This is a genomic window from Rhizobium leguminosarum (assembly GCF_001679785.1).
Classification (GTDB): domain Bacteria; phylum Pseudomonadota; class Alphaproteobacteria; order Rhizobiales; family Rhizobiaceae; genus Rhizobium; species Rhizobium leguminosarum_R.
Genome location: NZ_CP016286.1, coordinates 57672 through 170389, shown reverse-complemented (window position 1 = coordinate 170389; position 112718 = coordinate 57672). Strand labels below are relative to the sequence as shown.

At 61.6% G+C, this 112718-nt stretch carries 113 protein-coding genes and 3 pseudogenes (2 of these 116 cut by a window edge); 58 read left to right on the top strand and 58 right to left on the bottom strand.

Annotation, left to right across the window (positions count from 1 at the left end; all coding sequences use genetic code 11):
- Window positions 1–1408 carry the 3' portion of an SDR family oxidoreductase gene (locus BA011_RS00810; RefSeq protein ID WP_065279075.1) on the top strand. The gene continues 317 nt to the left of window position 1, outside the view, so the window shows 1408 of its 1725 coding nt (coding positions 318–1725); its start codon lies beyond the left edge, outside the window; its stop codon occupies window positions 1406–1408.
- Window positions 1409–1510: 102 nt separating this feature from the next.
- Here the strand turns inward: BA011_RS00810 and BA011_RS00805 are convergent, their stop codons facing one another.
- Window positions 1511–2719 carry a helix-turn-helix domain-containing protein gene (locus tag BA011_RS00805; protein WP_065278963.1) on the bottom strand — a complete coding sequence of 403 codons (1209 nt, stop codon included), beginning with the start codon at window positions 2717–2719 and terminating at the stop codon, window positions 1511–1513.
- A gap of 984 nt (window positions 2720–3703) precedes the next feature.
- Window positions 3704–4615, bottom strand: coding sequence for a DUF1499 domain-containing protein (locus tag BA011_RS00795; protein ID WP_065279074.1), 912 nt, complete (start codon window positions 4613–4615; stop codon window positions 3704–3706).
- Window positions 4616–4952: 337 nt separating this feature from the next.
- Here BA011_RS00795 and BA011_RS00790 point away from each other — a divergent pair, with 337 nt between their 5' ends.
- Window positions 4953–5345 (top strand): hypothetical protein, encoded by a 393-nt coding sequence (locus BA011_RS00790; protein WP_065279073.1) that lies wholly within the window; start codon window positions 4953–4955, stop codon window positions 5343–5345.
- A 15-nt stretch (window positions 5346–5360) separates the two neighbouring features.
- Here the strand turns inward: BA011_RS00790 and BA011_RS00785 are convergent, their stop codons facing one another.
- Window positions 5361–5606, bottom strand: coding sequence for a hypothetical protein (locus BA011_RS00785; protein WP_003557210.1), 246 nt, complete (start codon window positions 5604–5606; stop codon window positions 5361–5363).
- 156 nt (window positions 5607–5762) lie between these two features.
- Here BA011_RS00785 and BA011_RS00780 point away from each other — a divergent pair, with 156 nt between their 5' ends.
- Both BA011_RS00780 and BA011_RS00775 read left to right on the top strand, forming a co-directional pair.
- Window positions 5763–5960: a hypothetical protein gene (locus tag BA011_RS00780; RefSeq protein WP_065282354.1), complete on the top strand. Its 198-nt coding sequence runs from the start codon at window positions 5763–5765 to the stop codon at window positions 5958–5960.
- A 314-nt stretch (window positions 5961–6274) separates the two neighbouring features.
- On the top strand, window positions 6275–6553 hold the full coding sequence (locus BA011_RS00775; protein ID WP_065279072.1) for a hypothetical protein: 279 nt from the start codon (window positions 6275–6277) through the stop codon (window positions 6551–6553).
- Between the two features lie 32 nt (window positions 6554–6585).
- On the opposite strand, the gene ppdK is transcribed toward BA011_RS00775, so the two are convergent.
- The 4 genes from ppdK to relB form a co-directional block, all read right to left on the bottom strand.
- Complete coding sequence (gene ppdK, locus BA011_RS00770) at window positions 6586–9294, bottom strand: pyruvate, phosphate dikinase (protein WP_065279071.1); 2709 nt, start codon at window positions 9292–9294, stop codon at window positions 6586–6588.
- Between the two features lie 937 nt (window positions 9295–10231).
- A complete protein-coding gene (locus BA011_RS00765; protein ID WP_065279070.1) occupies window positions 10232–13693 on the bottom strand; it encodes a chromosome segregation SMC family protein in 3462 nt (1153 codons plus the stop codon).
- 303 nt (window positions 13694–13996) lie between these two features.
- Window positions 13997–14767 (bottom strand): DsbA family protein, encoded by a 771-nt coding sequence (locus tag BA011_RS00760; protein ID WP_017993213.1) that lies wholly within the window; start codon window positions 14765–14767, stop codon window positions 13997–13999.
- A 187-nt stretch (window positions 14768–14954) separates the two neighbouring features.
- Window positions 14955–15179 (bottom strand): TraY domain-containing protein, encoded by a 225-nt coding sequence (gene relB / locus BA011_RS00755; RefSeq protein WP_065279069.1) that lies wholly within the window; start codon window positions 15177–15179, stop codon window positions 14955–14957.
- Between the two features lie 67 nt (window positions 15180–15246).
- Here relB and BA011_RS00750 point away from each other — a divergent pair, with 67 nt between their 5' ends.
- Window positions 15247–15597 (top strand): hypothetical protein, encoded by a 351-nt coding sequence (locus tag BA011_RS00750; protein ID WP_065279068.1) that lies wholly within the window; start codon window positions 15247–15249, stop codon window positions 15595–15597.
- A 27-nt stretch (window positions 15598–15624) separates the two neighbouring features.
- Here BA011_RS00750 and BA011_RS00745 read toward each other — a convergent pair whose 3' ends face one another.
- A complete protein-coding gene (locus tag BA011_RS00745) occupies window positions 15625–16122 on the bottom strand; it encodes a DUF721 domain-containing protein (protein WP_065279067.1) in 498 nt (165 codons plus the stop codon).
- A 108-nt stretch (window positions 16123–16230) separates the two neighbouring features.
- Between BA011_RS00745 and mutY the strand changes: the two genes are divergently transcribed.
- The 3 genes from mutY to BA011_RS00730 are packed head-to-tail and all read left to right on the top strand — an operon-like array spanning window position 16231 to window position 18322.
- Window positions 16231–17334, top strand: a complete 1104-nt coding sequence (gene mutY, locus BA011_RS00740; protein WP_065279066.1) for an A/G-specific adenine glycosylase — start codon at window positions 16231–16233, stop codon at window positions 17332–17334.
- A gap of 2 nt (window positions 17335–17336) precedes the next feature.
- A complete protein-coding gene (locus tag BA011_RS00735) occupies window positions 17337–17951 on the top strand; it encodes an HAD family hydrolase (protein WP_065279065.1) in 615 nt (204 codons plus the stop codon).
- A gap of 5 nt (window positions 17952–17956) precedes the next feature.
- Window positions 17957–18322 (top strand): nuclear transport factor 2 family protein, encoded by a 366-nt coding sequence (locus BA011_RS00730; protein ID WP_065279064.1) that lies wholly within the window; start codon window positions 17957–17959, stop codon window positions 18320–18322.
- A gap of 115 nt (window positions 18323–18437) precedes the next feature.
- On the opposite strand, the gene BA011_RS00725 is transcribed toward BA011_RS00730, so the two are convergent.
- The 3 genes from BA011_RS00725 to BA011_RS00715 all read right to left on the bottom strand — a co-directional run bounded on the left by BA011_RS00725 (window position 18438) and on the right by BA011_RS00715 (window position 20420).
- Complete coding sequence (locus BA011_RS00725) at window positions 18438–19601, bottom strand: site-specific DNA-methyltransferase (RefSeq protein WP_065279063.1); 1164 nt, start codon at window positions 19599–19601, stop codon at window positions 18438–18440.
- Between the two features lie 142 nt (window positions 19602–19743).
- A complete protein-coding gene (locus BA011_RS00720) occupies window positions 19744–20094 on the bottom strand; it encodes an antibiotic biosynthesis monooxygenase family protein (protein ID WP_065279062.1) in 351 nt (116 codons plus the stop codon).
- Complete coding sequence (locus BA011_RS00715) at window positions 20091–20420, bottom strand: NIPSNAP family protein (protein WP_065279061.1); 330 nt, start codon at window positions 20418–20420, stop codon at window positions 20091–20093. The genes BA011_RS00720 and BA011_RS00715 overlap by 4 nt, the downstream gene beginning before the upstream one ends.
- Before the next feature lie 71 nt (window positions 20421–20491).
- On the opposite strand from BA011_RS00715, the gene BA011_RS00710 reads away from it, so the two are divergent.
- Window positions 20492–21223 (top strand): ArsR/SmtB family transcription factor, encoded by a 732-nt coding sequence (locus tag BA011_RS00710; protein ID WP_065279060.1) that lies wholly within the window; start codon window positions 20492–20494, stop codon window positions 21221–21223.
- A 163-nt stretch (window positions 21224–21386) separates the two neighbouring features.
- On the opposite strand, the gene BA011_RS00705 is transcribed toward BA011_RS00710, so the two are convergent.
- The 3 genes from BA011_RS00705 to BA011_RS00695 form a co-directional block, all read right to left on the bottom strand.
- Window positions 21387–21728, bottom strand: a complete 342-nt coding sequence (locus tag BA011_RS00705) for an oxidoreductase (RefSeq protein WP_065279059.1) — start codon at window positions 21726–21728, stop codon at window positions 21387–21389.
- Between the two features lie 130 nt (window positions 21729–21858).
- A complete protein-coding gene (locus BA011_RS00700) occupies window positions 21859–22290 on the bottom strand; it encodes a hypothetical protein (RefSeq protein WP_065279058.1) in 432 nt (143 codons plus the stop codon).
- Window positions 22291–22541: 251 nt separating this feature from the next.
- Window positions 22542–22757 (bottom strand): hypothetical protein, encoded by a 216-nt coding sequence (locus BA011_RS00695; protein WP_065279057.1) that lies wholly within the window; start codon window positions 22755–22757, stop codon window positions 22542–22544.
- 296 nt (window positions 22758–23053) lie between these two features.
- Between BA011_RS00695 and BA011_RS40875 the strand changes: the two genes are divergently transcribed.
- From BA011_RS40875 to BA011_RS00660, 7 genes are all read left to right on the top strand, one after another.
- The gene (locus tag BA011_RS40875) at window positions 23054–23623 is read left to right on the top strand and encodes a hypothetical protein (protein WP_151343363.1); all 570 of its coding nucleotides are present in this window, start codon (window positions 23054–23056) and stop codon (window positions 23621–23623) included.
- Window positions 23624–23675: 52 nt separating this feature from the next.
- Entirely contained in the window at window positions 23676–24023 is a 348-nt protein-coding gene (locus BA011_RS00685) for a hypothetical protein (RefSeq protein WP_065279056.1), read from the top strand.
- Between the two features lie 9 nt (window positions 24024–24032).
- Entirely contained in the window at window positions 24033–24476 is a 444-nt protein-coding gene (locus BA011_RS00680; RefSeq protein ID WP_065279055.1) for a hypothetical protein, read from the top strand.
- Window positions 24477–24710: 234 nt separating this feature from the next.
- A complete protein-coding gene (locus tag BA011_RS00675; protein ID WP_065279054.1) occupies window positions 24711–26540 on the top strand; it encodes a methyl-accepting chemotaxis protein in 1830 nt (609 codons plus the stop codon).
- A 196-nt stretch (window positions 26541–26736) separates the two neighbouring features.
- Window positions 26737–27426, top strand: coding sequence for an HAD family hydrolase (locus BA011_RS00670; RefSeq protein WP_065279053.1), 690 nt, complete (start codon window positions 26737–26739; stop codon window positions 27424–27426).
- A 246-nt stretch (window positions 27427–27672) separates the two neighbouring features.
- A complete protein-coding gene (locus BA011_RS00665; RefSeq protein WP_065279052.1) occupies window positions 27673–28308 on the top strand; it encodes a DUF433 domain-containing protein in 636 nt (211 codons plus the stop codon).
- Window positions 28305–28736, top strand: a complete 432-nt coding sequence (locus tag BA011_RS00660) for a type II toxin-antitoxin system VapC family toxin (protein ID WP_064248635.1) — start codon at window positions 28305–28307, stop codon at window positions 28734–28736. Before BA011_RS00665 ends, BA011_RS00660 begins: the two co-directional genes overlap by 4 nt.
- A 48-nt stretch (window positions 28737–28784) precedes the next feature.
- Here BA011_RS00660 and BA011_RS00655 read toward each other — a convergent pair whose 3' ends face one another.
- Window positions 28785–29432 (bottom strand): hypothetical protein, encoded by a 648-nt coding sequence (locus BA011_RS00655; protein ID WP_151343362.1) that lies wholly within the window; start codon window positions 29430–29432, stop codon window positions 28785–28787.
- A gap of 288 nt (window positions 29433–29720) precedes the next feature.
- Here BA011_RS00655 and thrC point away from each other — a divergent pair, with 288 nt between their 5' ends.
- The 4 genes from thrC to BA011_RS00635 are packed head-to-tail and all read left to right on the top strand — an operon-like array spanning window position 29721 to window position 35999.
- Entirely contained in the window at window positions 29721–31145 is a 1425-nt protein-coding gene (thrC, locus tag BA011_RS00650) for a threonine synthase (protein ID WP_065282352.1), read from the top strand.
- Between the two features lie 3 nt (window positions 31146–31148).
- Window positions 31149–32447 carry a M16 family metallopeptidase gene (locus tag BA011_RS00645; protein ID WP_065279051.1) on the top strand — a complete coding sequence of 433 codons (1299 nt, stop codon included), beginning with the start codon at window positions 31149–31151 and terminating at the stop codon, window positions 32445–32447.
- A gap of 28 nt (window positions 32448–32475) precedes the next feature.
- Complete coding sequence (locus BA011_RS00640; RefSeq protein ID WP_027666709.1) at window positions 32476–33090, top strand: GNAT family N-acetyltransferase; 615 nt, start codon at window positions 32476–32478, stop codon at window positions 33088–33090.
- Window positions 33087–35999 (top strand): sensor domain-containing phosphodiesterase, encoded by a 2913-nt coding sequence (locus tag BA011_RS00635; RefSeq protein WP_065279050.1) that lies wholly within the window; start codon window positions 33087–33089, stop codon window positions 35997–35999. The genes BA011_RS00640 and BA011_RS00635 overlap by 4 nt, the downstream gene beginning before the upstream one ends.
- A 136-nt stretch (window positions 36000–36135) precedes the next feature.
- Here the strand turns inward: BA011_RS00635 and BA011_RS00630 are convergent, their stop codons facing one another.
- The gene (locus BA011_RS00630) at window positions 36136–36867 is read right to left on the bottom strand and encodes an SDR family NAD(P)-dependent oxidoreductase (protein WP_065279049.1); all 732 of its coding nucleotides are present in this window, start codon (window positions 36865–36867) and stop codon (window positions 36136–36138) included.
- Window positions 36868–36951: 84 nt separating this feature from the next.
- On the opposite strand from BA011_RS00630, the gene BA011_RS00625 reads away from it, so the two are divergent.
- Window positions 36952–37344 (top strand): winged helix-turn-helix transcriptional regulator, encoded by a 393-nt coding sequence (locus BA011_RS00625; RefSeq protein ID WP_065279048.1) that lies wholly within the window; start codon window positions 36952–36954, stop codon window positions 37342–37344.
- A gap of 273 nt (window positions 37345–37617) precedes the next feature.
- On the opposite strand, the gene BA011_RS00620 is transcribed toward BA011_RS00625, so the two are convergent.
- Window positions 37618–38733 (bottom strand): IS630 family transposase, encoded by a 1116-nt coding sequence (locus BA011_RS00620; protein WP_065282351.1) that lies wholly within the window; start codon window positions 38731–38733, stop codon window positions 37618–37620.
- A gap of 28 nt (window positions 38734–38761) precedes the next feature.
- Here BA011_RS00620 and BA011_RS00615 point away from each other — a divergent pair, with 28 nt between their 5' ends.
- On the top strand, window positions 38762–39046 hold the full coding sequence (locus tag BA011_RS00615; RefSeq protein WP_420493416.1) for a LexA family protein: 285 nt from the start codon (window positions 38762–38764) through the stop codon (window positions 39044–39046).
- A 78-nt stretch (window positions 39047–39124) separates the two neighbouring features.
- Here BA011_RS00615 and BA011_RS00610 read toward each other — a convergent pair whose 3' ends face one another.
- From BA011_RS00610 to BA011_RS00595, 4 genes and pseudogenes are all read right to left on the bottom strand, one after another.
- The gene (locus tag BA011_RS00610) at window positions 39125–39751 is read right to left on the bottom strand and encodes a class I SAM-dependent methyltransferase (RefSeq protein WP_065279047.1); all 627 of its coding nucleotides are present in this window, start codon (window positions 39749–39751) and stop codon (window positions 39125–39127) included.
- A gap of 277 nt (window positions 39752–40028) precedes the next feature.
- Window positions 40029–41138, bottom strand: coding sequence for a sulfite oxidase (locus BA011_RS00605; RefSeq protein WP_237352537.1), 1110 nt, complete (start codon window positions 41136–41138; stop codon window positions 40029–40031).
- A 422-nt stretch (window positions 41139–41560) separates the two neighbouring features.
- Window positions 41561–44026 carry an adenylate/guanylate cyclase domain-containing protein gene (locus BA011_RS00600; protein ID WP_065279046.1) on the bottom strand — a complete coding sequence of 822 codons (2466 nt, stop codon included), beginning with the start codon at window positions 44024–44026 and terminating at the stop codon, window positions 41561–41563.
- Between the two features lie 83 nt (window positions 44027–44109).
- Window positions 44110–45206: pseudogene (locus BA011_RS00595) on the bottom strand (branched-chain amino acid ABC transporter substrate-binding protein).
- A gap of 442 nt (window positions 45207–45648) precedes the next feature.
- Between BA011_RS00595 and BA011_RS00590 the strand changes: the two are divergent.
- On the top strand, window positions 45649–45999 hold the full coding sequence (locus BA011_RS00590; RefSeq protein WP_065279045.1) for a DUF2200 domain-containing protein: 351 nt from the start codon (window positions 45649–45651) through the stop codon (window positions 45997–45999).
- An 85-nt stretch (window positions 46000–46084) separates the two neighbouring features.
- Here BA011_RS00590 and BA011_RS00585 read toward each other — a convergent pair whose 3' ends face one another.
- Window positions 46085–46783, bottom strand: coding sequence for a TetR/AcrR family transcriptional regulator (locus tag BA011_RS00585; protein WP_065279044.1), 699 nt, complete (start codon window positions 46781–46783; stop codon window positions 46085–46087).
- Between the two features lie 190 nt (window positions 46784–46973).
- Here BA011_RS00585 and BA011_RS00580 point away from each other — a divergent pair, with 190 nt between their 5' ends.
- The 5 genes and pseudogenes from BA011_RS00580 (at window position 46974) to BA011_RS00565 (ending at window position 49364) form a co-directional block, all read left to right on the top strand.
- Window positions 46974–47462, top strand: a complete 489-nt coding sequence (locus tag BA011_RS00580) for a RidA family protein (protein WP_065279043.1) — start codon at window positions 46974–46976, stop codon at window positions 47460–47462.
- Window positions 47463–47597: 135 nt separating this feature from the next.
- Window positions 47598–48023: a hypothetical protein gene (locus BA011_RS00575; protein ID WP_065279042.1), complete on the top strand. Its 426-nt coding sequence runs from the start codon at window positions 47598–47600 to the stop codon at window positions 48021–48023.
- 136 nt (window positions 48024–48159) lie between these two features.
- Window positions 48160–48468 carry a Dabb family protein gene (locus tag BA011_RS00570; protein ID WP_017959279.1) on the top strand — a complete coding sequence of 103 codons (309 nt, stop codon included), beginning with the start codon at window positions 48160–48162 and terminating at the stop codon, window positions 48466–48468.
- A gap of 140 nt (window positions 48469–48608) precedes the next feature.
- A pseudogene (locus BA011_RS40870) lies at window positions 48609–48776 on the top strand (IS3 family transposase); the annotation flags it as partial.
- A gap of 165 nt (window positions 48777–48941) precedes the next feature.
- A complete protein-coding gene (locus tag BA011_RS00565) occupies window positions 48942–49364 on the top strand; it encodes a hypothetical protein (RefSeq protein ID WP_065279041.1) in 423 nt (140 codons plus the stop codon).
- Between the two features lie 150 nt (window positions 49365–49514).
- Here the strand turns inward: BA011_RS00565 and BA011_RS00560 are convergent, their stop codons facing one another.
- The 6 genes and pseudogenes from BA011_RS00560 to BA011_RS00540 form a co-directional block, all read right to left on the bottom strand.
- The gene (locus tag BA011_RS00560) at window positions 49515–50414 is read right to left on the bottom strand and encodes a metal ABC transporter substrate-binding protein (RefSeq protein WP_065279040.1); all 900 of its coding nucleotides are present in this window, start codon (window positions 50412–50414) and stop codon (window positions 49515–49517) included.
- 16 nt (window positions 50415–50430) lie between these two features.
- Window positions 50431–51302, bottom strand: a pseudogene (locus BA011_RS00555) (metal ABC transporter permease).
- On the bottom strand, window positions 51299–52048 hold the full coding sequence (locus BA011_RS00550; protein WP_065279038.1) for a metal ABC transporter ATP-binding protein: 750 nt from the start codon (window positions 52046–52048) through the stop codon (window positions 51299–51301). Before BA011_RS00550 ends, BA011_RS00555 begins: the two are co-directional and overlap by 4 nt.
- The gene (locus tag BA011_RS46055) at window positions 52045–52173 is read right to left on the bottom strand and encodes a hypothetical protein (protein WP_257785304.1); all 129 of its coding nucleotides are present in this window, start codon (window positions 52171–52173) and stop codon (window positions 52045–52047) included. Before BA011_RS46055 ends, BA011_RS00550 begins: the two co-directional genes overlap by 4 nt.
- Window positions 52174–52525: 352 nt before the next feature.
- Window positions 52526–53011 (bottom strand): peroxiredoxin, encoded by a 486-nt coding sequence (locus tag BA011_RS00545; protein ID WP_065279037.1) that lies wholly within the window; start codon window positions 53009–53011, stop codon window positions 52526–52528.
- A gap of 130 nt (window positions 53012–53141) precedes the next feature.
- The gene (locus tag BA011_RS00540) at window positions 53142–53981 is read right to left on the bottom strand and encodes a protein-disulfide reductase DsbD domain-containing protein (RefSeq protein ID WP_065279036.1); all 840 of its coding nucleotides are present in this window, start codon (window positions 53979–53981) and stop codon (window positions 53142–53144) included.
- 141 nt (window positions 53982–54122) lie between these two features.
- Here BA011_RS00540 and BA011_RS00535 point away from each other — a divergent pair, with 141 nt between their 5' ends.
- The 3 genes from BA011_RS00535 to BA011_RS00525 all read left to right on the top strand — a co-directional run bounded on the left by BA011_RS00535 (window position 54123) and on the right by BA011_RS00525 (window position 56272).
- Entirely contained in the window at window positions 54123–54728 is a 606-nt protein-coding gene (locus tag BA011_RS00535; RefSeq protein WP_017959273.1) for a YqgE/AlgH family protein, read from the top strand.
- A gap of 115 nt (window positions 54729–54843) precedes the next feature.
- Complete coding sequence (locus BA011_RS00530) at window positions 54844–55035, top strand: CsbD family protein (RefSeq protein ID WP_003546001.1); 192 nt, start codon at window positions 54844–54846, stop codon at window positions 55033–55035.
- A 151-nt stretch (window positions 55036–55186) separates the two neighbouring features.
- Window positions 55187–56272 (top strand): zinc-binding metallopeptidase family protein, encoded by a 1086-nt coding sequence (locus tag BA011_RS00525; protein WP_065279035.1) that lies wholly within the window; start codon window positions 55187–55189, stop codon window positions 56270–56272.
- Window positions 56273–56325: 53 nt separating this feature from the next.
- Here the strand turns inward: BA011_RS00525 and BA011_RS00520 are convergent, their stop codons facing one another.
- From BA011_RS00520 to BA011_RS00490, 7 genes are all read right to left on the bottom strand, one after another.
- Complete coding sequence (locus tag BA011_RS00520; RefSeq protein WP_237352536.1) at window positions 56326–57402, bottom strand: IS4 family transposase; 1077 nt, start codon at window positions 57400–57402, stop codon at window positions 56326–56328.
- A complete protein-coding gene (locus BA011_RS44890; RefSeq protein WP_237352535.1) occupies window positions 57357–57584 on the bottom strand; it encodes a hypothetical protein in 228 nt (75 codons plus the stop codon). The genes BA011_RS00520 and BA011_RS44890 overlap by 46 nt, the downstream gene beginning before the upstream one ends.
- A 347-nt stretch (window positions 57585–57931) precedes the next feature.
- Window positions 57932–58387 carry a ribonuclease HI gene (gene rnhA / locus BA011_RS00515; RefSeq protein WP_003545999.1) on the bottom strand — a complete coding sequence of 152 codons (456 nt, stop codon included), beginning with the start codon at window positions 58385–58387 and terminating at the stop codon, window positions 57932–57934.
- Window positions 58384–59349, bottom strand: coding sequence for a homoserine kinase (locus tag BA011_RS00510; RefSeq protein WP_065279034.1), 966 nt, complete (start codon window positions 59347–59349; stop codon window positions 58384–58386). The genes rnhA and BA011_RS00510 overlap by 4 nt, the downstream gene beginning before the upstream one ends.
- Window positions 59350–59404: 55 nt before the next feature.
- On the bottom strand, window positions 59405–60406 hold the full coding sequence (gene ispH / locus BA011_RS00505) for a 4-hydroxy-3-methylbut-2-enyl diphosphate reductase (RefSeq protein WP_003545997.1): 1002 nt from the start codon (window positions 60404–60406) through the stop codon (window positions 59405–59407).
- A 257-nt stretch (window positions 60407–60663) separates the two neighbouring features.
- The gene (locus tag BA011_RS00495; RefSeq protein WP_065279032.1) at window positions 60664–61419 is read right to left on the bottom strand and encodes an SURF1 family protein; all 756 of its coding nucleotides are present in this window, start codon (window positions 61417–61419) and stop codon (window positions 60664–60666) included.
- Window positions 61412–61792 carry a DUF983 domain-containing protein gene (locus BA011_RS00490; RefSeq protein ID WP_065279031.1) on the bottom strand — a complete coding sequence of 127 codons (381 nt, stop codon included), beginning with the start codon at window positions 61790–61792 and terminating at the stop codon, window positions 61412–61414. Before BA011_RS00490 ends, BA011_RS00495 begins: the two co-directional genes overlap by 8 nt.
- A 119-nt stretch (window positions 61793–61911) precedes the next feature.
- On the opposite strand from BA011_RS00490, the gene BA011_RS00485 reads away from it, so the two are divergent.
- Complete coding sequence (locus tag BA011_RS00485; RefSeq protein WP_065279030.1) at window positions 61912–62553, top strand: chloramphenicol phosphotransferase CPT family protein; 642 nt, start codon at window positions 61912–61914, stop codon at window positions 62551–62553.
- Window positions 62554–63009: 456 nt separating this feature from the next.
- On the opposite strand, the gene BA011_RS00480 is transcribed toward BA011_RS00485, so the two are convergent.
- The 6 genes from BA011_RS00480 to coxB form a co-directional block, all read right to left on the bottom strand.
- A complete protein-coding gene (locus BA011_RS00480) occupies window positions 63010–63888 on the bottom strand; it encodes a cytochrome c oxidase subunit 3 (protein ID WP_065279029.1) in 879 nt (292 codons plus the stop codon).
- Between the two features lie 61 nt (window positions 63889–63949).
- Window positions 63950–64558, bottom strand: coding sequence for a cytochrome c oxidase assembly protein (locus BA011_RS00475; protein ID WP_065279028.1), 609 nt, complete (start codon window positions 64556–64558; stop codon window positions 63950–63952).
- Window positions 64555–64695, bottom strand: a complete 141-nt coding sequence (locus tag BA011_RS44085) for a hypothetical protein (RefSeq protein ID WP_011650759.1) — start codon at window positions 64693–64695, stop codon at window positions 64555–64557. The genes BA011_RS00475 and BA011_RS44085 overlap by 4 nt, the downstream gene beginning before the upstream one ends.
- Complete coding sequence (locus BA011_RS00470) at window positions 64695–65645, bottom strand: heme o synthase (protein WP_065282349.1); 951 nt, start codon at window positions 65643–65645, stop codon at window positions 64695–64697. The genes BA011_RS44085 and BA011_RS00470 overlap by 1 nt, the downstream gene beginning before the upstream one ends.
- Window positions 65646–65712: 67 nt before the next feature.
- The gene (ctaD, locus tag BA011_RS00465) at window positions 65713–67413 is read right to left on the bottom strand and encodes a cytochrome c oxidase subunit I (RefSeq protein ID WP_065279027.1); all 1701 of its coding nucleotides are present in this window, start codon (window positions 67411–67413) and stop codon (window positions 65713–65715) included.
- Window positions 67414–67430: 17 nt separating this feature from the next.
- Window positions 67431–68315 carry a cytochrome c oxidase subunit II gene (gene coxB, locus BA011_RS00460; protein WP_065279026.1) on the bottom strand — a complete coding sequence of 295 codons (885 nt, stop codon included), beginning with the start codon at window positions 68313–68315 and terminating at the stop codon, window positions 67431–67433.
- Window positions 68316–68631: 316 nt separating this feature from the next.
- Here coxB and BA011_RS00455 point away from each other — a divergent pair, with 316 nt between their 5' ends.
- From BA011_RS00455 to BA011_RS00445, 3 genes are all read left to right on the top strand, one after another.
- Window positions 68632–69300 (top strand): invasion associated locus B family protein, encoded by a 669-nt coding sequence (locus tag BA011_RS00455; RefSeq protein WP_186806486.1) that lies wholly within the window; start codon window positions 68632–68634, stop codon window positions 69298–69300.
- 437 nt (window positions 69301–69737) lie between these two features.
- Window positions 69738–71153, top strand: a complete 1416-nt coding sequence (tldD, locus tag BA011_RS00450; RefSeq protein ID WP_065279024.1) for a metalloprotease TldD — start codon at window positions 69738–69740, stop codon at window positions 71151–71153.
- Between the two features lie 15 nt (window positions 71154–71168).
- Window positions 71169–71660, top strand: a complete 492-nt coding sequence (locus BA011_RS00445) for a GNAT family N-acetyltransferase (RefSeq protein ID WP_065279023.1) — start codon at window positions 71169–71171, stop codon at window positions 71658–71660.
- A 112-nt stretch (window positions 71661–71772) separates the two neighbouring features.
- Here the strand turns inward: BA011_RS00445 and BA011_RS00440 are convergent, their stop codons facing one another.
- Together BA011_RS00440 and BA011_RS00435 are read right to left on the bottom strand one after the other, a co-directional pair.
- A complete protein-coding gene (locus BA011_RS00440; protein ID WP_017959258.1) occupies window positions 71773–72090 on the bottom strand; it encodes a pyrophosphatase in 318 nt (105 codons plus the stop codon).
- A 98-nt stretch (window positions 72091–72188) separates the two neighbouring features.
- Window positions 72189–73472: a D-alanyl-D-alanine carboxypeptidase family protein gene (locus BA011_RS00435; RefSeq protein WP_065279022.1), complete on the bottom strand. Its 1284-nt coding sequence runs from the start codon at window positions 73470–73472 to the stop codon at window positions 72189–72191.
- A gap of 291 nt (window positions 73473–73763) precedes the next feature.
- Here BA011_RS00435 and BA011_RS00430 point away from each other — a divergent pair, with 291 nt between their 5' ends.
- A complete protein-coding gene (locus BA011_RS00430) occupies window positions 73764–74801 on the top strand; it encodes a polysaccharide deacetylase family protein (protein WP_065279021.1) in 1038 nt (345 codons plus the stop codon).
- 5 nt (window positions 74802–74806) lie between these two features.
- Here the strand turns inward: BA011_RS00430 and pdxH are convergent, their stop codons facing one another.
- Entirely contained in the window at window positions 74807–75427 is a 621-nt protein-coding gene (gene pdxH, locus BA011_RS00425) for a pyridoxamine 5'-phosphate oxidase (protein ID WP_017959255.1), read from the bottom strand.
- 65 nt (window positions 75428–75492) lie between these two features.
- Here pdxH and BA011_RS00420 point away from each other — a divergent pair, with 65 nt between their 5' ends.
- The 4 genes from BA011_RS00420 (at window position 75493) to BA011_RS00405 (ending at window position 78983) form a co-directional block, all read left to right on the top strand.
- On the top strand, window positions 75493–75951 hold the full coding sequence (locus tag BA011_RS00420; protein WP_017959254.1) for an RT0821/Lpp0805 family surface protein: 459 nt from the start codon (window positions 75493–75495) through the stop codon (window positions 75949–75951).
- A gap of 277 nt (window positions 75952–76228) precedes the next feature.
- A complete protein-coding gene (locus BA011_RS00415) occupies window positions 76229–77428 on the top strand; it encodes a J domain-containing protein (protein ID WP_186806485.1) in 1200 nt (399 codons plus the stop codon).
- 121 nt (window positions 77429–77549) lie between these two features.
- Complete coding sequence (fabI, locus tag BA011_RS00410) at window positions 77550–78368, top strand: enoyl-ACP reductase FabI (protein ID WP_017959252.1); 819 nt, start codon at window positions 77550–77552, stop codon at window positions 78366–78368.
- Between the two features lie 24 nt (window positions 78369–78392).
- Window positions 78393–78983: a histidine phosphatase family protein gene (locus BA011_RS00405; RefSeq protein ID WP_065279020.1), complete on the top strand. Its 591-nt coding sequence runs from the start codon at window positions 78393–78395 to the stop codon at window positions 78981–78983.
- 135 nt (window positions 78984–79118) lie between these two features.
- Here the strand turns inward: BA011_RS00405 and BA011_RS00400 are convergent, their stop codons facing one another.
- Complete coding sequence (locus tag BA011_RS00400) at window positions 79119–79361, bottom strand: DUF1902 domain-containing protein (protein ID WP_037115447.1); 243 nt, start codon at window positions 79359–79361, stop codon at window positions 79119–79121.
- Between the two features lie 125 nt (window positions 79362–79486).
- Complete coding sequence (locus BA011_RS00395) at window positions 79487–79747, bottom strand: DUF1344 domain-containing protein (RefSeq protein ID WP_003569889.1); 261 nt, start codon at window positions 79745–79747, stop codon at window positions 79487–79489.
- A 242-nt stretch (window positions 79748–79989) separates the two neighbouring features.
- Here BA011_RS00395 and BA011_RS00390 point away from each other — a divergent pair, with 242 nt between their 5' ends.
- From BA011_RS00390 to ribB, 3 genes are all read left to right on the top strand, one after another.
- Window positions 79990–83169 (top strand): EAL domain-containing protein, encoded by a 3180-nt coding sequence (locus BA011_RS00390; RefSeq protein ID WP_065279019.1) that lies wholly within the window; start codon window positions 79990–79992, stop codon window positions 83167–83169.
- 232 nt (window positions 83170–83401) lie between these two features.
- Window positions 83402–84499 (top strand): chorismate synthase, encoded by a 1098-nt coding sequence (gene aroC, locus BA011_RS00385; protein ID WP_065279018.1) that lies wholly within the window; start codon window positions 83402–83404, stop codon window positions 84497–84499.
- Window positions 84500–84511: 12 nt separating this feature from the next.
- On the top strand, window positions 84512–85615 hold the full coding sequence (ribB, locus tag BA011_RS00380) for a 3,4-dihydroxy-2-butanone-4-phosphate synthase (protein ID WP_017959246.1): 1104 nt from the start codon (window positions 84512–84514) through the stop codon (window positions 85613–85615).
- A gap of 502 nt (window positions 85616–86117) precedes the next feature.
- On the opposite strand, the gene BA011_RS00375 is transcribed toward ribB, so the two are convergent.
- Window positions 86118–86402 (bottom strand): LexA family protein, encoded by a 285-nt coding sequence (locus BA011_RS00375; RefSeq protein WP_420493416.1) that lies wholly within the window; start codon window positions 86400–86402, stop codon window positions 86118–86120.
- 28 nt (window positions 86403–86430) lie between these two features.
- Between BA011_RS00375 and BA011_RS00370 the strand changes: the two genes are divergently transcribed.
- Window positions 86431–87547 (top strand): IS630 family transposase gene (locus tag BA011_RS00370; RefSeq protein ID WP_237352534.1). Its coding sequence is split into 2 segments (ribosomal slippage): window positions 86431–87066 and window positions 87068–87547, totalling 1116 coding nucleotides; the frame shifts between segments, so codons are not numbered across the junction.
- Window positions 87548–87785: 238 nt separating this feature from the next.
- Here the strand turns inward: BA011_RS00370 and BA011_RS00360 are convergent.
- Window positions 87786–88976 (bottom strand): winged helix-turn-helix domain-containing protein, encoded by a 1191-nt coding sequence (locus BA011_RS00360; RefSeq protein WP_065279015.1) that lies wholly within the window; start codon window positions 88974–88976, stop codon window positions 87786–87788.
- A 117-nt stretch (window positions 88977–89093) separates the two neighbouring features.
- Here BA011_RS00360 and BA011_RS00355 point away from each other — a divergent pair, with 117 nt between their 5' ends.
- From BA011_RS00355 to BA011_RS00330, 6 genes are all read left to right on the top strand, one after another.
- Window positions 89094–89768 carry an energy-coupling factor ABC transporter ATP-binding protein gene (locus tag BA011_RS00355; protein ID WP_065279014.1) on the top strand — a complete coding sequence of 225 codons (675 nt, stop codon included), beginning with the start codon at window positions 89094–89096 and terminating at the stop codon, window positions 89766–89768.
- Window positions 89768–90376: an energy-coupling factor transporter transmembrane component T family protein gene (locus BA011_RS00350; RefSeq protein ID WP_065279013.1), complete on the top strand. Its 609-nt coding sequence runs from the start codon at window positions 89768–89770 to the stop codon at window positions 90374–90376. The genes BA011_RS00355 and BA011_RS00350 overlap by 1 nt, the downstream gene beginning before the upstream one ends.
- Before the next feature lie 27 nt (window positions 90377–90403).
- Window positions 90404–90967: a biotin transporter BioY gene (locus tag BA011_RS00345; RefSeq protein ID WP_065282347.1), complete on the top strand. Its 564-nt coding sequence runs from the start codon at window positions 90404–90406 to the stop codon at window positions 90965–90967.
- 174 nt (window positions 90968–91141) lie between these two features.
- Window positions 91142–91654, top strand: a complete 513-nt coding sequence (locus tag BA011_RS00340) for a GXWXG domain-containing protein (protein ID WP_065279012.1) — start codon at window positions 91142–91144, stop codon at window positions 91652–91654.
- A 129-nt stretch (window positions 91655–91783) separates the two neighbouring features.
- Complete coding sequence (locus BA011_RS00335; protein ID WP_065279011.1) at window positions 91784–92575, top strand: alpha/beta fold hydrolase; 792 nt, start codon at window positions 91784–91786, stop codon at window positions 92573–92575.
- Window positions 92572–93711 carry a PAS domain-containing sensor histidine kinase gene (locus BA011_RS00330; RefSeq protein WP_065279010.1) on the top strand — a complete coding sequence of 380 codons (1140 nt, stop codon included), beginning with the start codon at window positions 92572–92574 and terminating at the stop codon, window positions 93709–93711. The genes BA011_RS00335 and BA011_RS00330 overlap by 4 nt, the downstream gene beginning before the upstream one ends.
- Before the next feature lie 82 nt (window positions 93712–93793).
- On the opposite strand, the gene BA011_RS40860 is transcribed toward BA011_RS00330, so the two are convergent.
- From BA011_RS40860 to BA011_RS00310, 5 genes are all read right to left on the bottom strand, one after another.
- Entirely contained in the window at window positions 93794–94012 is a 219-nt protein-coding gene (locus BA011_RS40860) for a hypothetical protein (RefSeq protein WP_186806484.1), read from the bottom strand.
- A 164-nt stretch (window positions 94013–94176) separates the two neighbouring features.
- A complete protein-coding gene (locus BA011_RS00325) occupies window positions 94177–95721 on the bottom strand; it encodes a methionine--tRNA ligase (protein WP_065279009.1) in 1545 nt (514 codons plus the stop codon).
- A 267-nt stretch (window positions 95722–95988) separates the two neighbouring features.
- The gene (locus BA011_RS00320) at window positions 95989–97335 is read right to left on the bottom strand and encodes an SLC13 family permease (protein WP_065279008.1); all 1347 of its coding nucleotides are present in this window, start codon (window positions 97333–97335) and stop codon (window positions 95989–95991) included.
- A gap of 198 nt (window positions 97336–97533) precedes the next feature.
- Complete coding sequence (locus BA011_RS00315; protein ID WP_065279007.1) at window positions 97534–99048, bottom strand: malonate--CoA ligase; 1515 nt, start codon at window positions 99046–99048, stop codon at window positions 97534–97536.
- The gene (locus tag BA011_RS00310; protein WP_065279006.1) at window positions 99045–100469 is read right to left on the bottom strand and encodes a malonyl-CoA decarboxylase; all 1425 of its coding nucleotides are present in this window, start codon (window positions 100467–100469) and stop codon (window positions 99045–99047) included. Before BA011_RS00310 ends, BA011_RS00315 begins: the two co-directional genes overlap by 4 nt.
- Window positions 100470–100632: 163 nt before the next feature.
- Between BA011_RS00310 and BA011_RS00305 the strand changes: the two genes are divergently transcribed.
- Window positions 100633–101283 (top strand): GntR family transcriptional regulator, encoded by a 651-nt coding sequence (locus tag BA011_RS00305; RefSeq protein WP_026160125.1) that lies wholly within the window; start codon window positions 100633–100635, stop codon window positions 101281–101283.
- An 84-nt stretch (window positions 101284–101367) separates the two neighbouring features.
- Here BA011_RS00305 and BA011_RS00300 read toward each other — a convergent pair whose 3' ends face one another.
- From BA011_RS00300 to BA011_RS00285, 4 genes are all read right to left on the bottom strand, one after another.
- A complete protein-coding gene (locus BA011_RS00300) occupies window positions 101368–102114 on the bottom strand; it encodes a GntR family transcriptional regulator (RefSeq protein WP_065279005.1) in 747 nt (248 codons plus the stop codon).
- 163 nt (window positions 102115–102277) lie between these two features.
- Window positions 102278–103408, bottom strand: coding sequence for a sugar phosphate isomerase/epimerase family protein (locus BA011_RS00295; protein ID WP_065279004.1), 1131 nt, complete (start codon window positions 103406–103408; stop codon window positions 102278–102280).
- Between the two features lie 88 nt (window positions 103409–103496).
- The gene (locus tag BA011_RS00290) at window positions 103497–104369 is read right to left on the bottom strand and encodes an amino acid ABC transporter permease (RefSeq protein WP_065279003.1); all 873 of its coding nucleotides are present in this window, start codon (window positions 104367–104369) and stop codon (window positions 103497–103499) included.
- A 5-nt stretch (window positions 104370–104374) separates the two neighbouring features.
- Complete coding sequence (locus BA011_RS00285) at window positions 104375–105307, bottom strand: ABC transporter substrate-binding protein (RefSeq protein ID WP_065279002.1); 933 nt, start codon at window positions 105305–105307, stop codon at window positions 104375–104377.
- A 503-nt stretch (window positions 105308–105810) separates the two neighbouring features.
- On the opposite strand from BA011_RS00285, the gene BA011_RS00280 reads away from it, so the two are divergent.
- The 6 genes from BA011_RS00280 to BA011_RS00255 are packed head-to-tail and all read left to right on the top strand — an operon-like array spanning window position 105811 to window position 111886.
- On the top strand, window positions 105811–107040 hold the full coding sequence (locus BA011_RS00280; RefSeq protein ID WP_065279001.1) for an ABC transporter ATP-binding protein: 1230 nt from the start codon (window positions 105811–105813) through the stop codon (window positions 107038–107040).
- Window positions 107037–108092 carry an ABC transporter substrate-binding protein gene (locus BA011_RS00275; protein WP_210191781.1) on the top strand — a complete coding sequence of 352 codons (1056 nt, stop codon included), beginning with the start codon at window positions 107037–107039 and terminating at the stop codon, window positions 108090–108092. Before BA011_RS00280 ends, BA011_RS00275 begins: the two co-directional genes overlap by 4 nt.
- A 9-nt stretch (window positions 108093–108101) precedes the next feature.
- Window positions 108102–108929, top strand: coding sequence for an ABC transporter permease (locus tag BA011_RS00270; protein ID WP_012755672.1), 828 nt, complete (start codon window positions 108102–108104; stop codon window positions 108927–108929).
- Window positions 108922–109743 carry an ABC transporter permease gene (locus BA011_RS00265; RefSeq protein ID WP_065279000.1) on the top strand — a complete coding sequence of 274 codons (822 nt, stop codon included), beginning with the start codon at window positions 108922–108924 and terminating at the stop codon, window positions 109741–109743. Before BA011_RS00270 ends, BA011_RS00265 begins: the two co-directional genes overlap by 8 nt.
- A gap of 45 nt (window positions 109744–109788) precedes the next feature.
- On the top strand, window positions 109789–111213 hold the full coding sequence (locus BA011_RS00260) for a M24 family metallopeptidase (protein ID WP_065278999.1): 1425 nt from the start codon (window positions 109789–109791) through the stop codon (window positions 111211–111213).
- A 1-nt stretch (window position 111214) separates the two neighbouring features.
- Window positions 111215–111886 carry a flavin reductase family protein gene (locus tag BA011_RS00255; protein ID WP_065278998.1) on the top strand — a complete coding sequence of 224 codons (672 nt, stop codon included), beginning with the start codon at window positions 111215–111217 and terminating at the stop codon, window positions 111884–111886.
- Between the two features lie 124 nt (window positions 111887–112010).
- Here the strand turns inward: BA011_RS00255 and BA011_RS00250 are convergent, their stop codons facing one another.
- Complete coding sequence (locus BA011_RS00250; RefSeq protein ID WP_065278997.1) at window positions 112011–112412, bottom strand: acyl-CoA thioesterase; 402 nt, start codon at window positions 112410–112412, stop codon at window positions 112011–112013.
- Between the two features lie 287 nt (window positions 112413–112699).
- Here BA011_RS00250 and BA011_RS00245 point away from each other — a divergent pair, with 287 nt between their 5' ends.
- Window positions 112700–112718: the 5' portion of a histone deacetylase family protein gene (locus BA011_RS00245; protein WP_065278996.1), read on the top strand. The gene runs 917 nt beyond the window's last position; only the first 19 of its 936 coding nucleotides appear in the window; it begins with the start codon at window positions 112700–112702; the stop codon falls past the right edge of the window.

The window sequence follows — 112718 nt, the reverse complement described above, 5'->3', positions numbered from 1 at the left end:
CTATAAGGTCGCCGAGGCCTGCATCGATCTCGGCATCGATTATGCCGATATTGCCGACAGCACCGGCTTCGTCGCCGGCATCGGTGGGCTCGATGCGGCGGCCAAGGCCAAGGGCACCTTGGCGCTCTCGGGGCTCAGCAGCCTGCCCGCCCTCTCCTTTGCGGCGCTCGATGCGATGGCGCCGCATTTCTCCCGGATCGAAACTGTCGCGGCGGGCATTGCGCCCTCGGCGCATGTGCGGATCGGGCTCAATGTCGTGAGGGCGATCGCAAGCTATGCCGGCAAGAAGATCACCGTTCGGCGCGATGGGCGGCCGGCCGCCGGGCGCGGGCTGATCGATGCGATGCGGGTGACGGTGGCAGCACCTGGGGCGGCACCGCTGCGCAGCCGAAAATTCCTGCTGGTGGATGCGCCGGATCTGGCGCTGCTGCCGGCACGTTTTGCCGGCCTCAAATCCAGCTTCACCGGGGTCGGAACGGAGCCGCAGCCGCTGCAGCGCTTGCTCAGCCTTGCGGCAAGGCTTGTGCGCTTGCGGGTACTGCCATCGCTGCTGCCCTTTGCGCGGCTGCTGCAGCGCGCCAGCCACGCTTTCGCGGTGGGCGAACATCGCGGCGGCATGTTTGTGCGCGTCGGCGGCGTCGATCACGCGGGAAAGCGGCTTACCTGCGGCTGGCATCTGATTGCCGAAGGTGATGACGGGCCGTTCATTCCCATCATCGGCGTGGAGGCGCTGGTGCGCCGGCTGCTGACCGGCACGCGGCCGGAGAATGGGGCGCGGCCGGCGGCGGGGGAATTGCAGCTTGCGGATTTCGAAGCGGCCTTCCAGCGGTTTTCGATTACATCCGGCATCACGATGGAAAACGAGCAGGCTCCCCTGCCGCTCTACCAGAGGATCCTCGGCAGCGCCTGGGAGCGGCTGCCGCCCGCCCTCGCCGCCCTGCATGCCGGCGGCGCACGCGTCGCCTCCGGCCGGGCGCGGATCGAGCGCGGCGGCGGGCTGCTGGCCAGGATCGTTGCTGGGGTGATCGGCTTTCCGAGAGCCGGCGAGGATGTGCCGGTCACGGTGCGTTTCGCCGCCGATGACGATAAGGAGATCTGGACGCGCGATTTCGGCGGCAAAATCTTCCGCAGCATCCAGCTCGAGGGAAAGGGCCGCGACCGGCATCTGCTCGCCGAGGTTTTCGGGCCGTTCCGGGTGCTGATGGCGCTGGTGCCGGATGGGGAAAAGCTGCGGCTTGTGGTGCGCGGCTGGCGGTTTTTCGGGATTCCACTGCCGATGTTTCTGGCGCCTGGCGGGAATACCTATGAGGAGGAGCGGGATGGGCGGTTCCACTTTCATGTCGAGATCGGCGGGCGGCTGACGGGGTTGGTGGTGCGGTATACGGGGTGGTTGGATTTGGAGGAGTGAGCGGTGGCTGCGGTGATGCCTCCTTGGGAGGTGTGCCGTGATACCCCCCTCTGCCCTGTGTCCAGCCGATAGATGGGTAACAGATTGAACCGGATAGATGGGTTACAGTTCTCCCCCTTGTAAACCAGTGTCCGCCCCTGCGCCGGCTGGTCGGGGTTGCAGGGCGCTGGGGCGGACAAGCCGCTTGGTCTTCCTGTCGATGATGCCGAGCGGATGGGCATGGAAGCGTAGCGTCCAGATGCCCGCTTCATTCTCCTCGATCGCCACGACCTCGCCGGCCAGCGCTGCTGCGACATAGACGAGGTCGCCGTTCCATTTGATCTCGCCATTGGAGCGCACCCGGCGCACCGCCGCCTCGGCCGGATAGTCCGGTTCAGGCAGGCGGTCGGGCAGGCGCCGCAGTGACGGTCGGTAATGATCAGCAGGCACGTCCATAGCGAGCGCCTCGTGTGGACGCTCGGCGTTGTAATTCTGGCGAAATGCGTCAAAGACCGCCTGCTGCGCGGCATGGTCGACCTCCGGCGCCATGGCCAGCGGCAGCATCGTCAGATGGAAGCGTTCGTGGCGGCCGTTCTGCTGCGGTTTGCCCGGCTGGATGCGCTCCAGGCCGATGCCGAGCTTGATGAACCGCACAGCAAGCGTCGTCAGCCCGGTGACGCCAATCGCCGCGAAGGGCGAACCGTTGTCGCTGCGAAAGCGCTCCGGCAGTCCGTGCTCGGCAAACAGCCGCTCGAACACCGGCCAGGCCTCTGCCTCGGCCGGCGTCGCGCAGGCTTGCAGCGCCAGCAGAAAGCGGCTCGCCGTATCCATCACCGTCAGTGGCTCGCAGCGCCGCCCATCGCGGGTCCGGAACCAGCCCTTGTAATCGGCGCTCCACACCGCATTGGGCCCGTTGGCCGGTGCGAACGGGCCGCAACCAGCCGCCCGCCAGCGATGCCGCCGGCGCCCGACCAGCCCGTGGCGCTTCAGGATCTCGCCTATCGTCGAGGCCGCCGGCCAGCAAAGCTGCGGCGCCGACCGCTTCAGCCGCGCCAGCACCTTCTTCGGCCCCCACTGCGGATTCGCCTCCTTCTCCGCCACGATCCGCGCCACCAGCTCCGCCGCCGTTGCCCGCCCGTGCTCAAGCGGCGCCCGCGGCAGGTCGATAAGCCCCGCAGGCCCGAGCGCCCGATACCGCTCCAACCATTTGTAGCCCGTCTTGCGCGATATCCCGTAGGCAGCACACAGCGCCGTCATCGTCTCCTCGCCCGCAAGACATTCCCCAACAAAGCGCAGCCGCTCGTCCATGATGCCAGTCTCTCTCCAAACCATCGCCGGGTCCTCCCGGCTGTCAGAGAACTGTCACCTATGTAAACGGTCCGTTCTGTTACCTATCTATCCGGGTCGGACACCTGCCGGGCATCTCCCCCACAGGTGGGGAGATCACAAGTGGCTAAACCTTCTTGCCCATCTACCGTTTCGCCGCGCTGGACGCTGATTGTTTGGGGAAGCCAGTGCGCCCAGCCAATCTCCCCACCTGTGGGGGAGATGCCCGGCAGGGCAGAGGGGGGCTTACGGGGCGGTAGATGCAGTATAGGTGGTCGTTCGATCGAAAGGGGTGAGAGGCTCCATCCGCTGGTCAACTAACAGAAAGCTTATTCAAGGGATGGGGCTCGGTCGTGTATTCCATCGAGAGAATTGAGATTGTCAAACTGCGCAATAGCTGAACATCAATCTCACAGCTCTCAGGAACGTATATATAGATATCATCCGGCCTCTTATAGGCAGCTACACTTATGCCGCCCCGCTTTCTAACGGCGAACGTATGAATGACTGAATTTTTAACATCGGGCTGAATCTGCAGTACGCATTTCACAACGCGATCAAACTTTAAAAAGTCATCCGGAACATGGAGAGAAAAGATCTTCCCCATCGGAGAAAAATCCAAAAAGTGGCAGCCGGCGACAAATTTTAGATAAGTCTCACCTGAAAGAGTTTGACGAAACCGAATTCATCAAGAGTCTCCTGGTCAGACACACTCAGAAAATCGACATCGCTTCCCACAGCAGCCCCTCTCCTCCTTTGATGCGGTACAAGGCTGTCGAACCTGCCGCACCCTATCCCGGCCCTTCGCTTTGGGCTCAGGACGTTCGCCGCTGCAATCGATTCGCCGGATCGATTGCTGGCGCCTTTGGCGGCACCGGTACGGGCGTCGAACCTGCCGCACCCTCTCCCGGCCCTTCGCTTTGGGCTCAGGGCGTTCGCAACTGCAATCGATTCGCCGGATCGATTGCTGGCGCTTTGCGCCACCGTTGCTCACCCACCCGCAATTCCCAGGAGCTCAGCATCCAGCGCCTTCAGATAATCGCCGGCGATTTCGGCGCTGAAGCCGAGGTCGTGTTGGCCGTAGCGGGAGGCGACGCGGATGTCGACGAAGGTGGTTTCGGCCTCTTCGCGCAGGCGAATGATGATATCGAAGCGCAGGCCGAGGATCAGCGTGCGGGTGGTGCCCTGCAGCGTCACGCCGTTGACGCCGCGGATCAGCTTGGCGACATCGTCATCGTAAGGGCGTGGCGTCGGCACCGGGACGATATCGGGCGCATCGGCCACCGCATCGTCGCCCGGCGCCGGCGGCTTGACCGGTCTGTCCTCGGCATCGCGGCCGGGCTCGGTGTCGCCACTGCTTTTGGTGATGGTAATGCCGCTCATCTTGGCGACCTTGCGCACCGCTTCGAGCACGCGGTCGAGCGCGCCTTCATAACGCCGGCCTGTCAGTTCGGGATAGGCGACGAGCTGCTTTTCGCGATCCTCCGGCGTCACCTGCACGTTGCGCTTCAGCCAGATCTGGTCGGAGTGCGGCGGCGACAGCCAGTCGGGTGCGGAGATCGGATCGGTGGAAACGTCGTAGATATCGGGCCGCGTCATGTAACGCTCGGTGGCATAGGCGCCGAAGCCGAGCGGAAAGGCGGCATAGATCAGCGCCGCCAGCGCCGCCAGCCCGCCATCGGCCCCGGTCATCCAGAGGCTGCGCAGCCCGACTGCGGCGAGCATGGCGGAAAGCAGCGCGCCGCCGGCAGCGGCAATCAGCAGCAGCACCAGATAGGGTGTGGCGAGGCCGCCGAAGCGATGAGCGATCACCACCGCCAGCGCCAGCACCAGGGAAAACGCCCCGATGAGCCGCGAAGAGCGGGCGGCGCTGGAAACGGGGCGGTCATAGCGGATGGCCATCAAACTTACCGGTTGCTCGTCAGCGCCCGCGCGTTCGACCACGCAAATCGCCTCAACCCTGTTTAGAGCATGATGCCGAAAAGTGTGAAGCGGTTTTCGGACGACATCATGCTCTATTCTTTGATTTAGATCCGGATTCAGATTTTGGCCGGCCCGGCCTAAATCATCCGGATCTGGGGCAAGATTCGGCTAAATTGAAACTATTGTCTGAGGCATTGCGTTGGAATCCACGGCGATGGCCATGGCGAAACGGCGGCTTCTTCATAAGCCCTTGCTGATATGTCAAAAAAAGGCCATTCTGCCGCGGTTTCATCTCCAGATGTAGAGGAGAGACGGGATGATTTCACCCGAGATTGCAGAAAGGCCGCAGGCGTCTGCGCTTGGCGGGATCGACCACCAGTCCGAGCCGATGCTGCCGATGGAGCTGCTCGAGCTCGAACTTTCGCTCGAAGGTTATGCCGGCGGCGATGCCGGCTTCTGCGAGGCGGTGCGCCAGGCGGCGGCACGCTCGGGCGGCGAGTTGTTGTTCGACCTGCCGGCCGGCGGTCTCATCGATGATTGCCGCCGCATCGCCGTGCTGCGCATCCCGGGCGATGGCCAGGAGATGCGCGTCGTGCTGGCGCTGCTCGATTATAACGGCACCGAGATCCGCATGCAGGCGCCCGATGAAGAGATCGCGCCGCTGGTGCGTTTCGCCGATGCCTTCATCGAGGTGCTGGAGCGGATCTAATTCTAGATCATCGTGTTAGCGGCGCTCGGCCGCGGCTTCCGCGACGCTGCGGAACGGAAACTTGCGCCCGCATTCGCATTTGATGACGAAATTTTCCTGGTGGTTGGACGGCCGCTGCACGCCGAAGCCGCGCGGCAGCTGATCGACCTTGAAATCCGGGTGCTTGCGCTTGGGATCATCGACTTCCGAGGCTTCGGCAAAGCCCTCATTGCCGCATTGCGGACAGCTCAGTTTTTTCGAAAATCGATCGCGAAGGGCCATGCTCGTTCCACTGCTTCCGGCCTCTCGTGGAGCGGCCATGCTTTCCTCATCCATAGCGGTCATACATAGGAATGCCCCACATGCATAGAAAGGTTGGCCGGCGAAAGTGGAACCAAGTGCCGAGGCTGCCGTTCCTTTTTCGAAAAGGAGGCACTCATGCCCAACAGAGACCCGATCCCGACACCCAATGCCGATACGCCGCGCGGCCCGACGCCGACACCCGGCATTCCCGACCGCATCCAGGAAAAACCGCCGCTGACACCGGCACAGGACCCGGGCGATACGAAGAACCCACAGGATCCGCCGCTTAATCCGGCGCTGTTGCCGATTGGGGATCCGGCTGGGGCGGCGTGAAAGACCTCGCCGGTGCCGGCGGCAAGCCGCGAATGCACTGAGCGTAAGCGACGGGAATTAATGGCGTGCCGTGCGGCCCCCTCATCCGCCCTACGGGCACCTTCTCCCCGAGGGGAGAAGGGGGGATCGAGAGGTTGCGGCATATCCCCTTCGCCCCAGCGGGGAGAAGGTGGCCCGAAGGGTCGGATGAGGGGGCCGCAGGCACACCGCTCACGTAATCACCCAGTACTCAACGATCTCCCGGGCCAAGGATGGCTTGACGCCCTCGCCCGAATGGCCTTTCCTCGAGGAGAAGCATCCCAAGGACCAAACCGATGCGCCTTCGTCTTCTCATCACCGTCATGGCCACCATCGTCGCCGGGCTTTCCGCCTGCCAGACGATGACGCCGGAGGAGCGGCGGGCGGCGGACGAGCAGCGGTGCCTGAGCTATGGCTTCCGGCGCGGCACGGATGGTTTTGCCACCTGCCTGCAGCGCATCGATCTCGACCGTCGCGCCGAATCGCGGGCGCAGAGTGCGGAGATGATGAACCGCATGGCCTGGGATCTGAACGGACCCTACGTTTACCGCGATCGTTGGCGCTATCGTTACTGAGTGCCAGGGCGCCCTGCCCCACACCGAATATCCTACACGGTTGCCCGCAGGTCTTTCGGACCGCGCCGGATCTCTTCCAGATTGCCTGCAATCACCGCCTGCGCTGCCGCCAGTCTGGCGATCGGCACGCGGAAGGGCGAGCACGAGACATAGTCGAGGCCGATCGTTTCGCAGAAGTGGATCGAGGCCGGGTCGCCGCCATGTTCGCCGCAGATACCGAGCTTCATGTCCTTGCGGGTGCGCCTGCCGCGTTCGGCGGCGATGCTGATCAATTCGCCGACACCATCGAAATCGAGCGAGATGAAGGGATCGTGCTCGATGATGCCCTTGCGCTGATAGGTGGGGATGAAGGCCGAGGCGTCGTCACGCGAAATGCCGAAGGTGGTCTGCGTCAGGTCGTTGGTGCCGAAGGAGAAGAATTCGGCGGCTTCGGCAATCACATGGGCGCGAAGGGCCGCACGCGGCAGCTCGATCATCGTGCCAACGAGATAATCGATCTTCATGCCGGCCTCGCGCATCACGTCGCCGGCGACCTCGTCGATGCGCGCCTTGACGTAATCGAGTTCGGTGCGCAGTCCAACGAGCGGCACCATGATCTCCGGCACGACGGCTGCCCCGGTCTCCTTGGCTGCGGCCACCGCCGCCTCGAAGATGGCGCGGGCCTGCATCTCGACGATTTCGGGATAGGAGATCGCCAGCCGGCAGCCACGATGGCCAAGCATCGGGTTGAACTCGTGCAGCGCATCGACGCGCTGGCGAAGCACGGATGCCTCCATGCCCATGGCGAAGGCGACTTCGGCGACCTCGTCATCGGTCTTCGGCAGGAATTCGTGCAGCGGCGGATCGAGCAGGCGGATCGTCACCGGCAGGCCGTGCATGACGGTGAAGAGGCCGGTGAAATCCAGCCGCTGCATCGGCAGCAGCTTGTCGAGCGCCACTCGCCTGCCCTTCTCGTCGACGGCCAGGATCATCTCGCGCATCACATGGATGCGCTCACCCTCGAAGAACATGTGTTCGGTGCGGCAAAGGCCGATGCCTTCGGCGCCGAAGGAGCGGGCGGCGAGCGCATCGGCCGGCGTATCGGCATTGGTGCGCACCGTCATGCGCCGGGCGCGGTCGGCCCAGCCCATGATGCGGCCGAAATCGCCCGACAGTTCCGGCTGGATCATCGGCACCTCGCCCTTCAGCACCTGGCCGGCCGAGCCGTCGATGGTGATGATATCGCCCTTCTTGAGCGTCACGCCGACGCCGAGCAGCCGCTCATTGCGCACATCGATGCGCATGGTGCCGGCGCCGACGACGCAGGGGATGCCCATGCCGCGGGCAACGACCGCCGCATGGCTGGTCATGCCGCCGCGGGTCGTCAGAATGCCTTCGGCGGCATGCATGCCGTGAATATCCTCGGGGCTGGTCTCGACCCTGAGCAGGATGACCTTGCGGCCCTCGGATTCCGCCTCGACAGCCTCTTCCGCCGTGAAGACGATGGCGCCGGTGGCAGCCCCCGGCGAGGCCGGCAGCCCTGTGCCGATCACCTGGCGGGTGACGCGCGGATCGATCGTCGGATGTAGCAGCTGGTCGAGGCTGGAGGGCTCGATGCGCAGCACCGCCTCGTCCTCGGTGATCACCCCCTCGTCGACCATGTCGACGGCGATCTTCATTGCCGCCCGGGTCGAGCGCTTGGCCGAGCGGGTCTGCAGCATCCACAGCTTGCCGCGCTCGATGGTGAATTCGATATCCTGCATGTCGCGGTAATGGATCTCGAGATCGGTGCAGATGCGGCAGAGCTCGCGGAACGCCTCCGGCATCAGCTTTTCCATCGAGGGTTTTTCGGAGCCGGAGGAAATCCGCCCCTCCTCGGTGATGCTTTGCGGCGTGCGGATGCCGGCCACGACATCCTCGCCCTGGGCATTGACCAGGAATTCGCCGTAAAGCGCTCTCTCGCCGGTCGAAGGGTTGCGGGTGAAGGCGACGCCGGTGGCGGAGCTATTACCGAGATTGCCGAAGACCATCGCCTGGATGTTGATCGCCGTGCCCCAAGCTTCCGGAATATTGTGGAGCTGGCGGTAGGTGACGGCGCGCGCGCTCATCCAGCTGGAAAAGACGGCGCCGACAGCACCCCAGAGCTGAACTTCGGGATCCTGCGGGAATTCCTGCTCCAGCTCCTCCTCGATCAGCCGCTTATAGAGGGAGACGATATGCTGCCATTCCGAAGTGCTGAGTTCGGTATCGAATTCATGGCCGAGCTTGGCCTTCTCGTCTTCCAGGATCTCCTCGAAGGCGTCGTTGCCGAGGCCCATGACGACATCGGCATACATCTGGATGAAGCGGCGGTAGCTGTCCCAGGCAAAACGCGCATCGCCGGCATCATGGCCGAGCGCCTGCACCGTCTCGTCGTTAAGGCCGAGATTGAGCACCGTGTCCATCATGCCAGGCATGGAGACGCGGGCGCCGGAGCGCACCGATAAGAGCAGCGGCTGGCTGACAGAGCCGAAATGGCGGCCGGTGATTGCCTCGATCGCCGATATGCCGGAGCGCACCTCGGCCTTCACCGCATTCTCGATGTGGCGGTCGTTCTTGTAATAGGTGTTGCAGGCGTCGCTGACGATCGTCAGCCCCGGCGGCACCGGAAGTCCGAGCGCGCACATTTCCGCGAGATTGGCGCCCTTGCCGCCCAGAATCTCGTGATCGCGCGCCCGGCCCTCAGCCTGCCCGTCGCCGAACCTATAGACCCACTTGGTCATCTTCCCCCCAACACCAAATCAAGATCAGCTTAATCCGTTGGTGTTGAAATGAAAATCGACAAATGCGGCAGAATGTTGCGCTGCACAATAAATCTTCGCCGTAGCCGGCGTCGAAACGATTGAAAGATGCCCGAACATAAAGGAAGGCACAAAAAAAGCTTTGCGGGACTGCAACAATGTCCCGCAAAGCCTTGTTTCCGTCCGGCCAGGAAAACCGGACGGGGGGTCCCTCAACCCAAAAACGGCTCAGCTTTTTCTCAAAACAGAACCGCTCTGACCTCGTCTTACGCAATTCCTGGAAAATAGATCGCTACGTCCCAAGATTTGCTCTCGGTTTCCGGTTCTTGCCCTCGCCCGGAAAACCGCACGCAAATTCGACAATGCGCAACCGTTGATCGCCCGTTTTCGAGCAGAGTAATTAGGTTGCGTTGAAACAACTTCTAATGCAAGTCAGCGAAAAGAGCATCACCCAAATGGGGTACAGACGGCAAGAGAGCCGACCTTTTTTGGTGTTTATTGCTTGACCTTTGATTTTACGCAATTTCTAGGCGCGAAACCGCGCCATGGCTTTGCTGAAATTGCGTCTGCGCTCAGCGTCGACGTGGATGCTCGGGTCAAGCCCACTGCTGTCCGGTTGGCGCTAGTGGCTGCCCCTCACCCTAACCTTGCCGGGGTCAAGCCACTCGTCTCGACCCGTCCTCCGGACCCCGTTCTGACGGGGAGAGGGGACATGCCTGCGAAAGGGCGGAGGGAACAGAGCGCGGCAATGTCCCTTCGCCCCGTTTACGGGGGTCCGAAGGACGGGGCGAGACACGTGGCTCGCCCCAGGCAGAGGTGGCGGCAGCCGGATGAGGGGCTGCTCTCGCCAATCTCCTGCGCCGGGATGTCCAGTGAAAATCAACCCTCCCCGACGCAAAAAACGCGTTCGTCGAAAACCTCAGGCAATCTCGCGCAGGCGCTCGGCCATTTGCAGGTCGACGGAGACGAGCTGGGAGACGCCCTGCTCGGCCATGGTGACGCCGAACAGGCGGTTCATGCGGGCCATGGTGATCGGGTTGTGGGTGATGATGACGAAGCGGGTTTCGGTGGAGGCCGCCATTTCATCCATCAGGTTGCAGTAGCGCTCGACATTGTGGTCGTCGAGCGGCGCGTCCACTTCGTCGAGCACGCAGATCGGCGCCGGATTGGTGAGGAAGACTGCGAAGATCAGCGCCATTGCCGTCAGCGCCTGTTCGCCGCCGGAGAGCAGCGTCATCGTCTGCGGCTTCTTGCCGGGCGGCCGGGCGAGGATTTCGAGGCCGGCTTCCAGCGGATCGTCGGATTCGATCAGCTGCAGCTCGGCGGTGCCGCCGCCGAAAAGATGGGTGAACAGCCGCTGGAACTGGGCGTTGACGATGTCGAAGGCGGCGATCAGACGCTCGCGGCCCTCGCGGTTGAGGCTCTGTATGGCGCCGCGCAGCTTGCGGATCGCATCGATGACGTCGTCGCGCTCCTTGATCAACGCTTCGAGCTTCTCGCTCAGTTCCTTCTGTTCCTCGTCGGCGCGCAGGTTGACGGCGCCCAGCCGCTCGCGCTCGATCCTCAGGCGTTCCAGCTCGCGCTCGACTTCGCGCGGATCGGGAAGCGCCTGCATGGTCGGGCGGCCGGTCAGCTGCATCGCCTCATGCGGCGCGACGTTCAGGACCTCGCGGATGCGGCCTTCGCTTTCCTGCCGCTTCTCGCGGGCCGAAACCAGGCGCTCCTCGGCGCGGCCGCGGCGCTCACGGCATTCGGCAAGTTCCGACAGCGCCGTCGTTGCCTTCTGGTCGGCTTCGCGCTGGATGCGTTCGGCCTCGGCCAGAAGGTCGCTCGCCTGGCGGCGCGCCTCCTCGGCCTTCTGCAATTCGCTGAGCAAAGCGCGGCGCTTGTCGTCGAATTCATCCGGCGCCAGTTCGAGCTCGGCGGCCTCGTCGCGCGCCTCTTCCTCACGTTCGCGCAGTGTCGCGACGTGATCTTCAGCACTTGCCGCCCGCTGGCGCCAGGTGTCGCGCTCCTGGCCGATCGCCATGATGCGGCGCTGGCGGGCCTCGTTTTCCCTCGCCAGGCTTTCATGGCGGGCGCGGTTTTCGGCCAGCGCGCCGCGATCGGTCGCAACTTCCGCCTGCTGGAACCGCAGCCGCTCGTCGATCGCAGTCAGATCGGGCGCGTCCTCCAGCTCGATGCGGGCATTCTCTTCCTGGATGGCGATTTCCTCCAGCTGCGCGCGCAGCTGGCTGGCGGCCTCGCTGACGACATCGCGGCGGCGGATCAGATCGCCGGAAGCACGCTCGGCGGCAACGAGAGCGTCGCGCGCTTCGGCCAAATGACGCGCCGACAGGCGGCTCATGTCGCGCGCCTCGGCAAGACGGCGCTCCTCGGCGCGGATCGCTTCGGCAGCGGCTGCCTGCCGCTCTTCGGCTTCGGCAAGCACGTCGCGGGCAAGGGCCGCTTCGCCTTCAAGCTCGGCCAGGCGGTTCTTCTGGGCAAGGCGCAGTGCCGCCGCACTCGGGGCATCGGCACCGGTGACATGGCCGTCCCAGCGATAGACCGCGCCCTCCTTCGTCACCAACCGCTGGCCGGGCTTCAGCGCCGCCATCAGCCGCTCGGCATCGCCTTCCGCCACCAGGCCGATCTGGCGCAGGCGGCGGGTGAGTGCCGCCGGCGCGCGGACATGGGCAAGCAGCGGCGCAACACCGGATGGAAGCGCCGGATCGGCAGCACCATCGCCATTGTCTGACCAATGGGCCGGCGCCTCGGCATCGAGCGGCGATTCCAGATCATCGCCGAGGGCAGCACCGAGTGCGGTTTCGAAGCCGCGATCGACCTTCAGCTCGTCGGCAACCGGCGGAAATTTGCCGGCCGCAGCACCGGCAGCAAGCATGCGGGAAATGGTGCGGGCCTCGGTCTCCAGTGCATTCAGGCTGGAGCGGGCCTGCTCGACCGGCGCGCGCGACAGCGCCTCGGTCTGGCGAGCGCCGGCCAACGCCTGATCGACCGCCTGGACCGCGGCCTCCGCATCGGCGACGGCGATCTCGCCGGCTTCGACGATGGCGCGTTTTTCGTCGGGATCGGGCAGGCCTGATATCTTCTCGCCGATGGCTGACAGTTCCTGGTTTGCCTCGTCCATCTGCCGTTCAAGGCGCATCCGCCGATCCGTCAGATCGCGGATGGCGCGTTCCAGCTGGTTGCGGCCGGCAGCCGCCTCGGCGCGCTCGGCCGTCAGCTGGGTAAAGATGCGCTCGCTATCGGCCAGTTTTGCCGCAGCGCCCTCGAAGGCCTCGCGGGTTTCCTCGGCATAACGGCCGGAATCGGCGAGGATTTCTGAAATCTCCGCCTCTTCGGCATCGAGCCTCGCCAGAATGACGGCATTGTCGGCCACCAACCGCTGCTCGCGGCTAATATCCTCGCCAAGCTGGGCGAGACGGCGGGTCAGCTCGTCGCGGCGGCGCAGGATGCGCCCGGCATCTTCCTCCAGCTGGCTTCTGGCGATCTGCAGGCGCTGCAGGGCGGCAGCCGCACGCGCCTCGCCCTCGCGCAGTTCCGGCAACTTCAGGCTGGCGATAGCCTGGTTCTTCGCCGCCTCCATCTGCATCTGCGCCTTTTCGGCGACGACGGAGGTCGCCTGGTTCAAGGCGCTGTCGGCCTCGGCCTCGGCTTCCTTGGCCTGCACCCAACGGATATGCAGCAGCATCGCCTCACGGGCGCGGATATCGGCAGACAGCGTCTTGAAGCGGTTTGCCTGGCGGGCCTGACGCTTCAGGCTCTCGATCTGGCTTTCGAGCTGCGAGGTGACGTCGTCGAGACGCTCGAGATTGCCTTCGGCGGCGCGCAGCCGCAGTTCAGCCTCGTGGCGGCGGGAATGCAGGCCTGAAATGCCGGCCGCCTCTTCGAGCAACTGGCGGCGGGCCTGCGGCTTGGCCTGGATCAGCTCGCCGATACGCCCCTGCCCGACCATCGACGGTGACCGCGCGCCGGTGGAGGCATCGGCAAACAGCAGCTGCACGTCCTTGGCGCGGCTTTCCTTGCCGTTGATGCGATAGAGCGAGCCCTGTTCACGCTCGATGCGGCGGGTGACCTGGATCTCGTCGCTGTCGTTGAAGGCGGCAGGCGCGGTGCGTTCGCCATTGTCGAGATAGAGCGCCACTTCCGCGGTATTGCGCGCCGGGCGGTTTCCCGAGCCCGAAAAGATCACGTCGTCCATGCCGGAGGCGCGCATGTTCTTGTAGGAATTTTCGCCCATCACCCAGCGCAGCGCCTCGACGAGGTTCGACTTGCCGCAGCCATTCGGCCCGACGACGCCGGTCAGCCCGCGCTCGATGATGAATTCCGTCGGCTCGACGAAGGATTTGAAGCCGACCAGGCGCAGCTTGTTGAACTTCATGCAGCCGCTCCGCGGCGCCGTTCGGAGCAGGCAGTATCTCCGGGGCGCTCAGAGGACGTGGCACCCCCCTCTGCCCTGCCGGGCATCTCCCCCACAAGGGGGGAGATCGGCAAGTAGTTAGGGCTTCCCCAAACAAGGGAGCGCTTCCGCAGGGCAGTCATGAAAGCCGAGACATTCCCCTCAGCTGATCTCCCCCCTTGTGGGGGAGATGTCCGGCAGGACAGAGGGGGGTATTCCCCACGCAGCCACAAAAAAACGGGCGCGCGGCTTTCGCCGTCGCCCGTTCTATCGAAACGATCCGGTTCAGAGCAGGCTGTCGATGAGCTTCGACAAAGTGTCAACCGGCATGTCTCCAGAGTAGCGCTTGCCATTGATCAGGAAAGTCGGGGTGGCGTTGACGCCGAAATCCTTGGAACCTCTTTCCCGCGTGGCGTTCACTTCATCCAGAAGCTTCTGGTTCGTCAAGCATTTCGTGAAGCTATCCTCAGTAAATCCGGCAAGCTTCGACATCTGCAGCAATGCGGCGCGGCCATCATCGGCGGCGGCCCAGACCTGCTGCTGCTTGAAGAGCATCGAAACCATCGGGAAATACTGTTCCGGCGTGCTCAACTGTTCCGGATTGGAAGAATTGCAGCGGGCGAGCATGAAGGCGGCGGCGGCGCGCGGGTCGAAGGGGAATTCGCGGATGATGAACTGCACCTTGCCGCTGTCGACATATTTCTGCTTGATCGTGTCGAAGACGGTGTTGTGGAAATGGGCGCAATGCGGGCAGGTCATCGACATATATTCGACGATCTTGACCGGGGCATCGGCCTTGCCGAGCGCCATCTCCGGCAGCACGCCGGGCTTCAGCACCTCAGCCATGTCGACATCGCCGTCGGACTCCGGCATTTCGGTCGCCGAGGTAGCTGCCGTCTGCATGGTGTCGACATTGGTGCCATCAGCCATGGTCTTGCCGGAGGACGAAGCATCGGCAGCGTCCTTGCTGTCGTTGCAGGCGACAAGCGCTACGGCAGCGGCGGCGATGGCGATACCGCTGAGCAGGCGGCGTTTCGTCAGTTGCATTTCGGACATCTGCATGGATTCCCCATAGATAATGAGATTGACGGCATGACTGTGCGATATAACGGCTGGCGGCCACTCACAAGGCACGGTTCACCAACTTCCTTCAAAGAATTGTGACCGTGGGAAGACGATAGATCAAAAATTGCGGGATTACATCGGGGCGGCGGCCCACCTCATATCGGCTGCTCGATGAAACTCAGTTGTCCAAGCCATGACGCGCCAACAGCTCGGCCAGCGGCACGGTATCGCTCTCGCCCTGACGAAGCTCTTCCAGGCGTCTTTCGGAAAGATAGACATCCTCGAGGTCGTCGAGATGCGCGAAGATGGCTTGCCGCGCATAGAAGCTCTTGCTGCGGCCGGTACGCCTCGAAAGCTCAATCAGCCGCGCTTCGATATCAGGGGGCAATTGCAAGACCAGCATGATTTTTCTCCCGTCTGCTGTACAAGTATAGCAGACGATTATTCAGAGGGGTATTTGAACACATTCGTTGACTAAGACTTTTCTCTATTGCGTTCTTATTACATCTGTCGCATTGGCTATAAACGTCAAGAGCGTGCTCGCCGCTGAAGACAGCGGTAGTATTGTTTTCAATCAGATGCGTAGATGTCTAAAGCTGCCTGCGGACGCGCCGAGTGCTTATAGCTTCCTGATTGTGGCGCTAATCAAGAATGGATCTGCCGACTTTTTATCCATCAACTTCCGCACTCCACCATCCGAATGGGAAAAAACCGCAGCCCCGTTGATCGCTGATGCGATCACACAGTGCGAGCCTTATAGCTCTGTCTCGATGGAATTCGCTGTTACCCGCGAGCTTGTCGAAGCACGATCAAAAAACTAAGCATGCGGAGATAGGGCGTTTTGCTGATCAGCGTTGATTCCCCCGTTTCCCCATCACCGCGGTCCCCAAGCGCTGAATCGCCTGGCGCAGCTTGTCGTTCTCTATCCCCTCCATCATGCCTTCGAGCTTGCGGGCGGCTTCGCCCTTCAGCGGCGGCGGGGTGCGGGAGCGGCGGATGGCTGGTGAGACCGGCTTCTGTACGATGCGGATCTGGTGGACGGCGGCAAAGCCGAAGAAGCTGTTGATGCGCTGGATGAGTTCGCCCTGGGCATGGGTGAGGAAGAGCGCACGCGCGCCTTCGCAGGCAATGGTCAGCACGCCGGGGCGGAAGCCGCCGGTCTCATCGCCGCCGCGGGCCCAGGCGATCTTTTCCGGCCGGGTGCAATCGGCGAAATCCTCGCCGGCAATTTCACTCCACGAGCCGAGCAGAGCCGTGTTGATGCCGGCGCGCCTGGCAAGCACGGGATCGATCAGCCCGTTCGCCAGCTCGGAAATCTGCTTTGCACCTTTACGTGGATAACTCATCGAAACCCTTCAGCGACGCCCCCAATTCGCATGCCAATTCGCACAGGCGACTTGATCGCGCGGCATTGCTTCGCCAAGTATAGGCACTTCCCCCCATCGCGGCAAATCATGACGATCACCACACTCGACACGCCCTCAGCCAAGCCCCTGCTCGACTGGTACGATCGCCACCACCGCGACCTGCCCTGGCGCGTTTCGCCCCGCATGGCGGCCCGCGGCGTCAAACCCGATCCCTATCGCGTCTGGCTGTCCGAGGTGATGCTGCAGCAGACGACGGTGCAGGCGGTCAAACCCTATTTCGAAAAGTTTCTGCAGCGTTGGCCTCAGGTGACCGATCTGGCCGCGGCGGAGACCGATGCGGTGATGGCCGCCTGGGCGGGGCTTGGCTATTACGCGCGGGCCCGCAACCTGAAGAAATGCGCCGAAGCCGTGGCGACAGAGCATGGCGGCATCTTTCCCGATACCGAAGACGGCCTCAAATCGCTCCCCGGCATCGGCGACTATACGGCAGCCGCCGTCGCCGCAATCGCCTTCAACCGGCAGGCGGCCGTCATGGACGGCAATGTCGAGCGGGTGATCTCCAGGCTCTATGCGATCGCCACGCCGCTACCGGCCGCAAAGCCCGCGATGAGAGAGAAGGTGGCGCTGTTGACGCCTGCCGATCGGCCCGGCGATTTCGCCCAGGCGATGATGGATCTCGGCGCGACGATCTGCACGCCGAAGCGGCCGGCCTGTTCGCTCTGTCCGTTCCGGGGCGCCTGCGAGGCGCTGAAGCTTTCCGATCCGGAACTCTTTCCGGTCAAGGCGGCGAAGAAGGAGAAGCCGGTCAGATATGGCGCGGCCTTCATCGCGGTAACAGGTAATGGCGAGATCCTGTTGCGGCGGCGTATCGACAGCGGCCTGCTCGGCGGCATGACCGAGGTGCCAACGACGGCGTGGACGGCGCGCATCGACGGCGAGACTTCGGCTGATGCCGCGCCCTTCGAAGCGGCATGGCAGGCCTCTGGCACCGTCATCCATGTCTTCACCCATTTCGAGCTCAGGCTTTCGATCTATCGTGCGGCCATCGCTGCCAACGTCGCTATGGATGACGGCGCGAATGACGGATGGTGGGAGCCGGTTACAAATCTTGAAGCCCAGGCCTTACCAACCATCATGAAAAAAGCGATCGCAGCGGCTATTCCTCTCGCGTTTAAAACATCCAAGGGATGACCATGACCACCGACATAAGACATATCGTTTTCGACATCGGCAAAGTCCTAATTCATTACGATCCGCATCTCCCTTTCAGCCGCCTCATCCCCGATGAGGCCGAGCGCCACTGGTTCTTCGCCAATATCTGCACCCATGACTGGAACATCGAGCAGGACCGCGGCCGCACCTGGGCGGAGGCCGAAGCGCTGCTGATAAAACAGCACCCTGCCCGCGAAGAGCATATCCGGGCCTTCCGCAAATATTGGCACGAGATGGTGCCGCACGCCTATAACGACAGCGTAGCGATCATGGAAGGGCTGATTGCCCAGGGGCGCGACGTGACGATGCTGACCAACTTCGCCTCCGACACGTTCCGCGAGGCGCAGCAACGCTTCCCCTTCCTGACCAAACCGCGCGGCGTCACCGTTTCCGGCGATGTCGGTCTGATCAAGCCCGATATCGCCATCTACGAGACGCATACGAAAAGCTTCGGCCTCGATCCGGCAGCGACGATCTTCATCGACGACGCGCCGGTCAATGTCGAGGGCGCCAAGGCCTTCGGTTGGAATGCAGTGCTGTTTTCGGGCGCCGACAAATTGCGCAGCGATCTCGCCGGCTATGGGGTGAAGGTCTGAGACCCATGGCTTTCGACCCGGCAAAGCAAATCGAAGCCTTTCACGCTGCCATCAACGCCCTCGATTATCCGGCGATCGAGAATTATTTCGCCGAGGACGCGACCTATGTCTCGAACGGCGTCGGCAGCCTTGCGGGACGGGCGGAAATCATGGCTGCCTTCCGGCGTTATTTCGACGACTATCCCGATCAGACGGCGGAAAATTCGCTGGTGGAAACATTGACGCCGCTCTCCGGCCGGTCGGTCTGGTCGGTGCGCGCCACCCACAGAAAGACGGGCAAGCCGCTGATCCGCGAGGGTGAGGAGACGATTACCTTCAACGCGGAAGGGCGTGTCACACGGGTCGAGGTCACCGATTATCGCGACTTCTGAAAATGGTATTCTTGAATAGAAGACGCCCGGAGCTCAAACTCCGGGCGTCTTAGCCTTCTTCCGCAACTGGAGGAAACCGGAAGAAGGTATCTCGATCTCGCGAAGGCGTTGCTCACTACGCCTTTGCCAGATCACTGCGGATGACGGACCTGAGATCGTCGATCGGGCGCAGGGACTGCCCGTCTTCGAAATGCCAGAAGGTCCATCCGTTGCATGCATCGAGACCCTGCACCTTGGCGCCGAGACGATGAATGGAGCCGGCCTCGCCGCCGGAAGCTACGGTGCCGTCGGCGCGGACAATCGCGCTATAGCGGCGCCTGGCGTCGGTCAGCACCTGGCCGGGCTTGATCAGGCCGCTTTCAACAAGCACGTTGAAGGCGACGCGGACTTCGGCCTTCTTGCCGGTCATTACGGTCAGTTCCGCCTTGCCGAGCGGCTCGACGGCGGCGATGCGGGCTGCGGCCGCATCGATATAATCCTGCTCGCGCTCGATACCGACGAAGTGACGGCCGAGACGCTTGGCGACGGCGCCCGTCGTTCCCGAGCCGAAGAAGGGATCGAGCACGATATCGCCGGGCTTGGTCGAGGCCATGATGACACGGGCGAGCAGCGCTTCAGGCTTCTGCGTCGGATGCGCCTTCTTGCCGTCCTCCCCCTTCAGCCGTTCGCTGCCGTTGCAGATCGGGAAGAGCCAGTCGGAGCGCATCTGCACGTCGTCATTGGCGGCCTTCAGCGCATCGTAATTGAAGGTATAGCCCTTGGCCTTGGCGCTGGGACTTGCCCAGATCATCGTCTCATGGGCGTTCTGGAAACGGCGGCCCTTGAAATTCGGCATCGGGTTGGTCTTGCGCCAGATGATGTCGTTGAGGATCCAGAAATTCAGATCCTGCAGCGTGGCGCCGACACGGAAGATATTGTGGTAGGAGCCGATCACCCAGATCGAGCCTGTCGGCTTCAGCACGCGGCGGCAAGCCAGCAGCCAGGCGCGGGTGAAGGCATCATAGGCCTCGAAGGAAGCGAACTGATCCCATTCGTCGTCGACCGCATCGACCAGGGACTGATCGGGACGATGCAGCGTTCCGCCGAGCTGGAGATTATACGGCGGATCGGCAAAGATGATATCGACGGAGTGGCTGGGCAAAGCCTCAAGGGCGCTGACGCAATCACCCTTGATGATCGTGTCAACCCAAGAAGCCGGCCAGGAATCCGACCGGGATCCCGGCCGGGAATCCGACTTGACGGAAGCCTTGAGGTCGGCAAGCGGAAAAACTGATGCCATTCTGATACTCACTCATACGCTCTACGCTTAACTGTCCGTTATGGTTACGCAACTTAGTTACCAAAGCCTGAAGCGGTGGCCGATTTCGGGAATTTATTCGGGCGGCCGATGAGTGGCCGGCAGACTTTGCCGCCGCCGGCGATCAGGCGGCGTCGTGAACCCTACGGCTGTCGGCCGGCGCTTCGTCGCGTTCGAACATGCCGTAATCGCGCACCACACTGGCGATCCGCAGGCGATAATCGGCGAAGATGCCGCCGCGCCCGGCCTGCTGGGCTGCCCTATGAGCCTCGAGATTGCGCCACTCCTTGATGGCCGCCTCGTCGCGGAAAAACGAAAGCGACAGCAGCTTGCCGCGGTTCGTCAGGCTCTCGAAACGCTCGATCGAGATGAAGCCGTCGATCTTTTCGAGCTCGGCGCGCAACTCGCCGGCAAGATCCAGATATTTGTGGCGTTCGCCCATATAGGGCACGACTTCGAAGATGACGGCGATCATGACAGCACCAGCTTGGCGTGAGGGGCGGAGACATTTTTGAGGAAGATGCGATCCTCCTTCAGGATGAAGCCTTCGCGTCTGGCAAATTCGTAATTCTCACGGCCGAGCGGGTCGGAAGCCAGCCTGGCGCGATAGGCTTCGTAGGCGGCAAGGCTCTCGATATTGTAGACGCCATAGGCCGTCGTAGCCGACCCCTCGTGCGGGCCGTAATAGCCGATCAGGTCAGCGCCGTTTCGCGGAATTGCCTGGCCCCAGTTGCGGGCATAGTCGGCAAACGCCTCCTTCTTGAAGGGGTCGATTTCGTAACGGATGAAGCAGGTGATCATGGTTTTCTCCTTTGGCTCTTCACCCGTTTTCGCACATTGCCTGACGGCAATGCTTCGGTTACGATCGAACTATGAAGGAAGGTCCTGACATTGCGCAGATCGGTGCCCTGATCGGCGATCCGGCGCGCGCCAACATGCTGGCAGCACTGACCGGCGGCCGGGCGCTGACGGCGACCGAGCTTGCCGGCGTCGGCGGCATCACCGTGCAGACGGCGAGCACCCATCTCGCCAAGCTCGAGGCCGGCGGGCTGCTAACCCAGCGCAAACAGGGGCGTCACCGATATTTCACGCTGGCCGACGAGGCCGTCGCGCGGCTGATCGAAAGCATGATGGGCTTTGCCGCCGGACGCGGCCATCTGCGTCACCAGCCCGGACCGAAGGAGCCGGCGCTGCGCAAGGCGCGCATCTGTTACGATCACCTTGCCGGCGATTACGGCGTGCGCATGCTCGACAGCCTGATCGCCTCCGGCTCGATCGAGGCGGTCGGAGACGGCCTGGCACTGACGGAAAAGGGCGAAAGCGATCTCGAATGCATCGGCATTAATGTCGGCGACCTCAGATCGTCGCGCCGCCCGCTCTGCCGCTCCTGCCTCGACTGGAGCGAAAGACGCGCGCATCTGGCCGGCAGCCTCGGCAAGGCCCTGCTTTCAAGCTTCCTCGACAAAGGCTGGGCGCGGCGCACGGCGGAAAGCCGCTCGATCCTGTTTTCGCCGGAGGGCGACCGGCAGTTTTTGAAGCTCTTCCCGATCGATGCGGAGGTCGGTACGGATCTAATAAACGTTGGAGCGCGATCCCGGCTCTAGCTCTCGAAGCATGCCGCCTGCAGATGAGCAGCATCCTGCCGCTTAACAGCTCGCCAGCCGTACCTTTTCACAAATTGGGGATAACCGAAGCGTGGCGTCAGCCCGGGCAGCTAGCCAGAGGAGGTGCTGCCAGGGATCCAGTCATAGTCGAGTGCATCTTCTATTAGCAGGCGGTGGCAGAATCCGGCTTGTTTGTCGTCGTGCCGGAGGGCGCCGAATTGCCGGGCTGGCCTGCCTGCTGGCGTTGGCAATCATCCGGGTCGCCGCCGGAATTGTTGGCGCCGTTTATCCCTCCTGCGCCTCCGCCGTCTGTCGAATTCGCACCCCAACCGCCCGAGCCCGAATTGCCGGAACCGGTGCCACCGGCTCCAGAATCGGAACCGCTGCCGGAGCTCGAGGAGCCGCTGCCGGTACCGGACCCGCCGCTGCCGCCGCCGGATTGTGCGATGGCGGCAGTTGCCAGGCTAGCTGAAAGCGCTGTAACTGCGAGCAGTCTCAGAAGCATTGGAATCTCCTTTTTGCTTCACCAGGGATGGTGAGCGAACCAGGATTCCTTCAATTTGTTCCGATGAAAATGCGCGGGATCTTGTCGTCTCACAACGCTTTCAAGTGCACCGCTCAATCTTCCCGAGCGCTCAGGCTCCTGCCCTCTTTTCATCTTCCTGCCGCACATGCGCCCGCAGCGCCGCCAGCGTCAGCGCCAGCGCCGCGTGATTGCTCTCGGCTTCACCGAGGATGCTTTCGTCCTCCCTGACCTCGCGCAGCTGCGCACCGTAAAGCGAGTCATCCGCTGTCTGGCGACCGCGGGCAAGGTGCCACACCGCATCCGGCCGGACTTCGCGGCACAGGTCGATGGCGTGATTGACGTCGTGGGTAAACGGCCGCGCCATCAGGAAGCCGTGCTCTGACTTGATACTGCTCGGCATGTAGTCGTGAGGACCGTCGAAATCGTTGGGCTCGGCTGGCCGGAATTGCTTCAACAGAAAGGCACAGGTGATGAAGGCGTCGATCCGGCTGTCGGGCATGTCAGTCTTTTCCAGGGTTTCGATGATGTCCTCGATCGTCATGCAGTCTTCCTCTTCGTCCGTTCTTGGGCATGCCGCTTGCTCTCCTCCCAATAGCGGCGGTGACGTCCTCCTCGATCGCCATCTAGTGCATGAGAATGCCAAAGGTAGTCCTGCGGCTGCGGTTAGTCTGGCATGACGCGGATTTGATGGATGTCACGCCGTCTTCAACGAGGGCGCATCTCTGCCGTCTCGGTAACAGTCTCACCAGCTGCCAGACCATGTTCTCTCGGTGCTCGCAAGCTATCGGCGGCTTACCTCTGGCAGCCTTTCTTCCTCATCTTCCTTTCGATTTTGGCTCTCTTGTCGGTGCCATCCCCAGCATGCTTTCCGCCGGTCAGGCCATTATCCTTCATCGCCTGCAGCTGCGCACAGCTTCGGTGCTTGCCCTTGGCGATGACGTCGGTGGATGTGAAGGCAAACAGCAGCACTACGGCTGCCGCCGGTCGGACGAAAGCTGAAAGCCTCATGGTCCCTCTCCCATTGTAAATGGATAGTACGCCGGGGCCCTTGAAGCCGCAATGAGCGCGGTTCGCGCCGATCGTGGCGGACGCCGAGATTGAGGTCTTCCGACCCCGTCGGCCGGCTCATGAAACCCTCCCAGAACGCTCGGACGTCAACCATGACGGCGAGGTCGGACCAAGGTCCGAGGGATATCCGACTGAGTGCCTAAGGCAGGAACAGTGGGTCGAAACCGAAGTTTGTCAGGCAGCTTTCCATCCATTCCGGATGCGACGGCATGTAGAAACAAACGGAGGAATACACCATGATGAAGGCAACACATCTGGCCTTGGCGGCCGCCCTTTTGGCCGGCACTGCTGTTTCCGGCTTCGCTCAATCGTCTAGCACCGTCGGCACAGGCGGTTCGTCGGCCGGCGGCGGAACTGCGAGCAGCACGATCGGTACTGGTGGCAGCTCTGCCGGGGGCGACTGCCCGGCTGGTTCGACCAACTGCAAATCCGGCACGTCCTCGACGGTCGGCACCGGCGGCTCATCGGCCGGTGGCGGCACTTCGAGCAGCACGGTCGGCACCGGCGGCTCTGCTGCGGGCTCGGGCTCCGGCTCGGGGTCTGCTTCGACGCTTGGCACCGGCGGTTCGTCGGCCGGCGGCGGCACCTCCAGCAGCTCGGTCGGCACCGGCGGCTCCGCTGCAGGTTCGGGCGACGCGAACTCGGCCTCGAGCGTCGGGACTGGTGCTTCGTCGGCGGACGGAGACAAGACCGGCAGCACAGTCGGCACCGGCGGCAGCGCCGCAGGAAGCTCTGACAACAAGGGCAAGAAGGGCTGTGCACCCGGACAGGTCAAGAAGGACGCCGCCGGCACAGAAGGCTGCTGACGATGTCGGCCGGCGCCTCCATGGCGTCGGCCAATCCCTTGGAGATAGACCAATGACCAACTTTTCCACAATCGCACTGGGCGCTTCACTCGCCCTAGTCGCCGGACAGGCAATGTCCGAGGAGATCAAGCTCGACGACGGAACGACATGCACCGTCGTCGAGTCGCGGTCGTCGCAGGGAGACATGTCCACCACCGTGACGGCCGGCAACGGACAGGTTTCGTCATCGACCACGACCGGCGGATCGGCCGGCTCCTCGTCGTCATCCTCCTCCGCCGGCTCCTCGGCCGGATCGGGAAGCGTCGACAGTTTTTCGACGGCAAGCATCACCCGGCCTGACGGCACCGTCATCACCAAACGGTCCGACGGAACCTGCTCGGTCACGAAACCCAAGAAGTAGGAGATGGCAATGAAACCTATCAACCTTATCGCGGCCGCCTCGATCGCGCTGCTCGCCTCGAGCTCGGGCGTCCTTGCAGAGGAGTGCAATGCGGCCGGAACGGTCGGAACTGGCGGAAGCGCTTCAGCAGGAGGCACCTCCGCAAGCTCGGTCGGAACGGCCGGCACCTGCCGGACCGATGACGGCACGACCTCTTCGATCGGATCGGGGGGAAGTGCAGCCACCACCGATGGAAAGGCGCAAAGCAAGACCCACGTCAACGACAGTGGCGACAAGCTGAAGGCGCAGACGAAGGCTCAGGCAGTCGACAAGGGGACGTTCAGCAAGTCTCGCACAAAAACCAGCACCGACGGCAGCACGCTGGATAGCACGACCCGCACGATGTCGCATGTCCCGGGCGAGAAGCCGGTCAAGAACACCACCAATCAGAAGATCATTCTGCCGGAACAATAGTTGGATGGGGCTCGCCCTTGGCACAAGGAAGAGCCCCACTCTTATCGCATCTTCCGGCGCTCGAGGTACCCGCGCCGGTCATCCGCTCGACGCACACAGCGGCTCAACCTTTCATCGAAATTGAAATATCCGCTGCAACCTGTTGTTTTCGCGCCGCTAACCGACATGGTGCTAAGAAAATAATTAAGCATGTTCGGCTACTCTCACTTTCTGAATTAACGAGAGAGTCCCGTCATGGCATCGATCCAGCATAAGATCATCATTGCGAGCGTCGCGATTTTCGCCCTGGCGGGTGGCGCCACGGGTGTCGGCATCTGGTCCGCGTCGATCCTCTCCGAAAACAACGCCGAGGTTGCCCGAACGGCACAAATTCTGCGCAACCACATGCAGGCCGACATGATGCATGACGCGCTGCGCTCGGATGCGCTTGCATCATTGCTGGCGTCCAACCCGGCAGCAGGCATCGATGTCGACACGGTGAAGGCCGATCTGGCGGAGCATGAGGCGTCGTTTCGCGAGATGCTTGATGCCAACAAGGCTCTTGCCGCCGACGACAAGACGAAAACGATCCTTGCCAGCGTCGAACCTCCCCTGCTTGCCTATATCGCAAGCGCCACTCAGATCGTCGAACTTGCCGGCAGGGACCCTACGGCAGCTATGAAGGCATTGCCTGACTTCATGACGCAGTTCTCGACGCTGGAAACGGCGATGGAACAGGCCGGCGATCAGATCACCGCTGCATCCGAGGAAATTTCCAATCGCAGCTCTGAGATAAATGCGTCGGTCGATATTGTCCTGGAAGCCCTTTTGGCTTCGGCCGCGCTCTTCGCCTTTGGTCTCTATTTCCTCACCCGCAAGACGGTCACCAAGCCGATCCTTTCGCTTTCCGGCGATATGCAAAGGCTCGCCGGCGGCGACACGGCGATTGCCTGCACCGGGATCGGCCGCACCGATGAAATCGGGGCGATGGCGTCGGCCGTCGAAGTTTTCCGCCAGGCGGCGATTGCCAACAAGCAACTCGAAAAAGATGCCGAGGCCGCCCGGTTGCAGGGCGAAACGGAACGGGTCACCGCGCGAAAGCAGGCCGACGAAGATGCAGCCGAACGGCTGCGGGCGGCGACATCCGGCCTCGCCGCAGGCCTGAAGAGGCTTGCATCCGGCGATCTCGCCTTCCAGATCGACGAGCCCTTCGCCCCGGACTTTGAAAACCTCCGGCATGATTTCAACATGTCGATCCGGCAGCTCGATCAGACGCTCAGCGCGATCGCGGCCGCCATTGCCGCGATCGACGAAGGCACGCGGGAAATCGCGTCCGGCGCCGGCGACCTGTCGAAACGAACCGAACAGCAGGCGGCCTCTCTCGAAGAAACCGCCGCAGCGCTCGATCAGATCACCGCCAATGTCTCGAATTCGAGCAAGCGGACCGACGAGGCGCGCACTGAAGCGACCGATGCAAACCGCAATGCCGCCAAGTCTTCCGAGGTCGTTTCGCATGCCGAAGAAGCCATGCGCCGCATCGAGGCCTCGTCGCAGCAGATCTCCAGCATTATCGGCGTGATCGACGAGATCGCCTTCCAGACCAATCTGCTGGCGCTGAACGCCGGCGTCGAAGCCGCACGCGCCGGAGACGCGGGCAAGGGCTTTGCGGTGGTCGCCCAGGAAGTCCGAGAGCTCGCCCAGAGATCGGCTCAGGCGGCAAAGGAAATCAAAGGTCACATCCAGAAATCCTCGGTGGAAGTGGAAAGCGGCGTCAAACTGGTTCTCGACACCAGCCAGGTTCTGAAGGCGATCAGCGAACAGATTGCCCGCATCAATCAGCACATGGATGCAATCGCCGTATCGGCAAGAGAGCAGTCGACCGGCCTTGCCGAAGTCAATACTGCGGTCAATTCCATGGACCAGGTGACCCAGCAGAACGCGGCAATGGTGGAACAATCGACAGCGGCATCCGGTCAGCTTGCCGAGGAAGCTGCCAAGCTGCGCGAACTCGTTTCCCGGTTCAGGCTCAGGGCAACAGCTTCGCAATCTGCAACTGGACGCCGGGGTGGGCAGCTGGCGGCCTGACGGCTTCTATCTGCTCGCCATTGTTCCCAAGTCAACCCGACACGACCGATCCGGCAGCGACGCCGGAGCCGGTCGCTTGCCGCATCGCAGCCATGCTTGAGATCAGGTTGAGCTTTGGCCGGGCATCGTGTAAAGCCGCAGCATTCCCGGACAAGACCCAGACTTCCAGCCCAAACTTTCAGCAAGGCGTGAACATATGGATGGCTTCGACCTCATCATCTTCGACTGCGACGGCGTTCTCGTCGATTCGGAAATCATCGCGGCCGAAGTCGAATCCGCGCTTCTGACAGAGGCCGGATATCCGATCAGCGCCGAGGAAATGGGCGAGCGTTTCGCCGGCATGACGTGGCGCAACATCCTGCTGCAGATCGAGCGCGAGGCAAGCATCCCGTTTTCGGCCTCCCTGCTCGACAAGTCGGAGCATCTGCTCGACCTCAGATTAGCGCAGGACGTCCAAGCCATTCCGGGCGTCGAATTCGCGGTCTCCAGGCTGCCGATCAAGCGCTGCATCTGCTCGAATTCGAGCACCAAGCGGCTCGACATGATGCTGACCAAGGTGGGCCTCAAGCCGCTGTTTGCGCCGAATATTTTCTCTGCCAAGGATCTTGGCCCCGACCGCGTCAAGCCGAAGCCCGACATCTTCCTGCACGGCGCAAGCCAGATGGGCGTTTCGCCTGACAAGGTTGTTGTGGTCGAGGATTCCGTCCACGGCGTACACGCGGCCCGCGCCGCCGGCATGCGCGTCATCGGCTTCACCGGCGCCTCGCACAGCTATCCCGCCCATGCCGACAAATTGACGGATGCCGGCGCCGAAACGGCAATCTCCCGCATGAACGACCTGCCGGGCGTCGTCGCCGCACTGGCGGCCTGGGACAACGTTCTCTGAGGCGTTTTAGGTTTCTGAGGCCGCGATCGGTGACTATGACGACGATTTTGATCGAGACAGCGGCAGCTTCAAGCCCCGCCGACATCGGTGTTCTAGAACCTGAATAAACGAAGCTGAGAAGTGGGTTTCGCACCTCTGCGCCAATCGGCGCGGAATTGAGGACGGCAATGAAGCTGTCGTTCGATCTTACCTTGCTAGGCGCTTAAATCATCCCTATGTTGGAGATCAATTAGCAAGGAAATGCTTATGCCTGCTACCCATGCTCTCACTTTGACTGAGGCCGGTTACGTCCTGAACCGGTCCGCGACCGCTCTCAACAAGGCTGTCGATACAGGTGTTATCCGCGCGCGCCAGCGCAAGGTCGGTAGCGCTGTTCAGCGGCTTTTAGGCCCTGCAGAAATGCGGTTTTTGCTCGTCGCCGACGGCCTCGATAAGGACCTAACTCCTGCCGGCCGTCGCAGACTATACGATGCGATCCGTCAACTCTCTTTCGACGCTCATCGCGTCAGTCTCGGGGAAATCGTGCTCGACCTGGGGAAGATAGATGCAGATCTCGAAACTCGGCTTCAGCGCCTGGAAGCTCTGCGAGGGTGGGTAGACTTAGAGCGTGGCGAACCGCTGATAAAGGCTACCCGCGTTCCGGTCCATATGGTGGCAGCACTTGCCCGCGGACAGACAGTCGCGGAGATCGTCGAGGATTTTCCTTCCCTCAGCCGCGAGCAGGTCGAGGCCGCCATCGAATACGCGAAAGCATATCCGAAGCGGGGGCGACCCTATCCATCCCGCAGTCTCAAGCGATCGCTCGCCGATCTCGCCGAACTTGGGGCCTTCGATGAAGTCGACGAAGCAGCGGATGTTGCAGGCCCGCGAATAATTCCGTGACCGGCTATTTGCTGGACGAGAACGTCTTGCGTGAGTTCAGCCCGCGAGGCAACGCCAACGTCCGCAAGTGGATCGCCGGCGTCGATGACGCGGAACTGCGCCTCAGCGTAGCGACGCTATTCGAGAAGCGCCGAGGTGCTGAAATGCTCAAGCGGCGCGACCCGGAACGGGCCGCTGCTATCATTCGAGGAATTGCCAACCTGGAGAAAGCGTTTGCAGATCGGATTCTGCCGGTGGACGCCACGGTTGTGGAAGAATGGACGCGCCTGCTCGGAGCCAAGAACAAGGATCGCTGGGACTTGGCGCTTGCGGCGACTGCGCGCGTTCACCGCCTCGTGCTTGTCACGCGCAACATCAAAGATTTCGAGGGCCGCGGTACGCGGCTGCTCAATCCGTTCACCGATCCCCCGGAGCGGATCGAGCCCTAGAACAGGATTTCGTCCGAAAACCGCTTCCCACTTTTCCTGAAAATAGCTCTAGCTGCTCTTCTTCGTCTTCGCCGGCTGGGTGTCGAAGCCGATATTGATGCGCACCAGGGCGCCGGAGCCGACCGGCATCGTGATGCCGTCCTTGCGGAAGATCACCTGCGTACCCGGCGCGCCCGGCGGGATTTCGGTCGGGAATTTGGTGACTTCGGAATAGAGCACGGTCTCGCCATCGACGACGGAGATGCGGATCGGCAGCGTCAGCGGGCCTGGCGTGCCGGCCGGGCCGGTGATGAGGCGCAGCTGGGCGACGATGGTCATCGTCAGGTTCGTGTCGTTCAGTGTGCACTGGCGGGTGTAGTCGCCGAAGGAGGCCTGGTAGACGATCTGCTGCGGATCATCCTTCTTGCCCTTGGCATAAGTGCGGAAGATCGCGTCCTGGTCACGCATGAAGATCTGGGGGCAGGCGCCCTGGACGACTGGAGCGACCGTGCCCTGCGCCGTCGTGGCGGTGCCGATGGAAGGATTGTTCGAGGAGGGGTTGGCGGGCGCCAGCGGCATGATCTGGGCGGTGCCGTTCGGCTGGGCGGCCGGCGCAGCCGGCTTGCTGTCGCCACCTATGCCGAGCGAGTTGCAACCAGCGAGCAGGGCAAGAAAAGATGCGGAGACGATGAGACGCGAGACCTTGCCGAGCACCATATTCCATCCCTTGTATAAGCGCTTCTTGGAGGCCCCATGTCTTTTCCGTGGGGCCTTTCACGACGGTTTGCGATGGTCTATATCAGCGGCGCAAACAAAAATCGATTGGGTAAGCGCCGTTTTGATGCACTTTTCGACGCCGGATGCGGGCAACTTCAAAAGCATACGAGCAAAGCCCTGCCCGCAGAGCGGCCCTTGTCCGATTTCCGGCCCGATTTCCAGCCAAGACTTCCGGCAGAGCGGGCGATCGACGCGCCCGGCCGGATTTCCTCCAGCGATAGATCAAGGATGATGAACGTGGACTATATCTCGACCCGCGGCGAAGCCCCTTCCCTCGGCTTTTGCGACGCCCTTTTGACCGGGCTGGCGCGCGACGGCGGGCTCTATGTTCCGCGCAAATGGCCGAGCTTTTCCAAGAAGGAAATCCGCGCGCTCCGCGGCAAGACATATCAGGAAATCGCCTTCACCATCCTGTCGCCCTTCACCAATGGCGAGATCCCCGACGACACGTTCCGGGCGATGATCGACGAGGCCTACGGCACCTTCCGCCATCCGGCGATTGCGCCGCTCGTCCAGACCGGGCCGAACAGCTTCGTCATGGAACTCTTCCACGGCACGACGCTCGCCTTCAAGGACGTGGCGATGCAGCTGCTCGCCCGGCTGATGGACTATGCGCTGGAAAAGCGAGGCGAGCGGGCGACGATCGTCGGCGCCACTTCGGGCGACACCGGCGGGGCAGCGATCGACGCCTTCGCCGGGCGCGAGCGCACCGACATCTTCATCCTTTTCCCGCATGGCAAGGTCTCGCCGGTGCAGCAGCGGCAGATGACGACCTCGTCGTCACCAAACGTGCATGCGCTTGCCGTCGAGGGCAATTTCGACGACTGCCAGAACCTCGTGAAAGCGATGTTCAACGACGTGGCCTTCCGCGACAAGGTCCGACTTTCCGGCGTCAACTCGATCAACTGGGCGCGCATCATGGCCCAGATCGTCTATTATTTCACGGCGGCGGTGGCGCTCGGCGGACCGGACCGGAAGATCTCGTTCACGGTGCCGACCGGCAATTTCGGCGATATCTTCGCCGGCTACTGCGCCAAGCGCATGGGCCTGCCGATCGACCGGCTGGTGATCGCCACCAACGAGAACGACATCCTGGCGCGGGCGCTGAAAACCGGCCGCTACGACATGAAGGCGGTCAAGGCGACGAGCTCGCCGTCGATGGATATCCAGATCTCGTCGAACTTCGAACGGCTGCTGTTCGAAGCCTATGACCGCGACGCCTCGAAGGTGCGGGCGGCGATGGAAAGCCTCAAGCAATCCAACGGCTTCGAGATCGGCGCGCAAGCGCTGAAGGCGATCCGCCGCGACTTCCGCTCCGGGCGCGCCAGCGAGAAGCAGGTGACTGAGACGATCCGCAAGACCCATGCCGAGACCGGTTATCTGCTGGATCCGCATTCGGCGATCGGCGTCTTCGTCGCCGCCAAGAAAGAAAAGCCGAATACGCCGATGGTGACGCTTTCGACCGCGCATCCGGCGAAATTCCCCGCCGCCGTAAAATCCGCCTGCGGTATTGACCCGGCGCTTCCGACGTGGCTTGCTGATCTGATGCAAAGGGAGGAGCGTTTCCAGATCATCAAACCGGAGCTGAAAGCCGTTGAAAACTTTATCGGCAAGCATGCCCGCGGCGAGACGACAGCAGGCGCAGAAAGATAGCCAATGACAGTTGAGTGCACCCGGCTGAAATCCGGGCTGACAGTAGTCACAGAGACCATGCCGCATCTTGAAAGCGTTGCGCTCGGGGTCTGGATCAAATCGGGATCGCGTAACGAGACGGACAACGAGCACGGCATCGCTCACCTGCTCGAACACATGGCCTTCAAGGGCACGGCGCGCCGCACAGCCCGCCAGATCGCCGAAGAAATCGAGGATGTCGGCGGTGAAGTCAATGCCGCCACCTCGACCGAGACGACCTCCTATTACGCCCGCGTGCTCAAGGACTACGTGCCGCTCGCCGTCGATATCCTCGCCGACATCCTGACGGAATCGGCCTTCGAGGAAGAGGAGCTGGAGCGCGAAAAGCAGGTGATCCTGCAGGAGATCAACGCCGCCAACGACACGCCCGACGATGTGGTGTTCGACCGGTTCTCCGAGGTTGCCTATCGCGACCAGACGCTCGGCCGGGCAATCCTCGGCACGCCGGAGACCGTCGTCTCCTTCACGCCGCAGCAGATCCGCGGCTATCTCGGCCGCAACTACACGACCGACCGCATGTTCGTGGTCGCAACCGGCGCCGTCGAGCATGAAGCGTTCCTGCGTTTGGTCGAGGACCGTTTCGCCAGCCTGCCGACCGTACCTTCCGCCCCGCCCGTCATGGATGCGGCGCGTTACATCGGCGGCAGCGTGCGTGAACCGCGCGACCTGATGGATGCGCAGATCCTGCTCGGCTTCGAAGGCAAGCCTTACCACGCACGCGATTTCTATTGCTCGCAGATCCTCGCCAATATCCTCGGCGGCGGCATGTCGTCCAGGCTGTTCCAGGAGGTGCGCGAATTCCGCGGCCTCTGTTATTCCGTCTATGCCTTCCACTGGGGCTTTTCCGACACCGGCATCTTCGGCATTCATGCCGCAACCGGCGGCGAAAACCTGCCGGAGCTTGTGCCCGTCATCATCGACGAACTGCACAAGTCAGCCGATGCGATCCACCAGAACGAGATCGAGCGCGCCCGCGCCCAGATCCGCGCCCAGCTGTTGATGGGTGCGGAAAGCCCGGCTGCCCGCGCCGGCCAGATCGCCAGGCAGATGATGCTCTACGGCCGGCCGATCTCCAATCCGGAGATGATGGAACGGCTGGAAGGCATCACCATCGAGCGGCTGACCGACCTTGCCGGACGCCTGTTCTATGACACGGTGCCGACGCTGTCGGCGATCGGACCGTTGGAACAGCTCGCGCCGATGGAAGACATCACTGCCTCGCTTTCGGTCCCGGCGTCGAAGACGCTGCAGGCAAGCCGCTGAGCCGACGTCGTCCTGCCGGGAGTGATCGATGCCAAAATCGGTTTTTCGGTTCCTGCAGCGGCAGCCGGAAGCGGTGCAGCTGGAGAATGACAGATATCTCCTGCGCCTGCCGCGCTACCAGGATTTCAACCAGTGGCACCGGCTGCGCGCCGACAGCCGCAAATTCCTGGAACCCTGGGAGCCGACCTGGCGGCGCGACGAGCTGACGGAGGGGGCCTACCGCGCCCGTGTCGTCCGCGGCAAGCAGGAATATGCCTCGGGCCAGGCGGTGCCGCTGTTCATTTTCCTGAAAGACGACATGACGCTCGTCGGCGGCGTCACCATCGGTTACATCAGACGGGGTGCGGCACAAAGCTGCATGATCGGCTACTGGATGGGCGAACGCCATGCCGGCCAGGGGCATATGTTCGCCGCCCTTCAATTGGTTATTCCTTACATCTTCGCCGGGCTTGAGTTGCACCGTATCGAAGCAGCCTGTATTCCAGATAACGCGCGCAGCATCCGTCTGCTTGAAAAAGCCGGGTTTCAACAGGAAGGCTATCTGCGCGGATATCTGAAGATCAACGGTCAGTGGCACGACCATGTGATGTTTTCACGTCTCGCCACCGATACGGATAAAGGCAGGAAAACCGACAGCCGATGACAAGAGACCGCATGCTGCCCAAGTCACCGTCCGGACGAGCAATCGCGGTGATCGCAGCCCTTTTCCTGGCAGCCTTCGCCTTCATGGCGGGCGTTGCCCAGGCGGCCGAACCGGTAAAAATTTCCCGTGACGATACCGCGCTCGATCTGACCGCAACGACCGAGATCTACGCCAATCAGGGCGAGGCCTTCCAGGTTTCGACGGCGGCAGGCGCCGACGGCATCCGCCGCCGCATCGAGGTCAGGGCAAGCTCGGAGAACCATCAGGGCGACTGGGCGGTGTTTGCGCTCGCCAACGTCTCGGAAGAGCAGCTCGAGCGCGTCATCGTCGCGCCGCATTTCCGTCTGGTCAATTCCAAGCTGTTCTGGCCGGATCTCGGCTCGCAGCGCATCAGCGCGATTACGCCGAGCGAAGGCTTCGCGCTCGACCGGCAGCCGAGCGACGAAGCCGACGTCTTCCGCATCACGCTGAACCCCGGCGCCGTCATCACCTTCGTCGCCGAACTGTCGACGCCGGAGCTGCCGCAGATCTATCTCTGGGAACCGAACGCCTACAAGGACACGATCAACGCCTTCACGCTCTATCGCGGCATCGTGCTTGGCATTGCCGGCCTGCTCGCCGTGTTCCTGACCATCCTCTTCGTCGTCAAGGGCACCTCGATGCTGCCGGCGACGGCAGCACTCGCCTGGGCGGTGCTCGGCTATATCTGCGTCGATTTCGGTTTTCTCGGCAAGCTGATCAGCGTCGCCTCGGCCGACCAGCGAATATGGCGCGCCTGCGCCGAGGTGGCGCTGGCGTCGAGTTTCGTCATCTTCCTCTTCACCTATCTCAACCTCAACCGCTGGCATGCACATCTCGGCTACGCGACGCTTGCCTGGGTGCTCGGCCTTGCCCTGCTCTTTGGCGTGGCGATCTACGACCCCTCGATCGCCGCCGGCATCGCCCGGCTTTCCTTCGCGTTGACGGCCGCGACGGGGCTGCTCTTGATCATCTATCTCGGCTTCAACCGCTACGACCGCGCCATTCTGCTGGTGCCTGCCTGGGCGCTGACACTCGTCTGGCTGTTCGGCGCGTGGCTGACCGTTACAGGCCGGCTCGACAATGACATCATCCAGCCGGCACTCGGCGGTGGCCTGGTGCTTATCGTGCTGTTGATCGGCTTCACCGTCATGCAGCATGCGTTCGCCGGCGGCGCCTATCAGCAGGGGCTGTTTTCCGATCTCGAGCGGCAATCGCTGGCGCTGACCGGCTCCGGCGACATGGTCTGGGATTGGGACGTGGCGCGCGACCGCGTCGTCACCATTCCCGACGTCTCGATCAAGCTCGGCCTGTCGCCGGGCGCCATGCATGGCGCGGCGCGCAACTGGCTGCCGCGGCTGCATCCCGACGACCGCGACCGCTTCCGCGCCACGCTCGACGTGCTGCTCGAACACCGGCGCGGGCGGCTGAACCACGAGTTCCGCATCCGCGCCGAGGACGGGCATTTCCACTGGCTGCTGATCCGCGCCCGGCCGGTGCTCGGCTCCAATGGCGAGATCATCCGCTGCGTCGGCACGATCGTCGACGTGACCGAACAGAAGAATTCCGTCGAGCGGCTGCTGCACGATGCACTGCACGACAATCTGACCGGCCTGCCGAACCGGCAGGTCTTCCTCGACCGGCTGCAGTCGGTGCTGGCGCTGGCGCCGGGCGGCGACACGCTGCGGCCGACGGTGATGGTGATCGACATCGATCGCTACAAGCTGGTCAATGATTCGCTCGGCGTTGCCGCCGGCGACAACATCCTCATCGCGCTGACGCGGCGGCTGCGCCGGCTGTTGAAACCGCAGGACACGCTGGCGCGGCTTGCCGGCGACCAGTTCGGCCTCATCCTGGTTTCCGAGCACAATCCGGCCAAGGTCGCCGATTTCGCCGATGCAATCAGCAAGGCGATCATGGTGCCCATCAACTTCGCCAATCGCGAAATCATCCTGACGGCCTCGGTCGGGCTTGCCTCCTGGGTCGACCGGCAGGAGAGCGCCACCGGCCTGCTCAGCGATGCGGAGCTTGCGATGTATCGGGCAAAACGGGCCGGCGGCAACCGCGTCGAGCCGTTCCAGCCGGCCTTCCGCGAGTTCGGCACCGACCGGCTGCAGCTGGAAACGGATCTCCGCCGCGCCATCGAGCGCAAGGAATTGTCGATGGTCTATCAGCCGATCGCAAGACTGGAGGATGTCGAGGTCGCCGGCTTCGAGGCGCTGATGCGCTGGGAACATCCCAAACGCGGCAACATCCCGCCATCCGAATTCATCCCGATCGCCGAGGCCTCCGATCTTATCGGCCCGCTCGGCATGTTCGCGCTGGAACAGGCGACCAACGATCTGATGAGCTGGCAGCACCAGACCGGCGAGTTGCCGATCTTCGTCTCGATCAACCTGTCGAGTGTGCAGCTCCTCAACAACGAGCTCTATGACGACGTGCGTTCGGTTCTCGCCAAGACCCATTGCCAGCCCTCTCGCCTCAAGCTCGAACTGACGGAATCCATGGTGATGGAAAATCCGGAACAGGCCCGCCTCGTGCTGCAGAAGCTGAAGGAAGCCGGCATCGGCCTGGCGCTCGACGATTTCGGCACCGGATATTCGTCGCTCGCCTATCTCACCCGCTTCCCCTTCGACACGATCAAGCTCGACAAGGCCTTGGTGCGCGACAGCAGCGACAAGAAGGCGACCGTGCTCCGGTCGGTGATCGCGATGGCGCGCGAACTCGACATGAAGGTGGTGGCGGAGGGGATCGAATCCAACGAGGATGCGATCGAACTCGCCAAGATGGGCTGCAACTACGGCCAGAGCTACCTTTTCGGCCCGCCGATCCCTTCGGAATCGGTGCTGCGGCTGCTGCGGGACCGGTTTCCGCTGACCAAACGGGCGTGATCGGGCGGTAGCAACCAAAGGCCGCCTTCGGTGCTCTTTTCGATATTGAACGGCTTCAATTTAAAGTTGGTCTGTCATCAAGCGCGTTTTGCTGTACCCGACCTGCTCCGGTCGGGTACACCGTTTCGACGGAACCTTAGACCTGCCGCAAGCCGCCGTCGACGCACAGTTCGGCACCGGCGATGTAGCTCGCGTCATCGCTCAACAAGAACAAGGCGGCCGCAGCCACTTCTGAAGGCCTCGCCATTCGTCCCATCGGGATCGGAGCGACAAGTGCCGCGCGAGTGTCTTCCGGAACCGCAGCCATCATTTCCGTATCGGTTGGACCGGGCGCAACAACGTTGACGCGTACACCTTTGGGCGCGAGCTCTGCCGTCCAGGTTCGAGCATAGGAACGGACCGCCGCTTTGGTGGCGGCATAGGTTCCGTACGAAGAGTAGCCCGCGCTATCGGCGATGGATCCGACAAGGACGACCGCCCCACCTCCTGTCATCACCGGGAGAGCCGCCTGCAGGCCGAAAACCATCCCGCGGACGTTGACGCCGAAGTGGCGGTCGAAGTGGTCTGGCGTTATTTCGGCGATCTGCGCTGGCTCGGAGAGGCCTGCATTCAATACGAGCGCGTCAATACGCCCGCATGCTTTTCGCACTTTTTCGACAGCCTCCACCATATCTTCGGGGACACCGGCATCGGCGGCAATGCCGACCGCGTTATTGCCGATACCCTTGGCCGCCTTCTCGGCATCTTCACTTCTACGACTGGTGATGAAGACCTTCGCCCCTTCGGCAGAAAGCCGCTCTGCAATTGCCAAGCCGATGCCCTTGGCGCCGCCGACGACCAGGGCAATCTTGTTACTCATTCGAGCCATCGTAAATCCTTTCAATTGATGATGGTCTCGCCATGATATACGTCGTATATCTGGCATCAATTACGCACCTGAAGTAGCTTAGATATGGACGAGTATACTGACCTGGAGGCACTTTCTCATCGCGCGCTTGGCGACATGGCGCAGGTTCGCCCGGTGCTCGACAAGATCGCTGACAAATGGACGATCCTGATACTGACAGTGATCTGTCCCAAACCCTCGCGCTTCAACGAAATCAAGCGGCGTCTCGATGGGATCACGCACAAGGCTCTGGCCGACGCTTTGAAGAGGCTTGAGCGGAACGGCCTTGTGACGAGAACCGTGCTCCCAACGCAGCCGATTGGCGTGGAATATGCAATTACTCCACTAGGCCATTCACTGCGGGAGCCGTTTGAAGCACTGTGTTCATGGGCAGCGGCCAACGGCAACAAGGTCGAGGCGGCCACGCTACGCTATGACAACACCGAAAATCGTCGCTGAAAATGTCGCTAAAAACACCACTCGTTGGCAAGACCACTCTCCGCCGTGATCGTCGAGGATAGTTTTCCGGGTCTTCCGAGCTACCTGAAACCGATTCCGATAGAGTGTCAGCGGCGCCGCCTACGCGCAATTTCATTTCAGCGAAAACGTACGAGAAGCGGATTTTTGCGACGGCCAATGACCGGTTTGCGCCTCTTGTCGGCCACAGAGGGGATCTTTGCCTTCGCCCGGAAGCCGACATTGCGGTGACCACCTAGTACCACGCCACAGAGATTATGACTCTTTGACGGGGTAAGCTTTACGGAGCTTTTTGCGGGCATTTTCGGTTGTGAACATCCATTGGATCTTTGCGCCGTGGGCGTTGCGTTGCTGCTCCCAGGCTGCGACTTCGGCGATTATGGTGTCTTTGTTGTCGATACGACGGTCGAGGCATTGGCTACGCAGGACACCGATCTCGATCTCGACCATGTTGAGCCAACTGGCGTGCTTGGGCGTGTGGTGGAACTCCAGTCGCTTCAGCACCCTTCGAGCTTGCGGGGCGGGAAATGCGTCGTAAAGCGCCCCGGCGGAATGAGTGGAGAGGTTGTCCATCACCACGCGGATGATCGGCGCGTCGGGATAATCGACGTCGACCAGTTCGCGCATGCACTCGGCGAAGTCTTGGTTGGTTCGCCGATCGGTGACCTTCACCCTGCGCCAGGGCCGGTGGGCGTCCATGAAGACAAACAGATTGACCGTGCCGTTTCGGCGATACTCGCAATCGTAGCGTTCAAGCTGGCCAGGCTTGGCCGCAATGGGCTCGCGCACTTCGCCGATGAGTTGGGTCGGGCTCTCGTCGAAGCAGACCACGGGCCTTTGTGGATCAGGCGTTTCTGCGTAGAGGTCGAGAACATCCTCCATGCGCGCGACGTATTCCCCATCGATCTTTGGGATGCACCACATGTCTTTGCGCCAAGGCTTGAGATGGTTCTCAGCCAGCCGGCGACGCACGGTCTCCGAGGACAACTGGTCATGATCGGTGAGCCGGACCATCTCATCTGCCAGAAGCTCCAGGGTCCAGCGGGCTCGCCCGGGCGGCGGCTTTGAGCAGGCGGTCGCTACCAACAGCGCCTCCTCCTTGCTCGATAGCTTGCGCTCAACACCCGGGCGCGGTTCTTCGCTGAGCGCCCCTTCCAGATTGGCTTCCACAAACCGGCGTTTGGTCCGGTAAATCGTCGATCCGCTGACGTTCAAGGTTGCCGCGATCACCTCGTCGCTGAAGCCTTCGTTCGCTGCGACCAGGATCTGGGCGCGCTTGATCTTGCGCGACCTGTGGCACCCCCCGCTCAACAAAGCGGCCAGTTGGTCACGTTCCGATTGGCTAAGCTCTATGTGAAACTTTATATTCATCGACACCTCCTTCAGCGTGGAGACGCAGATGAATCCCAAAATGAGTCCCTCACTTGACCCGCAAGCCGCAACGGCAAGACGGGGCCTTACGCAGATCCAAGGCCAGTACCTGGCCTTCATCTACGCCTACAGCCGCATCTTCAAACAGCCTCCGGCCGAAGCCGACATGCGTCGCCACTTCGGCGTTACGGCTCCGTCTGTTCACCAGATGGTGCTGACCCTCGAGAAGGCGGGTTTTATATCTCGCGTGCCAGGCGCCGCACGCAGCATCCAACTTCTCATCCCACCAGAAGCCCTGCCAATTCTACGATAAGACAAACCGTCATAATCTCTGTGGCGTGGTACTAGCGTTCATAGCCACAACCGGCCATTCCCGCGAGTTCTATGTGCGTCACGCCCGACTCGCCCGAACGCTCAGCCACCGATCATGGGGCTTTCCGACGTACCGACGTACATCGCTGACGATCCAGCCGGCGTCTATGAGTGCGGAGCGCAGGGCAGCCTCGCGCCAGTACGTCTCGACGTAGCGCCGGGGCGCTGCAGCACTGCCGTGTGTGGACACATCCTCGCCTTCGCCCTCTCTTACCGAGACGTGCAATCGGCCGCCGGTGCGGGTCGCCTCGGCAAGCCGTCCAAGCACCGTGCCGAAATCCTCGCGGGCGACATGAATCAGGCAGGCACAGGCCCAGATCCCGTCGTATGGCGTGCCGGGACGCTGCGGGTCGGCCAAGTCATCGGTCAGCGGGTCCAACAGGTCGGCTTCGAAGCCACTTTCGCGAAGCAGTTCGACGAAACCCTTTGCAATGTCGGTGCGCCGGACGCTCATTCCCCGCTTCTCAAGCTCAAGTGCATCTCGCCCGCCACCGCTTCCGATCTCCAGCACCCTGCCCGAACCGCCCAGCTCGGTCACGAACGCATCGATCTCTGTCGCGACCCATTCGGGCATCGCCGCGGCCTCGGCAGCGTACTCCGCCGCGACCCTATCATAGGACCGCACGGTATCCAGGTCGGTGCTCATTCTAGCGCTCCTCCTTCAAGACAAGATGAGCGAGAGGCCCATCAGCCCGTTGCGCCCTTCACACTTCGGCAGTTGGTGACATCGCGGGCGATTTGCTTCCGAGCTATAGCAGAAACGCGGTCAGAGACACCACCGACCGAGCCAATGCTGTCGGCGGCAATGCGCCCTCATAATGGTCATCGAGCCACCCGTCGCTGTTGCTGCAAAGCGGATATGACGCAGTGACAACGCGGGTCGCAGTTGCGCCAAAAGCCGCCATTCCGCTCCCGGCGGGTCATTAGATCACGAATTCCTCCTCGTACGTCTGTGGCTCGGGAACGACCGTAACCTCCACCGGAACGATCCAATTGGCCGCGTAGCTCTCGCAGTCGGAACGCTGGAGGTCGGGCTGCACGCACCCCGCCCCATCGATCGCGCGACATCGCAGTATATATCGCCCCACTTCTTCAGGGGTCCACATGTACTCCCACAAGCGCCATGCAAAGGGACGTTCTGTTTCGAGGAGCCTCCCCTCGCGCCAGCCCCTGCCATCTCCAGTGCAGACCTGCACCTGCCGGATAACAGCCTCTCCGCTCCAGGCGGCTCCGAAAATCCGGTACGGTTGGCCGGCGATGAGATGCGCCCCCTGTACGGGACGCGCGATCTGCGCTTTGACCTCCATCTCCGCAAGGGGGACCAGCCTGGGTTCCCCGAGGCTGCGCTCCCAACGGAAATAGTCGCGCGCCTGCCAGTAGCCAAGGAACGGTTGCTCCACAACCGTGATATGCGTGATCCACTTGACCCAAGCCATGCCGAACCAGCCACCCACGACCGCGCGTAGCGGGTAGCCGTGATCGCGCGTCAACGGCTCCTCGTTCATCGAATAGGCAAGGATCGTGCTGTCAGCTATGGCCTTCTCAAGCGGTAAACTGCGCGCAAAAGCGATGGGGCCGGGAGAAGCCGTTTTCTTGTTTGTGTCGACGACGCCGCTGTCGGCGCCTGCGAGGAGAACCTCACATGCGGTTCGCTTAACGCCCGCCATTTCCAAAATCTCGCGCAGAAGAACACCTGTCCACGCGGCATTGCCGACGGCTCCGTTCTGCCACTGCAACCCCTCCTTCGGCGGCTCATAATAGACGCGCCCGTTCCCTGCACACTCGACGACGGCGGTGAAAGTCGTGCTCCGCATCGCCTTGATGCTGTCGAGGTCAAGTTCGATCGGCCGCTCCACCGCCCCGCCAACGCGCAATCTCCAGTCTCGCGCATCGAGGTCCGGCGACGGGAAATGGTTTCGCACGAAAAACAGCTCGGTTGGGATCAGCCAATCGGAGAGCGACGCAAACGGAAACTCGATGTTCTGTGGGGATTTCTGTCGAACTATTAGACTGGGTTGCTGTGGTGTCGGCATCGTCCTCGTCTCCCCTTTCAAGAGCACAACGTCGGCTCTCGGTCGCGCGAATTCCGGTACGATCACACCGCCCCTCGCAGTGCGTCCGTCGCATTCCGCCTTCGGGCCGCATTCTAGCACATACCGCACGTTCCTCGGCTCGACCTCGAAAGGCAGCAAAGTGGCCGACGGCGGTCGTGACCGCTTTGCGCCCCCATAATGGTCATCGAGCAAGCGGTCGTGTTGCTGCAAAGCGGACATAGTGCAGTGACAACATGGGTCGCAGTTACGCCAACAGCAGTCGTTCGTCCGGATTCGGACCAATGACCGCGCCATTTCATGGGCCTAGCCAGCGTTGCAGGAAAGTCGAGTTGCGACGCTAGCCCGAGGGCTGGTCGACGAGGTTGGTGCCTGTAGAGGCGACAACCCGCGCGAACGTTAGCCTACGACCCAGGCTTGTGACAAAGTCGATCGAGCGTGTCTCGAAGTGCGGCGGCGGCCTGATCGCGCTCATCGGTAGACATAAGCTCGGGCTCAGCTTCCAATCTCAGGTGCGGCAGTTCGGTGCGGATAGTACGACGGCTGCGGACCAGATTTTCCTTCAGATCGACCACGCGATAGGTGGCGACCGGATAGGCTATTCCCTTTACGTGGACATGCCCCAGTTCCTCACACTCGATCGTGTCCTTCACTTGCGCAAAAGTCTCATAAGAAATGAGCACGGTGCCCGGCGACGCTTCCTGCTCAAGGCGCGAGGCGAGATTCACGGCGCCGCCGATTATCGTGTAATCCATCCGGTCCTCGCTGCCGAAGTTGCCCACAGTGCAGTAGTCTGTGTGAATGCCAATGCGGCAGCGCAGCGGTGTTTCAATTCCGATATCGCGCCAGATTTCCCCAAGCTCGCTCATTCGCTTTTGCATGGCGAGAGCCATCTGCACGCAGGCGAGCGCGTCATCCTTGACGCCGCGGGTTTCCGGATCGCCGAAAAACATCAGGATGGCGTCTCCGACATACTTGTCGATCGTCGCGCCGTGATCTGAAGCAATCTTCGACATTTCCGTCAGGTAGTGATTGAGGAGCTGTGTGAGATCCTCGGATTCCATTTTGTCTGTGGTTTCGGTAAAGCCGGCGATATCGGAGAAGCATATCGTCAGCTTCTTCCGCTGGCTGGCGATTCTGACGTCCTGGCGGCCGGTGAATATGGAGTTATACACTTGCGGCGCCAGGTATTTCGCCAGCTTGCTGGAAAGCGCCTCGAGAGCCGCGGATTTCTCGGCAAGGTTTTCCTCCCGTTGCTTCAGCTCGGTGATGTCCGAGTAGACGGCCACCGTGCCGCCAGCCGTCCGCCGCTCGCTAATCATGATCCATCGCCCGTCGCGACGTCGCTGCACCCACGTTTCACCAGGGTTGCGATGCCGCGAAAGCCGCTCGGCAACCCACTCCTCGACTCGCCCCTCAGCATCCTTGATGTAGCCGCCCTCAGCGGACCGGCGAACAATCTGCTCGAATGTCGTGCCGGGTGTCATTTCCTCCAGGCCGGCGTACAACAGCTCGCGGTAGCGGCTGTTGCTCAGCACGAGCCTGTCCTCGCCATCGTACAGAGCGAATCCTTCGGAGATGCTCTCGATGGCATCCACAAGCCGCTGGCGCGCTTCCGCAACCTCGTGCAGGCTGTTTTCCTCCACCTCGACCGCAGTATCCCGGAACAGCTTGAGCGCCCCGGCCATGCGGCCAATTTCGTCGCGGCCTCCGGCGGGCATCTGTGCATGCAGATTGCCGCCCGCGATTGCCAGCATGCTTTGGCTTACCTCTCCCAGACGGGCGAGAAGGCTGCGATCGACATAGAGCCAGACAACCAGAACCGAACTCAGGAGGCTTAGAAGGGCGGAGCCAAGGACAATGCCCGTGCCGTAGCGCCGGACGACCGAGACTTCGAGGGCGGACGCGGCGATCTCATGGTTTGCCTTTGCAACCAGGCGATCGACGGCCGCGGTAAGGTCGCGCGATAGCCGACTGTTTTCAGCCAGAAGCTTTTCGCCCTGTGCAAGGACAGCAAACTCGTCCTGTCGTACCTTCGGGATCCCGTTCTCACCGTCGGTCAGCGACTTCAACTCGTCCAACCGTTGTTGGAAGCGGGTCCGCAACTTTTCGTCGAGCTCGGTGGAGACCGTTTCGAGTACGGCGAGCGACCGGCGCAGCGGAAACAGGATCAGCTTCAGATCTCCCGGCGTATGCGCGTTGGCAGTTTTGACCAGCGCGTCGTTGACTGCTGAGATCTCCTGTTGCGCCCTCTGCTGGGGGATGTAGGCCGCGATTGCCTTGACCAGGTCGCTCGTCGCCGCAGTACGCGCGTCGGGTGGCGCGGCGGAATCAACCACCGCTGCGCGCCACTGGGGAACCTTGGAGTTCATCACGACGATACCGGGAGCGACGAGACGCTGACTTGCATTTGTGGTGTCCGATAAGCGGCGCAGCAACTCCTCCTTGCGCTGAACCATGGTAAGGCGAACGGCCACAAGATGGTCGAGAGCATCGAGGTTTCGTCGTAGACCAATCACCGCGTCTTCGATTTCAGTCACCGCCGTCGCGCTGAATGCGGTGCCTTTAAGTGCGGCGAGCAACTCTTCGAGACGCCCCATCTCGACTCCGATCGCAGCCGAGACCTCGTTGTGCTGAACCGTGCTGGTCGCCGCCAGCACTGACGGCGCAGTGGAGGCGACCCTCTCAGCCTGGCGCGACAGTTGGAGAGAGGCGAGCGCCGTCGGCACCCGTTCCTTGGTGATGCGATCGACCACGTCGCCGACCTGAAGGAAGGCATAGAGAGCTGCGGCGGTCGCGAGCACTGCGAAGGTGCTGATGCCGAAGAAAGCGAGCAACAAGCGCCCGCGTATGCCGATGCGTTCAAACATAGCGGCAACCGCAAGGTCTGGCTTGCGCAGCCACTAAAGTCTGCACAGATTGGTCTAAAGCGATCCACCCGGCCGGCGGTTGACTATTCCAGCGGCACGTATTCGCCACCCTTCCAGACATACCAAATCCAGCTTTGAACGGTGAGGTCGCCCTTGTCGTCGAAATCGACCCGGCCCATTACCGTTTCAAATTGATTACCTTGCATTGAGGCGATCACCTCTTGCGGCCTTAGAGAACCGGCCTTCTTCACCGCCTGCGACCAGACCTGGACGGCGGAATAACTGAGCAGTGTGTAGCCTGCGGGCTCGAAATTCTCGGCGCGGAAACGCTCGACGACTTGAGCCGCCTGAGGGACGCGCCGTGGGTCCGCGCTAAACGTGAAGAGCGTACCCTCGGCGGCAGATCCGGCGATCAGTGCAAAGTTCTCGCTCGCCATGCCATCGCCTGAGACGAGTTGAAGTGCGTAGGCGCGGTCTCGTGAAGCGCGAACCATAAGCGCGACCTCGGGCAAATACCCACCAACATACAACACGGCGATGCCGGCGCCGTGTAACGCCGAGATCTCGGCCGTATAGTCGTTCTTCCCAGGCGTGAAGGCCTTGTAGATCGCTTCGGTGACACCCCGCTTATTCAACTGCTTTTTGGTCTCGTCGGCGAGCCCCTTCCCATAGGTGGTGTTGTCGTGAAGGATCGCTATTTTCTGGTCACCCCAACGATCGGCCAAATAGTTGCCGGCTACCACCCCCTGCGCGTTGTCGCGACCAATGACGCGGAAAACATTGGCACGACCTTGTTCGGTCAACAGCGGATTGGTCGAACCCGGTGAAATCTGTAGACTCCCGCGGCCTCGTACACCTTGGATGCCGGGATCGAGGCCTGGGAACAGTAATGCCCGACGACGAGCACCACACCGTCAGCCACCAGTTTCTGGGCGGCCGCCACAGCCTGCTCGGGATCGCAAAAGTCGTCGACCGTGATGAGTTGCACCTGGTGCCCGAGCACGCCGCCAGTTGCATTGATGTCGGCCACTGCCATCTCTGTGCCGCGCTGCATCTGCTCCCCGATCCAGGCGAGCGGTCCTGTGACCGGGCCTGCAGCTCCGATCAGGATCTCCGCCCGCGCTAGACTGCCAAGCGAAACGACGAGCGCGACGATAGCTGCAGTGATGCTGCTGCGCATGGTGTACCTCCTTCACAGCTTACGCCAATTTAGTGCCCGCCGACAGCCCCCGCGCAGGCGCAGATATCTCCGCCATTTCTGTAGCGCACTTGCCTCTTATCTGTATGGGCTGATCAGGAGTTGACGTTCCTGCGAGGTACCTCATTGTCTGCTTTGGGCGCCAATCCCAGCCCTTGGCGGCAAGAACTTTGATGTCCGCTTTTCATGTTGGGCTTCCTAGCAGCGGACGGTCGGCCATCGACCCCGTAGCGGTCGTCGACTCAAGCCGAGCCGATGTCCGTTGTTGGTGCAATCCGGTCGAAGGCGCGCGGCGCTGTAGAGATGCCGCCTTTGCACTGATCGACTTCGCGGCCGCGGAACCTTACCCATTATCGGGCATTTGTTGAGGTCTTGAAATCAGCTATCTCAAGCCGGAAAATATCTGGAATGTTGAGGAGCAGGCATGACGAAGCATCGCATCTATTCCATCAGCGTCGCGAGCGTCTATCCCCACTATGTCGCCAAGGCAGAGAAGAAGGGGCGCACGAAGACGGAGGTCGATAAAATCATCTGTTGGCTGACGGGGCATAGCCAGCAGAGCTTGGACGATCAGTTGGCTGAAAAGACCAACTTCGAGGATTTCTTTGCGCAAGCGCCTCAGATGAATCCCTCCCGATCGTTGATTACCGGCGTGATCTGCGGCGTTCGCGTGGAAGACATCCAGGAAACGACGATGCGGGAAATCCGCTACCTGGACAAATTGATCGACGAACTCGCCAAGGGGAAAGCGATGGAGAAAATCCTGCGGAAATAGCCAGGAAACCGCGTCGCGGCAGTTCGCGATCACCCACGGCACGCGCGCAGAATCCGGCACCCTCTCGTTCAGGAATGACGAATGTTCACTGGCGCGGAGCGAGGCCATCGAGCAGGAAGTCGAGACCCTTCCTGAAGGCGCCGTCCCAATCATTATCCAGCAGCAGACGAGAGCGCTCGATCGTCGGATAGTGCTCGCTCAGACCTGTCAGGCGCTGCTGCGCAGCCGTCCTGTCGTCATCCGAGAGGTCGAAGTTCGCCCGGGTGATGGTCGCGCCGATCACATAGTTCCAGAGCGACCAGATCGCGACGTTCAAATCCGCATCAGTGACACCGGCTCCGGACAAGGTCCTGCTCAGCAGTTCCAGGCGAATGAGGATGTTCGGGCCGAGCGCCCGGCGCGGCAGCAGCGGGGCCGACCAGGGATGGCGCAGCATGCTGGCGCGCCAGTCTTCGAGCATATGAACGACGTCGCCGCGCCAGTCTCGAGACACGACGATCTCAGACGGGCCGCGATATTCGAGCACCGCGTCGAGCGCCAGATCGAAGACCTCCTCTTTGTTGTCGACGTGCCAATAGAGGCTCATCGCGCCCGCGCCGAGGCGATCGGCCAGCCGGCGCATCTTCAATCCGTCGACGCCCTCTGCGTCCAGCAGTTCTACCGCGGTCGCCACGATCCGCTCCAGGGAAAGAGTCGATTCACTGCGTTGCTCCTGCCCGGTCTTAGGTGACGCACCCCTCCGCCCAGACCCTTTGCTCTCAGCGCCGCTGCGTTTGGCTGCCATTCGTCTTCCTTATCGATCAGACGTCGATCTAAGCCGACAATGCTGGGAATGTCGATGCTGACCGATTGACTCGTACGCTGTACGATGCAATTTGGTCGTACGCCGTACGAGTCAATCGGTCAGCGATAATATTCCATCCTGCAGGCCGCAAGGATCCGTCGCTCGCAGCCCTGGGAAGCCAGGAGAAGTCATGTCACGCGCAATCAAGAATCTCATTATCGGAGGACTCATCATCATGACCATCAGCGTTCCCACCGCGGCGACAGCCAATGAGGACGATCTCAAACTGACCATCGTCAATCCGAAAAACCTCTACGACCCCTCGCCGAATGGCTACAGCACGGCGGTGATCGTGCCGCGCCAAGGCCGGCTGGCCTATATCTCCGGACAGGGCGGCCAGGATAGCACGGGCGCCTTGTCGCCCGACTTTGCCGTCCAGGTGAAGCAGGCCTATGCGAATTTGCGCACCGCCCTCGATGCACTCGGCGCAAAGCCGGATCAGGTCGCCAAGCTCACTGTCTTCGTGGTCGATCACGATATGTCCAAGCTTGAGGTGCTGACCAGCAACGTCAAGGACATGTTCGGCGAAGCATTGCCGGCGCAGACGCTGATTCCCGTTCCCAAGCTCGCCATCGACCCCATGCTCTTCGAGGTCGAAGCCGTGGTCATTCTGGAATAGCGGCGGATCGAGACAAATCGGATTTTCAGGGGTGGTGCGTAAACCTTTGTCAGGCGCGCCACCTTCCCTTTATCGATGGCCATTGACCAACGGCCTGGGATGTGCGTCTTTCATTCCTTGCACAAGGAAAATCCCATGCTCAAGTTTCTGCTCGCCCTCTCGATGGGTGTTTTTTGCGTATCGCCGCTTCAGGCCGCTGAGATCACTCCGGTCACCAAAAGCTGCCAGCCGGGGGCAAAACAGGCGCAATGCGAGCGATGGGTCCAGGATATCAAGAAAGCCGTCACGCTGGCTTATAAAGGAGACCATGGGGCGCAGGTAACCGTTGCCTTCTGCTTGTCCACCGGTTGCCACGGTGCTGTCGCCATCGACAAGGTCGCCTCCTGCAGCTGGCATCTCGTCATCGCCAACTCCGGTTCTACGACAGTGCTCGACAGTTCAAACACCAGGAACACCTGCCGGCCGATGACGGCGGCCGAGAAAGACGAAGCCCGCGCGCTGGCGAGCGATCTCGTCCAGAAGATCTACAAGCGGCCCCTGGTGAAGACCGACCAGATGTAATCTGCCGGGCTCACGGCTTGCGGCGCAACGTCTGCGTGAAAATAAATCTCGTTGCTCTCCCGGCTTTCGCCGCTATTCTCCAGCCTAAGAAAATCGGGCCAAAGAAAATCGGCCAAAGAAATCGGGAGGACCACTGATGATCCTGCACTGCGTATTCCTGCGGCTGAAGACCGCGGTGACGGCCGAAGACAAGCAGTCGCTGTTTGCGGCGATCGTCGCCCTGAAACAGCTCATTCCCGGCATATTGGATATAAAATATGGGCCGAATGTTTCGCCTGAGGGCTTGCATGGCGGCTTCGTCGACGGGTTTGCCGTGACCTTCGAGAGCGCCGAGGCCCGCGACGCCTATCTCATCCATCCCGAGCACGTGACTGTGGGCGAGCGCATCGTCTCATCGACGGATGGAGGTCTTGCCGGCATCCTGGTCTTCGACCTTAATTTGTGAGAAGAAGCCGATTTATCGATGTTGCACGACCGCGTGTTACCGTGCACGCATGTCGCCCCTGCCGTCGGCGTGAGCGGCCGTCTTTCATGGACAGCAGTCGGCTTTAAGGAAGTGGCTGGCAAAGGTTTACGACTGGCTGCCGTCCGCACTCATCGCTCGGATACCAGACCCCGGCAGACTATGCCGGGATCATCGCCGCAACCGGCTCCAACGCTGCGCAATATGGAAGCTTCGCGTTTCCGCAGGTTGCTACCACCGCGCCGACTGGCGTATCAAAAACCACCGAGGCTCTAATCGCAACCGGATGAAAGTCCGCGGCAGGTCACGCATGATCGAGTTGGGCGAAACTTTGCCATACGCCTCGATAGGATGCGGCAAGCCATTTCCAAAAAGTTGATTTGACAACCACCCCCGCCGAGGTTGCTTTAGTAATCCATAATATACATCCTAACAAATTGGCTAGGGAGGAAACAATGGAAGCCGTCAATCGTAGAACCACGCTCGCACTCGGTCTTACAACGGCCGCAACGCCACTGATCGCCTGGGCGACGCCAGCAGCCGCCCAGACTTACGGTCCCGATGAGGGCGAGGAGATCGGACCCGGTGTCAGAGTTGTCGCGCTCGGTGAGCGGGCTTCGGTCATACCAGCTTACAAAATGGTGAAACTGCGGGATGTTGTTATCCAACCTGGGGCGAAGACGCCGGACAACATGATGAAGAACGACATGCTCTGCCATATGACTGAGGGAGAACTTTCGGTCGTTCAGAACAAAAAAAAGTTCACGGTCAAGAAGGGCGATGTTTGGACCTGCGCTAACGCCGATACGACAGAAGGCACCCAGAACACGAGCAATTCGGTTGCGATCATGCGGGTCATCGATTTGATGACCGCATAAGGAGGCGACGCGCGGAAGTGGGCGATTTATATGTAGGAATGTCCACTTTTGGCTGAAAACCACCTAGCCGGACTTTCGAAGCGATTCTGTAGAAGGGCAGCTTCGGGCCCCAAGGTGGCCGCAGGCTCAGCCTGCGGCCAGCCGATTTCCTCAGCTCGATTTCGCCATGGCGGCGGCGAGCTGATCGACATTGTACTTGAACATCTTCTCGTAGGTCGGCGCCGGCCCCTTGGCGTCGGACAGAGATTCGACATAAAGCTCGCCGCCGGGCTCGGCCCCGGTTGCCTTGGCGACCTGCTTGACCAAGCGCGGATCGTTGGAATTCTCGAAGAAATAGGCCTTCACGTGCTCGCCCTTGATCTGCTCGATCAGCTTGGCGACGTCGGCGGCCGATGCCTCGCTTTCGGTGGACAGACCAAGCGGGGCGAGGAAGCTGACATTATATTCGCGCCCGAAATAACCGAAGGCATCGTGGCTGGTCAGCACCTTGCGGCGATCGTCGGCCACCTTGTCGAATTTCGCATGGGCATAGGCGTTCAGTTCGTCCAGCGTCCTGGTGTACTTCTCGGCATTGGCCTTGAAGGCGGCAGCGTCCGAGGGATCGGCCGATGACAGCGCCTTTTCGATATTGGCGACCCAGACCTTGACGTTGACGGGGCTGTTCCAGACATGCGGATCGGTGATTTTTTCGCCGTCCTCTTCCATGGTGCGGGTGTTGATGCCTTCGGAAACGGTGACCGGCTTGCCCTTGTAGCCCGAGGCGGTGATCAGCCGGTCCATCCAGCCTTCCAGCCCCTCGCCGCTGACGAAGGTAACCTGCGCTGCTTTCAAATTCTTCGCGTCGGCCGGCGACGGCTCGAATTCATGGGGATCGCCGTTCGGCCCGACGAGGCTCGTCACCTTGACGTGTTCGCCGCCGACCTGTTTGACGACATCGGCAAGCACGGTGAAGGACGCCACAACCTTCAGCGTTTCGGCGGAGGCGGGCACGGCCGACAGCGCCATCAAAGCGGGGATTGCTGCGGAGAGAAGCAGTCTGTGCGGTGTCATCGAAGTCTCCTTGGGATCAGCCCTTCAAATGCGGGCGGGGAAGAAGCGCCGGGCTAAGCCGGAGGGCGCGAAAAGAATAGAAAAGCCGTAGAGCAACGCTGCCGTCATGATGATCGTCGGGCCGGAGGCAAGCTCGAGATGGTAGGAGGCGATCAGGCCGAGATAGCCGGAGGCGGCGGCGCTGACGGCTGATATCGCCATCATCACGGCTAAGCTGCGCGACCAGAGCTGGGCGACGGCTGCCGGCAGCATCATCAGGCCGACCGCCATCAGCGTGCCGAGCGCCTGGAAGCTGGCGACGAGGTTCAACACCACGAGCAGCAGGAAGAGCACATGATAGACCGGCCCGCGCCCGCCGACGGCGCGCAGGAACCCCGGATCGAAACATTCGGCCACCAGCGGCCGATAGATGAAGGCGAGGATGACGAGGGTCAGCGAAGTGATCGCGCCGATCAGATAAAGGGCGGGCGCATCGATCGCCAGGATGGTGCCGAAGAGCACATGCAGGAGATCGATATTCGAGCCGCGCAGCGAGACGATCAGCACGCCGAGCGCCAGCGATGCGAGATAGAAGCTGGCAAAACTCGCATCCTCCTGCAGCACGGTCATCCGGCTGACGGCGCCGGACAGCAGCGCCACCGACAGGCCGGCGATCAGCCCGCCAAGGCCCATCGCCGTCAGCGACAGGGAGCCGGCGACGAGGTAACCGATGGCAGCCCCCGGCAACACGGCATGGCTCATGGCGTCGCCCATCAGGCTCATGCGCCGCAGCATCAGGAAAACGCCGATCGGGCCGGAGCCGAGCCCGAGGCAGAGGCAGGCGACAAGGGCGCGGCGCATGAAACCGTAATCGGCAAAGGGCGCGAGGAAGAGATCGTAAGCCGTCATGCCGCCGGCACCTCTTCAGCTGCGCAGGCATTCGCATCCTCATCCCAACGCTCGGCCATGGCGCGGGCCTTCAGGAGATTGACTGAGGACATGACGTCTGCGGTCGCACCCCAGCCGACCAGCTCGCGGGCGAGCAGCAGGGTTTGCGGGAAATGGGCGCGGACCAGATCGAAATCGTGGAGCACGGCGATCACCGTGCGGCCCTCGCCATGCCAGCGGGTGACGATATCGATGAGGTCCCTGGTCGTGCGGGCATCGATCGCCGTAAACGGCTCGTCGAGCAGGATGATGCCGGCATCCTGCAACAGCAGCCGAGCAAAAAGCACACGCTGGAACTGGCCGGCCGACAGCGACCCGACATGGCGCCGGCCGAAGCCTTCGAGGCCGACGGCGGAGAGCGCCTCGCCTGCCCTTTTCACCTCGCCGGGCGCGATGCGGCCAAAGGCGCCTGTGTTCTTCCAGGCCCCCAGCATGACGGTGTCGATGACCGAGATCGGAAAGCGCCGGTCGATCTCGGCCGCCTGCGGGAGATAACCGAATTCCGCCCGCCCCAGCCGGTGCTCGACCCTGCCTTCGGCGGGACGAAGCTCACCCATGATCGCCTTCAGCAGCGTCGACTTGCCCGCCCCGTTCGGCCCGGCGATCGCCGTCAGGCTGCCTGAGGCGAAGGCGCCGGAGACATGATGGACGGCGGGATGCCTGTTATAGGCGACGGTCAGATTCTCCAGACGGATCAGCGGCGTCATGGCAAGACAACCGCCCAGTGGATCGCCAGCCACAGGAGCGTAATGACCAGCGCCATGCCGATCACCCTGGATAAAGCCGACTCCCCCAGCAGGCTGACGGAGGGGCGGTCGGGGCTCGGGGGCATGGCGCATCCTACAATGTAATAACATTACTGTTATGTTATAACGATTGAGGCGAGATTGAGGCGGGATTTGCTATAAACGAGAGGAAGGGTGCGGCCATTTGGCCGTCAGCCTTCGCCACCGGAATTGGCGCATGATGCTGCCGCGGCACACAAGGCGCGTGCATCCTGCTATACTTTGCTGTCTTGCTCCGAAGTTCACGCCACCCTCCGTCCTCCTCGGGCTTGACCCGAGGATCCACATTGACCTTCGCAAGCCCAGGCATGGATTCCAGGCTCAAGGCCTGGAATGACGGAGATTGGGGGTAGCGTTTCTGCCAGACCCGCCGTTGGCGATGCCATCGCTATCGAGAGATCAGAGCTGTTCCAGCATCGCGGCAGCGCCCGAGACGGTTGCCTGGACGGGGCTTTCCTCGACGTTGAGGGCTTTGACCACGCCGTCTTCCACCAGCATCGAGTAGCGCTTGGAGCGGAGGCCGAGGCCGCCGGCGGAGAGGTCGGCGTCGAGGCCGACGGCCTTGGTGAAGCCGGCATCCCAATCGGCAAGAAAATGGATCTTGCCCATGCCGCCGGAGGATTGCGCCCAGGCGCCCATCACGTGCCAGTCGTTGACGGCGACGACGGCGATGTCGTCAACGCCCTTGCCAAGGATGGTGTCGCGGTTTTCGAGATAACCCGGCAGGTGGTTCAGCGAGCAGGTGGGCGTGAACGCGCCCGGCACGGCAAAGAGCACGACGCGCTTGCCGGCGAAGAGCTGATCGGTGGTGATTTCGACCGGGCCGTCAGCCGTCTTTTCCTTGAAGGTGGCGGCAGGAAGCTTGTCGCCGATCGCGATGGTCATGGTCTTCTCCTTGGTTCTGTCCTTAGCGGTTTCCGGCTCCGGGGGTTTCCGGGCTTTGGGTTCCGGCTTTGGAAATTCCGGCTTGGCGGCGGCGGGCGCCGCAGGGATCGGAGGCGACTATAGGAGCCCATCATTGAAAGGCAAGTGTGGTCTCCATCGCCCTTTCGCCGTCGATGACGAGCACGCTCCATTGCTTGCCTGCAATGTCGTAATCCTTCGGCAGCTTGCCGATTGCTATATCGACCTTGAAGGTGGCGCCGTCGCGTTTGCCGCCGATTTGCTTGGTGAAGGCATAGCCGCTCGGGCCGGTGACGATGATATCCGGCGCGGCCTTCCCCTCACCCGGCAAGACGAGATCAAGCGACAGCGTCTTCCTGTCGGGCGACATCGCATGCGCCGTCACGTCGAAATCCTGCGATGGCGGCTTCGGCAGCCTCGCATCGGCGGCCTGGAGGATCGCCTCCTCTTCAGGGCGCGACTGGATGGCGGGGCCAAGCTTCAGCTGCAAATTCGCCTGGAAGGGAATGCAGATATCCTTGCAGATGCCGATGAAGGCGGCGGCGTCGATCGTAACCGGGCCTTTGCCGGGTGCCGTCAGCGACAGCGGCAGCGTCACCGGCGCATCATAGGCGATATCCTCGATCGCGCCGTTGAAAAAATGCTTCGGAACGGGATAGGCGATGGCATCCAGCGTGACGCCGCTTTCCGCCGCGATGGTGATTTGCGGCGGAATGCCGCTGTTGCCGGGCTCCTTCCAGTAGGTGATCCAGCCGGGTTTCGGCTCGATCTGAAGGGCGGCGCGGATTTTGCCGCCGGCATCGGGCGCGAGCGCCACGAGGCGCATGCGGCCGCCCTCGTTTTCCGCCCAGGCGCTCATTTCCGCATGGGTGGAAGAAAACGACACAAGGGCCGCGACCGCTGAAACAACAGCGATTAAAAGACTGCGCGGGCCTGAGGAAATAATCATCATGGAACAAAGGTTTACCGAATGTGCTGTTTGACCGCCAGAAGTCGCGGCAATTTAATTCTTCATTTTCAGTTGATTGATGTGTGACATTGGCCCATGTTTCTTTTGTCGAGGCCTTGGTGCGGTCTAGCAGCAGGAGGAACGATGTCCTTATTGACCCTGAAGAACAGACGGGAACGTGGCTTCTTCGATGGCCAGTTCCTCATCGCCATGCCGGGCATGGAAGATCGCAATTTTGCGCGCACTGTCATCTACATTTGCGCGCATTCGGATGCCGGCGCCATGGGCTTCGTCATCAACCGGCCACAGAGCCTCACCTTCACCGATGTGCTGCTGCATCTCGATATGATCAAGCAGGAAGATTCGATCGTGCTGCCGAAGCGGGCGCGCGATTTCCCGATCCAGACCGGCGGCCCGGTGGAAAGCGGCCGCGGCTTCGTGCTGCATTCGGACGATTATTCCAGCGACTCCAGCATTCCCGTCAGCGACGACATCTGCCTGACGGCGACGCTCGATATCGTGCGCGCCATTTCCAAGGGCGATGGGCCGACGCGGGCAACGATGCTACTCGGCTATTCCTCCTGGTCGGCCGGCCAGCTCGAAAGCGAGGTCGTCAACAATGGCTGGCTCACCTGCCCGGCCAATGAGGAATTGATCTTCGACCGCAGCCTCGACGACAAATATGAGCGGGCGCTCGCCGGCATGGGCGTGACCGCCGCCATGCTTTCGGCCGAAGCCGGCCATGCTTGAGGGGCTGGCCTGACAGCGCCTGACCTGACGGCAGCGGGAACGAATAGCCGCAAGTGACGTTTCATTTCGGCAAGCATGGACAAAAGGCCCATGCTGACCAAGGAGACATCACAAGATGGGTAGCACCAGCGACAAGATTTCCGGCAAGGCAAACGAAATTGCCGGCAAGACCAAGCAGGCCGTCGGCAAGGCGACGGACGATCGCGAAATGCAGGCCAAGGGCGCCGTCCAGGAAGCCAAGGGCAAGGGACAAGTCGCAACCGGCAAGGTCAAGGACAAGCTCAAGGGCGCCGTCGACCGGCTCTGAGCGACAGCGTCTCTTCACACACGCAAAGACGCTGTGATTCCGATTTAGGGAATGCGCAGTAGACGCTCATCCTTTATCACCATGCCTGCTGCGCAAGCGCGCGGCAGGCATTTTCAATCCCCCACCCTCATGCTTTGCAGAGATAGACACGATGAAGCTCTTTGCCTGCGACAATTGCGATCAGGTCGTCCATTTCGACAACCGTCGATGCGTGCGTTGCAACCATCGTCTCGGCTTCCTGCCCGGCGACCTTTCGATGCATGCGCTGGAGCCGCGCGACGAGACGCTCTGGCAGCTCGTTTCCAATCCCGATCGCGACGTCCGCTTCTGCGCCAATGCCAGCCTCGATATCTGCAACTGGCTGGTGGACGATGATGGCGAGAGCGAATTCTGCGTTGCCTGCCGCCATAACCGGCTGGTTCCGAACACCGACACCCAGGACGGCATCGATCGCTGGCGGCGCATCAGCCAGGCGCAGCGTCATCTGTTTTATTCGCTGCTGCGCTGGAAGCTGCCGCATCCGGATCGGGCGCAAGACCCGCAAGGCGGCCTGGTCTTCGATTTCCTCGAGGATTCGATCGAGAGCAACGGCTTTATCGTGCCGGCCATGACCGGCCACGAGGAAGGCCTGATCACCATCCGCGCCGCGGAGGCCGACGATGCGACGCGCGAACAGGCGCGCAGCTCGATGAACGAACCCTACCGCACGCTGCTTGGCCATTTCCGCCACGAGGCCGGCCACTTCATCTGGAACAAGCTGGTGCGCGATCAGGGCGGCCTTGCCGATTTCCGCACAGTCTTCGGCGACGAACGGCAGGATTATATGGCAGCCCTCCAGACCCATTATGCCGGCGGCGCGCCCTTGGGATGGCAGGACAATTTCATCAGCGCCTATGCGGCGTCGCACCCCTGGGAGGATTTTGCCGAATGCTTCGCGCATTACCTCCATATCGTCGATACGCTCGAAACCGCGCGCGCCTTCGGCATCGCCATCGATCCGCGCGGCCATGAGGAAATATCAGGCGAGGTGGATTTCATCCCCTACCGGGCAAGAAGCGCCGAACAGCTGGTCAGCGCCTGGGTGCCGCTCAGCATCGCGATCAACGCCATCCAGCGCAGCATGGGCCAGCCTGATTCCTATCCCTTCGTGCTGTCCTCGCCGGTCGTGGCAAAACTCGAATATCTGCACCGGCTGATCCAGGGCGCGGCGACCGCGCCGCAGCAGCGGGCGGCTTGAAGGAAATTCGGGCGCGCTGCTTGCTCCCTCTTCTCCCCAGGGGGCTATTAGATTCACACATCATCGAAAGCGTTGAGGAGGAGGGATACGCCGCGCTTGGCGGCCTGGAACTGTTGCCAGCCGTCGAGCATGACGATCGGGCCTGGCTTGCCGTAGTAGCCGGTCCACCCGCCGAGGCGGGCGCAGACCCAGGCGGCATAGGCCAGTGAGCCTTTGGGATGCGGGTTCTTCTGCCGGGCGGCGTTGCCCTCCAGCTTGGCGCAGAAGGCTTCCAGCAGTGGCCGGTCGCTCGGTTCGAAGGCGTCTTCGATGGGCCGCAAGGCGTCACCGGGCGGAGCACCGTCCCGGGCATGCACCAGTTGCTGCACGATCACGGCCGCGACGAAGGCGGCCATCACCAGATTGCTCAGCGGCGCTTCGTCCTCGATGCGCAGACCTTCGATATCAAAGCCCTGCGTCTTCAGGGTGCGGAACAATTGCTCGATCGCCCAGCGGCGGCGATAAAGAGCGATGACCGCCGCCGCCTGGTCGGCATCCGACACCGCGTAGGTCGTCAGCAGCTGCCAATGGATCGGCGTCTCGCCCGGCGGTGGCGCGCTCTCGCGCACATCCACCAGACAAAGACGCACACCATCCGGGACCTTTTTGTAGATGCCGTTCTTCGGGGCCGGCAAGCTCACCGCGCTGAAGCGGATCGCCAGCTGCGTGTCGCGTTCCTTGCGGCCCGGCTTGGCCGGCAGGGTGAAGGCCAGACTTGCCGCAACCGGCAAGGCGTCCGCCAGGGAAAGCAGCGACGGCTGGTCCTTGCCGAGGCTGCGGTCTCGGGCCAGCCGGATGACGAGGTCGACATTGGCGGGCCGGCGCGTGAAGGCCTCGTAGATATCGCTTTCACGGTCGGCAATGACGGTGATGTGGCGTGCCGCGGCGCAAACCTGCGCGGCGCGATCGGCGCCCTCCAGCCAGCGGTAGCTTTCCTTCTCCTCGATCGGACGGGCGCGCTGAGTGCCGCGCTTGCCCTGGTCGCGGCTGAGAAACTGTCCGTGGACCGCCCCGACAATCGCGCCATCATCGGCGTCGACCCCGATCATCGCGTGCAGATAAAGACCACCGCCGCCGCCGGAGCGCACCACCGTCGTATGTGACGGTCCGCACAACGGCTGGCCGTGCGCAGCGCCGCCTCATCGATCATCGCCTGCGGATCGATCGCAGCATTGCGCAAAAATCGGCTCAAGCGGATCTCTCCAGCCCGGTTGCCGCCGAGCTTGCGCACCCGCATTGCCTGACCCGCTGTCGCAACAAGGCGCTCCAGCAAGAACGCCCCCCTTTTTCCAGGCGACGGTCGCCAAACCGTCCCAGCCTCAAATCATCCATCACTCAATTCTCCTGCTTTGCAGCAAAAGAATCAGAACTGAATTCCATAGGCAATTCTAAATGTGTGAATGCCATAGCCCCAGGGGGAGAAGGTGGCCCGAAGGGTCGGATGAGGGGGCCACACGGCACACCATTCGTTGCTCTTCGCTTGCGCTCAGCGCATTCGCTCCTGTCGTCACTCACCCCCTCATCTGCCTGCCGGCATCTTCTCCCCGCTGGGGAGAAGGGGGATGTGGCAGCGCCGTATTCTTCTCTCGTCCGTCAGGAGTTCGAGGAAACAGCCGCTACTTAAAACGAAACCGCCTTGCCCTTCTTGAAGGGCTCCATGCCCCGGCGGGCGAGTTCGTCGGCGCGTTCGTTTTCCGGGTGGCCGGCGTGGCCCTTGACCCAGTGCAGCGTCACCTTGTGGCGGTCACGGGCCGCCTCCAGCGCCTGCCAGAGCTCGGCATTCTTCACCGGCTTCTTGTCAGCGGTCTTCCAGCCGTTTTTCTTCCAGCCGAAAATCCACTTGGAGATGCCGTCCTTGACGTAGGCGCTGTCGGTATAGAGATCGACCTCGCAAGGGCTCTTCAAGGCCGATAGCGCCGAGATCGCCGCCAGCAGTTCCATGCGATTGTTGGTCGTATCCGCCTCGCCGCCGCAAAGCTCCTTTTCGACATCGCCATAACGCAGCACCGCGCCCCAGCCGCCGGGGCCGGGATTGCCGGAGCATGCGCCGTCGGTGAAGATATCGACGTGTTTCATAGGCTCAATCCATATTCGGCGGGCGATTTGATCTGGCGGTGGAACCGCAGCTTGCGCAGATATTCGAGCGGGTCCTTCTTGGTGACCATGGCGCCCTCAGGCGTCGTCAGCCAGTCATAGAGCCGGGTCAGGAAGAAGCGCAGCGCCGACCCACGCGACAGCACCGGCAGGGCTGCGATTTCGGCGTCGCTCAACGGCCGGACGCTCTGATAACCCTCGAGCATCGCCGTGCCCTTGGTGATGTTATAGGCGCCGTCCTTCTCGAAGCACCAGGCATTCAGGCAGATCGAGACGTCATAGGCGAGCAGGTCGTTGCAGGCGAAATAGAAATCGATCAGGCCGGAGAGCTGGTCGCCGAGGAAGAAGACGTTGTCGGGGAAGAGGTCGGCGTGGATGACGCCGGCCGGCAGGCCACTCGGCCAAGCGGCAGAGAGGAAATCGAGTTCGCTGCGGATCTCGTCCTGCAAGCCGGGCTCGACCTCGCCGGCACGCGCTTCCGATTTCTCCCAAAGCCCCCGCCATCCGTCGATCGACAGCGCATTCGCCCGCTTCAAGTCGAAACCGTTGCCCGCCACATGCATCTCGGCCAGCGCCCTGCCGACCTCGCGGCAGTGCTTCGCTTCCGGCTTTCTCAGCCACATGCCTTCGAGGAAGGAGATGAGCGCCGCAGGACGGCCGGACAACGAGCCGAGCAGCGCACCATCCCGGCGCGGCAGCGGCAGCGGGCAGGACAGGCCGCGGGCGGAAAGATGCTGCATCAGGCCGAGGAAGAAAGGCAGGTCGCTCTTTTCCACCCGCTTCTCATAGAGCGTCAGGATCAGCGGATCCTTGGAGGTGTGAAGCAGGAAGTTGGAGTTTTCGACGCCTTCGGCAATGCCCTTGTAGGAGAGCAGCGTGCCCGCGTCATATTCCGTCAGGAACCACTTCAGATCGTCTTCGGCGATATCGGTATAGACTGCCAAGTGAGGTCTCGTCTCTGCATTATGGATGAAGGATTGCCCAGGCCGCAATGACGACCTAGCCGTTGACGAAGGCCATGTCGGCGGCCGTCAGCTCGATGCTGCGCAGTTCGCGGTTGACGAGGAAATTTTCGGTTTCCTGAACCGTTTCGGCCAGTTCGACGCGGGCATCGAACCGGGCACGGAAAGCCTCGATGATCTCGTTGACGATGACCTCGGGGGCCGAGGCGCCGGCCGAGAGGCCGAGTGTCGAAATCGCGCCGATCTCGTCCCAGTCGAGCTCGGCGGCGCGCTGCACGAGGATCGATTTCTTCGCCCCTGCCCTGAGCGCCACTTCGACGAGGCGCTTGGAGTTGGAGGAGTTCGGCGCGCCAACGATGATGAAGAGATCACAGCCGGGCGCCGCCTGCTTCACCACTTCCTGGCGGTTGGTCGTCGCATAACAGATCGAATCCGCTGCCGGCGCCGTCAGGTTCGGGAAGCGCTCGTGCAGGCGGGTGATGACGCCGGCCGTATCGTCGACCGACAGCGTCGTCTGGGTGACATAGCCGAGATTATCGGGATCAACAGGGACATAGGCGTCGGCATCCTCGATCGTCTCGATCAGCGAGACGGACCCCTCCGGCAGCTGACCCATCGTGCCGATCACCTCGGGGTGGCCGGCATGGCCGATGAGGACGACATGGCGGCCGAGGCGATTGTGGCGCATCGCCTGCTTGTGGACCTTGGAAACCAGCGGGCAGGTGGCGTCGAGATAAAAGAGGTTGCGGCTTGCCGCATCCTCGGGCACGGATTTCGGCACGCCATGGGCGGAGAAGACCACCGGCTGGGCGCGATGTTCGGCCGGGATCTCGTCCAGCTCCTCGACGAAGACGGCGCCCTTGGCCTCCAGCCCCTCGACGACATAACGATTGTGGACGATCTCGTGGCGCACATAGACCGGCGCGCCATAGGATTTCAGCGCCAGCACGACGATCTGGATGGCACGGTCGACGCCGGCGCAGAAGCCGCGCGGGCCGCAGAGCCTGATCGTCAAAGGAGGTTTCGCCGCAATATTCATGTCTGTTCCACAAATTCCTCATTCCTGTGCTCGTCACAGGAATCCAGCCACGGCGCGTCGGCGCCGTGAATGACTGTCAACATCCTCGTCCCTCTTCCGCGCCCAAGGACTTGGGCGCACTGGATTCCTGTGACATCCCTCGGGTTAAACCCGAGGACAGGAATGAAGGAGAACTTGGCAACGTCCAGCTTCAACAGCAACGTCCCGCGTAGGGCTAAGGGACCTCTAGCCCAATATGGTCGAGAATTGAAGTGATACTATTGCTGAGGTGGCTTGGCACCCTTGCGGAGCCAGGAGATCGCCACCACGACGACGAGCACGGCGGCAAGCCCATACCAGGTGAAAGCATATTGCAGATGATCGTTCGGCAGATCCACCTGGGTGACGCCGCCGATCGGCAGGCCGGCCGGATTGGGGGTGGAATCGGCATCGACGAAAAAGGGAATGACCCTCGCTTTCTCCAGCCCGACGCTCTCGGCCATGACGTCGAGATCCTTCCAGTAGAAGATGTTCTTGGCGACGTCGTTGTCGGGCACCACCCAGGAAGGCTTGCCGGGAAGCTTTTCGCGCGCCAGGCCGGTGACGGTCTGCTGATCCGTCAGCTGGCCCTGCATGCGCGTTTCCGGCTCCTTATTGTCATAGGGAACGAAGCCGCGATTGACGAAGAGAATGCGCCCGTCGGCAAGCTCCAGCGGCGTATAGACATAAAAGCCGGTCTGGCCGCGCCAGGTGGCGAAGAAGTGCCGCTCCTTGTTGTTGATGTAGCGGCCGGTGGCGGTGACCTTGCGGTATTCGATGTCGCCGCCTGTCGCCGTCATCGCCTCGATGTCGGCAAGCGGCACGGGGCTTGCTGCCTGCCGCGCGGCGATATCGGCGATCAGGCCCTCCTTCCAGTGCAGGCGCTCCACCTGCCAGGTGCCGAGCGAAATCAGGATGGCAAGAGCGATCAGCACCAGGATGCCGGTCAAAACCGGCAGCCGGCGGCGCGGCGCGGCATGGTCGATATCAGTCACTCAGGCGTCCTTCGCGGGCATTATGGCGGTATTGCATGGCGATCAGGATGCCCTTGAACCAGCGCAGCGCCAGCAGCGACAGGATAATCGTCAACGGAGCGAAGAGCAGGATGTGCACCCAGATCGGCGGCCCGTAATTCACCTGCAGCCACAGCACCATGCCGATGACGATGAAGCCGACGATGAGGATGACGAAGACGGCGGGGCCGTCACCGGAATCGGCAAAGGAATAATCGAGGCCGCAGGCGGCGCAGCGCGGCTTCAGGCCGAGCAGGCCATCGAACAGCTTGCCCTCACCGCAGCGCGGGCAGCAGCCCTTGATCCCGGTCTTCACCGGGTCGACGGGCGGAAAATGGGCGCTGTCCTCGTTCATGCTGTTCCTTGTGACAATTCCATGCTGCCTTAACTCTCCCATAAAGTATTCGCATCCCGAATGGAAATACCTGCGCGGTCTCTGCCGAGCGATTCGCGCCAAACAGAAGAAGAAAACTGATGAGCAATGACAGCCATGCCGGGCAGATCGTAATCTTGAATGGTGCGCCGCGGAGCGGCAAATCAAGCATCGTGCGCGCGATCCAGGATGAATTCGAAGGCCCGTGGATCAACCTCGGCGTCGACAGCTACAATGCCATGACACCGAAGCGCTACCTTCCGGGCATCGGACTGCGGCCGGGCGGCGAACGGCCGGATCTCGAGGAACTGGTGCCGTTCTTTTATGCAGCGCTCTACGAATCGATCGCCATCCATGCCAGCCTGGGGCTCAATGTCATCGCCGATCTCGGTCACCACGACAGCTATTCGCAGCCGCTCGGCATTCTCGGCGATTGCGCCCGGCGACTGGAAGACTTTCCCGTGCTGTTCGTCGGCGTGCGCTGTCCGATCGAGACGATCATGCAGCGGCGCGACATTGTCCAAGAGGGGCGCGAGACGCTTTATCTCAGCGCCACGGAGGACGTGCCAGTCCCGGAACCGGTGCAACGCTGGCAGGATGAGGTGCATCGTCCCGGCATCTACGACATGGAGGTCGATACGTCGGTGCTGACACCGCTCGAATGCGCCGAAGCGATCCGCCACCAGTTGGATCTCGGTATTCCCGAACCTTCGGCCTTCGAACGGATCGCCGGGGTACGCTGAGGCGATAAACAGCGGGTGCGGAGCCCTTACCTCAGCCCAGGAGATTGCCGAGGGCAGCCCCTCATCCGCCTGCCGGCACCTTCTCCCCGTAAACGGGGCGAAGGGGATATGCCGCAGCGTCTCGATTCCCTCTTCTCCCCAGCGGGGAGAAGGTGCCCGTAGGGCGGATGAGGGGGCCGGCGAAGCCGGTCTTTAAAACAACATTCATGCGGGATTCGACCGCGCTCGCGTCGGCATGGAGGGATAGTTAAGATGAGAGGCCGTGCCGTGTGGCCCCCTCATCCGACCCTTCGGGCCACCTTCTCCCCGCTGGGGAGAAGAGGACACATGCGGCAGCCTCTCCGTTCCTCGCCCGTTCTCGCATGGCACGTCCCTCTCGTCTCCGAAAAGATGCGGGCTGTCGCGGCAACAAAAAGGCGGGCACGAGGCCCGCCTTTTGCTTGACTGTGGTTCCGATCAGCCGGCTGCGACGGGTGCGCCCCAGCCGCCCCAGACGTAGATGCAGAAGAACAGGAACAGCCACACGACGTCGACGAAGTGCCAGTACCAGGCGGCCGCCTCGAAGCCGAAATGCTGTTTCGGGGTGAAGTCGCCGCGCAGCGCACGGATCAGGCAGACAGCCAGGAAGATCGTGCCGACGAGGACGTGGAAACCGTGGAAGCCGGTCGCCATGAAGAAGGTCGCGCCGTAGATCGAACTCTTGAAGGCGAACGGGGCGTGAGCATATTCGTAGGCCTGAACGGCAGAGAAGAACATACCGAGCAGCACGGTCAGCGTCAGGCCCTGGATCAGGCCCTTGCGGTCGTTGTGCAGCAGCGCATGGTGCGCCCAGGTGACCGTGGTGCCCGACAGGAGCAGGATGACGGTGTTGTAGATCGGCAGGTGCCAGGGGTCGAGAACCTCGATACCCTTCGGCGGCCAGGTGCCGCCGGTATAGAGCACGCGCGAGGCCTGGATCGCTTCGTTCGGATAGAGGCTAACGTCGAAATAGGCCCAGAACCAGGCGACGAAGAACATCACTTCCGAAGCGATGAACATGATCATGCCGTAGCGCAGGTGCAGCGAGACGACGCGGGTATGGGCGCCCTCATGGGCTTCCTTCACCGTATCGGCCCACCAGCCGTACATGACGTAGAGCACCAGCGCGAAGCCGATATAGAAAACCCAGGGATTGGCAAGCTCGAAGCCGGCGACCTTGAAGGAGCCGCCATTGAGATAACGCATGTAGGAGACGCCGCCGAACGCCATGATGAAGGCGCCGAGCGAGGCTAGAATCGGCCACGGGCTCGGATCGATGATGTGATAGTCGTGATTCTTTTGATGAGCATCGGCCATGTGGTTATCCCCGGATGTCTTCCTTCACTCCGCTCCCGGCATAGCCGGAAACGAGCCTTGATCAAAGTTTCTTTTCAATCTTCTGCGCTCCACCCTCATTCGAAGCCACCGGCTTCGGACCCTCTTTCGGGTAGAACGTGTATGACAGCGTGATCGTATGGATATTCTTCGATTCCACCGCCTTGACGATTTCAGGATCGATGTAGAACACGACAGGCATGTCGAGCTTCTCGCCCGGCTTCAAGTCCGTTTCCGTAAAGCAGAAACATTGCACCTTGTTGAAATAGACGCCGGCTTCGCCCGGCGTGACGTTGAAAACCGCCTGGCCGCGCTGGGTCTCGTTCGAACGATTCTCGGCGGTGAAATTGACCTGGATGGTCTCGCCGATCTTCGGATTGACCTCGCGCTCGACCGGCTTGAAGTCCCATTGCAGGCCGGGGGCGACATTGGCGTCGAAGGTGACGCGCATCGTGCGGTCGAGCACGACGCTCGACACCTGGTCGACGCGCTGCGTCGTGCCGTTATAGCCGGTCACCTGGCAGAAGATGCGGTAGAGCGGCACGGCGGCATAGCTCATCGCGCCCATGCCGAAGACGAAGCTCAGGCACATCATGACGACGGCGCCGTTGTTGCGCCCCTGCTTCTTCGGTGCGGCGGCGTCTTCGCTCATCCAGCCATTCCTCCGCCGATCTTCACGATGGTGATCGCGTAGAAGAGAATGACGAGGCCGGCAAGCACCAGCCCGAGGGCGACGTTGCGGTTGCGGCGCGACTTGCGCTGCGCTTCCGTGAGCTTGAGCAATTCCATCAGAACCAACCTCCCGCATGCGAGACCAGCACCGACGCCAGCCGGTCGATCATCAAGGCGGAGAACACGGCGAAGAGATAAAAGATCGAGAAGCCGAAGAGCTTCTTCGCCGGGATCATCTTCGGATCGCCGTCGGGCATGCGCCAGACGGCGATGGAACAGTATATGAAGATCGCGCCGAGGACGGCTGCGACGAGGCCATAGCCGAGGCTCGCGAAACCGAGGAAGGACGGCAATATCGCGCAGACGGCGGTCAGCACCGCATAGGCGACGATCTGATGCTTGGTCACCCGTTCGCCGGCAACGTTCGGCAGCATCGGCACGCCGACGGCCTCGTAGTCGCGCATCTTGAAGAGGGCAAGCGCCCAGAAATGCGCCGGCGTCCATAGGAAGATGATGAGGAAGAGAACGGTGCTCTCGATCGTCACGCTGTTGGTCACGCAGGCCCAGCCGATCATCGGCGGGAAGGCGCCGGCAGCACCGCCGATGACGATGTTCTGCGGCGTCGAGCGCTTCAGCCACATGGTGTAGACGACGGCATAGAAGAAGATGGTGAAGGCGAGGATGCCGGCCGAGAGCCAATTGACGGCAAGGCCGAGGATCACCACCGAAAAGCCCGACAGTACCAGGCCGAAGGCGAGTGCTTCCGACGGCGCGATGCGGCCGGCCGGGATCGGGCGGTTGGCGGTGCGGCTCATGATGGCGTCGATATCGGCGTCATACCACATGTTCAGCGCGCCGGAGGCGCCGGCGCCGACGGCGATGCAGAGGATGGCGATCACGCCGAGGACGGGATGGATATGGCCCGGCGCCAGCACGAGACCGGCAAAGGCAGTGAAGACCACGAGCGACATGACCCGTGGCTTCAACAATTCGAAATAATCGCGCGCACTCGCTTCCGACAATTCGCCGTCCTTTGCAAGCGCCCCGTGATTGTCGATGACCGTCATCATTCCGTCCTGAATGTCTTACGATCAGGACGCCGTATCGAATGCGGCGTCCTGATGCCCGCGCAATTTACTTGATGCGCGGAAGCTGTTCCCACTGGTGATAGGGCGGCGGCGAAGGCAGCTGCCATTCGAGCGTCGTTGCGCCCTCACCCCACGGATTGTCGCCGGCGACACGCTTCCTGGCGAAGGCTTCGAAGACGCCATAGAGGAAGATCAGCACACCGAAGGCCGAGATGTAGGAGCCGATGGAAGAAACATAGTTCCAGCCGGCAAAGGCATCCGGATAATCGATGTAGCGGCGCGGCATGCCGGCGAGGCCGAGGAAGTGCTGCGGGAAGAACACCAGGTTGACGCCGATGAACATGATCCAGAAATGCAGCTTGCCGACCAGCTCGTTGTACATATAGCCGGTCATCTTCGGGAACCAGTAGTACCAGCCGGCGAAGATCGCGAAGACGGCGCCGAGCGACAGAACGTAGTGGAAGTGGGCCACGACGTAATAGGTGTCATGCAGCGAGCGGTCGAGACCGGCATTGGCGAGCTGGACGCCGGTCACGCCGCCGACCGTGAACAGGAAGATGAAGCCGATCGCCCAGAGCATCGGCGTGCGGAACGAGATCGAGCCGCCCCACATCGTCGCGATCCAGGAGAAGATCTTCACGCCCGTCGGAACGGCGATGACCATCGTCGCGAAGACGAAGTAGCGCTGCGCGTCGAGCGACAGGCCGACCGTGTACATGTGGTGGGCCCAGACGACGAAGCCGACGGCGCCGATCGCGACCATGGCATAGGCCATGCCGAGGTAGCCGAAGATCGGCTTTTTCGAGAAGGTCGAGATGATGTGGCTGACCATGCCGAAGCCCGGCAGGATGAGGATGTAGACCTCGGGGTGACCGAAGAACCAAAACAGGTGCTGGTAGAGGATCGGATCGCCGCCGCCCTCCGGAGAGAAGAACGCCGTGCCGAAATTGCGGTCGGTGAGCAGCATGGTGATGCCGCCTGCCAGAACCGGCAGTGACAGCAGCAGCAGGAAGGCGGTGATCAGCACCGACCACGCAAAGAGCGGCATCTTGTGCAGTGTCATGCCGGGAGCGCGCATGTTGAGGATCGTGGTGATGAAGTTGATCGCACCGAGGATCGACGAGGCGCCCGCAATGTGGAGCGCGAAGATCGCAAGATCGACCGCCGGTCCCGGCGTGCCGCTTGTCGCCAGCGGCGGATACATCGTCCAGCCGCCACCCGTGCCATAGGCGCCTGCCGGGCCTTCGACGAACATCGACAGCAAGAGCAGCGCGAAGGCCGGAACGATCAGCCAGAAGGAAATGTTGTTGAGGCGCGGGAAAGCCATGTCGGGCGCGCCGATCATGATCGGCACCATCCAGTTGGCGAAACCGCCGATCATCGCCGGCATGACCATGAAGAAGATCATGATCAGCGCGTGCGCTGTCGTGAACATGTTGAACATCTGCTTGGCGCCGTCGATCGCGGCATCGCCCTCATAGCCGTAGACCATCGAGGCCAGGCCGTGGAAGATCTGGATGCCCGGCTCCTGCAGCTCCATGCGCATGGCAACCGACAGCGCGCCGCCGATGATGCCGGCAATGATCGCGAAGATCAGGTAGAGCGTGCCGATGTCCTTGTGGTTGGTCGAGAACAGCCAGCGATTGGCAAAGCTCGGCTTGTGCCCGTGATCATGGTGATCGTGATCATCATGCGCGTGATCGTGATGGGCGTGAGAATGATCGTCGTGAGCGGAAGGTCCAGCCATTGTCCCGATCCCCTTTATTACTGTGCTTCGGCGACGTTGACGGTCTTTGCGGGACCATCGGTTGCGGCCATGAGTGTCTTGTAGGCGCCGGGCAGGTCGCTGGCGGCTGCGGTCAGCCACTGCTTGTACTTGTCCTCGGAGACGACGCGGATGGCGATCGGCATGAACGCATGGTCCTTGCCGCAGAGCTCAGAACACTGGCCGTAGAACAGGCCTTCGCGCTCGGCCTTGAACCAGGTCTCGTTCAGGCGGCCCGGCACGGCATCGATCTTGACGCCGAAGGAGGGCATGGCGAAAGCGTGGATGACGTCGGTGGGGGCTGCGGTGACGAGAACGCGGACAGTCTTGTTGACCGGCAGGACCAGTTCGTTATCGACGGCGAGAAGTCTGGGATAGATCGACTTGTCTTCCTTGCCGGCGGCCGGGCGATCCTGATCCTTCAGCAGGAAGGAATCGAAAGCCAGCGGGCTTTCGCCCGAACCTTCATATTCGTAGTTCCACTGCCACTGGGTGGCGGTCGCCTTGATCGTCACGTCGGGGTTTTCGGGCAGCGTCAGCTGCGCCGTCAGCAGGTTGAACGAAGGAATGGCGAGAAGAAGAAGCACCAGGACCGGCCCCACGGTCCAGGCAATCTCGATCAGCGTGTTGTGGCTCGTCTTCGAGGGAACCGGGTTCGCGCTGGCGCGGAACTTGAAACAGACGACGATGAGCAGGACCAGCACGAATAGCGTGATCGGAACGATAAACCACAGGGTATATTGTTCGAACCAGTGGATTTCCCGCATGATCGGCGTTGCCGCCGGCTGCAGCGTCGCCTGCCACGGCGTCGGCTGGTCGGCATATGTGCCGGAAGCAAAAAGCAGACAGACCAGCGTGGTCAGGGCTGCATAAGCCTTCTTCATCACCTTAGTATCTCCCTCGAGCGCTTGACCTGCAAAATAGAACGCAGAATCCTTGCCATCTTCAGCGCTTCAAACCACAGTTTGGCATTTGCCGCAACAGGTCAGAGCAATTGTCTATGCGGCATTTTTGCTCAAAGCATAGGCAGGCTGGAACGGCAAAACATCCCAAGTTTTTCATCAGCATATGAAAAATCGGCTTTCCGGCCAATCCGCGCGCGAAACATTCTTTCGCAAAGGTCCAATTTCCGCCGCAGTCCCCCGGTTTTCACGGGGTGGGGCTTTTCATTTTTGGTGGGCAGCTTCAACAATAGCCGCAATGATTCGATATCCAGAGGTTTCCATGGGTTTCCGTTCCCTCGCGCAGTCGCTTCTCCTGACTGCCAGCATCGCGGCCGCAGCGACGACGCCCGTTTTCGCACAGCAGCAACCCACCCCGTCACAGGCCACCCCCCCGGCTTCCGCGCCGGCGCCGGCCCCTGCTCCGGCGCCGCAACAGCCGAGCGCCGCCAGACCGAATGTCGAACCGGTGACACCCGGCCAGACACAGCCGCCGGCGCCGGGCACGGTGAAGTCCAATCATGGCGCATGGTCTGTCGTCTGCGACAAGCCGGCCGGGGCCGCGACCGAACAATGCGCGCTGATGCAAAACGTCATCGCCGAGGATCGGCCGGAAGTCGGGCTTTCCGTCGTCGTCCTGAAGACGGCCGACCGCAAGTCGAAGATCCTGCGCGTGCTGGCACCACTTGGCGTGCTGCTGCCGAACGGCCTCGGGCTCAATGTCGACGGCAAGGATATCGGCCGCGCCTATTTCGTCCGCTGCTTTGCCGATGGCTGCTACGCAGAGGTCGTGCTCGAGGACGAGTTGCTCAAGACCTTCCGCAGCGGCGCCCAGGCAACCTTCATCGTCTTCCAGACCCCGGAAGAAGGCATCGGCATCCCCGTCGACCTCAAGGGCTTCGCCGAAGGTTTTGACGCTCTGCCGTGAGGGTGGGCTAGTCGCGACGTCTCGATTCCCTCTTCTCCCCAGCGGGGAGAAGGTGCCCGTAGGGCGGATGAGGGGGCCGGCGAAGCCGGTCTTTTCAACAACGCCCATACGGGCTTCGACAGCGCTGGCGTCATCTCGACCATGCTCAGGGTCTTGTGGGCGCGGTGTTATCGTTAGCGAACCGGGAATAGGGTTTACGTGAAGGATGTGCCGTGTGGCCCCCTCATCCGCCTGCCGGCACCTTCTCCCCGAGGGGAGAAGAGATTGCGCCGCGCCCTCTCCGTTCCCCGCCAACTCATCACATGGTACGTTCCATCTCGCCACATCATCCTTGCCCAACAAAGAATAATTCGACGGCGGGGCTTCACTCCTTATTATGTGGAGCCCTATCTAGGGAGTCAGTGCACTCCTGAACGCATGCCCATTGGAGCCCTATCATGAACACCGATCTCCTGACGCTTTTCGATGCCGACGAAGCCACGATGCGCAAGCACGTCGCCGAGGCCCTGTCCGGCGCCGATGACGGCGAACTGTTCATCGAGCATGCGCAGGCGGAAGCGCTGACCTTCGACAATGGCCGGCTCAAGGGCGGCAGCTTCAACACCGAACAGGGTTTCGGCCTGCGCGCCGTTGCCGGCGAAGCGGTCGGCTATGCCCATGCCGGCGATCTCTCGGTGGCGGCGCTGAAGCGGGCGGCCGATGCCGTCGGCGCGGTGACGCGCGGCTATTCCGGCTCCTATGCCGCCGCACCCCAGGGCACCAACAAGAAATTCTACAGCGACGAGAACCCGATCGGCCAGCCGAGCTTCGAGGAAAAGGTCAAGGTCCTGCAGGACATCGACGCCTATCTCAGGGGCAAGGATGACAAGGTTCGCCAAGTGACGGCCTCGGTCGCCGCAAGCTGGCAGGTCGTCGATATCCTGCGTGCCGACGGACACCGCGTGCGCGACATCCGGCCGATGACGCGCATCAACATCTCGGTGATGGTCGGCGAAGGCGAGCGGCAGGAGAGCGGCTCCTATGGCAGCGGCGGGCGCATCGGCTTCGGTGATTTCATCGCCGAGGGCAGCTGGCAATACGGCGCCGACGAGGCGCTGCGCCAGGCGCTCGTCAATCTCGAGGCGATCGATGCGCCGGCGGGCACGATGGACGTGGTGCTCGGCTCCGGCTGGCCGGGCGTGATGCTGCACGAGGCGGTCGGTCACGGGCTGGAGGGCGATTTCAACCGCAAGAAGACATCGGCCTTTGCCGGTCTTCTCGGCCAGATGGTCGCCGCTCCCGGCGTCACCGTCGTCGATGACGGCACGATCGACAACCGCCGCGGCTCGATCACCATCGATGACGAGGGCACGCCGTCCGCCTACAACGTGCTGATCGAAAACGGCAAGCTCGTCGGTTATATGCAGGACCGGCAGAATGCCCGGCTGATGGGCATGGCGCCCACCGGCAACGGCCGCCGCCAGGGCTATTCCCATGTACCGATGCCGCGCATGACCAACACCTACATGCTCGGCGGCGACAAGACGCCTGAGGAAATGATTGCCTCGGTGAAGAAGGGCATCTACGCCGTCTCCTTCGGCGGCGGCCAGGTGGACATCACCTCCGGCAAGTTCGTCTTCGGCTGCACCGAGGCCTATCTGATCGAGAACGGCAAGGTCGGCGCGCCGATCAAGGGCGCGATGCTGATCGGCAACGGCCCGGATGCGATGAAGCGGGTGTCGATGATCGGCAACGACATGAAGCTCGATACCGGCATCGGCAATTGCGGCAAGGCCGGCCAATGGGTTCCCGTCGGCGTCGGCCAACCGCATCTGCGCATGGATCAGGTGACGGTCGGCGGCACGCAGACCTGAGCGAAAGGATCCATCATGGCGGACGTCGAAATCAGAACCTTCACCGCCGACGACGCCGATGACGTGCTTTCGGTGATCCTGCCGATCCAGCGCGAGGAATTCGGCATCGATATCACCGCGGATGAGCAGCCGGATCTTAGGGTCATCCCGGATTTCTACCAGTCCGGCAAGGGACAGTTCTGGGTTGCCGTCAGGGATGGCGCCATCGTCGGCACGGTCGGGCTCAAGGATATCGGCAATAACCAGGCGGCGCTGCGCAAGATGTTCGTCTCAGCTGAAGTTCGCGGCTCCGAGCATGGCGTGGCCGCACGGCTTCTCGATTACCTGTTTGCCCATGCCAGGGATGTCGGCCTCACCGATATCTTCCTCGGCACGACGGACAAGTTCGTCGCCGCGCATCGCTTCTACGAGAAGAACGGCTTTAGCGAGATCGCCAAGAGCGCCCTGCCCCGCGCCTTCCCGCTGATGGCGGTGGACAGCAAATTCTACCGCTATAAGGTCGGCTGACTGAAGCTGCGGGAGAATCCTGGTGCGGTTGACGAGGGACAGTCTCGCCTAAAGCCCGTCACATCGAAATGCCGTCGCCCCCAAACACACTGCGCATTTTCGGCGCGTTGCATCAGCTCTTCGACGTTTGCGCCGGCCGAAACAGCCACTTTCGTTCGATCGCGGCGGCAAGATCGAGATCGTTGTGACGGGCAAACAGCATAAGATGGCCGAGGACGTCGGCGGTCTCGTCGGCAAGGTCTTGCTGCATATCTTCCGGTGAACGCCCCTTCGCACGACCGCGCCCGGTCAGCCGGTTCCAGGCCTGTGTCAGCTCGCCCATTTCCTCCTGCAGTTTCAGAAGGAACCAATCGGCATCACGCTCAATGCCGTGGGCCGCGACATGGGTGGAGGAAGAAATTTCGAACTGATCGGCGAGACGGCGCAGCATGAGCGTTCTCCTTTTGTTTATGGAGGAGACGCTGATTCCCAATGTTTGTCCAGCGTGGGATTGTCCCGCGTGGATTGTCCGGAGTGCTGGAGTGGCAATCAGCCGTGGTCCGGCAGCAGCATGCAGTCATAGGAGCGTTGCTTCAGCGCATCGCAGGCCGAGACGGCGGCATCCTTGCTGGCGAAGCCGACGAAGCGGGCGCGATAGATCTTGTTGACCCCCTGCCCGACCGCCTCCGTATAGGGCGAGGCGGACACCAGCGGTGCGCCGCCTTCCGACTTCGCCTGGGCGAGAAGTGCACGCGCCGCATCGGCACTCGGTGCGGCCGAGATCTGGATCTGCCAGTCGCCATTGGTCTTCTCTGCCGATGTCTTCGGCATCTTGCCGGCGTTCAGGATCTCGTCCATCGCGACGGGACGCTCCAGAGGCACGACGGCGTCGTCGGCATAGGCAAGGCTCTTTGCTGCGAGATCGTCGGCCGGGCGCGGTGCGTTGAGCGGCACCGGAACATCGGAGGCCTCGGCGGCGGACGCGACTTCGACGGGTTCCCTCGCGCCGACGCTCGCCATCAGCTTTGCGCCGCCGGAAGACGAGGCACGGCCGAGATAACGGTCGAGCAAACCAGCCATCTTGGCGTCGCGGCTGCGGGCGGTGCGGCCGCCGAGCACGACGCCGACCACGCGGCGGTTGCCGTCTCTGACGGCGCTGACGAGGTTGAAGCCGGAGGCGTTGGTATAGCCGGTCTTGATGCCGTCCATGCCCTGGTAGCGGTACATGAGATTGTTGTGGCCGCGCACCGTCCGGCCGCGGAAATTGAAACTGGCCGTCGAAAACAGCCGGTATTCGTTCGGATAATTCTTCATCAACGCGATGGCGAGCGTCGACATGTCACGCGCCGTCGTGACCTGTCGGCCGTCCGGCAGGCCGGAGGCGTTAACGAAAACGGTGCGGCTCATGCCGAGCTGGCGGGCTTTGGCCGTCATCACCCGAGCAAAGCCGCTTTCCGAGCCGGCGAGCTTCTCACCCATGGCGGAGGCGGCATCATTGGCGGATTTGACGATCATGCCATAGACCGCCTCGCGCACGGTGATCGTGCCGCCCGCCTTGACGCCAAGCTTGGTCGGCGGGCGTGCAGCTGCGTATTTCGACATCCGGATCGGAGTCTCCCAGGCGATCTTGCCGCGCTTCAACGCCTCGAAGGTGAGATAGAGCGTCATCATCTTCGTCAGCGAGGCCGGATGGTTCAGCGTATCGGCGTTTTCGGCGGCGAGAACCTTGCCGGTCCGGGCATCGAGGATCAGCGAAGCGTTGCCGGCAAGGGCCGCAAGCGGCGCCGAAACGGCAAGCGTTACGGTCAAAACAGCCGCCAAAAGCTTTCTCATGCACTTTCCCCTCATACCCTGGCCCCTCATACGCTGGTCCCTCATACGCTGGTCCCTCATACGCTGGTCCCTATGCGCAGCCCTTGATGCCGGCTCTCGGTCAGACCGGCATTTGTACCGTAATGTGACAGAAGCCGTAAGTTTGGCGCGACTTTGAGGCAACGCCTATCATTTTTCTAGTCTTTTCATCGTCTTGGTAAACAGGAAATGAAAGACCCGTGCCGGATCGGGATTCAGCAAGGCTTAAGTCGCACTTGCTAGTTTCCTTAAAAGGCAAGGGATAGGCGCCGCATGACGGGACAATTCAAGCGATTGGGCAAGCGACTGGCGATCGGTGCCGGGCTCGAGTTTTCCTGGCTGCTCGCGTCAGTCGGACTGATGCGCGAAGCGCGCGGGCGCGGCGTCGTCTTTACGCTGCATCATGTCCGCCCGCACGTGCCCCAGGCCTTCGAGCCGAATGCGCATCTCGAAATCACCCCCCGTTTTCTCGACGCGGCGCTGCGGCGGCTGCGGCGAGAGGGCTACCGCTTCGTGCCCCTTGATCAAGTGCCGGCGCTGCTGGCGGAGCCGGAAGGCGCAAAGCCCTTCGCGGCGTTCACGCTGGACGACGGATACAGCAACAATCTGGAACATGCGTTGCCGGTGTTCGAGCGGCATCAGGCGCCGTTCACGGTGTTCGTCGCCAAGGGTTTTGCCGAAGGCTCTCACAGCATCTGGTGGGAAACGCTCGCCGTCCTACTGCGCCGGCCGAGCGAAATCTACTTCGATTTCGGCCGAGGCAGAGAGCGCCTGGCGCTCGACAGCCCACAGCAGCAATGGCATGCCTTCGACCGCTTTGCCGCCTATATCCACGGCTCCGAGGAGGCGCGCGCCGTTGCCGCCATCGATCTGCTGGCGCGCGAGAACGGCATCGAGCCGACGGATATCGTCCGCGAGCTGGTGATGGGGCCAGGCGAATTGCAATGGCTGGCGGCTCATCCGCTCGCAACGCTCGGCGCCCATACGATCAGCCATCGCGCACTGGCCCGGCTGCCGGAAGCCGAAGCGCGAATCGAGATGCAGGTTTCGGCGGATTACGTCGAGGCGGCGACCGGCATCCGTCCCGAGACGATCGCCTATCCCTATGGCACGCCTGATGCTGCGACCGCCCGCGAGGCACGCATCGCCCGCAATCTCGGCTTTACGCTTGCGGTCACCACGCAGCCCGGGCTGCCGTCAGCGCAATTGACCGGCTATCTCCCGCGCATTTCGCTCAACGGCTTCTACCAGAAGCGACGCTACGTCTCGGCGCTCGCCTCCGGCATACCGTTGAAGCTGATGGGCAGGTAAGCTCGTTACGGGTACATTCGCACCTTGTCCCATTCGCCTTCCGGTAATGGGCGGCGGAATTCGACGCGGTCATGCAGGCGGAATTTCTGGTCCTTCCAGAATTCGATCGAGGTCGGCCGGATGCGGAAGCCCGACCAGTGGGCGGGGCGCGGAATCTCGCCGATGGCATAGCGCGCGGTATATTCGGCCACGGCCTTTTCCAGCGCGAACCGGCTTTCGAGCGGGCGGGATTGTCTGGAGGCCCAGGCGCCGATGCGGCTGCCGCGCGCCCGCGTCTTGAAATAGGCGTCGGCTTCGGCATCGGTGACGATCTCGACGGGACCGCGCAGCCTGACCTGACGACGCAGGCTTTTCCAATGAAAGCACATGGCCGCCTTTTTCTGGCCGAGAATTTCGCGGCCTTTCTGGCTCTCGAAATTGGTGTAAAAGACGAAACCGTCGTCGTCGAATCCCTTCAGGAGAACCATGCGGACATTGGGAAGACCATCCTCATCGACCGTTGCCAGCGCCACAGCATTGGGGTCATTGGGCTCGGAAGCCTCGGCTTCTTTCAGCCATTCGGCAAAGAGCTTGAAGGGCTCGCCACTTTCGGTAAAGTCACCGCTTGTTAACTCGTTTGCCGACATATTGGTTCAAATGCCCCGGATTATTCAAAACTCGCCCAGCTTTTGATAACTGGACAGGATGCAGGGTGGAAGTCATAGCAAAGTCATCTCGCCATACAAAGGGCCTGCGGCGACGCAGCAGTGTGTTCTTCGTCACCGGCGTCGCGATGTTGTCGCTGTCCGGCTGCGTCGGCGGCGGCATGGATTTCCTGAGTGAAGCCAAGGTCGACCGGTCGGTGGCAACCGGCACCGTGCCGCAGACGCCGCCGAGCACCGACACGCTTTCCGACGAAATGACCGTGCGCAACGCCGTGACCTCGGCCGACGTGCAAAGGCTCGAGGGCCAGCCGCTTCCCTGGGCGAACGCATCGACCGGCAGTGCCGGCGTCATCGATACGATCGTCGAGAATAACGAGTCCGGCCAGGTCTGCCGCCAGTTCCGCACGACCCGGCATTCCTATGTCGGCATTGCCAAATTCTACGGCAAGACCTGCCTCGTCGGCGGCGGCAACTGGCAGCTTCTGAGCTTCCAGCCGGAAAGCTGATCTCCCCAAGGTCGCTCAAATATTACAGCGTCCTTTGCGCGTTCGAAAAGACGCGGGGCGCGCGCCCTCCCCAACAGGTTAACGCGTGACCGCTTTCTGCCGAATGCTTAGCAAAGAGCTAACCATTTACCGCGAAACACCCACATCTCTTCACAGAAATAACAAGTGATTAGCAACTCGGCCCGCAGGATCGGCGTTGAGAGTGGCTGTTCCTGCCTTTGCGGCGGGTGGCGCCACACACGTTTTATTGGACGGGGATGCCGGGCAAGGACGAGGCTTGCCGCATCGCAACACCGGCGGTTTTGACATGCGCGATCCTTACAAAATTCTGGGCGTCAAGCGCGACGCGGCAGCAGACGAGATCAAGGCGGCCTGGCGCAACATGGCCAAATCAGCCCATCCCGACCACAATCAGGACGACCCGACGGCGACGGCCCGGTTCGCCGAGATCGGTCGCGCCTATGAAACCCTGAAGGACCCGCGCAAACGCAGCCTGTTCGACAATGCCCTGCGGATGGCCGAAGCCAAGAAGCACGAACAGACGATCATGCAACAGCGCCAGGCGGCCCGCGAGGCGGCCGTGCGCGCCAAGGCGGCGCAGGCCAATGCCGAGCGCGTGATGGAAGAGCTGGCGCGCGCCGCCCAGAAGGCGGCCGCCGACGGCTCCAGGCAACAAGCAGGCGCTACCGAGGCCGCCGACGAGATGGTGGATCGCATTTTTGGCGCCCAAGCCCGCGCGGCCGGCGGAGGCCAAGCGCAGGGTCGCGCCCAGCAGACGCAATATCAGCAGGCCCAAAACGCCCAGGGCGAGACCGGCAGGCGCATGGATGGCGATGCCGCCGAGGCCGACACCAAGGGCGACGAGGAAGCGGGCGAAGCTGGTCAAAATGCCGCCAACCTGTCGCTGCCGCTCAGCATCCTGACGAACTTGGTACGCCGGTTCACCGGCGCCAAGGATACCGGTCTTGAAAAGGCACCGGACGAAGTGACGACGGCTACGGTCACGATCGACGAAGTATTAAAGTGCGGCTGGATCACTGCGTCGCTGCCGGAGGGCCGCGAAATCGGCTTCGGCTTGCCGGCAGGCACGACCGACGGTCACGAGATCAGGCTCAAGGGACAGGGCTTCAAGCTGCCTGGCATGCAGCGCGGCGACGCCGTCATCAACATTCGCATCGCACCCGATCCGCGCTTCACCGTCGACGGTTTCGATCTGCACGCCGTGCTGCCGCTCAGCATCGAAAATGCCGTGCTCGGCACCGAGGCGCGTATCGAAGGACCGAGCGGGCCGCTGAACGTGACGATCCCCGCATGGTCCGGCTCGGACAAGACGATCCGGATTCCCGGCCAGGGATTGCCCCGCGAAGAGGGAGGCAGAGGCGATCTGGTCGTCGAAATACGCATTATTCTGTGGGAAAAACCCGACGACAAAATCACCGATCTCATGCGGAGCATGCGCGAAGGCCTGTTCCTATGAATTTTTTATGACATTCGCACCCTTTATTACGATCCCTAACAGTTGATGATCCCGGCCAAGCTTGAACCGATTAACGGCCTATGCCATAGGCAGGATCGATCAGAATCCTAGGGAGCGAAATATGGCTCAAGCATCCGGCCTCATGGCAGGCAAACGCGGCGTCATCATGGGTGTCGCCAACAATCGTTCGATTGCGTGGGGTATTGCCAAGGCCATTCATGCCCAGGGCGGAGAAGTCGCGTTCACCTACCAGGGCGATGCGCTGAAGAAGCGCGTCGAGCCGCTCGCCGCCGAGATCGACGCGACGCTGGTCGGCCATTGTGACGTCGCCGACGAAGCCACCATCGACGCCGTTTTCGAAAACGTCGAAAAACTCTGGGGCAAGATCGATTTCCTCGTGCATGCGATCGGCTTCTCCGACAAGGATGAGCTAACCGGCCGCTACGTCGACACTTCGCCCGACAATTTCACCAAGACGATGCAGATCTCCGTCTATTCCTTCACCTCGGTCGCACGCCGCGCCGAGAAGCTGATGACGGATGGCGGCGCCATGCTGACGCTGACCTATTACGGCGCCGAAAAGGTGATGCCGAATTATAACGTCATGGGTGTCGCCAAGGCCGCGCTCGAAGCCAGCGTCAAATATCTCGCCGTCGACCTCGGACCGCAGAATATCCGTGTCAATGCCATCTCGGCCGGGCCGATCAAGACGCTTGCCGCCTCCGGTATCGGCGATTTCCGCTACATTCTGAAGTGGAACGAATATAACGCGCCGCTGCGCCGCACCGTCACCATCGAGGAAGTCGGCGATGTCGGCCTTTATCTGCTGTCGGACCTGTCGCGCTCCGTCACCGGCGAAGTGCACCATGCCGACAGCGGCTATCATGTCATCGGCATGAAGGCGGTCGACGCGCCCGACATTTCCGTCGTCAAGGACTGATTTTTTCCATATGGATGCGAGACCGTGCTTATCTATGTGATCAGACACGGCCAGACTGCCTGGAATGCAGAGCGGCGCCTGCAGGGGCAGAAGGACATCCCGATGAATGCCACGGGCCTGGAGCAGGCCCGGCAGAACGGCGTCGCGCTTGCGGAGATTCTCGGCGACACGGTGGGCGAATTCGATTTCGTCGCAAGCCCGCTCCAGCGCACACGCGCGACGATGGAAATCATGCGCACCGCCATGGGCCTGCCGCCGCTTGCCTATCGCACCGATCCGAGGCTGGTGGAAATTTCCTTCGGCGACTGGGAGGGCTCGACGATCAAGGAGCTGAAGGCGACGCAGCGCGAGCGGGTGGCGGAACGCAACGCCTCGAAATGGGATTTCATCCCGCCTGGCGATGACGCGGAAAGCTATGAAATCCTCTCCTGGCGCACCGGCTCTTGGCTAAACTCCGTCGATCGTCCGACGGTTTGCGTCACCCATGGCGGTGTCATCCGCACGCTTTTCCAGACGATCGCCGACCTGCCGAAAAGCACTGCTGCTGAAGGTGCGATCCCACAGGACCGGATCATCCGGATCGAAACCACTGAGCGGACGATCGCCTGGCTGTAGGCATTGCTATTGCCCCTCGATCAGGCGGTTAGAAATCGGGCTGTACCAGATTTCTTGATCACCCTTTCCCGGTCGCACGTATTTGCAGCCGGCTTTCAGCAATAACTCTTTGAGCTCGCGGAGCCGGCCATGGGCTCAGTAGGTCGGATTGGGGATGCGAACGAGCTGTTCGGCCATGATGTGGACGGGGATTTCCGGCAGGCTCGAGGTGAAGCCGTTAAGCTCGAAAAGGTCGGTTATAGCTGCGACAACTTTAGGCTCGAGGGCTTCGAGGGTATCGGCCTCGACGGCCAGCCCTTCGATATCATTGCTACTGGCAACCCAAACACCGGCCTCTTCATCCCAATCCGCGCGCACTATGATCGAGGCGTGCTTCATACGATCAGTCTCCATAGCGGACACGATTGTCCTACAAGGTTGCGCACCACGTTTGGTACTACGCCGACGTGGCATAGTAGCGGAATGGAAGTAAATTTTATACGCCGATCTAGGCGTTAGACTGCCTATTTAACGATATCGAGATCGTTGATGACGCGCTTGCCGTCGACCTCGGTATAGAAGACGATCACCTTCACGCCGGCTTCGAGACCGTCGAAATTGAACTCCTCGGGCGCCTGATAGGTCTTGCCGTCATCGAGCGTCAGGACGAGGTTGGCCGTGTCGACCTTCTTGATCGTCGCCTCGACATCGGCGCTCTCGGCAAAACCGCTCATCGGTGACAGGAAACTTGCTGTTGCCAAAAGCGTGGCGACGACGAAACGCATGGCGACAATCCTTTAAGACGCTGCACGAGAACATGACCGGCCACAAATAAGCTCCTGAATATGGCGAAAATTGCCCGTAAGAATGGCTTTTCCCGCCCAATTGATGAATAGGATTTAAATATAATCAAAATGCCGCTTTAACCCGCGCTTTTTCCCTTCCCGCGATCTCTCGGCATCGCCGGCGGGCAATCGTAAATTAACCCGCGCGCCCTACAGTTGCTCGTCAACATGGGGGTTTCATTTTGTTATCCAGGCTCAGCGACAGCAAGCAGTTGCGGCGCGTGTTGAAGAATAGCCGCGTCTCGTTTCTGGTTTCGTCGCTTGTCGCCCTCGTCGTCATCATGGTCGGCTTCGGCCTCGACCAGGCCAATACTGCATCTTATGTGCGCGAACTTCGTATCCGGACCGAAAACGAGACGAACCTCATCCGTGCCCGGGTCATGGCTGAGATCAATATGGACCTCAGCGTCGTCCGCGACCTGACGAACCTGATCTCCGTCAGCGCGGCAAACGGAGAGGAGATGGAACGCCAGATCAACTGGCTGCTGATCCAGAACCCGTCTTTCATTCATATCGCCGTCGCGCCTGATTTCATCATCCGCGACATCCACCCGCCGCAATCCGGCAAGGAGCGGGTCGGCCGCGACGTGCGCGAGTCTCTCTTCTTCCGCCAGGCGATGACCGGCGCGACCGGCAACCAGCCGGCGCGCTTCTACGGCCCGGTCAGCACCGACGGCCGGGACGCCTTCGCCATCTTCTTCCCGGTTTACGTCAAGGAGAACGGCGAGCGGCGGATCTGGGGCGCGGTCGAAGTCGCGATCGACCAGACGATGTTCTACCAGGCGACCGGGCTGATGCCGGCACGCGACCGCGAAAACCGGGAGCGCTATCCGCATCTCGGCCATCTTTCGATCGCAATCCGCGATATCGGCGCGCCGACCGCCGCCAAGGCTCCTCCCCCGGCGCCGTTCTTCGGATCCTCCGATATCGACGGCAAGGATCCGATGCGCCAGAAGATCGGTTTTGCCGGCGGCAAATGGGAGCTTGCCGCTGTGCCGAACAGCGGCTGGAACGCGATACCTGAAAACCGCACCGAGCTGCGCCTGATTATCGTTGCCGCCGGCTTCATCATCATCGTGCCGATCTTCTTTGCGACCATGCTGCTCGGCGAGCGCAATCGCAACATCAACGCGCTGGAGACGCGCGAGGCAAAACTGCTGGAACTGTCGCAGCGGCTCAACCTGGCGCTGGAATCCTCCAATATAGGCATCTGGGAGCTGCAGGATGATTCGAACAGCCTGCACTGGGACGCGCGCGCCGCGGCCCTGCATGGCAAACCGGCGCAAGAAGGAAGCCGGGCGCTCGACGAATGGCTGGCGGCGATCCTGCCCGAGGACCGCGACACCGCCGAAGTACATTTCTTCAGCTGCAGCATTGCGGGTGCCGCCTGCACGGCGCAGTACCGCATCCTGCTCGGCGACGGCGGCATCCGCCACCTGCGCTCGGTCGGCTCCTTCTATACGGATGCCGGCGGCGTCAGCAAGACGATCGGCATTGTCTGGGACGTGACCGCAGATGCGGAGATCACCGACACGCTGCGCAAGGCCAAGGATATGAGCGAGGTCAAGAATGCCGAGCTGGAACTGGCGCTTGAAGAGCTCTCGAGTCGTGAGGGACAGCTCGCCGAGCTTTCCAGCCGGCTCGACCTGGCGCTCGATTCCTATCAATGCGGCATATGGGAAGCGCGGCCCGGCCTCGGCGGTTCGATCTGGAACGAGCGGATGCACGAGCTCTATGGCCTTGCGCCGCGCAACGGCTTCATGACCGAAGAGACCTGGCTTGGCTGCATCCACCCCGAGGACCGGAGCCTGGCGCTCGAAAGCGCGCGCCACTTCAAGAAGAACGGCGACTCGCACACCCTCGTCTGCCGCGTGATCGTCGACGACGGCTCGGTGCGCTATGTGCGCTCGGTCGGCAAGGTCCACCAGACGGGGACCGGCGAGATGAAGATCATGGGCATCGCCTTCGACGCCACCGAAGACGTGCTGATGACGATCCGGCTGAAAGCGGCCAAGGACGAGGCAGTCGCCAAGAATATCGAGCTCGAGCTTGTCAAGAACAGGATCGAGCACAATTCGCTGCATGACCCGCTGACCGCACTCGCCAACCGCCGCAAGCTCGACATCGCGCTCGAAAATCTCACCCAGGACGGCCGTCAGCAGCGGCAGAAGTTCTCGATCCTGCATATCGATCTCGACCGCTTCAAGGACATCAACGACACGCTCGGCCATGCCGCCGGCGATGCGATGCTGGTGCACGCCTCGAAGGTGCTCGCCAAGAACGTCCGCGGCAGCGATATCGTCGCGCGCATCGGCGGCGACGAATTCGTCATCCTTGCCCTCGATGTCGACGATAAGGAGATGGCGCAGCTTTCGACCCGGATCATCGAGGAGATGCGCCAGCCGATCGATTTCCAGGGCTTCTCCTGCCGCTGCGGCGTGTCGATCGGTATTGCGCTCGCCAACGGCATCCATGTCGATGCGCGCAAGGTGCTGATCAATGCCGATATCGCGCTCTATCGCGCAAAAAGCATGGGCCGCAACCGCTTCGAATTCTTCAATCACAATCTCCAGGCCGATATCATCAACACCAAGCGCACCGCCGACGAGATCCTCGCCGGCATCGACAATGGCGAATTCACCGCCTGGTACCAGCCGCAATTTTCGGCCCGGACGATGGAGCTGACCGGCGTCGAGGCGCTGGTGCGCTGGAAGCATCCCTCCAAAGGGTGGCTCGCCCCCGACAAGTTCCTGCGCATCGCCGACGAGATCAATGTCGTGCAGATGCTCGACCGGATCGTGCTGGAAACGGCGCTGCGCGACAAGGTGCGCTGGACGGCGCGCGGCATTGTGGTGCCTAAGGTCTCGGTCAATGTTTCGGCGCGGCGGCTGCATGACGGCAGCCTGTTGGAATCGCTCGCCGATCTGCATATCCGTCCGGGTGAGATCTCCTTCGAGCTGGTGGAATCGATCTTTCTCGACGAGAGCGAGGACGTCGTCTCGCAAAATCTCGAGCGTATCAAGGCGCTCGGCATCGATATCGAGATCGACGATTTCGGTACCGGCCATACCTCGATCGTCAGCCTGTTGAAGCTGAAGCCGAAGCGGCTGAAGATCGACCGCCAACTGGTGCAACCGATCGTCAATGCCTCGCAGGAGCGGGCGCTGGTCAGCTCGATCATCGAGATCGCCCGCTCGCTCGGCGTCGAGACGGTGGCCGAAGGGGTGGAGACGGCAGCCCATGCCGCACTGCTGCGCGATCTCGGCTGCGATATCCTGCAGGGTTATGCCTTCTCGCGGCCGCTCTCCTTCGACGATTTCACCAACGAAGCCACAGGAGCGGGGTGGCGGCTGGCGTCCTGATCGCCGCCTGCCGATGCCCTCGCCTTGCCCCCTCCCCGCCTGTGCGAAGAGAGTGGCGGCAATATGGGCCGCCCGTCCCCGGCAACGAACGGAAACAGCATTTCCTGAGCTGCCGGTTTGGCGCAAAGAAAGGCTTTTGCCTCGGCGGTTTTTTGGCCTATGAGTGTCGCGCCTTTTCAAGCAATGGCGCGGCCGGCAGCGATCGGCTTCGGCGCGCCACCGGTCGGAACACATGTCGCACAATACATTCGGTCACCTTTTCCGCGTAACCACCTGGGGCGAAAGCCATGGTCCGGCGCTTGGCTGCGTCGTCGACGGCTGCCCTCCGGGGCTCAGCTTCAAGCTCGAGGACCTGCAGGTCTGGCTCGACAAGCGCAAGCCCGGCCAATCCCGCTTCGTGACGCAGCGGCGCGAGGACGATCTGGTGAAGGTACTATCAGGCGTCATGCTCAACGCCGACGGCGAGACGATGACGACCACCGGCACGCCGATCTCGATGCTGATCGAAAACACCGACCAGCGCTCCAAGGATTACGGCGAGATTGCCCGGCAATATCGCCCCGGCCACGCCGATTATACCTATGACCTCAAATACGGCATTCGCGACTATCGCGGCGGCGGCCGCTCCTCGGCGCGCGAGACTGCCGCCCGGGTTGCCGCTGGCGGCATCGCCCGCCTTGTCGTGCCTGGCGTCACCGTGCGCGGCGCGCTGGTGCAGATCGGCAAACACAAGATCGACCGCCGCAACTGGGACTGGGACCAGGTCGGGCAGAACCCGTTCTTCTCGCCCGATGCCGCGGTCGTCCCGGTCTGGGAGGAATATCTCGACGGCATCCGCAAGAACGGCTCCTCGATCGGCGCGGTCATCGAAGTGATCGCCGAAGGTGTGCCGGCCGGCCTCGGCGCGCCGATCTATGCCAAGCTCGACCAGGACATCGCCTCGCTGCTGATGTCGATCAACGCGGTCAAGGGTGTCGAGATCGGCAATGGTTTTGCCGCCGCCGAAACGTCAGGCGAAGACAATGCCGACGAGATGCGCATCGGCAATGACGGCACGCCGATCTTCCTTTCCAACAATGCCGGCGGTATTCTCGGCGGCATCTCCACCGGGCAGCCGGTGGTGACGCGTTTTGCCGTCAAGCCGACGTCGTCGATCCTGACCGAGCGCCAGTCGATCGATGCGGAGGGCAAGAATGTCGATATCCGTACCAAGGGCCGGCACGACCCCTGCGTCGGCATCCGCGCCGTGCCGATCGGCGAGGCGATGGTCGCCTGCGCGATCGCCGACCATTATCTTCGCGACCGCGGCCAGACCGGCCGTCTGAAATAGGAGCCTCGCCCCATGTCTTATGACCAGAAGCGCGTCGTCGACGCCATCCGGGCCTTCGAGGCCGGCGAGATTGTCGTCGTCATGGACGACAATGACCGCGAGAACGAGGGCGACCTGATCGTCGCCGCCGTGCATTGCACACCGGAGAAGATGGCCTTCATCGTGCGCCACACCTCCGGCATCGTCTGCGCGCCGATGCCGAAGGAAGAGGCCAAGCGCCTCAACCTCAACGCCATGGTGGCGGAAAACGATTCGGCCCATACGACGGCGTTCACCGTCTCGGTCGATTTCAAGCACGGCACGACGACCGGCATCTCCGCCGACGACCGGACGCTGACGGTACGCAACCTCGCCAATCCGAATGTCGGCGCCTCCGACTTCGTCCGTCCGGGCCATATCTTCCCGCTGGTTTCCCGCGAAGGCGGCGTGCTGATGCGCTCCGGCCATACAGAAGCCGCCGTCGACCTCTGCAAGCTCGCCGGTCTGCCGCTGATCGGCGTCATCTCCGAGCTCGTCAACGATGATGGCACAGTGACGCGCGGGCCGCAGGTGGTTGACTTTGCCGAACAACACGGGCTGAAGCTCGTCTCCGTCGCCGATCTCATCGCCTATCGCCAGCGTAAGGAAACGCTGATCGAACTCGGCACCAGCTTCGACATCGAGACGCCGTTCGGCAAGGCCAAGGCTCATACCTACTCGCTGCCCTGGGATCCGATGCAGCATCTTGCCGTCGTCTTCGGCGACATCCGCGACGGCGTCGACATCCCGGTGCGCCTGCATCCGGAGAATGTTGCCGAAGATCTCTTCGGCAAGAACAGCCCGGTCGATTTCTATATGCAGAAGATTGCCGAGCAAGGCCGCGGCGTCATCGTCTATCTGCGCGAAGGCTCCGTCGGCGTCGGCCATCATGATAACGGCCGCAAGGCCCGCAACCAGGGCCGCGAAGCCCATGCCGAAGCCCAGACGCGCGACAGCGAATGGCTGGAAATCGGCCTCGGCGCACAAATCCTCAAGGATCTCGGCGTCAGCTCGATCAAGCTGCTCACCAGCCGCGAGCGCCACTATGTCGGCCTCGAAGGTTTCGGCATCAAGATCAGCACGACGGAAATTTGCTGAAGGAGCTTAGCGGCTGCCGCCAGGCGATATTCATACGCAATTTTTACGACCCGGAGATATTATTCTGGGCAAACAAAACTACTTATAATCTGCCCAGAAAGAACGATGGAGCATGCAAAAGCAATCAACGCTGAAACAGCCACGCTCACGGAAAACCGATTCCTCACCAAAAGAAAAATACATAAGTAGGCAACACAAAACGACACTACTGCCGTGAAATGCCTGATGAAGTGCATCTTAATATCATTATAACAAACGCCGTCGCCGAGAAAATCACCATTTAATACTAAATAATATTGAGTGAAATAATTATACACAAACAATATAATAAACAGTATTGGATATACTAATATAATGCACGCATTTGAAAAGCGTCCGCTTAGCAATTTTTTCTCCTTGGATTCGATTATCTTACATTGTTCGAGATTGATCGCAAGCGCCGCAACCACAGCATGCAATTATGTCGCCTAGTACCACGCCACAGAGATTATGACGGTTTGTCTTATCGTAGAATTGGCAGGGCTTCTGGTGGGATGAGAAGTTGGATGCTGCGTGCGGCGCCTGGCACGCGAGATATAAAACCCGCCTTCTCGAGGGTCAGCACCATCTGGTGAACAGACGGAGCCGTAACGCCGAAGTGGCGACGCATGTCGGCTTCGGCCGGAGGCTGTTTGAAGATGCGGCTGTAGGCGTAGATGAAGGCCAGGTACTGGCCTTGGATCTGCGTAAGGCCCCGTCTTGCCGTTGCGGCTTGCGGGTCAAGTGAGGGACTCATTTTGGGATTCATCTGCGTCTCCACGCTGAAGGAGGTGTCGATGAATATAAAGTTTCACATAGAGCTTAGCCAATCGGAACGTGACCAACTGGCCGCTTTGTTGAGCGGGGGGTGCCACAGGTCGCGCAAGATCAAGCGCGCCCAGATCCTGGTCGCAGCGAACGAAGGCTTCAGCGACGAGGTGATCGCGGCAACCTTGAACGTCAGCGGATCGACGATTTACCGGACCAAACGCCGGTTTGTGGAAGCCAATCTGGAAGGGGCGCTCAGCGAAGAACCGCGCCCGGGTGTTGAGCGCAAGCTATCGAGCAAGGAGGAGGCGCTGTTGGTAGCGACCGCCTGCTCAAAGCCGCCGCCCGGGCGAGCCCGCTGGACCCTGGAGCTTCTGGCAGATGAGATGGTCCGGCTCACCGATCATGACCAGTTGTCCTCGGAGACCGTGCGTCGCCGGCTGGCTGAGAACCATCTCAAGCCTTGGCGCAAAGACATGTGGTGCATCCCAAAGATCGATGGGGAATACGTCGCGCGCATGGAGGATGTTCTCGACCTCTACGCAGAAACGCCTGATCCACAAAGGCCCGTGGTCTGCTTCGACGAGAGCCCGACCCAACTCATCGGCGAAGTGCGCGAGCCCATTGCGGCCAAGCCTGGCCAGCTTGAACGCTACGATTGCGTAGTATCGCCGAAACGGCACGGTCAATCTGTTTGTCTTCATGGACGCCCACCGGCCCTGGCGCAGGGTGAAGGTCACCGATCGGCGAACCAACCAAGACTTCGCCGAGTGCATGCGCGAACTGGTCGACGTCGATTATCCCGACGCGCCGATCATCCGCGTGGTGATGGACAACCTCTCCACTCATTCCGCCGGGGCGCTTTACGACGCATTTCCCGCCCCGCAAGCTCGAAGGGTGCTGAAGCGACTGGAGTTCCACCACACGCCCAAGCACGCCAGTTGGCTCAACATGGTCGAGATCGAGATCGGTGTCCTGCGTAGCCAATGCCTCGACCGTCGTATCGACAACAAAGACACCATAATCGCCGAAGTCGCAGCCTGGGAGCAGCAACGCAACGCCCACGGCGCAAAGATCCAATGGATGTTCACAACCGAAAATGCCCGCAAAAAGCTCCGTAAAGCTTACCCCGTCAAAGAGTCATAATCTCTGTGGCGTGGTACTAGTGCAGTCATGTTGTCCAAAAAAATCATGGGAACGTCGAAGCCTGATCAGGCGAGGATCTTGGTCAATGTTCTCCAGCTCCGCCATGGCTTAGGGCGGGGGATATTGATAACTACTGCTGAGTATTTGGCACTTGGTGAGATGAAGATATCTCTCAGCGTGGAAAAGATCGAGCGGCAGGATATGACTCGGATTTGAACCGTGGTGCGCTAGAGGAAAATCATGCTCTCCACCCGTCCAAAAACACGACATTCTCCACACCCGCAAACCGCGCCAGCCGGTCCAGCTCGGCTTCCAGCCTCTCCAACCGGCCAGCCGACGGCTTCATACCCGGCTCCAGCCAGAGCCGTTTGACGTCGAGCGTCGACTTCTTCCGGTCCGCCTTCATGTCGATGCGGCCGATCAGCCTGTCGCCTTCGAGCAGCGGGAAGACGTAATAGCCATATTCGCGCTTCGGCTCGGGCACGAAGACTTCGATGCGGTAGAAGAAGCCGAACAGGCGTTCGGTGCGATTGCGGTCGCGAATCATTGGGTCGAAGGGGCTGAGCACGCGGATGCGGGGCGGCGCGCCGGGGTAAGTGTCGAGCGTCGAGAGGAAATCGGCAAAAGCCCAGGATGGGCGCGCCTTGCCGCCAAGCGCCGGTTCGATCAGCACTTCGGTCAGCTCGTCGCGATGGGCTGATACCCAGGCCTTGGCCTCATCGGGCGAGACGAGGTTCCAAAAGGCTGCGATCTCGCCATGGGTAGCAAAGCCGAGGCGGGCAAGGGCGCTGCGGCAGGCCCAGTCGACAAACTCCTCGCGGCTCACCTCCGGCTCGCGGAATTGGGCCGGAATGACCCGCTCGGTGAGATCATAGATCTTCTGGAAATTCGAGCGGCCGGCGATGGCGAGCTTGCCGGTGTGCCAGAAATATTCGAGCGCCGTCTTGTTCGGATGCCAGTTCCACCAGCCGCCGGAAACGTGGCCATCGGCCTTGATGTCGCGCGACAGGATCGCGCCGTCGCGCCGCACGCGCTCATAGGTCTCCTCGAAGGCCGCCTCGAAGCCCTCGCCGCGCCATTTGCGCCAGCGCTCGATCAAGACCTTCTCCTGGTGGCGGAACTTGTGCTTCCAATAGACGAAGAAGGCGCTCGGCAAGATCGAGGCATCGTGCGTCCAGTGCTCGAACAAAGCGCGTTCCTTCTCGAGCAGCGCCGTCAGATGCTCGCGCCGGTAGGTCTGGTTGCGGGAAAACAGGATCTGATGATGGGCCCGCTCCACCGTCTGGATGCTGTCCACCTGGACGAAACCCAGTTCATGGATCAGCTGCAACAGGCCGGCCTTGTTCAAGGCGCGGTTCGGCGGAGCGCTGAGGCCCTGCTTGGCAAGGAAGACACGGCGGGCGTCGGAATTGGAAAGCAGATTCGTCATGACCCATCATAATCCGGAAAATCTTCCTAGCCACCCGATATCGACAGCGCACTTTGCTCTTTCATCACCCTCGATTACCCGTATAGAAGCGGGATCGCATGGATGCGAGGGATTGGTTTGGATATTCGTTTCGAAGGTGCCGGGGTCAGTTTCGGGGCACGGGTGGCGCTACAGCCGCTGACGCTTGGCATCAGCGGGAAACGCATCGGTGTCATCGGGCTGAACGGCTCGGGCAAGACGACTTTCGCGCGGTTGATCAATGGATTGGCCAAACCGTCGGTCGGCCGCGTCACCGTCAACGGCCGCGACACGAGCGATGAGAAGACTGCAGTGGCCGATGTCGGCTTCATCTTCCAGTCGCCGCAGAACCAGATCATCCTGCCGATCGTCAAAGACGACATCGCCTTCGGGCTGAAGCGGCGCGGCTTCACCAAGGCGGAAATCGAGGCGAAGGTCGAGGGCGTGCTGGCCCGCTTCGGCGCCGAGGCGCTGGCCGATCGCCGCGCGCATGAGCTTTCCGGCGGCGAGTTGCAGGTGGCCGCCCTCTGCTCTGTGCTGGCAACGGGGCCTGGCATTCTCATCCTCGACGAGCCGACCAACCAGCTTGACCTCAAGAACCGGGCGCTGGTCGAGAAGATCATCGCCGGGCTGCCGGAAAGCGCCATCATCATCACCCATGATCTGGACCTGATCGCCGGTTTCGAGCGGGTGCTTCTGTTTCATGAAGGGCGGCTTGCCGCCGATGCGCCGGCTGCCGAAGCGATAGCCCGCTACAAGGAGATCGCCGCCTGATGCAGTCGCTCTATGTCGAAGGCAACAGCGTGATGCACCGGCTCTCGCCGCGGCTAAAACTGTTGTCGCTGACGATCTTCGGCGTGGTGCTGTTCATCAGCGGGAACCTCGTCCTGCTGTCGATCGCCGTGCTGCTGACGACGATCCTCTACCGGATGGTCGGCCTGCCGTTTGCCGATGGGCTCAGGCGGCTGCGACCGATCTTCCTGACGATCGCGGTCGTGGCACTCTTCAACCTGATCTTCAATCCCTGGCAGCAGGCGCTCGTGCCCCTGCTGCGGCTGACGGCGCTGATGCTTCTGGCCGCCACCGTGACGGCGACGACGTCGATCGCTGAGTTCATCGACGAGGTCACGGCGCTTGCCCGCCCGCTCGAACGCACCGGCTGGGTGCAGGCCGACGATATCGGGCTGGCGCTCGGGCTGGTGCTGCGCTTCGTGCCGGAGATCGTCGGGCGTTATCAGGCGATCCGCGAGGCGCATAGGGCACGCGGGCTGAAGGTCCGGCCGACGACGCTGCTGGCGCCGCTGATCATCCTGACGCTCAGAGATGCGGATAATATCGCCGCGGCGATTGACGCGCGCGGCATTCGGCGGCATGTGAGTTAACGATTGATAAACACGGAATTCATGATGATGAGCACCCGCGACCTCGTTCTTACCGCCCTCTTTGCCGCGATCATCGTGGCGCTCGGCCTGCTGCCGCCGATCTCGCTCGGCTTCATTCCGGTGCCGATCACTGCGCAATCCCTCGGCGTCATGATGGCCGGCGTCGTGCTCGGCGCCCGGCGCGGCGCGATTGCCGTGCTGATCGTGCTGGTGCTGGTGGCGATCGGCCTGCCGGTGCTTTCCGGCGGCCGCGGTGGGCTTGCCATCTTCGCGTCGCCCACGGCCGGCTTCTTGATCGGCTGGATCTTTGCCGCCTTCGTCACCGGCTATCTCAGCGAGCGGCTGGTCAACCATCAGCAATCCGGCCTGGTGCAGACGGTGAGCTTCTTTCTCGCCGCCATGGTCGGCGGCATCGTCGTGCTCTACGCCTTCGGCATCACCTATCTGGCCACCGTCGCCGGCCTCGGCTTTACGAAAGCCTTCGTCGGCTCGATGGCCTTCATTCCCGGTGATGTGATCAAGGCTTTCGTCGCGGCCCTGCTTGGCCGCGCCGTCATGGTCGGCTATCCCCTGCTGCCGTCACGCGCCTGAGGCAGAGGTCGATCTTATCTGGCCAATGCCCAACGGCTCCTTCGAGGGCCGTTAGGCTTAAAGACATAGAACCTATGCGAAAGCCTCACCAGGCGTTCCGCCCGGTCCGCATGAACGGGAACTTCCAGACCTTCTTTTCATTTTTCCGCAACGAATATCCGTGAAGGAGAAATCATGCGAGGCGACCAGCAGGAGGAGATGGCTACCTGGTTCCGGTCGCTGGAGCCCATCCAGCCAAAGGACATGGTCGGCCTTTGGAGCGGCGTTGGTATTCCGTCGGGTCATCCACTGGACGGCGTGCTCGAGAATCTCAACTGGTTTGGCAAGCGCTTCCATTCCGACATGCGGGCGGACGCCCTGCTCTTCAAGTGGAGACCGGGCCGGCTTGTTCCGATCGAGCCAAGTTTCTTACCCATTGGGCTGGCGATCAAGATGGCGCCCCTTGGCCGGACGTTCGTCGCCCGCCACTGCTTCTCCTACCTGCAGAAGCGGCTTCGAGCGAGAGGCACGACAGCTTCGTTGAGGCTGCAGCGTCTCGACGATGTCGAAACGGCTGCGATGGTCTACGACAAACAGCCGATCGTGGACTACTTCCGGAGGATTGACGATGACGGGATTGCCGGGATGATGTGCGTGCACGACGACCCTCGGCGATTCTTCTTCAAGCTCCGTAAAGTGATCAACTGAGGCATGTCGCAAACCGCCGGGCGACCGCCTTCTGGAATATCATGTCACACATCCATCGAACCCGTTGCCTGGCCGATCTTTCCTCAATCCAAGGCAGGCGGAACATGCTATGAGAGGAAAGAGGGCGAGATGACCGTCATCGATCGAAATCATGTTCAAGTTCGGGGCGACGGACCATGTGCGATGATCTTTTCGCATGGATTCGGGTGCGACCAGAATATGTGGCGCTTCGTGGCACCAGCCTTCGAGGACGACTTCAAGACGGTGCTGTTCGATCATGTCGGCGCCGGACGATCCGATCTCGCGGCTTATGATGCCCGGAAATATTCTTCATTGGCGGGCTATGCGGATGACCTCGTGGAAATTTGCCGCGCGCTCGGCCTGACGCAAACGGTCTTCGTCGGCCACTCGGTCAGCGCGATGATCGGCGTCATCGCGTCGCTGCAGGCACCCGAACTGTTTGAAAGCCTGGTCCTTGTCGGACCGTCGCCGCGCTATATCAACGACGATGACTATCTCGGCGGTTTCAGCGCGGCAGACATAGACGATTTGCTGACGTCGTTGGACGACAACCATATGGGGTGGTCTGCCGCCATGGCGCCCGTCATCATGGGCAATCCCGATCGACCGGAACTCAGCGAAGAGCTGACAAATAGCTTCTGCCGCACCGATCCTGAGATCGCCAAGGCATTCGCACGGGTGACATTCACGTCGGACAATCGCAGCGACCTTCCACACGTCACCGCCAGAACGCTGATCCTTCAGTGCCGCGATGATATCATCGCCTCCGAAGAGGTCGGCGAATTCGTCCATCGGCAGGTCCCAAACAGCCAATTGGTGGTGCTGAACGCGAGTGGCCACTGTCCCAACCTCAGCGCTCCCGACGAGGTCATATCCGCAATCCGGCGGTTCGTCCGATGACTGCAATCGACACGCAGAGTTCCATGCCGGCGGAAGACCTCGAGGACTTGTACGAAAACGCGCCCTGCGGCTATCTTTCGCTGCAGCCGGATGGGCGCATCGTCAAGGTCAACAGAACGCTGTCGACCTGGATCGGCATCCCTGCCGAGCAACTCCTCGGCAAGCGACTCCACGACCTGCTCAACACGTCGGGCCGTATATTCTACGAGACCCATTTTGCGCCTTTGCTGCGCATGCAAGGATTTTTCAACGAAGTTGCCCTCGATCTCGTCACAGTGGACGGTAAAAAGCTGCCGGTGCTCGCCAATGCGATGGAAAGACGGGCAGAAGACGGTGCTCTGCTTTTCACCCGCGTGACGATGCTTCAGGCTGCCGAGCGTCGCCGTTATGAACGGGAGCTGGTCGAGGCACGCGCCGCGGCCGATGCTGCCGGCGCCACGATCAAAGCCAAACTTGCCTTCGAACAGCAAACCGCCGAGTTGCGGGAAGAGTTCATTGCTGTTCTCGGCCACGACCTGCGCAACCCGCTTGCCTCGATTTCAGCCGCTGCGCGCATTCTGCGAAAAGAAAAGCAGACCGATCGCGCGATCAAAGTTCTCGATTTGATGCAGGGCAGCGTCGTTCGCATGTCCGGCCTGATCGACAACGTCCTCGATTTCGCACGCGGACGATTGGGTGGCGGCATCACGCTCGAGAGGCGGGCGGAGCATCTCGAGCCGCTCTTGCGGCAGGTCATCGAAGAACTCCGCTTCAGTCATCTCGACCGCGCAATTGAGGTGACCATCGAATTCGACGGGCCGATAAACTGCGACAGCGGCCGGATCGGCCAGCTGGTGTCTAATCTTTTGGGAAATGCCCTGACTCACGGGACGCCGGACGAACCGGTGCGGCTATCGGCGGCAACTGTCGACGGAAAGCTGGAGCTTTGGATCGCCAATGGCGGCGCTCCGATTTCCAGCGAGGCGATGACAGGGCTTTTTCAGCCTTTCTTCAAAGGTGAAGCCGGCACAAGTCAAAGAGGATTGGGGCTGGGTCTGCACATCGCGTCGGAAATTGCCCGCGCCCATGGCGGGACGATCACGGTCAGTTCCGATGACAAGGAGACGCGCTTCACCTTTGTGATGCCTTTGGATTGACCGGGGCGCACCGCCGCGCCGGAATCCGGGCAACAAAAAACCGCCTTGAGGCGGTCGGGCATTCTTTCGATTTCAGTTTGATTTAGTCTCCTCCTCCACCATCTCCGCCACCGCCATCACAGCCGCCGTCGCCTGAGGCATCGAACCAGCCTCCACCTCCATCACCGGAACTTCCTGAACTGCCCGACCTGCGCTTGGTGTTTGCGGTGGTCTGGGCAGTGCGCCCTCGTGCTGCCCCGGTGATCAGGGCAAACAGGCCATAGCCTGCGATGAGCATGGTAGTCATAAGAAATATACTCAATCAGTCTCCTTCGTTTGTTTCAGGAAATCTTGTTTCCTGATTAAAATAGTAGATTATTTTGCCCCTCCCGGAAATAGCCTGAATATGAAACTTTCATGACATTCTGGATGACGTCAAAACTCTGCGCTTCCAAGGCGCAGCGCAGAGGATCTCGGGCTGCCTCTTCAAGCCGCCGTTCGATGCGGAAAGAGGACGGCGTGCGGGGCGGTTTTGACTCCAGCCACGATCAAGGGCGCCCGATAGAGGCGAGGAGACGGTATTCCCAGCCTGGAATGCAGCTTTGCGGCCGAGCTCGGCAGGAACGGCAGGAGGCAGCGGGCAATGATCGCAAGGCCATAGACCTGCTCGGCCAGGGAGGCGCCAAGGCGAGCGGCGGTCGCCCTCCGATCTTCCGGCGTGAGATCGGCAAGCAGGGCTTTCGCATCCGCCCACGGCGCGCGTTGTGTAAACCGCCTGTTCGCCTCGCCGATAAACGCAAAAATATCGGCGAGGCCGACATGGAGCTCGTAGGCATCGAAGGCTTCAGCCACCTTCCCCGGAAGGCGGGCGGCCTCGTCCACGAAAGCGCTGTCCGGCACTGGCGGAACGATTCCGTCGAATGACGTGGACAGAAGCGCAAGCACCCGGTTGGCGAGGTTTCCGAGCTGCCCGGCGAGCTCTCCCGACCACGCGGCCTGGAGACGTTCGCCGGAGAAGTCGCCATCGTCTCCCGAGCGTATATGCCGGAGCAGGTAATATCGCAGTGCGTCCGGCGTTCCATAGGATTGGATGATGCGTTCCGGATCGATGCCGTTGCCGGCCGACTTGCCGATCTTCCGGCCGTCCACCGTGACGTAGCCGTGCACGAGGATCGACGATGGCGGCGGCAGGCCTGCGGACAAGAGGATGGCCGGCCAGTAGATGGCGTGAAACTTGGAGATGCCCTTGCCGACGACATGGATGCGTTGGCCGCCGTTCCAATAGCGCTGCAAGAGGGTTTCATCGGACCCGTGGCCGAGACCTGTGAGATAGTTCGCCAAAGCATCGAACCAGACATAGACGACCTCGTCTCCATCGGGGACGGGAACACCCCAGCCTCGCGCCCGCTCGGCACTGCGCGACACGCTGATGTCGGTCAGGCCACGCCGTAGCAGGCCAAGGATTTCGTTGCGCCGATGGGCGGGAACGATCCGAAGCTCGCCGGTCTCGACCAGCTCGATGAGCCGGTCGCCGTAACGGGAGAGACGGAAGAACCAGTTCTCCTCACGGATGGTCTCAAGGGCAATGCCATGTTCCGGGCAGCGCCCGTCATCGAGTTCCGACGGCTCGTAGAATTGCTCGCAGCCGACGCAATAGAGACCCTCATAGGCCTTGCGATAGAGATCGCCATTTCCAGCGCATGCCTTCCACAAGGCGTGGACGCAGGCGATATGCCTTGGATCGCGGGAGGTGCGGACGAATTCCTCGTTGGAGATATCGAGCAGACCGCCAAGGTGCTCGAACCTGTCTGCATTCGCATCGACGAAGTCCTTGACCTGCACTCCCGCGGCTTCGGCCGACCGGACATTCTTCAGGCTGTTGTCGTCGGTTCCGCACTGGAACCTGATATCGTGGCCGAGAAGGCGGAAATGGCGGGCATAGGCATCGGCCTGGATCAGCTCGAGGGCAAAGCCCACATGCGGCGCGGCGTTCACATAGGGGATCGAGGTGGTGATGTAGATCTTGTTCATGGTGTTTCCTTTCGAAGGCTGTTTGCCCCGCGAGACGGATCGACCCATGAAAAGACCGCCTCGAGGGCGGTCGCTGGTGCATTCTGGACGCACGAAACCCGCCACGCTATGAGCGCGGCATCATCACGACGGTGCTGATCAGGGTGTTGTCCATGCGATTTTCTAGCATCGCGGGCCGTTTTGGACAAGCGTGCTTTTCGATCCGGATGCGTTGGCCGCCGCGGGCATGGCCTGCGGCGGAGAGCGATGGTTCCTGGCAGCCCGCCGTCACACCAGCCCCGACACGACGAACACCAACCAGGCGACGACCGGGCCGATGATCGCGATCAGGGCGCTGTAGACCAGCAGCTGTCGCAACACCTGCTCCCGCCAGTCATCCGGCGCATTGGCGACGACAAGCGCGCCATTGGTGGAAAACGGGCTGGTATCGACGATCGTCGTCGAGATGGCGATCGCCGCGACCACACCGATGGCGCTGACGTGTCCTTGCAGGAGGAATGGGACGGCAAGCGGGATGATCGCGCCGAGCAGCGCGGTCGAGGATGCAAAAGCCGAGACGATGGCGCCGGTAAAACAAAGCAGGAGCGCCACCAGCAGCGGCATGCCGAGACTGGATATGCCGTTCGCCACGTAGTCGACCGTGCCCGCCTTCTCCATGACGCCGACATAGGTGATGATGCCTGATATCAGCAGCACGGTCGACCAGCTGACCTTGTCGATTGCCGCCTTCTGGGTCTTCGGTGACAAGAGCGCCAGGGCGACGGCGACGGTCATGGCGACGAGGCCAACGTTGAACTTGAAGACCAGGGCGCCGATGCCGAGCGCGGTCAGGCCGATCAAGGTGGTAATTCTCTCATTGTTCAGGCGCAATGTCGTCGCGGTATCCGCCGCCGTACCATAGGCATGTTCCCTGATCGGCTTAGCCGGCGTGCCGCCGTGACCTCTGATCGTCTCCGATACACCTTCGGGATGGAGTTCGGGCAAGGGGCCAAGCGATGCTGGATCTTGCTTCATCACTTTTGCGCCGCCGAAAACGAAGAAGACCAGCACTGCGATCGCCAGGTTGAAGAAGAAGCTGGAGAGAAACAGTGAGGTCGGCGCGAAAGGCAGGCCGGCCTTCGCAACGATCTGGTTGGTGATACCGCCATAGATGCTGATCGGCGAAAAGCCGCCGGCCTGCGCGCCGTGGATCACCATCAGGCCCATCATGACCGGGTGGATGCGGTATTGCACGGCAAAGCTCAACGCGACGGGTGCGAGAATGGCGACCGCGGCGGGCCCAAGAGCACCGAAACCGGTGATGATGGCGGCGACCAGGAACATCACCCAGGGAATCAAGCCGATCCGCCCGCGCACCAGGCGGACGGCACATTCCACGAGCCAGTCGATCGTGCCGTTGATCTGCGCTATGGCGAAGAGATAGGTGACGGCGACCAGCGTCAGGAACAGATCACTCGGAAAGCCGGCAAATATATCGCTGGTTTTCATCCCGATGATCATCGAGCCGAGCACGAAGGCGCCGGCAAAAGCGAGCGCACCCATGTTGATCGGCTGGATTGTCGCAATGATGAACATGGCGACCAGCAGGCCTATGGCCAATAGTTCAATACCCATGATTCCCCTCCCTCCGACGCCTCCAGCGCCGTAGTTGTTGTGTTCGAGATTGATGCGGAATGTCGACCCACCCTCCTCCCAGAGGGCGCGTTCGCCTTCGAGCGGTTCAGCTTTTCATGGAAGCGCAGAACCGCTCTAAGTTTTTGTTTTTACGCAATTCCGTACGGAAAACCGCTTCACACTTTTCCTGGAATTGCTCTAGGTCCTTGTGTAAAGATCGGCGTATTGCTGCCGCAGGATGTTTTTCTGAACCTTACCCATGGTGTTGCGCGGCAGGTCGTCGGCGAAGATGATGCGCTTGGGTTGTTTGTAGCGTGCAAGACGGTCCTGGAGGGCGCTGACGATGGTCATTTCATCGAGGACGGCGCCGGGCTTGCACACGACGACAGCGGTTACGCCTTCTCCGAAGTCGGGATGCGGCACACCAATCACAGCGCTCTCAACCACACCCTCGATCTGGTCGATCTCGCCTTCGACCTCTTTCGGATAGATGTTGTATCCACCCGAAATCACCAGATCCTTGCCGCGACCGACGATGTGGACATAGCCTTCCCGGTCGATCTTGCCGAGATCGCCGCTGATGAAGAAACCGTCGGCGGTGAACTCGGCCGCCGTCTTTTCCGGCATGCGCCAATAGCCCTTGAAGACGTTCGGTCCCTTGATCTCGATCATGCCCGTTTCTTCAGGCGGCAGCACGAGCCCGGTGGCGGGATCGGTGACGCGCACCGTGACATCAGGCAGCGGGAAACCGACTGTTCCGGCAATGCGTTTGCCCTCATAGGGGTTCGACGTATTCATATTGGTTTCCGTCATGCCGTAGCGCTCGAGAATGGCGTGGCCGGTGCGGGCCTGGAACTCGGTATGGGTTTCGGCAAGCAGGGGAGCCGAACCGGAAATGAAGAGGCGGATGCTGGCGACCGCCTCTCTGTCGAGGCGTGGGCTTTGCAGGAGGCGCACATAGAAGGTCGGCACGCCCATCAGCATCGTTGCCTGCGGCATCAGCGACAGGATCTCCTCCGGATCGAACTTCGGCAGCAGGAACATCGAGGCGCCGGCGAGCAATGTGACGTTGGTGGCGACGAACAGCCCGTGCGTGTGGAAGATCGGCAAGGCATGGATCAGCCGATCGTCGGCGGTGACGCGCCAATAGTCTCGCAAGGTCAGGGCGTTCGAGAGCAGGTTCCCATGCGTGAGCATCGCCCCCTTGGAGCGTCCGGTCGTTCCCGACGTGTAGAGGATCGCAGCCAGATCATCCGCGGAACGCGAGGCATCGACAAAGTCGGCCGGCTCATCGCGTGCGAGGTCCAGCAACGAGCCGCTGCCGTCGGCATCGAGTGTTTCGACGATCGCACCGTGAGGCTTGGAGATTGTCTCCACGCCCCCTCTCGCAGCCGACGCGACAACCACCAAACGCGGCTCCGCATCGCCGATAAAATAATCGAGCTCAGCCAGCGTATATGCGGTGTTGAGCGGCAGGTAGACCGCACCGGTTCGAAGACAGGCGAGATAGAGGATCAGTGCCTCGGCACTTTTCTCGACTTGCACCGCCACCCGGTCGCCCGGGCGAATGCCGAGCGTGTCCATCGCGCCGGCAATGCGGCCGGAAAGAGCGAGCGCGTCATCATAGGTCCATGTGCGCGTGCTATCGATCCGGATGAACGGTGCGTCACCGGGCGCAGCCGTCCGCATGGCGTCGAAAAGATGGTTGCTCACTTTCGCCCTCCTCCAAGCGTTGAATTCATTATCTGTGCGAATGGCCGGGAGCCTTGCTGGCCATTGCCGCTGCGGCGGCTTTCGTCGTTCTGGTTGAGCAGGCTCTTGACGGCAGGCGAGGCAATCACTTCGCCGCGCTGCGCCAGGGCCTCGTGGTTGGCGACGATATCGTCGAGCTTGTAGAGGTAGTTGACCATCAGGCCGTGGGCCTGCTGCATCGCCTTGGCCGAGCGGTCGCCAAGAAAATTCAGTCTTTCCAGTCGAGCGCCGTTGCCGAGATGGAAGCGGGCAACAGGATCGATGGGGCGGCCCTCCGGCGTCCGTTCGGTCAGGAAATAGCGCGCGGCAAGAGGCAGCAACACGCGCTCCACTTCGCTCGCGGTATTCTCGTTGTCAGGCCAGCTCGGATCATCCAGCAGCGTCAGCGTTTCGAGGACCGCTTCCGGCAGCAACCGGTCGGCGGCCGAGGCACGCACCTTGGCAAGCCAGCGGGCGAAGCCTGGAACGGGCGACAGCGTGACGAAATTCTTCAGGCCAGGCAGGTCCCTGCGCAGGTCTTCCACGACCTGCTTGATCAGGAAGTTGCCGAACGAAATTCCGCGCAAGCCATCCTGGCAGTTGGAGATCGAATAGAAGACAGCCGTCGTCGCCTCGTCGGCATTGATCTGCTCCCTGCCCTCTACGAGCACATCTCCGATTGCGCTGGGCACGGATCGTGTCAGCGCCACCTCGACGAACACGAGCGGCTCGTCGGCCAATCGGGGGTGGAAGAAGGCAAAGCATCGACGGTCGGCCGGCGCCAACCGACTGCGCAACTCCTCCCAGCCGGCGATCTCGTGCACGGCCTCGTATTTGATGATCTTTTCAAGGATGTAGGCCGGCGTCGACCAGTCGATAGGTCGTAGCGTCAGAAAGCCGCGATTGAACCAGGAGCCGAACAGATGCGTGAAGTCGGCGTCAAGCGCGTGATATCCTGCGGATTGGTCTTTGGAAGCAAGCAGTTGCTCACGCATCCGGACAAGCTTGGCGGTGCCGTTCGGCGCGTGATTCAATCGGCGCAGAAGCTCCTGTCGCCGCGGCTCGGCTGCCTGGTGGAGAGCAATGATCGCGGCCGAGCTTTTGTCAGTGCGGTAATTTTCAATCGCCTGGTCGAGGTTGGCCGTGTCGGGCCCGAACTTTACATGCAGCATATCAAGGAATGCCTGCGCGCCCTCGCTCTCGAGCGCGCCCCATCGATCGAGGATCTCGGCCGCAAGCGCCATGCCCGAGGCTTCGCCCCGGCTCGACAGCAGCATTTCACAGAGTGTCTGGAGATCGGCCTTGGCTGCGACCTGCGTGGCGCGCGAGCCGGAAAACAGAAGCTGGCGTCCGCGATCCGTGATGCTCTGCAGCATGTCGGTGAAGAAGGAAGCCTCAGACATGCCATTCTCCTCTCTTCTACCGGCCAACTGGGTGCGGACCGTTTTTGACGGCTGCTTCCCATCGTCGGGTTTCACCGGTAGTATGTAGAATGCCACTCTTCGTACACGAGGTCAATGATCGTGTATACAAGAAGTGATTTTATGTATGAGGAAATTGAAACGAATGTCCGAGAATGTCGGCCGATGGCTTCGCGATGAGATTGAAAACTCAATTCTTTCCAACGAGTTCTCCCCCGGTGAGCGGCTCGACGAAATGGTTCTTGCGACGCGTTTCGGGGTCTCCCGCACGCCGGTGCGCGAGGCGCTGATGCAGCTCGATGCGATCGGCCTCATCGAAATTCGACCGCGCAGAGGCGCAATCGTCATCGATCCGGGGCCGCACCGCGTCTACGAGATGTTCGAGGTGATGGCCGAGCTGGAGGGCCTGGCCGGGTCGCTCGCCGCACGACGGCTGGACAAGGCCTCCCGGGAAGCGATCACGGCCACCCACAGCCGCTGCGAGCAATCAGCCGCGGCCGGTGACAGCGATGCCTATTATTACGACAATGAGGAATTCCATAAGGCCATCTACGCAGCCGGCCGAAGCGAATTCCTCGAGGAGCAATGTGTGCAATTGCACCGCCGCCTGCGGCCTTATCGCCGCCTCCAGCTGCGCGTGCGCAACCGCCTGTCGACGTCCTTCTCAGAACATTGCGCCATCGTCGATGCGATCTTTGCCGGAGACGGAGATGAAGCCCGCCGCCTGCTGCGGACGCATGTCGGCATTCAGGGAGAGAGGTTCAGCGATCTGGTCGCAAGCATGGCGGTCAGATGACTTGACGGCGTGACCGAGCTCAGGCGGCAGGAAAGCCCCACACCCGCGCGATGGAAGCCGTCATCCGATGCGCGCGGGTCTCCATCAGGAAAAATTCTCCAGCACGGCCAGGAATGTGTGCCGGTCGCCCTGCCCTTCGGTCAGGCGCACGCGACCCTCGATGTCGGCGAGATGGTGGTCCATCAGCTGTTGCGCCTTGGCGAGGTTTTTCTCCTTCAGCGCGGCAACGATCATGCGGTGGTGGTCCGCGCCGCAGTCGTCCTTGCGGTCTTCCTCATAAAGCGACATGACCAGCGAAAGCCGGGCGACGATCTTGGCGAGCACTTCCGTCAGCACCGGGTTGCCGGCGATTTCGGCAAGCACGATGTGGAACTTGCCGGACAGAACCGTCTTCGACTTTTCGTCGCCATGGTGGTGGATGTGCTCTTCTTCATCGGTCAGCTTCTGCAGCGCATCCAGCTGCTCCGGCGTGACGCGGGCGATCACCAGTTCGAGCAGCAGGCCCTCGATCTTCCGGCGCGCCTCGAAAAGGCTCCTGGCCTGCTCGACGCTCGGCTCGGCAACGAAAGTGCCGCGGTTTCTCTTCCGCTCCAGCAGGTGGTCGCTTTCAAGCACGCCGAGCGCCCCGCGCACCACCGTTCGGCTGACACCAAAATGCTCGGCGATCGCTTCCTCCAGGATTTTGGTGCCGGGCTTCAGCGCCCCTTCGCCGATGGCGGCGGCAAGCGTGGCGCGGATGCGTTCCGAAACATCGTCATTGGTATCGGTGCTTTCCACCGGCCCATTGGCCGCTGTCATCACTTTGGCACTCTGACGGCGCATCTTCCTCATTGCAGTCTCCAAATTGCCTCTGGCGGCTCGGCGTGGATTCGATCGATCACCAGATATCCAAGCGCCGTAATTATTTCCATAAGAATATTTTTGCGTAAATAATGTCGGCACCAGCGTTTCGATAGGCGGTGCCGATGGAAAAACGCCGGCACCGCCTCGGGACTCAAGCCGCTTTCTGCTTCTTTTCCGGCACCGACAGGGCAATGCCCTTTTCGGCGCAAACCGTCTCGACGTGACGAGCCGATTGCTGGATGAAAGCGATTGCCTCGTCGAAACCGTAGGATTGCACCTCATAGGTCGGATAGCCGTAGCGGCTGCTCTCATAGGCTTCCCAGTCGAGAACAGCCCCGGAGGCGACCCGTTTCTCATAGACATCCACCATCGCCATATAGGCCGCAAGCTCATCCGCCGTCAGGTCGGGGTGGCCGGCGCGCCAGATAGGATCGTCGATCTCGATGCACTGGCGCGGATTGGCCTTGCGCGGCCTGTCGGCGACAGACTGGGCAACCTCCAGCGAGAGGTTCAGCGTCGGGTTGGCCTCCGCAAGAATGGGAAGGGTCGTGGCGAAATCGACGATGCCGCCGCCAACGGGTCTGGTCTGGAAATCGAGACCACCAGGAGCGCGCCCGACATAGGCATCCTTGATATGGGTCTGGCGGATATGGGAAGCCAGGCGCTTGGCGGCGAAGACCGGATGCTCGCCCCGCTGCAGTCCGTTGGCCGTGTCGAAGACGACGCCGACGCAATCGGCGCCGACCTTCTCGATCAATCGCAGGATCTCGAAGGAGGTGATTTCGTCGTGGGTTTCGATGTTCATGTGCGCGCCATTGGCGCGCGCCACGGGCGCGAGCTTGCGGAGGACCTTTTCGATCCCGAGCAGTTGCTCTTCCCAGGTCACATCGGTGCGGAAGCGGTCATTGGCCAGCCGGCCGCGATATTCACCCTTGAAATTGCCCGGAGCGACCCAAAGCTCGTGGCAGCCGATCGCGGCACTTGCTTCGATCATGCGCGTGAAACCGGCGATGATATCGCCGCCGCCGGCTGCCCGAAGGGCCGGTTCCTCGGCGCTGCAATAGGGATTGATCTTGCCGATGCCGCTTTCGAGATAGAGGCCAAGGTCGTCGGCCTTCGCCCTGATCTCGCGCAGCAGGCCGGTGTCGAGATCCGGGCTCATGTCCAGCGCCGTACTGAAGAAAATGCCTGCGAGCCCAAGTTCCTTGACGTGATCAAGGCTTGCCAGCGGACCCCGCTTCTTTGCCTCGGGCAGCTTTATGCTGTCGATTCCCAATTTCATGTCATGCTCCTCTGCTGTTTCCTGATGGGGCGCGCTGCACTGGCGACCCCTTCGTTGTTGGTCTCAATTCACGTCGACGGATCCGCGATCACGCCCGTCCGGGGGCGCGAGGCTTCCCTGCTGTCCGGCCTTTCGGAACGAGACTCTTTTCGAGATAGTGCTGGCCTAGGGATGCGACACTCGTGATGGCGAGGTACCAGATCGAAGCGACGAACAGCAGTTCGATGACCAGGAAGTTCCGGGCGTAGATCGCCTGGGCCTGCGTCAGCAGATCCTGCATGCCGATGACCGAGACGATGGCGCTGGCCTTCAGCATGCCGATGGCTTGGTTCCCCGTCGGCGGCACGATGATACGCGTGGCCTGGGGCATGATGACGGTGAGAAAAGTCTGTGTCTTTTTCAGCCCGAGCGCGGTGGCCGCTTCGCGCTGGCCGCGATCGACCGCGACCAGGCCGCCGCGGATGATCTCCGACATGTTCGCGGCTTCGTGCAGTCCGAGTGCGAGGAAGCCGGCCAGGGCCGGCGTCACCAGATCGTTGATCGAAATGGTGAAGCTTCCCATCCCGACCTGCGGGATGAAGAGGGCGATATTGAACCAGAAGAAGATCTGGACAATCAGCGGCACGCCGCGAAACCACCAGACGAAGCCGGCGGCGATCACCTTGAGGACCAGGTTCTGGCTCGTCGCCATCAGCGCCAGCAGGCATCCGAGCAGGATGCCGAACACCATGGCGCCAGCCGTCAGCTCAAGCGTCAGCAGCACGCCGCGCAGGATCGAAGGATCCACCAGATAGCGGGGGATCTCGGACCACTGGATGCTCTGGCTCTGCCCGACGATGAGCGCGAAGAAGGCCAGCGCTGAAATCGCGATGGCACCGGTTGCGATCTGCCCCCAACGCATCGGTTTTCCGACCGATGGCGCAAGGGAGAGCGATATGGGTGACGCTTGAAACAGGGCCATCGGCGTCAATCCGCAGGCATGCTGGCGGCATCGTTGACCTTGACGGTCTTCACGGCCAGTGGTCCGAGGCTCCACTTCTTCATGATGGTCTCGTAGGCGCCGGAATCCACCATCTGCTGCAAGGCGGCAACGACGCTGTCACGCAGCTGCGGATTGTCCTTGGCCGTCAGCATGCCGAGATAACCGACGGCAAGGCGGATATCCGGCAGCGCCTGCAGACCCTTGCCGTTTCCGCTCTGGTGTTCGGTGGTGTAGACGCTGGTGGCGTAACCATTGACCGTGGCGTCAGCCCTCCCCGTGCGGACGGCCTGCAGCACATCCGGCATTTTCGGGATCGACATGATATTGACCGGCGTCGCGCATTTGGCCGATGCCGCCTCGACCATTTTCGCCTGGAAGGTACCGACGGGAACGGCGACCTTCTTGCCGCACAGATCCTCGATGCCCTTGATGGCGAGAGGATTGTCCTTGATCGTCATGATCGTCGTCGCGTCATACATGTAGTCGATGACGTCGACCTGCTTTTCCAGCTCCGGATCGTCGTTGATCCCAGAGATCGAGATGTCGAAGCGCTTCGCCAATATAGAGGGCACGATGGCCGCACCCGCGCCGACATCGGTCATTTCAACATCGACACCCAGGATGACGCCGAGTGCGGCAGCGATATCGGCATCAATGCCGATCAGCTTGCCGTCTTCGCCATGAAAGCTGATCGGCGGCGTCAGGTCGGTCGCGACCTTCAGCACGCCCGATGACTTGATGGAGGGCGGCAGCCCATCGGCCAGTTTCTGCGTGAGGACGACGCCGGGGAGCTTGGCGACATCGGCATCGGCCGTCATCTTCTCGGCGGCACCGCCGGCAGCATAAGCAGAGGCCGCGATCAAAGTGACCATCGCTCCGGCAACTCCGGCCTTCAAGATTTTCTGAATGCGCATCATGTGATCCCCTGTCATTTTTGTATCGGTGAATTCTCGGGATCACCCATGCAATCGCCGTGCCACCTGCAGTGGCGCGTCAATAATTATCTGATATCAATAGGATTTTTGTTGATGACAACATTTCGGATACAGTTTCGCAATATAATTCGCATGAAGTTTCGAACGTATAATGCACAATTTTTACGCTCCCCGGCCCTGCCGCATCACTTTTGACCGTCTCATTCGCCCACAAGACCCAAAAACACCTGTTCAGATGCCAAAACCCAACCTTTTCGGCGCTTGATCGCCCGTTCAGGGGCCGTGGCTAGTTCTATCTGATGCCCATTTAATATACGGCACTGGCGAAAATTTATACAAAAGTAACTTCGAATTTCAAATCGAATGATTATTATTACAAACTTTCGAAACTTTATAAGTCAAAAATATCGATTTATTTTCATAGACTTGGTAGCGTCGTCAACGACAAACGGCAAAACTGGCACGCCGCTTGCAGTTCGTTTCTCATGAACAAGCTCGACGCAAAATTTCTCGCCGGACCGCATCTCCGTCTTGTGCCGGAGACCGCGCAGCAATCCGTGACCCAGAACCAGGGAGGCCCTATGCCAGGCATACCGAATATGGCTGAACGCAAACGGCTCAGCGTTCAGGGCCTCACACACAGCTATGGTGGCCAGAATGCCATCAGCGACGTGGCCTTCGATATCGAGGCTGGCGAGATCGTTGCCCTGCTCGGGCCGAGCGGCTGCGGCAAGTCGACCGTACTGCGCGCCATCGCCGGGCTGATCCAGCCGAAGAACGGCAGGATTGAGCTGGGAGATCAGGACCTCGCCAATGTCTCGGCCCGCTCGCGCGGCGTCGGCATGGTCTTTCAGAACTATGCTTTGTTTCCGCATCTGACGGTCGCAGAAAACATCGCCTATCCGCTCGCCTGCCAGAAGCTTCCTCGCACCGAGCGCAAGGCGCGCGTCGAGGAGATGCTGTCTCTCGTCAGGCTCAAGGATTATGGCAACCGCCTGCCGCGCGAACTCTCCGGCGGACAGCAGCAGCGCGTCGCCGTCGCCCGCGCCATCGCCGGGCGCCCCTCCCTTCTGCTTCTCGACGAACCCTTCGGCGCGCTCGACCGCGCCCTGCGTTTCGATCTGCAGGTCGAGCTGCTTCACCTGCAGAAGACGCTCGGCATCACGACGCTGATCGTCACGCATGATCAGGAGGAAGCCCAGAGCCTCGCAAACCGCCTGGTGCTGATGAACAAGGGCAATGTCGAACAGATCGACACGCCGATGACCGTCTACGATCGCCCGAAGACGCTTTTCGTCAACACCTTCATCGGCCAGGCAAACCTGCTCAACGGAACGGTGCTGCGCCTCGATGCCGAGAGCACCCTGATCGGCCTTGCCGATGACCGGACCCTGCTCCTGCCGCGCCGGTTGAATTTCACCCTCGGCTCGAAGGTCACGATCACCTTCCGGCCGGAAGAGGTTCGCCTGTCGACGCAGCCGGGCGAGAGCACCCTGCCGGTACGCATGACGGTTTCCGTGCCGCTCGGCCCCTCCCTCGTCCATGACCTTGTTCTGGAAGACGGCACCGGTCTGCGCGCTTCCGAGGTCAGAGGCCCCACCACGTTCATTCCCGAACCGGGAACGCAGCTATTTGCCGAGATCGACACCGCAAGGTGTCACGCCTTTCCGGCCGAACCGGAAATCATGAGTGAAGAAACAATTCAACAGAGGTGAACGTGATGAAGGACTTTCAGATTACCCGTCGTGGGTTCGGTTTCCTGGCGGCCGGTGTTGCCGCATCGGCCATGCTTCCATTTGCCGCCCGCGCTGCCGGCGGCGGAGCCGTTGCCGCCACTTTCCCGGGCAGCTGGGAAGATGCCTACCGCGCAGTGCTGACGCCGATGGTCAAGGATGCAGGCTATGACCTGACCATTGCCCCGGCGATGGCGCAGGACCAGCTTGCCAAGATCATGGCGAGCCCCGGCAACCCGCCCTATGACACGCTGCTGATGTCGCCTGGCCAGATGGCCGTCGCCATCGAGAAGGATCTCATCCAGAAGATCGATCCGAGCAAGCTCAAGAACTGGGGCATGCTCGATCCGTCCTTCCAGGGCGAATACGGCCCGACCGTGACCATCGAGGTCAACGGCATCGCCTACAATCCCGATCTCGTTCCGAAGCCGAAGCCGAAGGGATATCGCGATCTCTTCGAAAACCCGGCCTATAGCGGCAAGGTTTCCTGGACCGGCTTTGCCTCGAACACCGCCGTCATGGCCTATACCGAGATCGCCAAGATCTTCGGTTCCGGCCCCAACGACATGGACGCGGTCTTCAAGCTGTTCAAGGATCATCCGGAGCATCTAAAGGGCGTGGTCGACAGCACCAACCATCAGATGACGCTGTTCCAGCAGGGTGAAATCGCCGTTTTCATGTGCTCGACCGGCAACGTCGCCCGCCTGAAGAGCCTCGGCCTCAACGCCGAGTTCGTCCAACCCGAAACCGGCTCGCCGGCAGCCCCCGTCAATATCCACTTGACCAAGGGCACGGCCAATCTCGACGCGGCCTATGCCTATATGGATGCCGCGATCTCCAAGGCCGCCCAGGACCAACTCAAGGAGCCGCCGACCGAGATGTTCCCGACCAACAAGGACGTGGCGCTGACGCCGGGCATCGAAGCCTATGTCACCCGCGACCAGATCAAGACCATGGTCTATCCGGATTGGGTCGCGATCAACAAGAACCGCGACGGCTGGATCCGCCAGTTCGACGCGCTCGTTGCCGGTTGAGGTGATGTGATGAAGGCGAGCGGCTTCCCTTACGTCCTACCGATGCTGTTGCTTTCCGTGGCGTTCTTCGCAACGCCGCTCGCCGTCCTCGTCGGTTTCAGCTTCGCCGGTCCCGGCGGAGCGACCCTTGAACATTATGCCCGCTTCTTCGGCGACGCGTTCAATTTCCGCGTCCTCGTCAATACCGCAAGGCTCGGCCTCGAAACCGTCATCGGCACGACCTTGCTCGGCGTGCCGATCGCACTCCTCTACTGGCATGGCGGCAGAAACCTGCGGCAGGTGCTGATTTTCCTGACGCTCATTCCGATGCTGACCAGCAATGTCGTGCGCACCTTCGCCTGGATCGTCATCCTCGGACGCCAGGGACCGATCAGCGAAGCGCTGGTCGGGCTCGGCCTGACAGGAATGCCGACCAGCCTGCTCTTTACCGAACTCGGCCTGGTCATGGCCATGTGCCAGATCGACCTGCCGCTGATCATCCTGCCGCTGATCGCCATCCTGTCGCGTACGCCGGTGCAGCTGACGGAAGCGGCCCAGGTTTCCGGCGCCGGTCCCTGGCGCATCTTTGTCACCGTGCTTTTGCCACTGATGCTGCCGGGCCTGCTGGCGGGCTGGATCCTGGTCTTTGCCAGCACCAGCAGCTCCTTCGTCACCCAGGCCGTCATCGGCGGCGCGCGCAACGTCTATGTGCCGCAGTTGATCTACCGCGAAGTCGGCACGCTGTTCGACTGGCCGCTGGCCTCGGCCATCGCCGTCGTCCTGCTGCTGTCCACCGGCTGCCTGCTGGTCGCCCTTACCATGATGTCCCGTCACAGGAGGTTGGTCGGTCATGCGTGATCGTCGCGAAAATCCCATTCCCGTCATCCTCTACAAGGCATTCGCCTACGGTTTCGGCGGCCTCTGCGTCATCTATCTCGTGGCGCCCATCGTGATTGCGCTGACGATGTCGTTCACCTCGGGGCAGACATTGAAATATCCGCCGCAGGGCTTTTCGCTCAGGTGGTATGCGGCGCTGCTCGATCCCGTGCGCTCGGCAACCGAACATATCGCCGCCTGGAACTCGCTGAAGATCGCCGGCCTTGCCGTCCTCGGATCGCTGATCTTTGCGGTTCCGGCAACCATCGGCATGACGCGCATGAAGCGCAGCACCGCCGGCACGATCGAGCCGCTGCTGCTCGCCCCGCTCGTCCTGCCGAGCCTGGTCTACGGCCTTGCCGCTTTGATCGTCGCCAACTTTATCGGCTTCAAGCCGTCGCTCTGGCTGACCGTATCAGGCCATGTCGTGGTCTTCGGGCCGCTGATGTACCGCGCCGCCTCCGTCGTCGCCCAGGGACTCAATCCCTCGCTTGCCGAGGCATCGACGACCATGGGCGCGAGCTGGTTCATGACGCTGCGGCGCGTGACCCTGCCGCTATTGATGCCCGGCATTCTGGCCGGCGCATTCCTCGTCTTCATCCAGTCGCTCGACAATGTGTCGGTATCGCTTTTCCTCGCCGACGCCCGCACGACCGTCTTGCCGCTGCGGATGTTCGCGCTGATCGAGGAATCGCTCGATGTGCGCGTCGCGGCAATCTCCGGAATTCTGATCGCCGTGACGCTGGTCGGACTGCTGGTTGCCCGGCGCGTGCTCGCGCCGCCACGGCAGGCCTGAACAATCCGTCAATGACCTATGCCTGAACTTGGAAGGAACAAACTCATGAACATGCGCGCGACAAACGCAGGCGGCTATCGGATGGGATCGCTGCTGGCCGACTTCCAGCCGGATTTCGACTTCTCCGCGCCCTTGCCGCTTCCTGTCGAAGAGTTCGAGGATCGCCTTCGCAAAATTCGCCGTCAGGCGGTCGAAGCCGGCCATGACGCACTGATCGTCCATGCCGGCAGCGTCGGCTGGTTCCACGCGTCCAACGCCTATCTGCGCTATATCTGCGACTGGATGCGCGAAGGCGTGCTGATCATTCCGACCGATGCCGACAAGGCGATGGTGCTTCTCTCGTTCTTCACCCAATCCGTCCTGCTGCCGCCGGGCGGCGAGCCCGTACTCGTCGACGAAATCTGGCAGATCGGACCGATCGGCCGCGAATATGCCGACCGTCCCGGCGATTCCGTCATCAAGACTGCCGAGAAATGCGCCGAGGTTCTCGCCGGTCTCGGCCTCGCCAAGGCCCAGATCGGCAGGATCGGCGACCGCACGTCGCTGACCTTCTGGTCTGCGCTCGACGAGTTGATGCCGAAGAGCAAGTTCGTCGCCGACAACGCCATCCTCGACCGCATGCAGAAGGTCCGCTCGCTGCCCGAGATCGAGATGTTCCGCGCCGCTGCCCAGCTGATCAGCATCGGCACGCAGGCTGCCTATCATGTAGCGAAGTCAGGCGTCACCGACCATGAAATCCTGGCCGCCTTCACCTATGCGCAGATGGCGCTCGGCGGCGAAACGGGCGACGGCTACCAGATCGGCATCAACGAATTCGGCACTCATTGCGGCAAGCCCTATGGCCACATCGTCCGCCCGGGCGACCTCATCAACCTCTATATTTCCAACGTCACCTATCGCGGCTACACCGCCCAGACCGCTCGCATGATCGCGGTCGGCGACATCACCAGCCACCAGGAGGATGTGCTTGCCGCCTGCACCGAAGGCGTCAAGCGGGCGGAGAAGCTGATCAGGCCGGGCGCGCTGATGCGGGATATCAACAACGCCGCCTTCGAACCGATGATCGAGCGAGGCATGCTGACCTCAGCCGAGGCGCGCACCATGCCCTACAACTGGTCGCCGATGGAAGACGGCGGAGCACGCCTGATCCCCCATCAGTATGTGAAGGACATCGACTGGGAGGCGCAGGGCCGCAAGCTCATGCACGTCTATCCGGCAACGCACGGACCGCACAATCCGAACCTCGGCCATTCGGTCGGCATGGCCGGCGGCCAGAACAGCTTCAATATCTCCTCGCATAACTACGACAGGATGGAAGAGGGCATGGTCTTCGTGCTGCACACGCAGTGGCTGGAGCCGCTGTCGGCCGGCTGCAACGTCGGCGACATGTATGTCGTGACCAAGGACGGCTTTGAGAACCTCAGCCGCCATACCCCGCTTGAAACCCACCGCGTCGCTGCCGAGGCCTGACATGATCAATCATAAACAACACACCCATTTCGATTTCGCCAAGCTGACCGAGCGCGAGCGTTACAAGATCCTCATCGGCACGGTCATTCCCCGCCCCATCGCGCTGGTGACGACGGCGAGCAAGGAGGGCCTGCCGAATGCCGGCCCGTTCAGCTTCTTCAACGTCCTGACCCACGACCCGGCAATCGTCGCCATCGGCGTCGAGAATTATGCCGACATGCGTTTCAAGGATACGGCCCGCAACATCCGCGAAACCGGCGAGTTTACGGTACACATCTGCGATGACGCCCTTGTCGACCAGATGGAGGTTTGCGCCATCAAGTTCGGGCCTGAGGTCGACGAACTCTCGGAAGCCGGACTGGCAACGGCGCCGGGACAGATGGTCAGAAGCCCGCGCATCCTGGCAGCGCCCGCAGCACTCGAATGCCGCCGCCACACCACCCTGCAGGTCGGCCCGGCGCGCGAAATCATCCTCGGCGAAGTGCTTGGCGTCTATGTCAGAAGCGATGCAGTCAATCCGACGAACCTGCATATCGACCAGCAACTGATGGACGCCGTCGGAAGAATGGGTGGCCATACCTACGCAAGGACGCGCGACCAGTTCGACATCAAGACGCAGACCAAGGAGGAGTGGAGTTCGCGAAAGAGCGTTTCGGAGCCGGTCAGCGCGTAGCCGGGCTTGGCATACTCCAGCGTAATCCGGCTATTCAGCTGCCGGAAAGAGCGCTCCCGTTTCTCGAAGGCACTGAAATGCCTTCGTGTAACTCCCGGGAAAACCGTTTCGCCTTTGGAATCCCCTAATCCAAAAACCGATAAAGCCAGTCGCGCGTTTCCTCCGGCAGCGAGGCCGGCGACTGGTCTTCGCGGGTGCGGGCCTGCCAGATGATCTCGACCTCGGCGGCGCGCTCCTCGCCGGTGTCGATCGAAATGAGGAAGCCGATGGAATGCATGCCGATCTTGTCGACGGTGGCGGTGAAGGTTGCCGGCTCGTCATAGTGCAGCGGACGGTGCAGCATGCAGGAAACCTTGCTGGGGCTATAGAGCGGTTCGTCATCGACATCGGGCCGTGAGGACCAGAAGCCTGCCAGGACGGACTCGGCATAGGAAATATAGGAGGCCAGAAACATCTGGCCGGTCATATCGACATCGCGAAACGGCACGCGTATTTCCGCCACATCCGGGCGTTTCGACTGACTCATCAACAGATCTGCCCTACTGAGTTCCCCATGAGAACACTACTGCATAATTGCTTATACCGGAACCGGTTTAAGGATAGAATTACGCAATAGTTCAAAGTGTTACAGTGTCCTCCACCCGCCTGAAAGGATGCGGCGCCGTTGCAAGGGACCTGATTGACGGAAACGGCGCGAACGAGACAGTTTGATGGGCGAACGGTCGGAAGGCGCGGCAAGGCCGCTTGTTGAAATCGTCAGGCGATGCCCCATCTGCTGTGGCACATGACATAAGCGACCGATAGAGTGTCTTCATGAGCACCCGTCTTTATG

Coding starts and splice junctions, on each gene's coding strand:
- BA011_RS00805 (WP_065278963.1), bottom strand. CDS start 2,719: ATGGTTTGGAGAGAGACTGGCATCATGGACGAGCGGCTGCGCTTTGTT.
- BA011_RS00795 (WP_065279074.1), bottom strand. CDS start 4,615: ATGGCCATCCGCTATGACCGCCCCGTTTCCAGCGCCGCCCGCTCTTCG.
- BA011_RS00790 (WP_065279073.1), top strand. CDS start 4,953: ATGATTTCACCCGAGATTGCAGAAAGGCCGCAGGCGTCTGCGCTTGGC.
- BA011_RS00785 (WP_003557210.1), bottom strand. CDS start 5,606: ATGGCCCTTCGCGATCGATTTTCGAAAAAACTGAGCTGTCCGCAATGC.
- BA011_RS00780 (WP_065282354.1), top strand. CDS start 5,763: ATGCCCAACAGAGACCCGATCCCGACACCCAATGCCGATACGCCGCGC.
- BA011_RS00775 (WP_065279072.1), top strand. CDS start 6,275: ATGCGCCTTCGTCTTCTCATCACCGTCATGGCCACCATCGTCGCCGGG.
- ppdK (WP_065279071.1), bottom strand. CDS start 9,294: ATGACCAAGTGGGTCTATAGGTTCGGCGACGGGCAGGCTGAGGGCCGG.
- BA011_RS00765 (WP_065279070.1), bottom strand. CDS start 13,693: ATGAAGTTCAACAAGCTGCGCCTGGTCGGCTTCAAATCCTTCGTCGAG.
- BA011_RS00760 (WP_017993213.1), bottom strand. CDS start 14,767: ATGTCCGAAATGCAACTGACGAAACGCCGCCTGCTCAGCGGTATCGCC.
- relB (WP_065279069.1), bottom strand. CDS start 15,179: ATGCTGGTCTTGCAATTGCCCCCTGATATCGAAGCGCGGCTGATTGAG.
- BA011_RS00745 (WP_065279067.1), bottom strand. CDS start 16,122: ATGAGTTATCCACGTAAAGGTGCAAAGCAGATTTCCGAGCTGGCGAAC.
- mutY (WP_065279066.1), top strand. CDS start 16,231: ATGACGATCACCACACTCGACACGCCCTCAGCCAAGCCCCTGCTCGAC.
- BA011_RS00735 (WP_065279065.1), top strand. CDS start 17,337: ATGACCACCGACATAAGACATATCGTTTTCGACATCGGCAAAGTCCTA.
- BA011_RS00730 (WP_065279064.1), top strand. CDS start 17,957: ATGGCTTTCGACCCGGCAAAGCAAATCGAAGCCTTTCACGCTGCCATC.
- BA011_RS00725 (WP_065279063.1), bottom strand. CDS start 19,601: ATGGCATCAGTTTTTCCGCTTGCCGACCTCAAGGCTTCCGTCAAGTCG.
- BA011_RS00720 (WP_065279062.1), bottom strand. CDS start 20,094: ATGATCGCCGTCATCTTCGAAGTCGTGCCCTATATGGGCGAACGCCAC.
- BA011_RS00715 (WP_065279061.1), bottom strand. CDS start 20,420: ATGATCACCTGCTTCATCCGTTACGAAATCGACCCCTTCAAGAAGGAG.
- BA011_RS00710 (WP_065279060.1), top strand. CDS start 20,492: ATGAAGGAAGGTCCTGACATTGCGCAGATCGGTGCCCTGATCGGCGAT.
- BA011_RS00705 (WP_065279059.1), bottom strand. CDS start 21,728: ATGCTTCTGAGACTGCTCGCAGTTACAGCGCTTTCAGCTAGCCTGGCA.
- BA011_RS00700 (WP_065279058.1), bottom strand. CDS start 22,290: ATGACGATCGAGGACATCATCGAAACCCTGGAAAAGACTGACATGCCC.
- BA011_RS00695 (WP_065279057.1), bottom strand. CDS start 22,757: ATGAGGCTTTCAGCTTTCGTCCGACCGGCGGCAGCCGTAGTGCTGCTG.
- BA011_RS40875 (WP_151343363.1), top strand. CDS start 23,054: ATGATGAAGGCAACACATCTGGCCTTGGCGGCCGCCCTTTTGGCCGGC.
- BA011_RS00685 (WP_065279056.1), top strand. CDS start 23,676: ATGACCAACTTTTCCACAATCGCACTGGGCGCTTCACTCGCCCTAGTC.
- BA011_RS00680 (WP_065279055.1), top strand. CDS start 24,033: ATGAAACCTATCAACCTTATCGCGGCCGCCTCGATCGCGCTGCTCGCC.
- BA011_RS00675 (WP_065279054.1), top strand. CDS start 24,711: ATGGCATCGATCCAGCATAAGATCATCATTGCGAGCGTCGCGATTTTC.
- BA011_RS00670 (WP_065279053.1), top strand. CDS start 26,737: ATGGATGGCTTCGACCTCATCATCTTCGACTGCGACGGCGTTCTCGTC.
- BA011_RS00665 (WP_065279052.1), top strand. CDS start 27,673: ATGCCTGCTACCCATGCTCTCACTTTGACTGAGGCCGGTTACGTCCTG.
- BA011_RS00655 (WP_151343362.1), bottom strand. CDS start 29,432: ATGGTGCTCGGCAAGGTCTCGCGTCTCATCGTCTCCGCATCTTTTCTT.
- thrC (WP_065282352.1), top strand. CDS start 29,721: ATGATGAACGTGGACTATATCTCGACCCGCGGCGAAGCCCCTTCCCTC.
- BA011_RS00645 (WP_065279051.1), top strand. CDS start 31,149: ATGACAGTTGAGTGCACCCGGCTGAAATCCGGGCTGACAGTAGTCACA.
- BA011_RS00640 (WP_027666709.1), top strand. CDS start 32,476: ATGCCAAAATCGGTTTTTCGGTTCCTGCAGCGGCAGCCGGAAGCGGTG.
- BA011_RS00635 (WP_065279050.1), top strand. CDS start 33,087: ATGACAAGAGACCGCATGCTGCCCAAGTCACCGTCCGGACGAGCAATC.
- BA011_RS00630 (WP_065279049.1), bottom strand. CDS start 36,867: ATGGCTCGAATGAGTAACAAGATTGCCCTGGTCGTCGGCGGCGCCAAG.
- BA011_RS00625 (WP_065279048.1), top strand. CDS start 36,952: ATGGACGAGTATACTGACCTGGAGGCACTTTCTCATCGCGCGCTTGGC.
- BA011_RS00620 (WP_065282351.1), bottom strand. CDS start 38,733: ATGAATATAAAGTTTCACATAGAGCTTAGCCAATCGGAACGTGACCAA.
- BA011_RS00615 (WP_420493416.1), top strand. CDS start 38,762: ATGAATCCCAAAATGAGTCCCTCACTTGACCCGCAAGCCGCAACGGCA.
- BA011_RS00610 (WP_065279047.1), bottom strand. CDS start 39,751: ATGAGCACCGACCTGGATACCGTGCGGTCCTATGATAGGGTCGCGGCG.
- BA011_RS00605 (WP_237352537.1), bottom strand. CDS start 41,138: ATGCCGACACCACAGCAACCCAGTCTAATAGTTCGACAGAAATCCCCA.
- BA011_RS00600 (WP_065279046.1), bottom strand. CDS start 44,026: ATGTTTGAACGCATCGGCATACGCGGGCGCTTGTTGCTCGCTTTCTTC.
- BA011_RS00590 (WP_065279045.1), top strand. CDS start 45,649: ATGACGAAGCATCGCATCTATTCCATCAGCGTCGCGAGCGTCTATCCC.
- BA011_RS00585 (WP_065279044.1), bottom strand. CDS start 46,783: ATGGCAGCCAAACGCAGCGGCGCTGAGAGCAAAGGGTCTGGGCGGAGG.
- BA011_RS00580 (WP_065279043.1), top strand. CDS start 46,974: ATGTCACGCGCAATCAAGAATCTCATTATCGGAGGACTCATCATCATG.
- BA011_RS00575 (WP_065279042.1), top strand. CDS start 47,598: ATGCTCAAGTTTCTGCTCGCCCTCTCGATGGGTGTTTTTTGCGTATCG.
- BA011_RS00570 (WP_017959279.1), top strand. CDS start 48,160: ATGATCCTGCACTGCGTATTCCTGCGGCTGAAGACCGCGGTGACGGCC.
- BA011_RS00565 (WP_065279041.1), top strand. CDS start 48,942: ATGGAAGCCGTCAATCGTAGAACCACGCTCGCACTCGGTCTTACAACG.
- BA011_RS00560 (WP_065279040.1), bottom strand. CDS start 50,414: ATGACACCGCACAGACTGCTTCTCTCCGCAGCAATCCCCGCTTTGATG.
- BA011_RS00550 (WP_065279038.1), bottom strand. CDS start 52,048: ATGACGCCGCTGATCCGTCTGGAGAATCTGACCGTCGCCTATAACAGG.
- BA011_RS46055 (WP_257785304.1), bottom strand. CDS start 52,173: ATGCCCCCGAGCCCCGACCGCCCCTCCGTCAGCCTGCTGGGGGAGTCG.
- BA011_RS00545 (WP_065279037.1), bottom strand. CDS start 53,011: ATGACCATCGCGATCGGCGACAAGCTTCCTGCCGCCACCTTCAAGGAA.
- BA011_RS00540 (WP_065279036.1), bottom strand. CDS start 53,981: ATGATGATTATTTCCTCAGGCCCGCGCAGTCTTTTAATCGCTGTTGTT.
- BA011_RS00535 (WP_017959273.1), top strand. CDS start 54,123: ATGTCCTTATTGACCCTGAAGAACAGACGGGAACGTGGCTTCTTCGAT.
- BA011_RS00530 (WP_003546001.1), top strand. CDS start 54,844: ATGGGTAGCACCAGCGACAAGATTTCCGGCAAGGCAAACGAAATTGCC.
- BA011_RS00525 (WP_065279035.1), top strand. CDS start 55,187: ATGAAGCTCTTTGCCTGCGACAATTGCGATCAGGTCGTCCATTTCGAC.
- rnhA (WP_003545999.1), bottom strand. CDS start 58,387: ATGAAACACGTCGATATCTTCACCGACGGCGCATGCTCCGGCAATCCC.
- ispH (WP_003545997.1), bottom strand. CDS start 60,406: ATGAATATTGCGGCGAAACCTCCTTTGACGATCAGGCTCTGCGGCCCG.
- BA011_RS00490 (WP_065279031.1), bottom strand. CDS start 61,792: ATGAACGAGGACAGCGCCCATTTTCCGCCCGTCGACCCGGTGAAGACC.
- BA011_RS00485 (WP_065279030.1), top strand. CDS start 61,912: ATGAGCAATGACAGCCATGCCGGGCAGATCGTAATCTTGAATGGTGCG.
- BA011_RS00480 (WP_065279029.1), bottom strand. CDS start 63,888: ATGGCCGATGCTCATCAAAAGAATCACGACTATCACATCATCGATCCG.
- BA011_RS00475 (WP_065279028.1), bottom strand. CDS start 64,558: ATGAGCGAAGACGCCGCCGCACCGAAGAAGCAGGGGCGCAACAACGGC.
- BA011_RS44085 (WP_011650759.1), bottom strand. CDS start 64,695: ATGGAATTGCTCAAGCTCACGGAAGCGCAGCGCAAGTCGCGCCGCAAC.
- BA011_RS00470 (WP_065282349.1), bottom strand. CDS start 65,645: ATGACGGTCATCGACAATCACGGGGCGCTTGCAAAGGACGGCGAATTG.
- ctaD (WP_065279027.1), bottom strand. CDS start 67,413: ATGGCTGGACCTTCCGCTCACGACGATCATTCTCACGCCCATCACGAT.
- coxB (WP_065279026.1), bottom strand. CDS start 68,315: ATGAAGAAGGCTTATGCAGCCCTGACCACGCTGGTCTGTCTGCTTTTT.
- BA011_RS00455 (WP_186806486.1), top strand. CDS start 68,632: ATGATTCGATATCCAGAGGTTTCCATGGGTTTCCGTTCCCTCGCGCAG.
- tldD (WP_065279024.1), top strand. CDS start 69,738: ATGAACACCGATCTCCTGACGCTTTTCGATGCCGACGAAGCCACGATG.
- BA011_RS00445 (WP_065279023.1), top strand. CDS start 71,169: ATGGCGGACGTCGAAATCAGAACCTTCACCGCCGACGACGCCGATGAC.
- BA011_RS00440 (WP_017959258.1), bottom strand. CDS start 72,090: ATGCTGCGCCGTCTCGCCGATCAGTTCGAAATTTCTTCCTCCACCCAT.
- BA011_RS00435 (WP_065279022.1), bottom strand. CDS start 73,472: ATGAGAAAGCTTTTGGCGGCTGTTTTGACCGTAACGCTTGCCGTTTCG.
- BA011_RS00430 (WP_065279021.1), top strand. CDS start 73,764: ATGACGGGACAATTCAAGCGATTGGGCAAGCGACTGGCGATCGGTGCC.
- pdxH (WP_017959255.1), bottom strand. CDS start 75,427: ATGTCGGCAAACGAGTTAACAAGCGGTGACTTTACCGAAAGTGGCGAG.
- fabI (WP_017959252.1), top strand. CDS start 77,550: ATGGCTCAAGCATCCGGCCTCATGGCAGGCAAACGCGGCGTCATCATG.
- BA011_RS00400 (WP_037115447.1), bottom strand. CDS start 79,361: ATGAAGCACGCCTCGATCATAGTGCGCGCGGATTGGGATGAAGAGGCC.
- BA011_RS00395 (WP_003569889.1), bottom strand. CDS start 79,747: ATGCGTTTCGTCGTCGCCACGCTTTTGGCAACAGCAAGTTTCCTGTCA.
- aroC (WP_065279018.1), top strand. CDS start 83,402: ATGTCGCACAATACATTCGGTCACCTTTTCCGCGTAACCACCTGGGGC.
- ribB (WP_017959246.1), top strand. CDS start 84,512: ATGTCTTATGACCAGAAGCGCGTCGTCGACGCCATCCGGGCCTTCGAG.
- BA011_RS00375 (WP_420493416.1), bottom strand. CDS start 86,402: ATGAATCCCAAAATGAGTCCCTCACTTGACCCGCAAGCCGCAACGGCA.
- BA011_RS00360 (WP_065279015.1), bottom strand. CDS start 88,976: ATGACGAATCTGCTTTCCAATTCCGACGCCCGCCGTGTCTTCCTTGCC.
- BA011_RS00350 (WP_065279013.1), top strand. CDS start 89,768: ATGCAGTCGCTCTATGTCGAAGGCAACAGCGTGATGCACCGGCTCTCG.
- BA011_RS00345 (WP_065282347.1), top strand. CDS start 90,404: ATGAGCACCCGCGACCTCGTTCTTACCGCCCTCTTTGCCGCGATCATC.
- BA011_RS00340 (WP_065279012.1), top strand. CDS start 91,142: ATGCGAGGCGACCAGCAGGAGGAGATGGCTACCTGGTTCCGGTCGCTG.
- BA011_RS00335 (WP_065279011.1), top strand. CDS start 91,784: ATGACCGTCATCGATCGAAATCATGTTCAAGTTCGGGGCGACGGACCA.
- BA011_RS00330 (WP_065279010.1), top strand. CDS start 92,572: ATGACTGCAATCGACACGCAGAGTTCCATGCCGGCGGAAGACCTCGAG.
- BA011_RS00325 (WP_065279009.1), bottom strand. CDS start 95,721: ATGAACAAGATCTACATCACCACCTCGATCCCCTATGTGAACGCCGCG.
- BA011_RS00320 (WP_065279008.1), bottom strand. CDS start 97,335: ATGGGTATTGAACTATTGGCCATAGGCCTGCTGGTCGCCATGTTCATC.
- BA011_RS00310 (WP_065279006.1), bottom strand. CDS start 100,469: ATGTCTGAGGCTTCCTTCTTCACCGACATGCTGCAGAGCATCACGGAT.
- BA011_RS00305 (WP_026160125.1), top strand. CDS start 100,633: ATGTCCGAGAATGTCGGCCGATGGCTTCGCGATGAGATTGAAAACTCA.
- BA011_RS00300 (WP_065279005.1), bottom strand. CDS start 102,114: ATGAGGAAGATGCGCCGTCAGAGTGCCAAAGTGATGACAGCGGCCAAT.
- BA011_RS00295 (WP_065279004.1), bottom strand. CDS start 103,408: ATGAAATTGGGAATCGACAGCATAAAGCTGCCCGAGGCAAAGAAGCGG.
- BA011_RS00290 (WP_065279003.1), bottom strand. CDS start 104,369: ATGGCCCTGTTTCAAGCGTCACCCATATCGCTCTCCCTTGCGCCATCG.
- BA011_RS00285 (WP_065279002.1), bottom strand. CDS start 105,307: ATGATGCGCATTCAGAAAATCTTGAAGGCCGGAGTTGCCGGAGCGATG.
- BA011_RS00280 (WP_065279001.1), top strand. CDS start 105,811: ATGAACAAGCTCGACGCAAAATTTCTCGCCGGACCGCATCTCCGTCTT.
- BA011_RS00270 (WP_012755672.1), top strand. CDS start 108,102: ATGAAGGCGAGCGGCTTCCCTTACGTCCTACCGATGCTGTTGCTTTCC.
- BA011_RS00265 (WP_065279000.1), top strand. CDS start 108,922: ATGCGTGATCGTCGCGAAAATCCCATTCCCGTCATCCTCTACAAGGCA.
- BA011_RS00260 (WP_065278999.1), top strand. CDS start 109,789: ATGAACATGCGCGCGACAAACGCAGGCGGCTATCGGATGGGATCGCTG.
- BA011_RS00255 (WP_065278998.1), top strand. CDS start 111,215: ATGATCAATCATAAACAACACACCCATTTCGATTTCGCCAAGCTGACC.
- BA011_RS00250 (WP_065278997.1), bottom strand. CDS start 112,412: ATGAGTCAGTCGAAACGCCCGGATGTGGCGGAAATACGCGTGCCGTTT.